At 66.6% G+C, this 105,087-nt stretch carries 82 protein-coding genes and 17 pseudogenes; 29 read left to right on the top strand and 70 right to left on the bottom strand.

Annotated elements, in window-relative coordinates:
• The 6 genes from G205_RS20565 to G205_RS04715 all read right to left on the bottom strand — a co-directional run.
• On the bottom strand, window positions 1-894 hold an 894-nt coding region (locus G205_RS20565), incomplete at its 3' end, for an amylo-alpha-1,6-glucosidase (protein ID WP_420874306.1).
• Window positions 785-1,975 (bottom strand): glycogen debranching N-terminal domain-containing protein, encoded by a 1,191-nt coding sequence (locus tag G205_RS20560; RefSeq protein ID WP_052014032.1) that lies wholly within the window; start codon window positions 1,973-1,975, stop codon window positions 785-787. The genes G205_RS20565 and G205_RS20560, both read right to left, overlap by 110 nt.
• Entirely contained in the window at window positions 1,972-2,253 is a 282-nt protein-coding gene (locus G205_RS22050; protein WP_200859133.1) for an MGH1-like glycoside hydrolase domain-containing protein, read from the bottom strand. The genes G205_RS20560 and G205_RS22050 overlap by 4 nt, the downstream gene beginning before the upstream one ends.
• Window positions 2,253-3,314 carry an MGH1-like glycoside hydrolase domain-containing protein gene (locus tag G205_RS04725; RefSeq protein ID WP_200859132.1) on the bottom strand — a complete coding sequence of 354 codons (1,062 nt, stop codon included), beginning with the start codon at window positions 3,312-3,314 and terminating at the stop codon, window positions 2,253-2,255. Before G205_RS04725 ends, G205_RS22050 begins: the two co-directional genes overlap by 1 nt.
• Complete coding sequence (locus tag G205_RS04720) at window positions 3,311-4,108, bottom strand: sugar phosphate isomerase/epimerase family protein (RefSeq protein ID WP_009356968.1); 798 nt, start codon at window positions 4,106-4,108, stop codon at window positions 3,311-3,313. The genes G205_RS04725 and G205_RS04720 overlap by 4 nt, the downstream gene beginning before the upstream one ends.
• The gene (locus G205_RS04715) at window positions 4,105-5,169 is read right to left on the bottom strand and encodes a zinc-dependent alcohol dehydrogenase (protein WP_009356967.1); all 1,065 of its coding nucleotides are present in this window, start codon (window positions 5,167-5,169) and stop codon (window positions 4,105-4,107) included. Before G205_RS04715 ends, G205_RS04720 begins: the two co-directional genes overlap by 4 nt.
• Window positions 5,170-5,492: 323 nt before the next feature.
• Between G205_RS04715 and G205_RS04710 the strand changes: the two genes are divergently transcribed.
• Window positions 5,493-6,359 carry an ROK family protein gene (locus tag G205_RS04710; RefSeq protein ID WP_009356966.1) on the top strand — a complete coding sequence of 289 codons (867 nt, stop codon included), beginning with the start codon at window positions 5,493-5,495 and terminating at the stop codon, window positions 6,357-6,359.
• 9 nt (window positions 6,360-6,368) lie between these two features.
• On the opposite strand, the gene G205_RS04705 is transcribed toward G205_RS04710, so the two are convergent.
• Window positions 6,369-8,153, bottom strand: a complete 1,785-nt coding sequence (locus G205_RS04705) for a class I mannose-6-phosphate isomerase (protein ID WP_052014030.1) — start codon at window positions 8,151-8,153, stop codon at window positions 6,369-6,371.
• Window positions 8,154-8,255: 102 nt separating this feature from the next.
• Here G205_RS04705 and G205_RS04700 point away from each other — a divergent pair, with 102 nt between their 5' ends.
• The gene (locus tag G205_RS04700) at window positions 8,256-8,819 is read left to right on the top strand and encodes an SGNH/GDSL hydrolase family protein (protein ID WP_160166596.1); all 564 of its coding nucleotides are present in this window, start codon (window positions 8,256-8,258) and stop codon (window positions 8,817-8,819) included.
• On the opposite strand, the gene G205_RS04695 is transcribed toward G205_RS04700, so the two are convergent.
• Genes G205_RS04695 through G205_RS22490 form a run of 5 tightly spaced genes read right to left on the bottom strand, consistent with a single transcriptional unit; the run spans window position 8,800 to window position 13,322 of the window.
• On the bottom strand, window positions 8,800-9,981 hold the full coding sequence (locus G205_RS04695; protein ID WP_009356963.1) for an MGH1-like glycoside hydrolase domain-containing protein: 1,182 nt from the start codon (window positions 9,979-9,981) through the stop codon (window positions 8,800-8,802). The two genes, G205_RS04700 and G205_RS04695, sit on opposite strands and share 20 nt — an antisense overlap.
• The gene (locus G205_RS04690) at window positions 9,981-10,910 is read right to left on the bottom strand and encodes a carbohydrate ABC transporter permease (protein WP_009356962.1); all 930 of its coding nucleotides are present in this window, start codon (window positions 10,908-10,910) and stop codon (window positions 9,981-9,983) included. Before G205_RS04690 ends, G205_RS04695 begins: the two co-directional genes overlap by 1 nt.
• Window positions 10,910-11,911: a carbohydrate ABC transporter permease gene (locus tag G205_RS04685; RefSeq protein WP_009356961.1), complete on the bottom strand. Its 1,002-nt coding sequence runs from the start codon at window positions 11,909-11,911 to the stop codon at window positions 10,910-10,912. Before G205_RS04685 ends, G205_RS04690 begins: the two co-directional genes overlap by 1 nt.
• Window positions 11,908-12,474, bottom strand: coding sequence for a hypothetical protein (locus G205_RS22495; RefSeq protein WP_235046786.1), 567 nt, complete (start codon window positions 12,472-12,474; stop codon window positions 11,908-11,910). Before G205_RS22495 ends, G205_RS04685 begins: the two co-directional genes overlap by 4 nt.
• Entirely contained in the window at window positions 12,387-13,322 is a 936-nt protein-coding gene (locus tag G205_RS22490) for an ABC transporter substrate-binding protein (RefSeq protein WP_235046788.1), read from the bottom strand. The genes G205_RS22495 and G205_RS22490 overlap by 88 nt, the downstream gene beginning before the upstream one ends.
• A 296-nt stretch (window positions 13,323-13,618) precedes the next feature.
• Between G205_RS22490 and G205_RS04675 the strand changes: the two genes are divergently transcribed.
• Window positions 13,619-14,767: an ROK family protein gene (locus G205_RS04675; protein WP_009356960.1), complete on the top strand. Its 1,149-nt coding sequence runs from the start codon at window positions 13,619-13,621 to the stop codon at window positions 14,765-14,767.
• 86 nt (window positions 14,768-14,853) lie between these two features.
• Window positions 14,854-15,183, top strand: coding sequence for a DUF6457 domain-containing protein (locus tag G205_RS04670; RefSeq protein ID WP_009356959.1), 330 nt, complete (start codon window positions 14,854-14,856; stop codon window positions 15,181-15,183).
• A gap of 74 nt (window positions 15,184-15,257) precedes the next feature.
• On the opposite strand, the pseudogene G205_RS04665 reads toward G205_RS04670, so the two are convergent.
• Window positions 15,258-17,584: pseudogene (locus tag G205_RS04665) on the bottom strand (FdhF/YdeP family oxidoreductase).
• Between the two features lie 190 nt (window positions 17,585-17,774).
• Between G205_RS04665 and G205_RS04660 the strand changes: the two are divergent.
• Both G205_RS04660 and G205_RS04655 read left to right on the top strand, forming a co-directional pair.
• On the top strand, window positions 17,775-19,538 hold the full coding sequence (locus G205_RS04660) for a RecQ family ATP-dependent DNA helicase (protein ID WP_009356958.1): 1,764 nt from the start codon (window positions 17,775-17,777) through the stop codon (window positions 19,536-19,538).
• Between the two features lie 34 nt (window positions 19,539-19,572).
• A pseudogene (locus G205_RS04655) lies at window positions 19,573-20,774 on the top strand (TerC family protein).
• 72 nt (window positions 20,775-20,846) lie between these two features.
• Here G205_RS04655 and G205_RS04650 read toward each other — a convergent pair.
• The 7 genes from G205_RS04650 to G205_RS04625 form a co-directional block, all read right to left on the bottom strand.
• Window positions 20,847-21,110: a hypothetical protein gene (locus G205_RS04650; protein ID WP_009356957.1), complete on the bottom strand. Its 264-nt coding sequence runs from the start codon at window positions 21,108-21,110 to the stop codon at window positions 20,847-20,849.
• Between the two features lie 272 nt (window positions 21,111-21,382).
• Complete coding sequence (eda, locus tag G205_RS04645) at window positions 21,383-22,009, bottom strand: bifunctional 4-hydroxy-2-oxoglutarate aldolase/2-dehydro-3-deoxy-phosphogluconate aldolase (RefSeq protein ID WP_009356956.1); 627 nt, start codon at window positions 22,007-22,009, stop codon at window positions 21,383-21,385.
• On the bottom strand, window positions 22,002-23,387 hold the full coding sequence (locus tag G205_RS04640) for a mannitol dehydrogenase family protein (protein WP_009356955.1): 1,386 nt from the start codon (window positions 23,385-23,387) through the stop codon (window positions 22,002-22,004). The genes eda and G205_RS04640 overlap by 8 nt, the downstream gene beginning before the upstream one ends.
• A gap of 68 nt (window positions 23,388-23,455) precedes the next feature.
• A complete protein-coding gene (locus G205_RS04635; protein ID WP_052014040.1) occupies window positions 23,456-24,406 on the bottom strand; it encodes a sugar kinase in 951 nt (316 codons plus the stop codon).
• Window positions 24,407-24,444: 38 nt separating this feature from the next.
• Window positions 24,445-25,656: a D-mannonate dehydratase ManD gene (manD, locus tag G205_RS04630; RefSeq protein ID WP_009356953.1), complete on the bottom strand. Its 1,212-nt coding sequence runs from the start codon at window positions 25,654-25,656 to the stop codon at window positions 24,445-24,447.
• 95 nt (window positions 25,657-25,751) lie between these two features.
• Window positions 25,752-26,174, bottom strand: a complete 423-nt coding sequence (locus G205_RS22485) for an MFS transporter (protein WP_235046787.1) — start codon at window positions 26,172-26,174, stop codon at window positions 25,752-25,754.
• Window positions 26,168-27,142: an MFS transporter gene (locus G205_RS04625; protein ID WP_235046785.1), complete on the bottom strand. Its 975-nt coding sequence runs from the start codon at window positions 27,140-27,142 to the stop codon at window positions 26,168-26,170. The genes G205_RS22485 and G205_RS04625 overlap by 7 nt, the downstream gene beginning before the upstream one ends.
• 173 nt (window positions 27,143-27,315) lie before the next feature.
• Here G205_RS04625 and G205_RS04620 point away from each other — a divergent pair, with 173 nt between their 5' ends.
• A complete protein-coding gene (locus G205_RS04620; protein ID WP_009356952.1) occupies window positions 27,316-28,047 on the top strand; it encodes a GntR family transcriptional regulator in 732 nt (243 codons plus the stop codon).
• Window positions 28,048-28,142: 95 nt separating this feature from the next.
• A complete protein-coding gene (locus G205_RS04615) occupies window positions 28,143-31,784 on the top strand; it encodes a TM0106 family RecB-like putative nuclease (RefSeq protein ID WP_009356951.1) in 3,642 nt (1,213 codons plus the stop codon).
• Between the two features lie 63 nt (window positions 31,785-31,847).
• Here the strand turns inward: G205_RS04615 and G205_RS04610 are convergent, their stop codons facing one another.
• From G205_RS04610 to G205_RS04600, 3 genes are all read right to left on the bottom strand, one after another.
• A complete protein-coding gene (locus G205_RS04610) occupies window positions 31,848-32,174 on the bottom strand; it encodes an acylphosphatase (RefSeq protein WP_009356950.1) in 327 nt (108 codons plus the stop codon).
• A gap of 108 nt (window positions 32,175-32,282) precedes the next feature.
• Window positions 32,283-33,203 carry a pullulanase X25 domain-containing protein gene (locus tag G205_RS04605; RefSeq protein WP_009356949.1) on the bottom strand — a complete coding sequence of 307 codons (921 nt, stop codon included), beginning with the start codon at window positions 33,201-33,203 and terminating at the stop codon, window positions 32,283-32,285.
• A gap of 261 nt (window positions 33,204-33,464) precedes the next feature.
• Entirely contained in the window at window positions 33,465-34,526 is a 1,062-nt protein-coding gene (locus G205_RS04600; protein ID WP_035752064.1) for an adenosine deaminase, read from the bottom strand.
• 274 nt (window positions 34,527-34,800) lie between these two features.
• Between G205_RS04600 and G205_RS04595 the strand changes: the two genes are divergently transcribed.
• Entirely contained in the window at window positions 34,801-35,445 is a 645-nt protein-coding gene (locus G205_RS04595; RefSeq protein ID WP_009356947.1) for a transglycosylase family protein, read from the top strand.
• A gap of 148 nt (window positions 35,446-35,593) precedes the next feature.
• Here G205_RS04595 and G205_RS04590 read toward each other — a convergent pair whose 3' ends face one another.
• On the bottom strand, window positions 35,594-36,181 hold the full coding sequence (locus tag G205_RS04590; RefSeq protein ID WP_035752044.1) for a hypothetical protein: 588 nt from the start codon (window positions 36,179-36,181) through the stop codon (window positions 35,594-35,596).
• Window positions 36,182-36,338: 157 nt separating this feature from the next.
• Between G205_RS04590 and G205_RS04585 the strand changes: the two genes are divergently transcribed.
• Together G205_RS04585 and G205_RS04580 are read left to right on the top strand one after the other, a co-directional pair.
• Window positions 36,339-37,247, top strand: a complete 909-nt coding sequence (locus tag G205_RS04585) for an MSMEG_6728 family protein (protein WP_009356945.1) — start codon at window positions 36,339-36,341, stop codon at window positions 37,245-37,247.
• Window positions 37,248-37,249: 2 nt separating this feature from the next.
• Complete coding sequence (locus G205_RS04580) at window positions 37,250-38,110, top strand: NAD-dependent epimerase/dehydratase family protein (RefSeq protein ID WP_009356944.1); 861 nt, start codon at window positions 37,250-37,252, stop codon at window positions 38,108-38,110.
• A gap of 42 nt (window positions 38,111-38,152) precedes the next feature.
• Here G205_RS04580 and G205_RS04575 read toward each other — a convergent pair whose 3' ends face one another.
• The 9 genes from G205_RS04575 to G205_RS04535 all read right to left on the bottom strand — a co-directional run bounded on the left by G205_RS04575 (window position 38,153) and on the right by G205_RS04535 (window position 46,648).
• On the bottom strand, window positions 38,153-39,208 hold the full coding sequence (locus G205_RS04575) for a metallophosphoesterase family protein (RefSeq protein WP_009356943.1): 1,056 nt from the start codon (window positions 39,206-39,208) through the stop codon (window positions 38,153-38,155).
• A complete protein-coding gene (locus G205_RS04570) occupies window positions 39,205-39,408 on the bottom strand; it encodes a hypothetical protein (protein ID WP_009356942.1) in 204 nt (67 codons plus the stop codon). Before G205_RS04570 ends, G205_RS04575 begins: the two co-directional genes overlap by 4 nt.
• Entirely contained in the window at window positions 39,405-39,743 is a 339-nt protein-coding gene (locus G205_RS04565; RefSeq protein ID WP_009356941.1) for a hypothetical protein, read from the bottom strand. The genes G205_RS04570 and G205_RS04565 overlap by 4 nt, the downstream gene beginning before the upstream one ends.
• The gene (locus tag G205_RS04560; protein WP_009356940.1) at window positions 39,740-41,362 is read right to left on the bottom strand and encodes a hypothetical protein; all 1,623 of its coding nucleotides are present in this window, start codon (window positions 41,360-41,362) and stop codon (window positions 39,740-39,742) included. The genes G205_RS04565 and G205_RS04560 overlap by 4 nt, the downstream gene beginning before the upstream one ends.
• Window positions 41,363-41,515: 153 nt before the next feature.
• Window positions 41,516-42,802, bottom strand: a complete 1,287-nt coding sequence (locus G205_RS04555) for a lipopolysaccharide biosynthesis protein (protein WP_152419525.1) — start codon at window positions 42,800-42,802, stop codon at window positions 41,516-41,518.
• Window positions 42,799-43,611: a glycosyltransferase family 2 protein gene (locus tag G205_RS04550; RefSeq protein ID WP_009356938.1), complete on the bottom strand. Its 813-nt coding sequence runs from the start codon at window positions 43,609-43,611 to the stop codon at window positions 42,799-42,801. The genes G205_RS04555 and G205_RS04550 overlap by 4 nt, the downstream gene beginning before the upstream one ends.
• A 12-nt stretch (window positions 43,612-43,623) precedes the next feature.
• Window positions 43,624-44,715 (bottom strand): hypothetical protein, encoded by a 1,092-nt coding sequence (locus tag G205_RS04545; RefSeq protein ID WP_009356937.1) that lies wholly within the window; start codon window positions 44,713-44,715, stop codon window positions 43,624-43,626.
• Window positions 44,716-44,799: 84 nt separating this feature from the next.
• Window positions 44,800-45,795, bottom strand: a complete 996-nt coding sequence (locus tag G205_RS04540) for a glycosyltransferase family 2 protein (RefSeq protein WP_009356936.1) — start codon at window positions 45,793-45,795, stop codon at window positions 44,800-44,802.
• 1 nt (window position 45,796) lies between these two features.
• On the bottom strand, window positions 45,797-46,648 hold the full coding sequence (locus G205_RS04535; RefSeq protein WP_009356935.1) for a glycosyltransferase family 2 protein: 852 nt from the start codon (window positions 46,646-46,648) through the stop codon (window positions 45,797-45,799).
• A 321-nt stretch (window positions 46,649-46,969) separates the two neighbouring features.
• Between G205_RS04535 and G205_RS04530 the strand changes: the two genes are divergently transcribed.
• On the top strand, window positions 46,970-47,731 hold the full coding sequence (locus G205_RS04530) for a YqjF family protein (protein WP_009356934.1): 762 nt from the start codon (window positions 46,970-46,972) through the stop codon (window positions 47,729-47,731).
• On the opposite strand, the gene G205_RS04525 is transcribed toward G205_RS04530, so the two are convergent.
• The gene (locus G205_RS04525) at window positions 47,660-48,115 is read right to left on the bottom strand and encodes a hypothetical protein (RefSeq protein WP_009356933.1); all 456 of its coding nucleotides are present in this window, start codon (window positions 48,113-48,115) and stop codon (window positions 47,660-47,662) included. The two genes, G205_RS04530 and G205_RS04525, sit on opposite strands and share 72 nt — an antisense overlap.
• A gap of 100 nt (window positions 48,116-48,215) precedes the next feature.
• Between G205_RS04525 and G205_RS04520 the strand changes: the two genes are divergently transcribed.
• Window positions 48,216-49,013, top strand: a complete 798-nt coding sequence (locus tag G205_RS04520; protein ID WP_009356932.1) for a ZIP family metal transporter — start codon at window positions 48,216-48,218, stop codon at window positions 49,011-49,013.
• Window positions 49,014-49,024: 11 nt separating this feature from the next.
• Here the strand turns inward: G205_RS04520 and G205_RS04515 are convergent, their stop codons facing one another.
• Complete coding sequence (locus G205_RS04515; RefSeq protein ID WP_009356931.1) at window positions 49,025-51,481, bottom strand: Tex family protein; 2,457 nt, start codon at window positions 51,479-51,481, stop codon at window positions 49,025-49,027.
• A gap of 160 nt (window positions 51,482-51,641) precedes the next feature.
• Here G205_RS04515 and G205_RS22480 point away from each other — a divergent pair, with 160 nt between their 5' ends.
• Window positions 51,642-51,818, top strand: a complete 177-nt coding sequence (locus tag G205_RS22480; protein ID WP_235046783.1) for a hypothetical protein — start codon at window positions 51,642-51,644, stop codon at window positions 51,816-51,818.
• A complete protein-coding gene (locus G205_RS23385; RefSeq protein WP_268743658.1) occupies window positions 51,803-51,937 on the top strand; it encodes a hypothetical protein in 135 nt (44 codons plus the stop codon). The genes G205_RS22480 and G205_RS23385 overlap by 16 nt, the downstream gene beginning before the upstream one ends.
• A gap of 229 nt (window positions 51,938-52,166) precedes the next feature.
• Here the strand turns inward: G205_RS23385 and G205_RS04505 are convergent, their stop codons facing one another.
• The 4 genes and pseudogenes from G205_RS04505 to G205_RS04490 form a co-directional block, all read right to left on the bottom strand.
• Window positions 52,167-53,237 (bottom strand): alkene reductase, encoded by a 1,071-nt coding sequence (locus G205_RS04505; RefSeq protein ID WP_009356930.1) that lies wholly within the window; start codon window positions 53,235-53,237, stop codon window positions 52,167-52,169.
• Between the two features lie 110 nt (window positions 53,238-53,347).
• Window positions 53,348-54,088, bottom strand: coding sequence for a hypothetical protein (locus G205_RS22045; protein WP_235046782.1), 741 nt, complete (start codon window positions 54,086-54,088; stop codon window positions 53,348-53,350).
• Window positions 54,089-54,297: 209 nt separating this feature from the next.
• Complete coding sequence (locus G205_RS04495; RefSeq protein WP_035752042.1) at window positions 54,298-54,954, bottom strand: DUF6318 family protein; 657 nt, start codon at window positions 54,952-54,954, stop codon at window positions 54,298-54,300.
• 174 nt (window positions 54,955-55,128) lie between these two features.
• Window positions 55,129-56,854 (bottom strand): annotated as a pseudogene (locus G205_RS04490) (purine-cytosine permease family protein).
• 216 nt (window positions 56,855-57,070) lie between these two features.
• Here G205_RS04490 and bioB point away from each other — a divergent pair.
• The 4 genes from bioB to G205_RS04475 all read left to right on the top strand — a co-directional run bounded on the left by bioB (window position 57,071) and on the right by G205_RS04475 (window position 59,318).
• Window positions 57,071-58,090 (top strand): biotin synthase BioB, encoded by a 1,020-nt coding sequence (bioB, locus tag G205_RS04485; RefSeq protein WP_035752041.1) that lies wholly within the window; start codon window positions 57,071-57,073, stop codon window positions 58,088-58,090.
• The gene (gene bsaP, locus G205_RS24165) at window positions 58,087-58,356 is read left to right on the top strand and encodes a biotin synthase auxiliary protein BsaP (RefSeq protein WP_476855424.1); all 270 of its coding nucleotides are present in this window, start codon (window positions 58,087-58,089) and stop codon (window positions 58,354-58,356) included. The genes bioB and bsaP overlap by 4 nt, the downstream gene beginning before the upstream one ends.
• Window positions 58,357-58,420: 64 nt before the next feature.
• Window positions 58,421-58,855, top strand: coding sequence for a pyridoxamine 5'-phosphate oxidase family protein (locus tag G205_RS04480; protein WP_009356926.1), 435 nt, complete (start codon window positions 58,421-58,423; stop codon window positions 58,853-58,855).
• A gap of 19 nt (window positions 58,856-58,874) precedes the next feature.
• Window positions 58,875-59,318 carry a very short patch repair endonuclease gene (locus tag G205_RS04475; protein WP_009356925.1) on the top strand — a complete coding sequence of 148 codons (444 nt, stop codon included), beginning with the start codon at window positions 58,875-58,877 and terminating at the stop codon, window positions 59,316-59,318.
• A 6-nt stretch (window positions 59,319-59,324) separates the two neighbouring features.
• On the opposite strand, the gene G205_RS04470 is transcribed toward G205_RS04475, so the two are convergent.
• Window positions 59,325-60,548: a glycosyl hydrolase gene (locus tag G205_RS04470; protein ID WP_009356924.1), complete on the bottom strand. Its 1,224-nt coding sequence runs from the start codon at window positions 60,546-60,548 to the stop codon at window positions 59,325-59,327.
• Window positions 60,549-60,776: 228 nt separating this feature from the next.
• On the opposite strand from G205_RS04470, the gene G205_RS04465 reads away from it, so the two are divergent.
• Complete coding sequence (locus tag G205_RS04465; protein ID WP_009356923.1) at window positions 60,777-61,187, top strand: Hpt domain-containing protein; 411 nt, start codon at window positions 60,777-60,779, stop codon at window positions 61,185-61,187.
• Here G205_RS04465 and G205_RS04460 read toward each other — a convergent pair.
• Window positions 61,160-61,921, bottom strand: a complete 762-nt coding sequence (locus tag G205_RS04460) for a response regulator transcription factor (RefSeq protein ID WP_009356922.1) — start codon at window positions 61,919-61,921, stop codon at window positions 61,160-61,162. The two genes, G205_RS04465 and G205_RS04460, sit on opposite strands and share 28 nt — an antisense overlap.
• A gap of 189 nt (window positions 61,922-62,110) precedes the next feature.
• Here G205_RS04460 and G205_RS04455 point away from each other — a divergent pair, with 189 nt between their 5' ends.
• A complete protein-coding gene (locus G205_RS04455) occupies window positions 62,111-63,670 on the top strand; it encodes a sensor histidine kinase (RefSeq protein ID WP_009356921.1) in 1,560 nt (519 codons plus the stop codon).
• 16 nt (window positions 63,671-63,686) lie between these two features.
• On the opposite strand, the gene G205_RS04450 is transcribed toward G205_RS04455, so the two are convergent.
• From G205_RS04450 to G205_RS04400, 11 genes and pseudogenes are all read right to left on the bottom strand, one after another.
• The gene (locus G205_RS04450) at window positions 63,687-64,967 is read right to left on the bottom strand and encodes a 5-methylcytosine restriction system specificity protein McrC (protein WP_009356920.1); all 1,281 of its coding nucleotides are present in this window, start codon (window positions 64,965-64,967) and stop codon (window positions 63,687-63,689) included.
• Window positions 64,954-67,184: pseudogene (locus G205_RS04445) on the bottom strand (McrB family protein). Before G205_RS04445 ends, G205_RS04450 begins: the two are co-directional and overlap by 14 nt.
• 94 nt (window positions 67,185-67,278) lie before the next feature.
• Window positions 67,279-67,536, bottom strand: coding sequence for a PLDc N-terminal domain-containing protein (locus G205_RS04440; protein WP_009356919.1), 258 nt, complete (start codon window positions 67,534-67,536; stop codon window positions 67,279-67,281).
• A gap of 63 nt (window positions 67,537-67,599) precedes the next feature.
• Window positions 67,600-68,016 carry an acyl-CoA thioesterase gene (locus G205_RS04435; protein ID WP_035752058.1) on the bottom strand — a complete coding sequence of 139 codons (417 nt, stop codon included), beginning with the start codon at window positions 68,014-68,016 and terminating at the stop codon, window positions 67,600-67,602.
• Between the two features lie 71 nt (window positions 68,017-68,087).
• Window positions 68,088-70,151: pseudogene (locus G205_RS04430) on the bottom strand (ABC transporter ATP-binding protein).
• Window positions 70,148-71,880: pseudogene (locus G205_RS04425) on the bottom strand (ABC transporter ATP-binding protein). The pseudogenes G205_RS04430 and G205_RS04425 overlap by 4 nt, the downstream one beginning before the upstream one ends.
• A gap of 182 nt (window positions 71,881-72,062) precedes the next feature.
• Window positions 72,063-73,583: pseudogene (locus G205_RS04420) on the bottom strand (MFS transporter); the annotation flags it as partial.
• Between the two features lie 55 nt (window positions 73,584-73,638).
• A complete protein-coding gene (locus G205_RS04415; RefSeq protein WP_009356916.1) occupies window positions 73,639-74,127 on the bottom strand; it encodes a MarR family winged helix-turn-helix transcriptional regulator in 489 nt (162 codons plus the stop codon).
• A 137-nt stretch (window positions 74,128-74,264) separates the two neighbouring features.
• A complete protein-coding gene (locus G205_RS04410) occupies window positions 74,265-75,959 on the bottom strand; it encodes a thiamine pyrophosphate-binding protein (RefSeq protein WP_009356915.1) in 1,695 nt (564 codons plus the stop codon).
• Between the two features lie 4 nt (window positions 75,960-75,963).
• Window positions 75,964-77,028 carry an agmatinase gene (speB, locus tag G205_RS04405; RefSeq protein WP_009356914.1) on the bottom strand — a complete coding sequence of 355 codons (1,065 nt, stop codon included), beginning with the start codon at window positions 77,026-77,028 and terminating at the stop codon, window positions 75,964-75,966.
• Between the two features lie 283 nt (window positions 77,029-77,311).
• The gene (locus tag G205_RS04400) at window positions 77,312-77,932 is read right to left on the bottom strand and encodes a cupin domain-containing protein (RefSeq protein ID WP_052014036.1); all 621 of its coding nucleotides are present in this window, start codon (window positions 77,930-77,932) and stop codon (window positions 77,312-77,314) included.
• A gap of 219 nt (window positions 77,933-78,151) precedes the next feature.
• Here G205_RS04400 and G205_RS04395 point away from each other — a divergent pair.
• A pseudogene (locus G205_RS04395) lies at window positions 78,152-79,671 on the top strand (sodium:solute symporter family protein).
• Window positions 79,672-79,742: 71 nt separating this feature from the next.
• Here the strand turns inward: G205_RS04395 and G205_RS04390 are convergent.
• Window positions 79,743-79,970 carry a hypothetical protein gene (locus G205_RS04390; RefSeq protein WP_009356912.1) on the bottom strand — a complete coding sequence of 76 codons (228 nt, stop codon included), beginning with the start codon at window positions 79,968-79,970 and terminating at the stop codon, window positions 79,743-79,745.
• A gap of 254 nt (window positions 79,971-80,224) precedes the next feature.
• Between G205_RS04390 and G205_RS04385 the strand changes: the two genes are divergently transcribed.
• On the top strand, window positions 80,225-81,412 hold the full coding sequence (locus tag G205_RS04385) for a VIT1/CCC1 transporter family protein (RefSeq protein ID WP_009356911.1): 1,188 nt from the start codon (window positions 80,225-80,227) through the stop codon (window positions 81,410-81,412).
• Between the two features lie 31 nt (window positions 81,413-81,443).
• Window positions 81,444-82,358, top strand: a complete 915-nt coding sequence (locus G205_RS04380; protein ID WP_009356910.1) for a matrixin family metalloprotease — start codon at window positions 81,444-81,446, stop codon at window positions 82,356-82,358.
• Window positions 82,359-82,377: 19 nt separating this feature from the next.
• Here G205_RS04380 and G205_RS04375 read toward each other — a convergent pair whose 3' ends face one another.
• Window positions 82,378-83,511 carry an LOG family protein gene (locus G205_RS04375; RefSeq protein ID WP_009356909.1) on the bottom strand — a complete coding sequence of 378 codons (1,134 nt, stop codon included), beginning with the start codon at window positions 83,509-83,511 and terminating at the stop codon, window positions 82,378-82,380.
• Between the two features lie 217 nt (window positions 83,512-83,728).
• Here G205_RS04375 and G205_RS04370 point away from each other — a divergent pair.
• Both G205_RS04370 and iolB read left to right on the top strand, forming a co-directional pair.
• Window positions 83,729-84,468 (top strand): annotated as a pseudogene (locus tag G205_RS04370) (GntR family transcriptional regulator).
• Between the two features lie 19 nt (window positions 84,469-84,487).
• On the top strand, window positions 84,488-85,381 hold the full coding sequence (gene iolB / locus G205_RS04365; RefSeq protein WP_009356908.1) for a 5-deoxy-glucuronate isomerase: 894 nt from the start codon (window positions 84,488-84,490) through the stop codon (window positions 85,379-85,381).
• Between the two features lie 54 nt (window positions 85,382-85,435).
• On the opposite strand, the pseudogene G205_RS04360 reads toward iolB, so the two are convergent.
• Window positions 85,436-86,652 (bottom strand): annotated as a pseudogene (locus G205_RS04360) (MFS transporter).
• 157 nt (window positions 86,653-86,809) lie between these two features.
• Between G205_RS04360 and G205_RS04355 the strand changes: the two are divergent.
• Window positions 86,810-87,259 carry a MarR family winged helix-turn-helix transcriptional regulator gene (locus tag G205_RS04355; RefSeq protein ID WP_009356907.1) on the top strand — a complete coding sequence of 150 codons (450 nt, stop codon included), beginning with the start codon at window positions 86,810-86,812 and terminating at the stop codon, window positions 87,257-87,259.
• Here G205_RS04355 and G205_RS04350 read toward each other — a convergent pair.
• The 15 genes and pseudogenes from G205_RS04350 to G205_RS04280 form a co-directional block, all read right to left on the bottom strand.
• Window positions 87,186-88,313, bottom strand: coding sequence for a Gfo/Idh/MocA family oxidoreductase (locus G205_RS04350; protein ID WP_035752036.1), 1,128 nt, complete (start codon window positions 88,311-88,313; stop codon window positions 87,186-87,188). The genes G205_RS04355 and G205_RS04350 overlap by 74 nt on opposite strands.
• Window positions 88,310-89,094, bottom strand: a pseudogene (locus G205_RS04345) (TIM barrel protein). Before G205_RS04345 ends, G205_RS04350 begins: the two are co-directional and overlap by 4 nt.
• Window positions 89,094-90,181, bottom strand: a pseudogene (locus tag G205_RS04340) (Gfo/Idh/MocA family oxidoreductase). Before G205_RS04340 ends, G205_RS04345 begins: the two co-directional pseudogenes overlap by 1 nt.
• Before the next feature lie 133 nt (window positions 90,182-90,314).
• A complete protein-coding gene (locus G205_RS04335; protein ID WP_009356903.1) occupies window positions 90,315-91,241 on the bottom strand; it encodes an ATP-binding cassette domain-containing protein in 927 nt (308 codons plus the stop codon).
• 5 nt (window positions 91,242-91,246) lie between these two features.
• Window positions 91,247-92,305 carry an ABC transporter permease gene (locus G205_RS04330; RefSeq protein ID WP_009356902.1) on the bottom strand — a complete coding sequence of 353 codons (1,059 nt, stop codon included), beginning with the start codon at window positions 92,303-92,305 and terminating at the stop codon, window positions 91,247-91,249.
• A gap of 64 nt (window positions 92,306-92,369) precedes the next feature.
• A pseudogene (locus G205_RS04325) lies at window positions 92,370-93,361 on the bottom strand (substrate-binding domain-containing protein).
• Between the two features lie 219 nt (window positions 93,362-93,580).
• On the bottom strand, window positions 93,581-95,029 hold the full coding sequence (locus tag G205_RS04320; RefSeq protein ID WP_009356901.1) for a sugar porter family MFS transporter: 1,449 nt from the start codon (window positions 95,027-95,029) through the stop codon (window positions 93,581-93,583).
• Window positions 95,026-95,899 (bottom strand): annotated as a pseudogene (locus G205_RS04315) (sugar phosphate isomerase/epimerase family protein). Before G205_RS04315 ends, G205_RS04320 begins: the two are co-directional and overlap by 4 nt.
• 106 nt (window positions 95,900-96,005) lie before the next feature.
• Window positions 96,006-97,019, bottom strand: coding sequence for a Gfo/Idh/MocA family protein (locus G205_RS04310; protein ID WP_009356900.1), 1,014 nt, complete (start codon window positions 97,017-97,019; stop codon window positions 96,006-96,008).
• A 33-nt stretch (window positions 97,020-97,052) separates the two neighbouring features.
• Window positions 97,053-97,963: pseudogene (locus G205_RS04305) on the bottom strand (sugar phosphate isomerase/epimerase family protein).
• A gap of 47 nt (window positions 97,964-98,010) precedes the next feature.
• Window positions 98,011-99,524 (bottom strand): annotated as a pseudogene (locus G205_RS04300) (CoA-acylating methylmalonate-semialdehyde dehydrogenase).
• A 30-nt stretch (window positions 99,525-99,554) separates the two neighbouring features.
• Entirely contained in the window at window positions 99,555-101,510 is a 1,956-nt protein-coding gene (iolD, locus tag G205_RS04295; protein WP_200859130.1) for a 3D-(3,5/4)-trihydroxycyclohexane-1,2-dione acylhydrolase (decyclizing), read from the bottom strand.
• A gap of 2 nt (window positions 101,511-101,512) precedes the next feature.
• Window positions 101,513-102,449 (bottom strand): annotated as a pseudogene (locus tag G205_RS04290) (Cgl0159 family (beta/alpha)8-fold protein).
• Window positions 102,446-103,462: a 5-dehydro-2-deoxygluconokinase gene (gene iolC, locus G205_RS04285; protein ID WP_009356898.1), complete on the bottom strand. Its 1,017-nt coding sequence runs from the start codon at window positions 103,460-103,462 to the stop codon at window positions 102,446-102,448. Before iolC ends, G205_RS04290 begins: the two are co-directional and overlap by 4 nt.
• A gap of 151 nt (window positions 103,463-103,613) precedes the next feature.
• On the bottom strand, window positions 103,614-104,042 hold the full coding sequence (locus G205_RS04280) for a tautomerase family protein (RefSeq protein WP_035752050.1): 429 nt from the start codon (window positions 104,040-104,042) through the stop codon (window positions 103,614-103,616).
• A gap of 165 nt (window positions 104,043-104,207) precedes the next feature.
• On the opposite strand from G205_RS04280, the gene G205_RS04275 reads away from it, so the two are divergent.
• Window positions 104,208-104,567, top strand: coding sequence for an ArsR/SmtB family transcription factor (locus G205_RS04275; RefSeq protein WP_009356896.1), 360 nt, complete (start codon window positions 104,208-104,210; stop codon window positions 104,565-104,567).
• Window positions 104,564-105,046: an SRPBCC family protein gene (locus G205_RS04270; protein ID WP_009356895.1), complete on the top strand. Its 483-nt coding sequence runs from the start codon at window positions 104,564-104,566 to the stop codon at window positions 105,044-105,046. The genes G205_RS04275 and G205_RS04270 overlap by 4 nt, the downstream gene beginning before the upstream one ends.
• The last annotated feature ends 41 nt before the right edge of the window (window positions 105,047-105,087 follow it).

Here is a 105,087-nt window from a genome sequence, read left to right as displayed (position 1 = left end):
GCGCTTCTCCCCGGCCTGCTGGCCCGTCCGCGGAGTCCCCTCCCCCGCCAGCCGGCACGCGGACAGGCCCGCGGCGGCGGCCCACGCCTGCGGGGACCCGGCGTGGTGGTACTGCACCGGAACCGGAAAGTCCTGCCTGGAGAAGCCGCCAAACAGCTCCGGCAGTGTGTTGCCGAAGTAGGCTGCGGCGTCGCGGAGGCCGCGCGCCACGGTGGCGGCCTGGTCGCGCAGGCCGTAGGACGCCATGCCCTCGGCGGCCAGCATGGTGTCATGCGGCCAGACGGAGCCGTTGTGGTAGGACAGCGGGTGGTAATTGTGCTGCCCTTCGGCAAGGGTCCGGATGCCCCAGCCGGTAAAGAAGTCGGGCCGCAGGAGCCGAAGCGCCACTGCGCGGGCGTCCTCCGGATACAGGATCCCGGCCCACAGCAGGTGCCCGGCGTTGGACGCCAGCGCATCCACCTGCCGGCCTTCGCCGTCCACCGCCAGTGCCGGGAAGTCATGCTCCGGCATCCAGAAGTCCACCCGGAAACGGACCTTTAGCTTGTCCGCGAGGCTCCGGAGCTGCCCTGCCCAGGCGGGGTCGCCCCAGACCTCGGCCGCGAGGCGGGAGCATTCCCGCAGGCCGCGCCAGGCGTACCCCTGCACCTCGGCCAGGGCGATTGCACCCACAGGTTCGCGGCCGTCCGCCCCGGCCACGGCGTCGTGCGAGTCCTTCCAGCCCTGGTGCAGGAGCCCGCCGGGATCGGGGGTGTAGCGGAGGAACCCGGTGTCCCGCAGGCCGCCGTCACCCAGCATCCACTCCACCGCCGCGCGCGCCGGCTGTTCCATGTCCCGGAGAAGCTGCGGATCGTCCACCCGGCCCAGCGCCATCAGGAACAGCGGGGTGGAATCCACCGTCCCGTAGTAGCGGCCATACGGTACGGCGCCCAGCTGCGCCAGCTCGCTGACCCGCAGCTCGTGCACCATTTTGCCGGGCTGCTCCACTGGCGGGGTCATGGACGGTCCCCTGCGTGGCGGCCAGGGCGCGGAGGACGTCCGGAAGCAGGTCAGGGCGGTCCTGCCGCGCCAGCAGCGAGGCCAGGACCGAGTCCCGGCCAAAGAACGTGAGGAACCAGGGCAGGCCGGCGGCCGGGATGGTCAGGTCCGGCCGCAGCGGGCAGGGCATCAGCAGCGAATCCAGGTCCCGGAGGCTTTGGCGCCTGAGCGCGCTGTCCTCCTTGGGCTGCGCGGACTTCCCCTGCGGGACGTGCTTTCCGGACGAACCGGGGCGTGGCACGCGGGGCTCCGGCGCTGCCGGCTTCGGCCGCAGCGGCGCGGTGGCGAGGGCGGTGATGGTCAGCGCCTGTTCCCCGCCGGCTTCCAGGGGAAGGTCCCAGGTCAAGGTTGCAGCCACGAAACGCCCGGCCACCGGCTCACGGCGGACCGACGGTGCAATGCTGGCCGTGACCCTGACCCCTGCCTCAAAGGTGCGGCCCGCGAGGGTGTGCGTGTAGTCGAAAGTCAGGGAACCGTCGTCGATCACGGTGAGGCTGCTGGCAGCCGCGGAAAGGTCGAAGGTCCTGCCGTCCGTGCGGACCGTGAACTGGTCCGCGAAGTCGGTGCCGGCGCCCAGGACCAGGTGTGCGGTGACGGGCTCCCGGCCGAGGTTCCGGATGGCCAGGGTCTCGGTGAGGCCGCCCGCGTCCAGCTCCTGGGTCCGGACGACGAAGAGGTCATGCGTCTGGTTCCGCCGGCCCGCGGGGCTCATGGCGATGCGCCGACGGCCCGGTTCCGAGACGCTGCCGACCTCCCAGAAGGCAGACCGGTCGATCTCCAGGATCCAGCGTGAGAGCAGCCGGGTGTCCGCCACGTAGAGGCCCTCGGTGCCGAGGGCGGCGGCCTGCGCGCGCCCGATGCTGCCATCAGGGGCGCCGCGCATCATGGCGCCGTGCGCCACCAGGACGGAGACGGCGGACGGAGGTGCGGTGGCGGTCACAGGGCGCTCCTTTGATAGGTGGTTTCCAGTGCCAGCGCCGCGGTCCAGCTGAAGCTCCGGGTGCCGTGCGCCGCACCCGTCCAGGGGTCGACGTATTCGGGAAAGTCGTGCTCCGCCGCGAGCTTGCCGATGTTGCCGCGCAGGAAGTCCGCCTGGCCGGTCCGTCCCAGCCGGTCCAGGGCCTCGGCCACCAGCCAGGTCATGTTGAACCACGCCGGTCCGCGCCAGTACAGCGCCGGATTGTGGTCCTCCGCGGTGGCGTCGTAGCTGGGCACCATCAGGCGCCGCCGCCCAGGAAGCGCGGTCCGTTCAGGGTGGCAATTAGTTCGTCGGCATGGGCCTGGCCGGGAAGCAGCAGCGGCATCAGCCCGTTGACGGTGGCCTTCCGCACCACGGCTCCGGTGATGGCGTCCCGCGCGGAGTAGCAGCCGAGCTCCGGAACATACAGCTGCTCCAGCGCCTCCGCCGTCCGCTGCGCGCGCTCGCGGTGGACTCCTGCGGGCAGCCCCAGTTCCGCGGCAATATCCGCGAGCGCCAGCTCTGACACCGCCAGGAGGGTGTTGAAGAGCGGGTCCTCCATCAGGAAGGGGTAGTCCCGGTCCTCGTCGTCGCAGCTGTGGTCCCGGTAGCGTTCAGCCATCCAGAAGTATTTGCCGTACTCCTTCTGGCTGGGGCGCTCTCCGGCGTCGGCGTGCTGCAGGTCCGGCCGGTTCAGTGGTGTGCGGCAGTCATCGGGGATTCGTGCCATCACGTCGTCCCACAGTGGGGAGTTGTCCGTGCCCGACTCCCACGGGTGGACGATGCAGGCCAGCCCGGATCCGCGGCGGTCCCGGCGGCCGGTGAGGTAGCCGTGCCAGCGCACCAGCTTGGGGTAGCTCCGTTCGAGGAAGGACCGGCGGCGTGATTCGGCGGGGTCCGCCTGGTGGATCTTCCAGACCGCCCAGGCGTGGTTGGGCGGCTGGACCAGGCCCGCCGTCTCGGCGTGCCTGGGTGCGCCGGGGATGCTGGTGGACTGCCAGAAGGACGCGCCCGGCGCGTAATCCTGGTCCCGGTGCGGATCGAAGACGATCTGGGGCAGGCGGCCGTCGTCCCACTGCCCGGCAAACAACGCGTCCATTTCCTGCCCTGCGCGGCGGGGCGAGACGCGCCGCAGCCCTACCGCGATGAAGGAGGAGTCCCAGCTCCACTGGTGCGGATACAGTCCCGGCGCCGGAACCGTGTGGGTGGTGCGCCAGTTGGCTTCCAGGACGGCGGTGCCGAGGGCGGCAATCCGGCGGGGGTCCGCGCCGCGCCCGTCCGGGGCAGCCATCCGGGCATCCCGGGTGTGGCCGCCGCTCACAGGTACCGTCCCAGCAGCGAGGGAACGCGGGGAAGGACTTCGGCCGCGGGACCGGACAGCCTGGACTCCAGTGCCACCGTCCCCTGGTAGCCGATGGATTTCAGCGTGGCCCCGAACAGTGCCCAGTCGATGTGGCCCGCCCCGGGTTCCAGCCGGTTGGAGTCGCTGGCCTGGACATGGCCGATATAGTCCGCCGCTTCCTGCAGCGCCTCCGCCGGATCACTTTCCTCGATGTTCATGTGGTAGGTGTCCGGTGCCAGCTTCACCGCGTCCTGGCCGGCGAACTTCAGGAGCCGGACGCCGTCAGCGAGCCGGTTGACCATGTGGTCCTCGTAGCGGTTGAGGGGTTCCAGGTAGAGCTCCACGCCTTCCGACGCCGCGTGCCCGCCCAGGTGTGCCAGGGCCTCGACCAGCACGGCGGTGTCCTGCTCCTCGGTCCTGGGCGGCACGAACGGGGGCAGCCGCCTGGAGAACATGCCGTACGAGGCCGGGGTCATGACGCCGCGGCCGCCGATCTCGGCCATGACGCTGAGCTGGGATTTCAGCTGCACGACAGCGTCCTTCCGGAGTTCGTCGTCGAACGCGCCGATGAAGTGGGACATCTCCACGCAGGCCGTGGGCATCACGACACCCGCAGCCCGGGCGCGGCGCAGCTCCGGGAGCCTCGCCTCGAACTCGAGGTTGCCGGCTGAGCGGAGCTCGATTCCGCCGAAACCCCATTCCAGCGCGTGGTCGAACTTCTCCTCAAGGCTGGCGCCTGGAAGGTGTTGTTCCTGGACGGTGATGACGGTCATGAGAACTCCAATACAACCTGGAGCGCGGACTGGGGGTCCGTGTCCAGTAGTTCGTAGGCTTTGGCGGCGTCCGCCAGGGGAAAGGTATGGGTGACGAGGGAGGGTGCGTCCACCAGCCCCTTGGCCAGGTGGTCCACCACCGTCTGCTGCAGCCGCGGAACGGTCCAGCGGGAACGGAGCCGGTTGGGCACGGAACCGATCTGCGAGGCCAGCAGTTGGACACGGTTGTGGTGGAACTCCTCGCCGAAGCGGACGCCTGTGGCCTCGCCCTGGTAGAATCCGGCCGCGATGACGGTGCCGTCCGCGCCCACGGTGCGGGTTGCCTCGTGCAGCGCGCGGTAATTGCCGCTCAGCTCGATGGCCACGTCCACGCCGGCTCCGCTGGTGATCCGCCTGATGTCCCCGGCGAGCTCCGGTGACGGGCTGAGGGCATGGCCGGCACCCCACTGCAGCGCGTGCGCGCGCCGGTTCTCGATGCCGTCGACGGCGATCACGGCCGCCCCGTTCAGGACGGCAAAGCGGGTGGCCAGCAGCCCGATGACGCCCTGGCCGAAAATCGCCACCGTGGAACCCGGGCCAAGGTCCGCGGCGAGCACGGCGCTCAGGGCGATGGCACCCACGCGGACGAACGCGCCGGCCAGGGGGTCCATCCCATCCGGCAGGACGTGGCCGCGCAGGGTCTCCGCGGCGAGGATGCCCTCATCCCGGTGCCCCCAGATCCCCCAGACGATATCGCCCGGCTTCACGGGCGGGTCCGATTCGGCGGCATCCGACACCGGCGCTGCCGGTGGCGCAACTTCCACCACCTCGCCTACTTCGGAATACCCCCAGCCATCCAGCGGATAGTTCAGCGCTTCCCGGCCCGGCTGGAAGAGGCGCGACGCCGGATCCCACACGGAGGTGAGGTACGGATTGGTGCCGCGGTAGGCAGTGAGCTCGGTCCCGGCCGAGATGCCGGAGTAGATGGTGCTTACCCTCGCCTGGCCGGGTTCGAGGGGGATGGACGGCTGGTCAACAACAGCCACGCTGCGGGGCGCGGCGATGCGGAGAAAGCGGGACACTTTCAGTTTTGTCCTTCGGTTCGTGGAGGCTGTCATCCTGTGACCTATCTGACATTAGCATAAGCACTAGCCACTTGTGCCTAGTTGTTATACAAAAACTGCAGTATGTTTATCCCGTGCTTTCGGTCCCGCAGCACAGCCGGCCGTGCACCTGGCGGCCGAGGTTGCGGCGGACCGTCAGCTGTTACCAAACGCCGGACAGCAGGGTTTGGAGGGAGACAGGTGGACAACGGCGGCAAGCCAACGCCGGTACTGGAGATCGGCGGCACGCATGTAACGGCGGCCCTGGTGAGCAGCCTGGCAATAGGGAACAGCAGTGGGCCGTGGTCCCGGACAGCGTGGTGCGGCGCGGCCTTGACGCGAACGCTTCCGCGGACACCCTCCTGGATGGCCTGGCGGCCGCGGCACGGGACATCGGCGCTCGCCATGACGGCTGCTGGGGTGTCGCGCTGCCCGGCCCCTTCGACTATGCGAACGGGGTGGCCCTGTATGAGCATGTGGGCAAGTTCGACCAACTCCGCGGCGTGGATATCAGGGCCGGGCTGCGGTCACGGCTGCAGGACGCGATGAGGAGCGCCTGGTTCCTTAACGACGCCGACGCGTTCGGCATCGGCGAGGTGGCCCTGGGTGCTGCCGGGGACAGCCGCCGGGCCGTGTGCCTCACGCTGGGAACAGGTGTGGGTTCGGCGTTCCTTGCCGACGGTGTTCCGGTGAAGGCCGGGCCGGACGTGCCGCCGGACGGCAGCTGTTACCTGCTGCAGTACCGGGGCCGCCCGCTTGAGGAGACCGTCTCCCGCCGGGCGATCCGCCGCGCCTACGCTGCGGAGATGCCCGACGCCGGCGCCCCGGACGTGCGAGCCATAGCGGAGGCGTGCCGGGCCGGCGACGCCGTGGCCGTGGCAGTCCTTGGGCGCGCCTTTGCTGCCCTTGGCGAGGCCGTGGGCCCGTTTCTGTTGCGGTTCGGTGCGGAGGTCCTCATCGTAGGAGGCTCCATGGCCGGCTCCTGGGACATCGTGGAACCGGCGGTCCGTCAGGGGCTGGTGGCGGTACATCCGCAACTGGCTGCGCTGCCGCTCCGGAAGGCTGCGCGGTCCGAGGAAGCCGGGCTGGTGGGGGCCGCCTGGTGGGCGTGGACCCGGGAGTTCGGCCGGAGGCAGGCAGCTCGGAGGGAAGTCCGGGCCGAACCTTAGGCACAGCCCTCAGGCGGGCCGGCCGACAACCCTGGCGGGCAGGTCCGTTTCGGTGCCGCGGACGTAGGCCTTCACCGTGGCCAGCTTCTGGCCTGTCCCGGCACCGTGGGGGCGGATGGTGTAGGCACCCACGGCGGCGGGAATGATGAAGGTTTCGGCGTAGTTCACCACGAACGGCTCGAAGCGGCCATCCGGGCTCTCCACCACGGCTTCGGGGCCTTCCACCAGGTTGAGGACATTGACGGTGCCGCGGGTGTGGTGTTCCACGGTGCCGGTGAACCAGTGCCGCCGCACCTCGATGAACTCGAGTTCGTGCAGGCCTGTCCGCTCCTCGGTCCAGCCCGGGCCCGAGCCCAGCTCCTCCACCTGGTCCAGCAGTTGCTCCTTCACCCATACCGTGTCGCGGTCCCACTGGATATTCCGGCTGGCGTGGTCCACGTGGATGGGCCGGGGCCTGCCGTCCAGTCCCACCCGGTCCCAGTCCCACATTTTGAAGGTAAAGATGTAGGGCGTCGCCGAGATCTCCAGCACCATCGAGTTGGCGCCGGACGCATGCACCGTGCCGGCCGGGATGGAGAAGTGGTCGTGCTTGCGCGCCGGAAAGGCGTTGACGTAATCCTCCGCCGGGAAGTGCGTGCCGCCGTCGGACGCTTCCTTCAGCGCCCTGACCATGGCCGCCGGGTCCGTCCCGGATTTGAGCCCCAGGTACACCACCGCGTCAGGGCCGGCGTCCAGGAGGTAGTAGCTCTCGTCCTGCGTGTAATGCATGCCGAACCGGTCCTGGATGTAGTCCGTGAGCGGATGGACCTGCAGCGAGAGGTTGCCGCCGCCCATGGTGTCCAGGAAGTCGAAGCGGATGGGGAATTCAGCGCCGAACCGGGCGAAGGTCTGCGGTCCCAGCAGCGCAGCGGGCTGGGTGAACACCACGTTCAGGGATGGCAGTTCCACCACCTGTCCGCCCACGTCCAGCAGGATGCTGTTCTCCTCCGGAACGCAGTCGAAGCACCAGGCGTAGTTGTCCGCCTCCGCGTCCAGTCCGATGACCTTCTTCATCCACTGCCCGCCCCACACGCCGGGATCGAAGAACGGCACCACGCGGAACGGTGCCGCGGCGGCCGCGGCCATCCCGCGGTGGAACGTCTCCCCCGTGATCAGCGTGGCCCCGGCGATGCTGCGGTTGGTGTCCAGGACGTAGTCGACGGCGGGGAACATCTGCCGCTTGTGCCGGTCCGCCACCCGCCATTCCACGAAAAAGCTGCGCTTGTACTTGCGCAGGTTGTCCTCGTTGGTGTTGTGGCAGCGCCAGTTCGGGGCCCCGGCTCGCTGGCGCTGCTGAAGTTCCCAGCGCGCCATGTCCGCGAGGACCAGCGTGCGCTCGGGCAGCGGCACCAGGGCGGCTCCCCAGCCCACCAGGACCACGGGAACGTCCGACGCCGACACCCGGGTTGCCAGGCCGGCAAGCCTTCCGGCGTCGTAGAAGTCGGCAAGGGTGTGATGGCTCAGGACGCCAAAGACGCGGTCGTCCGTGAGGAGGTTGGCGGCGATCAGGGCGTCGATGTCCGCGATGGGCAGGGCGGCAAGGTCCTCGACATCCAGGATCCGGTGGCCGGGCAGCGCTTCCGCAATAGAGGCTTTCAGTTCATCCAGCCGGACGCCCGGGTAGGTGTCCACCACCACCGGCTTATCCGCACGGGCCGCTTCCTGCCAGGCTGCGTGTCCGGTCCAGGCCTGATGGTGCCCTGGAACGGTGACGGTGGGAAATTTGTCGTAGCTGCTGGCGGGAAAGGGGCTCATGGACTTCCGATCGGGGAAAGCGGTCTTGATAACGTTGCCGGCACGTCGGCGGCCCACCCGGGGCTGCGTAGCTGGCGGAGGGCAGGAGCCGGGATGCGGCGGATGGTTTCGTACGGTCACTCGTGGATTGACGGGGATGGCGCGTCCGCGCCGTCGTTGCGCCTGGCCGCCCGGGCAGCAGCAGGGCTGGGACTGGAGCTGGACAACCGGGGCGTCGGCGGCAGCAGCAGCACCGGAACAGCCGCGCTGGTCCGGGACGCCGCTCCCCCGCCGGCCGCCCTCTACCTGCTCATGACGGGACTGAACGATCTTCGCCTGGGCGGCGAGTCGCCGTCGTCCCTTGAAAACTATGCCGGCGCGCTGCGGACCATCCTGGCCGCCTTCCGGCGGGCGGCCCCGGGGGCGCTGGTGGTTGCCGTGGCGCAGCCTCCGCTGCTGGACTTCAGCCTCCACGCTCCCCACAACCGGGGCTCGAACGGCCTGGTGAATGTGTACAACGACCAACTGCGGCGGGTGGCGGAAAGGTTCCCCGGCGTGGTGGTTGCGGAGGCCGACGGCTGGGACGCGGGCACCATGCTGGCGGAGGACACCGTGCACGCCAACGACGCGGGCCACGAATGCCTGGCCCGCGCCGTTGTGGCGGCCGCTACTGCTGCATGGCAATGACGAGGCCCGCCCACGTCTGGGGCACGGCACCCAGGCCGCGTCCGTTGTCCGGGTTCCAGTACTCGGCCCAGCCGCTGGCAACAGCGCCGGCTTCCGTAAGCTTCGCCAGCGACGCCGCTTCATCGTCCATGCCCTGGCGCCGGAAGGCCTGCTGGAACAGGTAGTTCAGCGGCGGCCACGCCGGGCCGCGCCAGTAGGTGTCCGGGTCGTACGCGGGGTGGGACCTGGCCACATTTGCGGGACCGTAGGGTGCCCCGAACCGGGCGGGGTCTGCCAGCTGCGCGAGGGCGGCCCTGGCTTTGGCACGGTCTGCGGTGACCAGGGCTCCCATCACGCCGTCGCTGATGGGGATGCTGACGGACGGGCCGCCGCCCACCACCGCAAGGTCTGACCAAAGCTGTTCGCTGTCATCCCACAGCTGTTCGTCCATGGCCTCCGCGAGCGCCGCCGCCCGTGCTTCGAGTTCCGGGTCGCCGGTGATGGCGGCGAGCTCGCGGAGGTTGAAGGCGGTGTAGGCGTTGAAGGCCGCCGGGCAGGCGACGAAGCTCGTGGACCAGCACGCGGCGCCGTCCGCCGAGAAGGACACCTCCGCCATGCGTTCCTTGTTCCAGGCTGTCCGTGCGGACCGGCTGTAGCCGTCACTGGTCCTGCCCGGGGCGCCCCAGTCATCCCAGCGCGGGGAATGGTCGTTTCCGGCTTCCCACGGATGGACAACATAGATGAGGCCCTCGGGTGTGCGCCGGTTCTCCCACAGCCAGTCCAGCCCCGCCCGCGCCCTGGCAAGGGTGGCGGCTGACAGCTGGATGCCGGCGTCGGACATCACCCTTGCGGCGTGCCCGAACATGGGCGGCTGGGTCAGCGAGGACGTCCCGGGAAGGGGACCCAGCCAGGTGTCCGGCCCCGCTCCGCCGTAGCGCATGTGCGGCACCATCCCGCCGGCAAGCTGGCCGGCAAGGACGGCGTCCAGTTCCTGGGCGGCCGCCCTGCCGTCACCCAGCTTCGCCCAGAGGACTGCATGGAAGCAGGAGTCCCACAGCCACAGGTGCGGATAGGTTCCGGGGTTGGGCACCGAGTAGCCGTGCTCCGCGCGCCAGTGCGCCGCCAGGAGACCACGGACGGTCTCCCGGAGGCCGCTGGTACCTGCCCCTGTTGCGGACGCCATCAGCCTTTCTCCGCGCCTGCGGTGAGGCCCTCGGTGAGGAGCCGCTCCGCGGCGAAGAAGATGATGATGATGGGCAGGGTCAGGATCACCGAGCCCGCCATCAGCACGGTGGTGGGCACCTCGATGCTTCCTGCCAGCTGGGACAGGCCCAGCGAGACCGTCCAGCTGGGCCGGGTGTTGACCAGGAACAGCAGCGCGAAGAGGAACTCGTTCCACGCGATCATGAACACGAACAGGCCGTTGGAGATGATGGCGGGCATGGCCAGCGGCAGGCTGATCCGGCGCAGGACGCCGAGCCTGCTGGCGCCGTCCAGGGCGGCGGCTTCCTCCAGGCTGGTGGGGATGGTGTCGAAGTAGTTCCGCAGCATGTAGATGGTCACCGGGATCACCTGCGCCACGTAGACAATCAGCAGCGCCACCAGCTGGCCGCGCAGGCCCAGGCGGGTGAAGAAGGTGAACAGGGGGATGGCCAGCAGGATGCTGGGGAACAGGTACACGGCCAGGAACAGGGCGCTGACCTGGCGGCGGCCGAAGAAGTTCAGCCGGCTGATGGCGTAGGAGCCCGGGATGGCCACCAGCAGCGAAATCAGCACCGTGCCCAGCGCCACCAGGGCACTGTTGCCCATGAACCTCAGGAAGCCCTGGCCGCCGTCCTCCTGCGGCGTCATGATGCTCACGTAGGAGCCCCAGTCCAGTTCGGCGAGCGGAATGACCAGTGAGCCCGGGTCCCGCAGGAGCGAGTCCAGGGGCCGGATGGACAGGATGAACATGTAGTAGAACGGGAAAAGCGTCACCAGCACCAGGCCGACGATCACCACCCAGCGCAGCACGCCGAAGATCCTGGTTTCGATCACGTCCCGCGTCCAGCGGGACCCTTCAGGGGGCCGGGGCGAAGAGGCCGGGCGCCGTGTTTCGACGGGAACCGCCATCAGGAGACCTCCTCTTTCTTCGCGAAGAACTTGATGTAGACGCCCACGAACAGGCCCAGGATGAGGGCCAGGACCAGTGCCTGGGCGGATGCCGCGCCAATGTCGCCGCGGGCGGTGAGGTAGTTGAACACGGTAACGGCCACCACTTCGGTGCCGCCGCCACCGCCGGTGAGCAGGTAGATGTCATCGAAGCTGTTGAACGTCCAGATGAAGCGCAGGACGGACAGCATGGCCATGGTGGGCAGCAGCTGCGGCAGGATGATGTGGAAGAACCGCTGGATGGGCGTGGCGCCGTCCACCCGGGCCGCCTCCTCCAGGCTGTCCGGCACTGCGTTGAGCCGGGCGGTGAGGAACAGGAAGGCGAACGGGAAGGACCGCCACCACTCGAACACGATGACCGTGATCAGGGCTGTGGGGATCTGGAACTCCAGGCCCAGGAGGGAGACGTCCCTGACCCGCTCGCTGAGGAACGGAATGGCTTCCTCCCAGCCGAACAGCCGCTTCCCCCAGTAGTTGACCAGCCCGAATTGGGGATCGAGCATGGTGGTCCAGGTGAAGGTGACGGCCACGATCGGGGCGACGTACGGGATGAGCATGGAGGCCCGGATCAGCGTCCTGCCCTTGAACGGCTTGCGCAGGGCGAGGGCGGCTATCAGGCCCAGGATGATGGCCCCGGCCGTGCCCAGGATGGAGTACGCCAGGGTGGTTGCCAGCGACTGGAAGAAGCTGCTGGAGAAGACGTTGTCGAAGTTGGCCACGGTGTACGGGCCGAAGATCCCTGCCGTGCGGATGTTGAGGATCCGCACGCGCTGGAACGCCAGCACCAGGGTCCAGAGGATGGGCAACACCACCATGACCAGGACCAGCACCAGCGTTGGGGACAGCAGGGTGAGGCCGGCGCGCTGCTCCTCGCGGGCCATCGGGGAAAGCTTGCGGCGCCCCCGCAGGCCGGCGGCTGATGCCGCCGGTCCTGCCGGAGCGTCCTTTTGGGTGGAACTCACTGCAGCGAATCCTTGATGGACTTGAGGGAATCGGCCGCCTGCTTGGCTGCGGTCTCGGGATCAACGCCGCCGGAGGTGACGTCGCTGACGGCCTTGGCGATGGGCAGCTCACCCAGGGCAGCGCCCACCAGGTCGCCCTGGCCCTGCGTGATGCCCCAGCGCTTCAGCTCATCGGGACCCTGCTCCAGCACGGAGAGGACGTCCTCGGAGTAGAAGTTGCCCAGCGGTTCCTTCTTGTCCACGCCGGCGGGCATCGTCTTCCACTTGTCCGCGTATTCGGTGGGGTTGTCGGCGGTGCCGGCACGGACCGGAAGGCGTCCTTCCGGAGCGATGGAGAGCCAGTCAACGTAGCCCTCGGTCATGAAGTACTCCACGAATTTCCGGGCGGAGTCGCTGGCCGAGTCCTTGGTGACCGTCCACGAGACCACTTCGCCGAACTGGGCGGGCTGGTCGCCGTCGGGGCCCTGGATGCCGGTCACGACGCCGGTGTTCTTGGCCAGGAAGGCGGGGTCCGCGGCGCATTCGGGGCAGGTGGGGGCGGCGTCGTTGCGGAGGCCGGCCATTTCATCCAGCAGGAAAGTGGACCAGATGGCCATCGCTGCCTGCCCGGCGAAGTAGGAGCTCGGACGGTGTCCACGTCCTGGGCGCCCGGCACCGAGTAGTCCTTCAGCATGTCGCGGTAGAAGGTGAGGGCTCCCACGCATTCGGGGCTGTCGAAGGTGATGTCGCCCTGGTCGTTGACCATTTCGCAGCCGTTGCCCTGCGCGATGTGCTCGAAGGTCTGCTGCGTGAAGGCCTCGCCCGGCTTGTTGGCCGCGGCGATGCCCGCCAGCTCAGGCGTATCCAGCTTTTGTGCTGCCGCCTTGATGTCGTCGTAGGTCTTGGGCGCCGTGAGGCCGGCCTTCTCGAACAGGTCCTTGCGGTAGTACAGGAGCTGCTGCCACGAGGAGTCCGGCACTGACAGCTGCTCGTCGCCGTCGCGCGTCAGCTCAAGGGCACGCTCGGAGAAGGTGCCTTCGCCGAGGCTCTCCACGATCGCCTTGTTCGTGTCGCTGTCCACCAGGTCATTGGCGGCAAGCGTGCGGACCTGCGCCAGCGAGATGGAGCCGATGACGTCGGGAAGGTCGCCTGCTGCTGCCGACGAGGTGAGGACCTGGTTGAACTGGTCCTCGGGGACGCCCACCAGGTCAACCTGCACGCCGGTGGCCGCGGTGAATTTCTCGATAATGGCCTCGGTCTTGGCCACGCGGTCGGGCAGGGTGTCGGCGGTCCAGACGGTGATGGGTTCCCCGCCGGTTCCCCCTGTGGGCCCGGTGTCCGAACCCTCGTCCTGCGTACAGCCCGCCAGCATTGCCACGGCCAGCGCTGCTGTGGCAACGGCGGCCACCGTGGATCTGCCTCTGGTTCTCATCACTTCGATGCTCCTGTCCTAGGCGGCGCTTTTGATGCCGCGTCCTCGCGCATTCGGCGCCTGTTCCTGCCGGGACCGCCGACTTTGGCTGTCCGGCACAGCGGGTGCTGCTTACCCGCCGCGGGCTGTGAGCACAGTCACAGGCACCGAACTTGTGCCTAAAGGCTATCCAGATGTTGTCTAGCTGTCTAGCATTAGCTGCAGACTCATTCGACATGTTGATGCACGAGTTGTGCCCTATTGGCTGCCCGGCCAATAGGATTGCGAAAGTGCCTTTTCGACCGTAGGAGCAGCAAATGTACGTGGGACCCGGGGATGTCCTTCACTTGGTCAGGTCCGGAAAAGCAGTCACCCGCGGCGACATCCAGGAAGAGACCGGCATGTCCCGGATGACGGTGGCACAGCGCGTAGACGCCCTCCTGAAGGCCGAGCTGATCCGCGAGGCCGGTGCTGCCAGGCCTTCCGGCGGACGGCGGCCCACCCACCTTGCCTTCAACCTGCAGCATTCCTTCACCATTTCGGCAACGGTGGAAACAACGTCCAGCCGGGTGGCACTGACGGACCTCGACGGCACCGTCATCGCCGACGAACACGTGGACACCGCCGTCGACGACGGGCCGGAAAAGGTCCTGCGCGCCATCATGGACGCGGCGCAGCGGCTGCTGAAACAGACCAGGACCCCCGTGTCCAAGGTTTCCGGCGTGGGCCTGTCCATTCCCGGTCCCGTGGATCCGCATACCCTGCGTCCCAGCCAGCCGCCCATTATGCCTGGCTGGGACGCCTACCCCGTCGTGGAACTCATCCAGGACACCTTCGACGTTCCGGTACTGGTGGAGAACGACGCCGACGCCATGGCCGTCGGCGAGTACACCGCCGGTTTCAAGGGCACGCCGTCGCTCTGCCTGGTGAAGGCGTCCACCGGCATCGGCACCGGGCTGGTGATCAACGGCGAGATCTACCAGGGCGTCGACGGCGGCGCGGGCGACATCGGGCATGTCCGCCACCCTGCATTCTCGGCATTGCAGTGCCAGTGCGGCTCCTTCGGCTGCCTGGCGGCCGGCGCCAGCGGCGGCGCGATTGCCCGGCAGCTCACGGAGCTGGGGATCCCGGCGTCGTCGGGCAAGGACGTGCGCCAGCAACTCCTCGCCGGAAACCTCGACACGATGCGGCTGACCCATGAGGCCGGCCAGCGGCTGGGCGAGGTGATGGCCACCGTGGTGTGCCTGCTCAACCCGGCCGTGCTGCTGATCGCCGGGGACCTTGCCTCGTCGTCGCTGATCGGCGGCATCCGCGAGACGCTGTACCCCATGTCCCTCCCCCGGGCCACCCGGCACCTGGACGTCCGGCTGGCGGCCCTGGGCGAGGATGCAGGCATCCGGGGCATGTCCTCGCTCCTGGTCAACCAGGTGTTTTCGCCTGCAGCGGTGAACGCCCGGCTCTCCTGACCATCGCTGGTGACTTCCGTCCGCAAGCCTTGTAGTGTCGGCAGCGGACGGCAAAACCCGGCGATTTCGATGGCAAGGAGCGGACCATGGCAGTCAACGACGACGAAGCACAGGTACTGGACCAGTGGAGCAACCGGCTGGCGCAGGCCCTGCAGATCCTGGACCTGAAAGTGGACCACGAGCTGCTCCTGGACCTGGCCCGCAAGTCCGCGGGCAACGTCATCCACGCGGCAGCGCCGGTCACCACGTTCCTGGTGGGCTACGCCGCCGGGCTGGACGCGGGGACGGGCAGCGCCGGAACGCGGGAGGCGTCGTCGGCTGCCGTGGAGAAGGCCGCCGGGGTCGCTTTCCAGCTGTGTGAGGACGGGCCCGACGGCGGTCCGGCCAGCCGGGGCTGGGCGGACACCGGGCAGTAACCAGCCGGTGGTTGAGCCTGTCGAAATCAGGGTTTCGACAGGCTCAACCACCGGATACGGGCTCAACCCACCGGTTAGCCCCAGGCGGTGGGCTCCTCCTCCAGCACGGGCACAGGTTCGAGCCGGACAATAACTGCCTTCGACGCCGGCGTCTGGCTTCCCTCCGCCACGCTTTCCAGCGGCACCAGCACGTTCGCCTCCGGGTAGTACGCCGCCGCGCAGCCGCGGGCCGAGGGATAGGACACCACGCGGTAGTTCCGCAGCACCCGGTCCACCCCGTCGGAGTACACGCCGTGGATGTCCACGTGCTGCCCGTCAGACAGCCCCAGTTCCGCCAGGTCTGCGGGGTTCACGAACACCACCTCGCGGCCTTTCTTGATTCCGCGGTACCGGTCGTTGTGGCCGTAGATGGTGGTATTGAACTGGTCGTGCGAGCGCATGGTCTGCAGGATCAGGGTCCCCGCAGGGCGTTCCACATGCTCCAGTTCATTGACCGTGAGGATTGCCTTGCCGGTGGGCGTGTTGAACGTCCTCGAGTCGCGGGGGCCGTTGGGCAGGATGAACCCGCCGTCCTGCCGGACCTTCCGGTTGTAGTCCTCGCAGCCGTTCACCACGTGGGAGATGTGGTCCCGGATCAGGTCATAGTTCTTTTCAAAGCCGGCCCAGTCCGCGGAGGTCCGCCCGCCCACGGTGGCGGCGGCGAGCCGGCAGACGATGGCCACCTCGGAGAGCAGGCCCGGGGCCACCGGCTCCACGGTTCCGTGCGAGGCGTGCACGGCGCAGACGGTGTCCTCCACGGAGACAAACTGCGGCCCGGACTCCTGCCGGTCGATCTCCGTCCGGCCCAGGGTGGGCAGGATGAGCGCCTCGGCGCCGGTGACCGCGTGCGAGTGGTTGAGCTTGGTGGAGATCTGGACGGACAGCTCCGTCTTCTCCATCGCCTCCTCCGCGGCGTGCGTGTCCGAGATGGCGCCCACGAAATTGCCGCCGAGCGCGATGAATACCTTGATGCCGCCGTCGCGCATGGCCCGCACGGTCTGGACGGCGTCCAGGCCGTGCTCGCGGGGCGGTTCAAAAGCGAACTCCTGCCCCAGGCGTCCAGGAAGGCGGGGGGCATCTGTTCCCAGATCCCCATGGTCCTGTCGCCCTGGACATTGCTGTGCCCGCGGATGGGTGAAGCGCCGGCGCCCGGCTTGCCCATGTTGCCGCGGAGCAGGAGCAGGTTGATCATCTCCTTGATGGTGGCCACGCCCTTTTTCTGCTGGGTGATGCCCATCGCCCAGGTGATGATCACCCGGTCCGCTGCGATGTAGCGGGCCGCCAGTTCCTCGATCTCCTCCAGGCGGAGCCCGGTGGCTTCCAGCACGGTGGCGTCGTCCAGCCGGGCAAGGTGGGCCCGCAGCTCCGCCAGCCCGTCGCAGTGCTCCTCGAGGAATTTGTGGTCCAGCACGGTCCCGGGATGGGCGTCTTCGGCTTCGAGGACGCGCTTGGAGATGGCCTGCAGCAGCGCCATGTCCCCACCGATCCGCACCTGCAGGAACTGGTCGGCCAGGTCCGTGCCGCGCCCGATGATGCCCTTCACCTTCTGCGGGTTCTTGTACCGCATCAGCCCGGCCTCCGGCAGCGGGTTGACGGCCACGATCCTGCAGCCGGCTTCTTTGGCTTCCTCCAGGGCGGTGAGCATCCGCGGATGGTTGGTGCCCGGGTTTTGTCCCATGACGATGATGAGGTCAGCTTTGGCGAAGTCGTCGTAGGACACCGTTGCCTTGCCCACGCCGATGGTCTGGCCCATGGCCCAGCCGGAGGACTCGTGGCACATGTTGGAGCAGTCCGGCAGGTTGTTGGTGCCGTAGGCGCGGATGAACAGCTGGTAGAGGAAGGCGGCCTCGTTGGAGGTCCGGCCGCTGGTGTAGAACGCGGCCTGGTTGGGGTCAGGGAGAGACGTCAGCTTGTTGGCGATGATGCCGAATGCCTGGTCCCAGCTGACCGGACGGTAGTGGTCCTCCCCCGCCGGTTTGTACACCGGTTCGGTGAGGCGGCCTTGCATGCCCAGCCAGTATTCCGAGCGGTCCCGCAGCTCGCTGACAGGGTGTTCGGCCCAGAACTCCGAGCCGATGACCACCGGCGTTGCCTCCCAGGTCACCGCCTTGGCCCCGTTTTCGCAGAACTCGAACGTCTTGCGGTGGCCAGGGTCCGGCCAGGCGCAGCTCATGCAGTCGAAGCCGTCCTTCTGGTTCAGCGCCAGCAGGGTCTTCCGCGACCGTTCCACCCCCATGTGCTCCAGCGCCGGCTTCATGGAGTAGTAGACGCCGGGCACCCCGGCAGCCCAGGTTTTAGGGTGGCCGGTCACTTCCAGTTCGGACTCGTCGGCTTCGTCGACCTTCGGGTTCTTGCGCGTCACGCTGCACACTCCTCGGCTGATTCCTGGTCCCCATTACCCACGGCATCCGCCGGCGGACCAGCTTCTTCCACAGTTGTTCAGCAGGTCATGGAAGTCAAGGGATGCACGACGGCGGCTCCCGGCTGGCGTAGGCTGGTTCCCGCGGCTGAAGCAAGCGGCTGCGGGACCCACTGCGCGGAGCTGCCTCTACATGTCCGACGATCTTGCCCTCGCCGCCCTGGCGTCGGCTTCCTTCTCCCTGCCCTCATTGCGGGACGGCCAGCTGGCCGGCATGAGCGCCCTCACTGCCGGCCGCGATGTCCTGGCCGTGATGCCCACCGGGTATGGCAAATCCGCCATCTACCAGGTGGCAGCCCAGCACCTGCACAATACAACGGGACGCCCCGCCGTCGTGGTGTCACCCCTCATCGCCCTGCAGGAGGACCAGCAGGATGCCCTGGCCGGGGACCTTGGCCCGGGGGCCGCCGTCGTCATTAATTCCTCGCACAGCGATTCCGAGGTGGCGGCCGCCTGGCAGGCCGTCGAGTCCGGGAAAGCCACCTTCGTGTTCCTGGCCCCCGAACAGCTGGCCAAGAAGGAGACGGTGGACCGTCTGGCCGCCCTGGACATCTCCCTGTTCGTGGTGGACGAGGCACACTGCGTTTCCTCCTGGGGCCACGACTTCCGCCCCGACTACCTTGGCCTGGGCAGCGTCCGGGAACGGCTGGGCAACCCGCCCGTGGCGGCGCTCACCGCCACCGCGGCACCGCCCGTGCGGGACGAGATCGTGGCCCGGCTGGACATGCGGAACCCGCTGGTGCTGGTGCACGGTTTTGACCGGCCCAACATTTCCCTGGATGTGGTCCGCCACCACGAGGACAAGGGCAAGCGCAAGGCTGTGCTTGAGCAGGTCGCGGAGTTCGCGCGGGACGGGCACGGGCTGCTCTATGCCGCCACCCGGAAGGACACGGAGAAGTACGCCGCCAAGCTTGCCGGGCTGGGGCTGCGCAGCGAGGCGTACCACGCGGGCAGGTCGGCCGCGGACCGGGAACGGATCCACGAGGAGTTCCTCCACGACAGGCTGGATGTGGTGGTGGCCACCACCGCCTTCGGGATGGGCATCGACAAACCCAACGTCCGCTTTGTGGTCCACGCGGACATTCCGGAGTCGCTGGATGCCTACTATCAGGAGATCGGCCGGGCAGGGCGGGACGGGAAGCCCGCCGCGGCGGTGCTGCACTACCGGTCCGAGGACCTTGGCCTGCGGAAGTTCTTCACCACCAGTTCCCCGGACCCGGAACGCCTCCTGGCGGTGCTGAAGGTCCTCAAGGCCGCGCACGCACCCACCCCCAAGTCCTCCCTGGCTGAATTGACAGGGTTCCCCGCCCGCCGGGTCACCGGGCTGCTCAACCAGCTTGAGGAGGCGGGCGCCGTCGCCATCGGCAGACGGGGCGTCCGGCTCGCCTCCAAGGCCAAGCTGCCCGCCCTGGTGGAGGACGCCGTCGAACTTGCCGAGGCCCGGCAGCGGGTGGAGCAGTCCCGCCTCACCATGATGCGGGCCTACGCGGAGACGGACGGCTGCCGGCGGCAGTTCCTGCTGGGCTACTTCGGTGAGGACCTGCCCGACCCGTGCGGCAACTGCGATGGCTGCGCCGCGGCGGCCGGCCGGCAGGAGGCAGCACAAGCGGCGCACGATGGCGGCGGACCGGACAGCGAGATGCCGTCGGACAAGAAAAACACGGCAAAGAAGAAGGGCCCGTCAGGGAAGAAGGAGCAGGCTGCCAAAAAGCAGGGGGCGAAGAAGCGAGCGGACGATCCGTTCCCGCTGCAGTCCACGGTGGTGCACAAGGAATGGGGTCCCGGCCTGGTCATGCGGCACGAGGATGACGTCATTACCGTCCTGTTCGAACAGGAGGGATACAAGACCTTGTCGCGTTCGGCCGTCGTGAAGCATGAACTGCTCAAGCCCGCGTAGGCTTGAAGCATACTGACGACGAAAGGCCTGCCGCGTGGAAGTACCCTCCATAGTCTGGATCTTGACCATCGCAGGAATCGTTGGCCTGCTGGCCTTCGACTTCTTCTTCCATGTCCGGAAGGCCCACACGCCGTCCCTTAAGGAAGCCGCCGTCTGGTCCGCCATCTATGTGGGCATCGCGGTGCTCTTCGGGCTGGGGGTGCTCATCCTGGGCGGCACCACCATGGGCGCGGAGTATTTCGCGGGGTACATCACGGAGAAGGCGCTGTCCGTGGACAACCTTTTCGTCTTCCTCATCATTATGGCCAGCTTCCGGGTGCCGCGCGCTGACCAGCAGAAGGTACTGCTGTTCGGCATCGTCTTCTCCCTGATCGCCCGCACGGGGTTCATCCTCCTGGGCGCCGCGCTGATCAACAGCTTCGCGTGGGTGTTCTACATCTTCGGCCTGATTTTGCTGATCACCGCCGGCAACCTGCTCAAGCCGGGCAGCCACGACGACGACGAGTCCGAAGGCCTGGTGGTCCGGCTCGCCAAGAAGTACCTCCCGGCGTCGGCCCACTACGACGGCGACAAGCTCTTCACCATGGAGAACGGCAAACGGTCCTCACCCCGATGCTGCTGGTGATGGTGGCGATCGGCGGCACGGACATCCTGTTCGCCCTGGATTCCATTCCGGCAATCTTCGGCCTGACCCAGAACGTGTTCATCGTGTTCACCGCCACGGCCTTCTCCCTGATGGGCCTGCGGCAGCTGTTCTTCCTGATCGACGGGCTGCTGGACCGGCTGATCTTCCTCTCCTACGGCCTTGCCGCCATCCTGGGCTTCATCGGCGTCAAGCTCATCCTGCACGCGCTCCACGAGAACACGCTGCCGTTTATCAACGACGGCGAGCATGTGAACGTCGTGGAGGTGAGCACCGGCGTTTCGCTGTCCGTCATCCTGGGGGTCCTGGTGGTCACGGTGGTGGCCTCCATCTTCAGCCCCAAGGGCAAGGCCAAGAACGCCGTGTCCGGAGCCAAGCGGCATGCCGTGGAGTATCTGGACCTCAACTACGAGACGGACATGGTGGAGCGGGACAAGATCTTCGCCCGGATGTGCCGCGAGGAGGACCAGATCCGCAAGCTTCCGGAGAAGTACAAGCGGCTGATCCGCAACGAGACCGAGTTCCTGGAACTGCTCCGGAGCGCCCACGACGAACACGACAAGGCCCAGGTCCGCGCGGACGCCAAGGGCTGACCCGCCCGGCACAGCAGGGGCAGCGGACGACGGCGGGAGGTCCCGCCGTCGTCCGCTGCCCTTTGAGCGGGTCTACTGCGGCTCGCATGCCTTCAGCGATCCGGCGTGCTGGCGGGCTCCGTCCGCGACGAAGTGCCCGAAGGTGTCATAGTCAAAGGCCTCGGCCACACCCTTGTAGTAGTTCACGTCCAGCGTGCCCGCCGTCGCCTCGGTGGAGACGATGATGCCTACGCAACTTGCGCGATTATTTGCTGCCTGGGCCGGGGCGGCCCCGGCGGTGAAAGCGAAGAGCCCTGCTGCGCAGAGCAGGGTGAAACGGCGGACGTGGGTGTTCATGGCTTGACCTCTTCACAACGATGGGGATCCCCATCAAAGGCTGGCATTGTCTGCGGCCGCCGCCGGCAGTCCGGCGGAACAACCAGACGGACCTTCGTTGCCCCCAGTGCGCGGACCAGACGCGGCGTCCCGTGACGGGAACGCCTTCGGCTACCACTGCGGGCGTGCTGACCAATGCGCGCCCGTGAGAAGAGTACTGCTGCTGCCGGCCGGCGTCCACGGGTTTTTGCCCGCCCCGGGGGCCGGGACGGGCGTATCCAGCTGCGGTTGAGCTACCGCCCGAGCCGGGCCGCCTCGCTGGCCAGTACCCTGATCCTGGCCCAGTCCTTGGCGGCGACGGCGGCTGCCGGAGTCAGCCAGCTGCCGCCCACGCAGGCAACATTCGGCAGCTTCAGGTAGTCAGGCGCGGTGGCCAGGCTGATGCCGCCCGTGGGGCAGAACCGGACGTGCGGGATGGGTGCCCCGATGGCTGACAGGTAGCCGGGGCCGCCGGCAGGACCGGCCGGGAAGAACTTCATGGTGTCCAGGCCCTGTTCCAGGACCGCCATCACTTCGCCCACCGTGGCCACGCCCGGCAGCACCGGGACGTCCAGGGCGAGCATCGAGCTGAGCAGGGCGGGGGTGACGCCGGGGCTGACCAGGAACCGGGCGCCCGCCGCCACGGCGGCATCGGCCTGCGCCGGCGTGAGGATGGTGCCGGCTCCCACCAGGATCTCCGGGACTTCAGTGGCGATGAGCTTCAGCGATGTCAGGGCTGATTCGGTCCGCAGCGTCAGCTCGATGATCTTCACGCCGCCGTCGGCCAGCGCCCGGGCCAGAGGGACGGCGTCCTGGGGTTCGTCGATGGTGACCACCGGAATCACCGGTGAGACGTTCAGGACGGCGGAGGCATCAGCCATGGTTGATCTCGTTTCCCAGGCCTTCCGGCCCGTTGTTTTCCAGAATGCGGTACCAGTGCAGCAGCAGTCCGGTGAAGCCCTCGTGCTGTGCCAGGTCCTGGTCGAAGGCGGGCCGGAAGCCCAGCAGTGCCGGCACCACGTCCTCCGGCATCCGGGTGGCTGGCAGGACGGCATGGAGTCCGGCGGCAAGCGGATCGTTGAGATCCGCCGCCGGGGTGATTGCCACATGCCGCATCCAGGCCGCAATGGCCAAGGCGGCCCAGCGAGGTTCCCGCCCGGCGTCGAAAGTTCCCCGGATGGTGGGGATCAGGCGCAGCCCGATTTTCTGCGACCCGTCGCTGCCCACTTTCGCTGTGGTGTGCCCGAGTGCGGGGTTGGCGAAGCGGCGGAGCACCTCGGCACAGTACTGCCCGCCGTCCAGCCCGGCAGGCAAGGCAATGGTGGGGAGCGCTTCCTCAAGCATCATCCGGCGGCACGCGGTGCGGAAGGCGGGGTCGGCCACGGCGTCGCTGATGGTTTCCTTCCCCGCTGCGAGGCCGAGGTAGGCCAGCATCGAGTGGCTGGCGTTGAGCAGCCGCAGCTTGGCAGCTTCCCAGGCCGGCACGTCGGCGCTGAAGAAGGCACCGGCGTCCTCCCAGCGCGGGCGGCCGGCGGCAAAGTTGTCCTCGATGACCCACTGTTTGAAGGGCTCGGCCACCACGGCCGCTTCATCCCGCAGTCCCAGTTCCTGTTCGACGGCGGCCAGATCGCCTTCCGTGCTGGCCGGCACCATCCGGTCGACCATGGTGCTGGGGAAGGTCACGTTGTCCTGGAGCCAGGCCAGCAGCGACCCGCTTTCCGACGTGGGAAGGGAAGCAGCGAAGCCGCGGACCAGTGTCCCCGTCAGTTCGCCGTTGCCCGGCAGGTTGTCGCAGGACAATACAGTGACCGGACCTGCCCCGTTCAGGGCGCGTTGCTGCAGTCCGCGGGTGATCTGGCCGATGGCGGTCCGTGGCGGTTGACCGGCAAGATCAGCCTGGATCTCGGGGTCGTCCAGGTCCAGGGTGTGGGTCCGGGGATCGAAGCGGTAGCCCTTTTCCGTGATGGTGAGCGTGACCACCTTGGTGGCTGCAGCGGCGATCCGTTCCACCACCAGTTCCGGGGTGTCCCGGCCGGAGATGGCTTCGACGATACTGGAAACGACGCGCGCCGGGGCTGCGCCGTCGCCGCGTTCGGCCACGGTGAAGAGCCCGTCCTGCGGGGCTAGCTGCCTGGCCACGGTGTCCGAGCGCTGGGTGACGCCGATGATGCCCCATTCGTAGTCGCCGGCAGCGAGCATGGCGTCTTCGGTGAACACCGCCGTATGGGCGCGGGCGAATGCGCCCAGGCCCAGGTGCACGATGCCCGGCTGCAGCTTTCCGCGTTCCAGTGCCGCCTGCCGGCCGTGTCCGGCCAGGGTTTCAAGGCTTAGGCGTGCGATGGCAGCTCTCCCTTCACGGAGTCATGGGCGGCCGCGGAGACCCCCGCGGCGGCATGCGCCCGCGTCTGGTCAAAGGAGGGGATGAATCCTGTTCCGCCCTTGCCGCCCACCACCAGTGACGATGCCGCGGCACCGTAGCGGGCCGCCGTCGGGAAACTGTCCCCCAGCACCAGCCGGGCGGTCAGCGTTCCCACGAACGAGTCCCCAGCGCCTGTTTGGTCCACCACGGCCGGGGCAGGGATCGCAGGGACCCACACGGAGCCGTCCGCGGACTCGAGCTGGACGCCCTCGGCCCCGCACGTGACGGCAACAAGATCCGTGCCCTGCGCCAGCAGCTTGCCGGCCGCTTCCCGGGGCGACGAAGCCCCCAAAAGGATGCTTGTTTCGCCGGGGAAGCTGGGCGTGACCAGGAAGGCCCGGGGCGCGAGTTCGGCGAGTACCGCCGTCGCCTCTTCCGCAGTGGTGAGGCGGGGACGGAAGTTGGGGTCGAAGACAAAACGCGTGGCCAGGCCCGCGGCCTTGACGACGGCGGCGCGTGACGTTGCCGAAACCGCGCAGGCGATGCCGCCCGCGACGACGGCCCCCGCCGACTCGAACACGCTGGGGTCGACGTCGTCCGGGCCCAGGGTGGAGCCGACGCTGCCGCTGCGGGCATAGGAGAACTCACGCTGGCCGTCGGGGTCGCAGTGCACCAGGTAGACGCCCTGCTGCCCGGACCGGAACTTCAGCAGATCCGTGGAGATGCCAAGTTCCGCGATCCTGGCGGCGATCGCCTTGCCCAGGTCGTCGTCGGTCAGGACCGCGAGAAGCCCCACCCGTGCGCCGGCGGCCGCTGCGGCCGCCGCCACGTTGAGGGCGTCGCCGGAGATACCCAGCTGCGCAGGAACCCCGTGGCCGAAGGCCTGGTCGGTGGCGACTTCCACGAGGATCTCCCCCATGGCCACCACATCAAAGTCATCCCGGGTTGCTGCTGCGTTCACCAGTCGTGCACCGATCCGTCGAGCCGGCGGTTGACCGGCAGGTATTTGGGGTCGAAGGGGAAGCGCGCGGCGGCTGCCTCGTCGAACTCTACGCCGATGCCGGGAGCATCACCCGGGTGCATGTAGCCGTCGTTGAAGGTGTAGGAGGTCTTGAAAACCTCGTTCGCCGGCTCCCGGTGGCCCATGTATTCCTGGATGCCGAAGTTGGGGATGCTCATGTCCACGTGCAGCGCCGCGGCGAACGACGCCGGTGAAAGGTCACCGGCTCCGTGCGAGCCGGAGCGCACGCCGTAGAGGTCCGCGAGCGAGAAGATCCGCCGCAGGTGGGTGATGCCGCCGGCGTGGGACACCGAGGTGCGGATGTAGTCGATCAGGCGTTCGGTGATGAGCTGCTGGCAGTCCCAGATCGAGTTGAACACCTCGCCCACCGCGATGGGAGTGGTGGTGTGCTGGCGGATCAGCCGGAACGCCGACTGGTCCTCCGCAGGGGTCGGGTCCTCGATCCAGAACGGGCGGTACTGCTCCAGGGAGGCGCCCAGCCGGCCGGCCTCGATGGGGGTGAGCCGGTGATGGACGTCGTGCAGGACGTGGATGCCGTAGCCGAACTGCTCCCGGACGTGCGCCATCATCTTCGGCGCGAAGTCAAGGTACGCGGTGGTTTCCCAGGTGTCTTCCTGCGGAACGTTGCTGCTGGCAGGCTCGTAGAGCTTTCCGTCCACCGGGGCGATGCCGTAGGTCTTGTCCAGGCCGGGAACGGCGGCCTGGGCACGGATGGCCTTGTAACCGAGGTCCAGATGGTGCTGGAAATCCTCGCTGAGGTCCTCCAGGGTGGTGCCGCTGGCGTGGCCGTAGACCATCACGCCTTCGCGGGCGGCGCCGCCGAGGAGTTCGTACACCGGCATGCCTGCGGCCTTGCCCTTGATATCCCACAGCGCGACGTCGATGGCCGCGATCGCGGTCATGGTCACCGGTCCGCGGCGCCAGTAGGCCCCCTTGTAGAAGTACTGCCAGGCGTCCTCGATGCGGCGTGCGTCGCGGCCGATCAGCAGCGGGCACAGGTGGTCGGCAAGGTAGGAGGCCACGGCCAGCTCCCGGCCGTTGAGGGTGGCGTCGCCGATGCCGGTAATGCCGTCCTCGGTCTCAATTACGAGCGTGACATAGTTCCGTCCGGGCGACGAAACCACTACCCGTGCGTCGGTGATCTTCACTGGTTGGTCCTTCAGGTTCGGTGGGGTATGCAATGCAGGTCGCAGTAAGTGTCGTTTTGAGGGCTCAAAACGACACTTACTGCTACTCAGTTGGGTTAGCGGTCGGACGTGACGCTCTGGCCCGCGTGTGCCTGTGGAAGCGCCCAGTCCGCGTATTCGCGACCGCCCAGTCGGCGGGGTGCGGTTTCCGGAAGCAAGCTGAGGCAGACCACGCTGACCAGGATGAGGGCCGAGACATAGATGGCCACGCCGCCAATTGCACCTCCGGAGGCTGCCAGCAGGGCAGTTGCCACCACGGTAAAGGGTCCGCTGGCGATCATGGCACCGAACTGCCACACCACGGAGACGCCGGTGTATCGGCCCTGGACCGGGAACAGCTCAGGGTAGTAGGAGGCCTGCGGGGCGTAGGTTCCGGCATGGCCAAGTGCCAGACCTGCGATCAGGATCGCCACGATGGGGAGTGCGTCGCCGCTGGCGATGGCGCTAAAGGCAGGCCAGATGAGGATGAGGTTCAGCAGTGCGGCTCCGAGGAAAATCTTTTTCCGGCCGAAACGGTCGGTGAGATGTCCCCAGATGGGATCATGATCAGTTCGGCCACGATAGCGATAATGATCGCCTGCAGGACGAAGGCAGAGTCATTGCCCAAGTGCTTGGAGTAGGCCACCAGGAACACGGTGTAGAAGGGGAACACTGCAGCCTCAACGAACTTCGACCCCATACCCAGGAGGACCTCACGGCGGCTGTTCTTGAAGACCACCTTCATGGGGGCTTGCTGGGCTGCGGCGTTCTCCTTTACGGCCTTGAAGGTTTCCGATTCATCCACCCGAAGCCGAATGTACAGGCCTACGGCTACCACCAGAATGCTCAGGAGGAACGGGATGCGCCATCCCCAGGCGAGGAACTGGTCCTCAGAGAGCTGGGTGGTCAGGAAAGCGAACAGTGCGGAAGGCACAAGGTACGCAGCAGGTGACCCCAACTGGACCAAACTGGCGTAAAAGCCCCTGCGGTTGGGCGGGGCCGCTTCGGCTGTGAGCAGGACAGCGCCGCCTTGTTCACCGCCGACGCCAAAGCCTTGGATCAGCCTGACGAAGACGAGGATGACAGCAGCCCAAAGGCCGATAGTTTCGTAGGTGGGAAGCAGCCCGATAGCGAAAGTGCCGAGGCCCGTGAGCAGGAGCGTATAAACAAGGGCCTTCTTGCGCCCGATCCGGTCCCCCACCATGCCCCAGACGATGCCACCCAGGGGCCGGGCAAAGAAGCCTACGGCGTAGGTGGAGAAGGCTGCGAGTGTTCCCAGCAGCGGATCGATCTCGGGGAAAAAGATCTTGTTGAACACCAGCGCGGAGGCTGTGCCATAGATGAAGAAGTCGTAGTACTCCGCCATTGTGCCTATGAAGGACGCAGCAGCGGTGCGCCGCACCTTCTTAATGTCGTGCTGCGCCGGCGCGCCGGCAACCGCACCGGTTCCTGGCTTTGAAACGTCCATTTTTTGCAGTCCTTCTTCCTTGGAGGCTGGGGATCCGGCAGGCCCGTCAATTCGGTCGCGCTGTCGGAGGAAAAGAGGTTTTGTTTACGATGCCCGACATCTCTGGGTGCCGTTTGCTGACTACCATACAAGCACTACCATTCTAGTTTGTCAACGGTGGCTAGACTGGTCCCATGGCTACCGGCAAGAGCGATAAGGGGCAGATTCCACGACTGTCCGTTCGCGACCAGACACTCGAGGCGCTGCGGCGCCGCATCATTTCCCTGGAGCTTCCTCCCGGTGAACCGCTGTCCGAAAATGAGCTGGCCCAGGAGATGGGCGTCAGCCGGACACCCGTCCGCGAAAGCCTGATCCTCCTGCGCGAGGAAGGCCTGGTGCAGGTTTTTCCGCAAATTGGTTCCTTTGTGTCCTTGGTGGACCTTTCCAGGGTTGCGGAGGCCCAGTTCGTCCGCGAAGCCATCGAATGTGCTTCCCTGCACGACTTTGCAGCCGACGCCGCGGGAATTTCCGGCCTCCGCGACATCCTGGCCAGCCAGCGCGGTGCCGAAGCCAAGGGGGACATCGAGGAGTTCTTCCGGCTGGACGAGGATTTCCACCGCGAACTGCTGCGCCTGGCCGGCCACGAATCGGCCTGGACGGCGGTCAACTCGGCAAAAGCGCACCTCGACAGGGCACGACGGCTCAGCCTGATCGACACGCGTCCGGTGTCCACCCTCATCGAGCAGCACACCGCCGTGGTGGATGCCCTGGAAGCCAGGAATGTTGCCGAGGCGGACAGCTCGCTGCGGCTGCACCTGCGCGGCGTGTTCGAGGACGTTAAACGGATCCAGGCGTCCTCCCCCGACCTCTTTTCCGACGGCACCGCCCGCCGCCCCGTCCGCAGGAACGTCGCCCGGCTCTCCTAGGGCTGTATTGTCGGCCCCTATTGCTACGTTTGGTGCAGGTGTAAACCAGGGCCCCAGGAACCGTCCTTCGGCCCGGCTGTCAATGGGGAGGCCCCATGTTTCTGCTCGAAGCTGCCAGCGCCGGCGCGGCGCCGGACCTGGTGTTTTCCGCCAGCGATCTGGTGGCCTCCAGCGAGTGTGAGTACCGTACGCTGCGCATCCTGGACGAAAAGCTGGGCCTCGCCCCGAAGGCGGAGTTCCCCGCGGATGAGATGCGCGTCCGGGCCGGCGAACTGGGCGACCGGCACGAGCAGGCGGTCCTGGCCAGCTTGATCCGGAAATACGGCGAGTGGGACGCCAGCCGAGGTGGCGGGGTCTACTCCCTGGACCGCGGGGAAACCCTGCGCGGCGAACTGCAGGCCAAGCACGCGGAGACCGAGCTGGCGCTCCGGTCCGGAGCCGACGTCGTTTTCCAGGCCACGTTCTTCGACGGCGAGTTCCTCGGCTACGCCGACTTCCTGGTGAACGAGGCCGCAGGAACCGGGAACCCCGGGCGCTACGAAGTCTGGGATACGAAGCTCGCCCGGCACGCCAAGGTGGGCGCCCTGCTGCAGCTCGCCGCCTACGGTGACCAGCTCATCGGCATGGGACTGAATCCCTCCCCCGTCGTCACGCTGGTGCTGGGAACCAGGGTAGGCGAGGACTGGCTTCGCAGCAGCCATTCCCTCCCGGACCTGCTTCCCGTTTTCCGCGAACGGCGCCGGCGCTTCCGCCAGCTGACGGCCGCCCACCGGGCTGCCGGGGTCCCCGTGGAGTGGCAGCAGCCCGGCGTTGTGCACTGCGGCCGGTGCGACTACTGCGCCGAGCAGGTGCAGGTTCACCGTGACCTGCTGATGGTTGCCGGGATGTCAGTGGTGCGGCGCCGGAAGCTGCACGCCGAAGGCATCACCACCATCGACCAGCTCGCTGCCGTGCCGCCCGAACAAGCCTCTGACTCCGTGGGAAGGCTGCGGCAACAGGCCCGCATGCAGCTGGGACTGGACCAGGCTGCCGGGTCACGGACCTTCACCAAAGACGGGCACCCGCACACCGTGTCCTACACGGTCCTGCCGGACCACACCATCACGTCGCTCCCCGCCCCCAGCCCTGGCGACATCTTCTTCGATTTTGAGGGTGACCCCCTCTGGCAGGACCCTGCCACCGGGGTGTGGGGCATCGAGTACCTCTTCGGCGTCATCGAGGCCCTCGAACCCGGTGCTGCCGGGGCCCCCGACTTCCGCCCGTTCTGGGCCCATTCCCGGTCCGGGGAGCGCCGTGCCTTCCTCGATTTCCTTGCCTACGTGGAGGAACGCCGGGCCCGCTACCCGGACATGCACGTCTACCACTACGCCCCCTACGAAAAGACGGCGCTGCGGAACCTCTCCCTGGCGCACCAGGCCGGCGAGGAGACGGTGGACGACTGGCTCCGGCACGGCCTCCTGGTGGACCTCTACGCCACGGTCCGGCATTCGCTGCGGATCTCCGAGGCGTCATACTCCATCAAGAAGCTCGAACCGCTGTACATGGGTGACAACCTGCGCTCCGGCGACGTCAAGGATGCCGGCGCCTCCGTCGTCGCCTACGCCGCCTACTGCGCGGCCCGGGACGCTGGCCACCAGGAGGAGGCGGACAGGATCCTTGCCTCCATTTCCGACTACAACCAGTACGACTGCCTGTCCACCCTCCGGCTCCGGGACTGGCTGCTGGAAATCGGGGCACGGGCGGGGGACGCGGCCGGGGAAACCGGGGCCCGGGCCACGGAAGACCGGCCGGGAACCGAACCCGAGCAGCCGCTGGCCGGGCGGGAACGCCACGACGCCGTGGACGAGGCACCCGAGGAGGCCGCGCTCCGCGAGTACCTGGCAGGCCTGCCGGACAACCGGCCCTGGACCGACGACGAGCGGGCCCTGGCCATGGTGGCAGCGGCCACCGGCTACCACCGCCGGGAGCGCAAACAGTTCTGGTGGCAACATTTCGACCGGGTGGAGGCGCCGCTCGAAAACTGGTCCGAGCAGCGGAACGTGTTCGTGGTGCAGTCCGCCGAGGTGGCATCAGACTGGGCCCTGGCCAAGCCCCGGGAGCGGATGCGCACCCGGGTTCTGCGGCTGCGCGGCACCATGACGGAAGGCTCGGATTTCCGTGCGGATTCCACCTGGTGCCGGCTCTACGATGCTCCACCGCCGGACGGCATGGCGGCGCCGGATGCCGCTCCCGGGGCCAGGGCCTACACGTTCGGCACCAGGATCAGTGAACTCTCCCCGGCGCCGGACAACCCGGAACATACCCTGATCACCATCGCGGAGCGGGAATCGAAGAAGGTGGCAGCCTACCCGCACCTCCCCGTTGCACTCACCGAGGACCAGCCCCTGGCCACTGCCAGCATCGAGGCAGCCATCGCCGACATCGCCCGGTCCGTGGGATCGTCCCTCCCGTCCCTGCCCGCCCAGCCGGGACTAGACATCCTGCGGAAGCAGCCGCCCCGGTTCCGCTCGCTGCCCGGCCCCGCCGAAGTCCGGCACGGCCCGGACGGTTCTGCCGATTACGCCGCCGCCATCACAGCATCGCTCCGGGACCTGGACCGGTCCTACCTTGCCGTCCAGGGACCTCCGGGTACGGGTAAGACCTTCGTCGGCGCCCACGTGATCGGCCGGCTGGTGGCCGAAGGCTGGAAGGTGGGCGTGGTGGCGCAATCCCACAACGTGGTGGAAAACCTGCTGTGCCGGGCCGTCGAGGTTGGCGGCGTTGACCCGGCGGTGGTCGGCAAGAAGCTGGCTGCACCGCATGACGTTCCGTGGACATTAACGTCCGACGGCGACGTATCACGCCTGCTGTCAGCGTCCGGCGGGTGCCTGGTGGGCGGGACAGCGTGGACCATGACCGGAAAGGAAGTTCCCGCCGGCTCCCTGGATCTGCTGGTGATTGACGAAGCGGGACAGTTCTCGCTGGCCAACACCCTTGCGGTGTCCCGTGCCGCCCGCCGGTTGCTCCTGCTCGGCGACCCCCAGCAGTTACCGCAGGTGACCCAGGGCGCACATCCGGAGCCTGTGGACGAGTCCGCTTTGGGCTGGCTCGCCGCCGGCCACGCAACCCTGCCCGGATGGTTGGGCTACTTCCTGGCGGACAGCTGGCGGATGCACCCCGAACTGTGCCGGGCGGTGTCGCAGCTCAGCTACGAGGGGAAACTGCAGTCGGCCCCTGCGGCGTCGCTGCGTGAACTCGAAGGGCTTCCGCCCGGCGTCGAAACTGTGTTCGTGGACCACACAGGCAACACCACCAGCTCCAGGGAGGAGGCAGCCGAACTGGTCCGGCAGGCACAGCGCCACCTGGGCCTGAAATGGACGGCGGGCCCGGAGAGTGAAGCGCGGCCGCTGGACCAGCAGGACCTCCTGGTGGTTGCTGCCTACAACGCACAGGTCCACCTGATCCGGAAATATCTGGAAGAGGCCGGCCTGCCCGAGGTCCGTGTCGGAACGGTGGACAAATTCCAGGGCCAGGAGGCGCCGGTGGTCCTTGTTTCGATGGCGTGCAGTGCCGTGGCGGAGGCTCCCCGCGGGGCAGAGTTCCTGCTGAACCGGAACCGGATCAACGTAGCCGTATCCCGCGGCCAGTGGCGGGCGGTCGTCATCCGCTCCCCCGAGCTCACCAGCTACATGCCGCACCGGCCCGCTGCACTGGAGGAACTTGGCGCCTTCATTGGGCTCAGCCCGCGCGCGGAGTAGCGGCGGGAGCGCTTGGAGGCAGGCGGCACGTGGAGGTAGACGGCAAGTGGAGGCAGCCGCCGGTCAGCGTGCCCGGAAGTTGTTGAAGCCTCCCTCGGCCGCGGTGAGGGATTCCTCCACGCGTTCCACCCTGCCCGGGGTCCGGTCTGATTTCAGCCAGTCGAGGAGCGCAGCGACCTGCGGCTCAGGCCCCTCCGCAACCACGGCAACCGAGCCGTCGCTGACGTTTCGCACCTCGCCGGTCAGGCCCAGTTCCTCGGCCTTGCCCATCGTCCAGAAACGAAAGCCAACCCCCTGCACCACGCCGAACACGCGTGCGCTGAGCCGGACCGTTCCCATCGGGGAACCACCCGGTGCTGAACCCGCCGGTGAACCGTCGTGGCCGGCCATGGAGAGCCTCCTCAGGATCGTCGCCCCACCTCAACTGGGTAGCAGTAGGTGTCGTTATGGGCGGCCAAAACGACAGCTACTGCGACCCAGTTGGGCGGAGCGGACCGCTTAGTTGATGGTGATGTCGCGGGTGGCGTGGTTGTAGCGGATGGTGACCGTGCCACCGGGGTGGTGCAGTTCGTGGTTGGGACCATCGAACGTGCCAAATGCGCCGTAGTTCTCGTCCCACGAACGGTTCAGGGCGATCTTGAAGGTGTAGAAGCCGGCCGGCAGCTCGGCACTCTTCTTCCAGAGCTGGTCCAGGAAATCGAACTCCATCTGTGCTTCGTCGTACTGGGGAGCCCAGTTCTCCGGTGCGCCCAGGATGGTGTTGAAGTCACCGGCAACGGCCACGGCTTCGGGCTGCGGGTGGGTCTCAACGTCCGGTCCCTCGAACCCCTCGGACGCAACGGAACCGGCGGCAACAGGCTGCTTGGCCGCCGTCTTGCCCTTGACTGCCTTCACTACCGGCTCAACGGCTTCTTCAAGTGCCTTCGCCGCCTTGCCCACGGCAGCGGCGGCCTTCTTGGCCGGGGTCTTCCTGGCGGTGGTCTTCTTGGCCGGCGCTTCCTTGGCCACGGGCTCAACGGGAGCCGCGGTCACCTTCCGGACGAATCCTTCGGGAGCGGTGGGAACCGGGGTGTCGGCAGGAACCGGCGTGCCGGCGTCGAGCGCGGTGGCGAATGAAACCGCATCGGGGTACGCCACGGTGGCACGCATGCCGTCCTCGGTGATGGTCCAGCCGGAGCGGCCCTTCACCAGCCAGCCGGCCTTGACCAGTTTGGCCGTGGCGGTGGTGAGCGTCTTGTGGCCGCGGGGAATTCCGCCGCTGAGCAGTTCGGCTTCGTGCTCGTTGAACGGCACGCGCGCGGTCGCCTCGGCGAGGACCTGGCCCGCGTTCAGTGCATCGCCTGACCACACGCCTTCGGTCAGGACATCCAGGACGGTCTTGAGACGAAGGTAAGTGTTTTCTGCGGTGGACTTGGCCATGATTCCCCTTTTATGAAAGCGATCGGTCATAGGCATCTTGCCAACTGCCCGTAAAATCGCGCGACTTTAATTGGTTAACTCTGCGTGTCGTGACCGACTATGAAGCGGATCCCGCATCAAAGTGAGGCGAAGGTCTCGGGTAAGGGCTGTTGCATAACCCTCATAGCGCCGGCATGGGTGCCGCCCTGCAATCCCCGGACACGCCTGCGGCACCCAGTTTAGCGGCACCGCCCTGCAGTTGTTGCCTGGGACACAGCAGCGTCAGGGCGCAACTTCCCCGCTGTTCAGTTCCTCCAGCAGTTCGGCCTTGCGCTCCTCGGAGGCAAAGGACGAGTGGATGGAGTTCGCGGCCAGGCGGGCCTTGTCAAAATCGGACAGATCGAAGACCGCCTTGAGCTGGGCAAAGTTGTCGTCCACGTAGCCGCCGAAGTACGCCGGGTCATCCGAATTGACCGAGACATTCAGCCCCGCGGCGAGCATCGCCGGAAGCGGGTGGTCGGCGAGCGTGTCCACGGCACGGAGCCGCACGTTGGACAGCGGGCAGACCGTGAGCGGGGTCCGCGCGGCAACGAGCCGTTCCACCAGGTCCGGATCGTCCATGCAGCGGATGCCGTGGTCGATGCGCTCCACACCCAGGACATCAAGGGCTTCGATGATGTACGACGCCGGCCCCTCCTCCCCTGCGTGCGCGGTCAGCCGCAGGCCTGCTTCGCGGGCCTTGGCGTAGAGCCGTTCGAATTTGGCGGGAGGGTTGCCTACCTCGGCGGAGTCCAGGCCGATCGCCCCGATGGGCGCCTCCATGGCGAGCAGTCCGTCCAGGACCTCCAGCGCCGAGTCCTCGGGGAGGTCGCGCAGGAAGGCTGCGATCAGCATGGTGGAGATGCCGAAGTCCTCCTGGGAAGTGGCCAGCACCGATGCCACGCCGTTGACGCAGGTTTCCAGGGAAATGCCGCGCGAGAGGTGCGCCTGCGGATCCATCATGATCTCGGCGTGGCGGACGCCGGCGGCTGCTGCGCGCTCAAGGTAGGCGTGGGTCATCGCCGCAAAGTCCTCTTCGGTCTGCAGTACGGCCATGTTGGCGTAGTACAGGTCCAGGAAGGACTGCAGGTCCGTGAATTCGTACTTTTCCCGCAGCTCTTCCAGCCCGGAGTACGGCAGCGTGATGCCGTTGCGTTCGGCCAGGGCGAAGATCAGCTCCGGCTGCAGGGTTCCCTCGATGTGCAGGTGCAGTTCGGCTACCGGGAGGACCCGGGCCGGGGCGCCGCCTTCTGATTCGTCGGCTTCAGTTCCGGGCGCGGCGGTGCCGCCGGCAATGTTTTCCATCCGGTCAGGATAGTGCCCGGGCAGGTTTCCCGCCCACCGGCGGAACACCGGAGCTTTCGACACTCCCGGCAAGATCTCGATTTGATAACCCCACGGCCATGTCCTAGCGTGAAATGCATACCCGTCCAGCGGGTGCATGAATGCCCGGTGCTGCCTCCACCAGAACTGCCCAGCGGCAGCCACCGAAGTTGACCTCTATTCGTCAGGGGCGGGCAGTGGCGCGACGATCTCCGGGGACGGAACCAGCGCCGGTGGCCTTCAGGAGCATCACCACATGAAAAACACCACTTTCCGTACTGTCGCGCGCCGTGGAGCCACCGTGGCGGCCATTTCCGCTGCCGGCCTGGCACTTTCGGCCTCGGCAGCCAATGCGACCACCAGCACCTCCACCTGGGATGCTCTGGCGCAGTGTGAAAGCGGCGGCAACTGGGCCACCGACACCGGGAACGGCTACTCGGGCGGCCTGCAATTCAGCGCCAGCACCTGGTCAGCGTACGGCGGCACGGGCTCGCCGGCGGACGCCAGCCGCGAGCAGCAGATCGCCGTGGCGGAGCAGGTCCAGGCCTCGCAGGGCTGGGGCGCATGGCCGTCCTGTTCAGCGCAGCTCGGCCTGAGCGGCGGCGCCACTGGCACCGCACCTGTCCAGCAGGCACCAATCCAGCAGGCACCGGTGCAGCAGGTGCCGGTCCAGGCCACCCCCGTCCAGGCGGCGGCAACACAGGTTCCCGCCGCCAAGCACGCCACCCCAGTGGCCCTCAGCGGAGAGACCTACACGCTGGAAGCCGGGGACACTCTGAGCATCGTGGCGGACAAGCTGGGCATCCAGGGCGGCTGGCAGCAGCTCGCGGACGCCAACCTGGACACCATCTCGGACCCGAACCTCGTCTTTGAAGGCCAGGTCCTCCAGCTTCCCGCATAGAAGCTGCCCGGCAGCCCATGGCAGCCCAGCCCTCCGGGGCTCCCCAAGCAGGTCGGCGATAGACAAATTCCGTTGACCAAAAAGACGACGCCGGCACGCCCCCACGAGGGGAGTGCCGGCGTCGTTCCTTTAATCCGGTAAGCGGGGCTTAGCTGGCGGGCAGCTCGCGGACGATCCGGACCTTCCAGGCGGAGTCATCGCTCGTGTCCAGCAGGGCAACGGTGCCGTGGGCCAGGTTCAGCGCCACCCGCTTGACGGCGAGCAGCTCCAGGTACAGGTGCTCGTTCATGCGGCTGGGGGTATCGATCATGTACTTCACGGCGTCCCGGACCTTGCGGTAGTTGGCGCTGCGTTCCCGGTGCATGTGCAGTTCCAGGGCAGACTTCTGCTTGATGCGGGGTTCGTGCCGGTTGAGCAGGGTGACCGCGGTGTGGACCCCCACCACCAGGGCAAGTGAAACCACGTAGATCCACCAGCCGCTGGAGAGCAGGAACAGCGGCAGGTTGCCGATGGCCACGATGGCTATCACCACGCGGAGCGCCGCGATGCGGCGCATCGTCTTGGCGACGGCGGCGATGCCGTCGCGGAAGCGGTGCTGCTCCTTGCGGGCGGCGTGGGGATCGATGGTGAACTCATCGAGCACAAGGATGCCCTTTGCTTCCGGAGCCAGCATCTGCCCGAAACGGGGCATGCTGGGGTGGGCGTGTCCGGTGGTCTTTTCAGGTGTTAGTGTCATGAGGGAGCTTCCAAAACGCGGGGGTGGTTGCGGAGATCTTAGTGGTTTTAACCTCCCCACGTATGCATCAGTCCACTATTTGGACACCCGGAAGGCTTCCCCTGTGGCCGGCGGCACTGCAATTGGAACATCTGCCGGGTGCCGTCAGACTGAATGAATGCAAACCTTCCTCCCGTACCCTGACTTCCGGCAGAGCGCCGCAGCACTGGACACCGCCCGGCTGGGCAAACAACGGGTTGAGGCGCTCCAGACGCTCCGCGCCCTGGTCATTCCCGGATACGGCTGGCAGACCCACCCTGCCATCCGCATGTGGATGGGCTACGTGCCGGCGCTGACCATGTACGGGCTGGCAATGGTGGATGAATGGACCCGGCGCGGGCACCCGGACAACACCCGCGCGAACATCACCGAGTTCGCACCGCAGGCTGCACATCCGGACTACGCCGGCAAGATTCCGATGCCCCCGTGGCTGGGCGATCCTGACGTCCACCTCAGCCACCGCTCCAAGCTGGTCCACAAGGAACCCAAGTTCTACGGCCCGGTCTTCGCCGACGCGGTGCCGGACATGGATTACGTGTGGCCGGAACCCCGGCATGAGTTCCTGCCCAGGGAACCCGAGGGCGAGATTCTGTGGATCCTCCGCGATCCCCACGACGACGTCGATCCCCAGTCGCTGGACACGGTGGCGCTTCCGCCCGTGAGCGGCAGCATCGCCGCGGCAGCCGGCGCGGACGACTACTCCCCCGTCTACCTTGAGGAGTCTTCGCGCCGCCCGTCCAGGCAGCCGCGGAAGGCCCCGGCCAAGCCGCAGGCGAAGAAGCCCACCCGCAAACGGCTGGCGCAGGAGGAGGCTTTCTCCACCCTTCCGGGCAAGACGCCGGTGGCCGTCCCGTTCGAACACGGACAGAAGTTTGCGGTGGGCCAGGTGGTGGGGCGGCCCATCACGCTCGAGGACGGCCGGTTCGGCCGGCACTTCGAGGTCACGGAGATTATTGACCGCTCCGCGTTCGCGTACCCGGCCCTCCTCCAGGATCCGCGTGTTTTCTTCGCCGTGGAGGCTCCCTAGCCATGACCATCCTGCTGGCCGGCTGCGGCGACCTTGGTACGGAAGCGGGCCTTCGGTTCGCAGCGCTGGGGCACCGGGTGGTGGGCTGGCGCCGCTCCCCCGGGAAACTGCCTGCCGCCATCGAAGGCGTTGCGGCTGACCTGGGCGCTCCGGACCTTCCCGCCGTCCCCAAGGACACCACCGCCGTCGTGATTGCCGTTGCCGCCGATGCTCCCACGGAGGACGCCTACCGCGCAGCCTACCTGGGTGGCGTCACGCACGTGCTGGACGCCCTGGAGCGCGACGGCGTGCGGCCGGCGCGGGTGCTTTTTGTCTCGTCCACGGCGGTCTACGGCGATGCCGGCGGGGGCTGGGTGGATGAGGACACGGTCCCGGCCCCCGGTGGGTTCTCCGGGCGTGTGCTGGTTGAAGCCGAAGATGCGCTGCGGGCGCGGCTGGCGGGAACCGGAACTGCGGCTGTGTCCCTTCGGCTCGGCGGCATCTACGGCCCGGGCAGGACGCGGCTGATCGACCAGGTGCGCAGCGGTTCAGCCGTAGTCCCGGAAGATGTCCGCTACACCAACCGGATCCACCGCGACGACGCTGCCGCAGCCATTGTCCACCTGGTGTCCATGCCGGCCGACCCTGCGCCGGTCTACATCGGCGTGGACGACGATCCCGCCGACCTGGGCAGTGTGCTGCGGTTCCTGGCTGCCGCCATGGACCTGCCGCAGCCGCCCGTGGGTGATGCCGGACCGGCGCGTGGCGGCAACAAGCGCTGCAGCAACGGCCTGCTGCGGGGCACCGGCTTCACGTACGCGTTCCCGTCCTTCCGCGAGGGCTACCGGGACATCCTGGCCGGCAACGGGGTCCGTCATCCGTAAGTGACGGCGGCTCCCCCGCCCCGGGGTTAGCCGGCTGCCGCGCTAGGATCCCGCGGTCGGGTGCCAGTACCGCAGGCCGCCGCTGGTTTCTCCGGCAGGCGTGACGTCAACCATGGCATACGGGAACGCTTGGCGGTCCGACTGGTCAGGGCCGCGGCCGCGGACGTCAGAACACCACGTACCGGTGTTGATGTACCGGGTGGAGCAGTCCTCCAGCGGGGATTCCAGCGCCCTGTGGGTGTGGGCTGAAATGTACCAGGCGACCCCGGAGCGCGAAGCCTCGAGGGTACGGGCGAACCGGCCGGCAGCGGCAGGGGCTTGCTCGCTGGCGATGCTGCGTCCGGCGGCCGCAAGGACGATGCGGGTGGCGGTGTGCGGGACAGCCGACACCGTCCGGAACCTGGACAGGCGCGCCAGTTCCCGAACGACGTCCTCGTCGAGGGCAAGGCGCCGGGACTCAGACTGCAGCAGTACGTCGTAGGCGTCCGACCGGACGCGCCGTTCTGCCCGCTCGGACGCCAGGCAGGCACGGGCAACGGCGCCGGCACGGCTCAGGCGTGACCCCGATGGTTGGGCGTGCCAGGCCGCAAGCGGAGGCAAATCCAGCCCGTCGGTGCCGTTGACCGCCGTGCGGAGCAATTCCGGGATGCGGTGCAGGGCGTGGTGCTGGTGTCCGTGCTCGGCGACGAGCACGCCAGGAACATGCAGGAACCACGGGTGGACACGGACCCGCCCGGGCTCCACGGGTGACAGCAGTTCCGCCAGGCTGGCCGACACGGAGGGCCGGGCCAGCTCCACGTCATGGTTGCCGCAGACGAAATGCAGCTGCACGCCGAGGGCCGCGCACTCCTGCAGCGTCCGGAACGTGTCCACGTGCTGGTCCAGGATGGACTTGAGCCGGGCCAGGCTCTCGTCCTCGCTGAACCCGGTCAGTTCGAACGTGTCACCGACGAAGACCACGTGCCGCTCCGGCCCCCGGGCCGCCAGCACCTCACGCCGGAGGAAACCGGGCAGCTCCCTGCCAGGACGGCGGGGATCGTCGTCGGAGGCATCCAGGTGAAGGTCGCTGAGGAGCCACCACCGCGCCGCGCGGCTCACGTGATCAGCTCCCATACGCGTGGAACGAAAAGGAGCAGGAAGACCGTCCAGACGGCGGCGATCACGGTGCGGCTGACGGTCCGGTTCGCGTGCCGCGGGCCTGCGGATTGCCCCGGGTCCTGTCCGGTATGGCGCACCTCGAGCGTTATCAGGGTGGTGAGCAGGGCGGCCGCAGCAAGCACTCCGGGGAAATCGATCATGCTGGGGCCTCCTTGCGTTCCCGGGCCAAGCAGGCGAGGACAGTGATGGCGCCCATCGCGACCACGCACCCCTGCCACGACCACACGGTGAGGTAGAACATCGCCGTGGAGACGGCTGTGAGCGTGGCGATGCCAAGCGCCACGACCAGCAGCGCTGCAAGCGCGGCGTCGGTCACCGGCGTAAGCCGAACCAGTGCCTGCCCCGGGAGCAGGACGAGGACGGTAAGAGCCACCAGCGCCTGGAGCGGTCCGGGCAGCCCCACGAGGGTCACCACTGACAGTGCGACGGCAGCGAGGCCAAGCGCCAGGGTGGGCCGGCTGATTCCGCCGTTCATGGTGTCATCCGGTAGACGCGTGCCTCCGCATTGCTGAATGCGAGCCTCACGCCGTTCTGGGCATCCAGCCACTCCTCCAGCTCGGCGAAGCCCTCCGTGGTGCTCTCGCCCTGGAGCACGATACTGGCCTCCGACGAGCGCAGGAACATCAGGAAGCCGCCTTGGGCATTATGCCGCACAAAGTTGTAGACGATCGGCCCGCACGTCGCCGCCGACAAGTCGGGAGAGCACAGGTCGTCGATGGTCCGGTACTGGTGCTCCAGATATGTCTGGTCCCGCCAAGGTGTTGGGTGCGCAGCCGAAATGATCACCGAGCCTGGCGGGGCCAGGCTCTGCACGGCGGTGACGGCCGCCATTTCACTGTCACTGAAGAGGTCATACTCTGCATTGCCGAACCGGCCCGTCACATTGAGCACGGCCAGGACCACGAAGGTGAGCACCAAGGCCGCCGCCCTGCGGATGGAGAGGCGAAGGCTGCCGTCGGGCGGCAGCAGGGCTGAGCAGGCCAGCAGGGCAATGAAGGGCAAGGCGAACAACGAGACGCGGATCAGCATTTCCCCGCCATAGGACTGCACGGGAAAGAGCATCAACGGCGCAGCCGCGAGGATGGCCACCCGGATGTCCAGCCGCCTTCTGCGCCATTCGCGCACCGCCCCGGCCGCAGCAAGCAGCCACAACACGACCGTGAGACCCACCCGGAGCTGCACCACCAGCAGGTGTCCGGGGGTACCGCCCACACGTTCGACGACGTTCGTCGCCACCGCGCCCTGGAAGCCTGCGTCCTCTATCGGAGGGTGGCCAGCGAGGTAGGCACTCGCGGGATAGACGAACCACAGCACCAGCACCACCGCGGTGATCAGGGGCAACTGGCTGGGCCAGACACGGCCGCTCAGGGTGAGGGTGGTGATGGCGAACAGCACCATGAACGGAGTCAACTGGTGGCTCGCGAAGATCACGACAACGAGCAAGAGGACCATCGCGAGGGCAGCCACCCGGTGTCCCGGCCGGGAATCAGCGGGCCGCCGCTCCTGCCACCAGGCCGCCAGGTCGGCGCGCCTGAAACCGCGGAACCTGGGCGGCAGCGCGGCCAACGGGCCGACGAGCAGCGCGACGATCACAAGGTACAGGAAAACACCGAAGGCCTGCGGAGACAGGTAGTCCTGGTCCTGCCAGTTGCCGAGGCAAAAGATCCAGAGCACCAGCCAGCGACGCCTCGGGTCATTCGTGAGGTAGCGCATGACTACGCCGACGGCGGCAAGCCACAGAAAGACGTTGAGCACCGGCGCCCACAGGGCAACGCTTACCGGATCAAGGCCGGTCGCCGCCAGCAGTGTGGCCAGAAGCGCGAAGAAGCCCGGCCAGTTGAAGTACGCGTCGATGCCCGGATCAACCCGCTGCATATCGGACAGCGCGTCGGCGATGCCAAGGTGGCGGAATGCCACCTCTCCCCGCGGTACGTCGGTCACGAACAGGGCCGTCCCGAAGAGGACGAGGACGAGCACCACCACCAGCCAGAGCATGACCACGCGGTGCGCCGGACCCACGGCGTCCCCCCGAAGCGCCGCGGCGAAGGCAACGTTCAGCAGCACGACACCCACCCAGAACGGCCAGGGCAGCATCGCCACGAGCCCCCAAGTCGCTGGTGACGGGCAAGGTCACCGCTGAGGCGGCCCCCACGGCGAGGGCCAGCGACACGAGGCCTGCCAGTGCGCACCAGATGTCTCGCGGCTTCCAGCGTTGCTTGGTCTCTTCGGGCAGCTCGAGCGTGCTGATCATCGCACCTCTCTCGTCACGCCCCGCAGGATCGCGAGGAGCCGAAGGCCCACGGCTGCGGCCCCAACGGTCAGTACCACGAGCCAGGCGAGGGCCATGGCGGTCGAGCCTTTTTCAGCGGCCCAGAGCGCGGCGGTGCAGAGCGCGACAGCCAGCGTCACCCCCACCGCTATTCCCTCCATGTACCGGCCACGTGCCCGGCAGACAGCGTTGTAGGCCTGCAGCACTGCATACGCGACCACGCCGGCCGCCAAGAGCCGGAGGGCGTCGGCTGATGCGTCCGCGTATTGCTCCCCCAGCAGGTGGAGCAGCGGGCGTGCGAAGAGGACAAGGACGACGGCGGCCAGTCCGCCCACGGCGAGCGACCACCGCAGAGTGGCCCAGGTGGTCGCCACCAGGCGGTCAGGTTCCCGCACGCCCTCCGAAAACTGGACGATGCCCATCAGCATCGGAGCGGTGTAGGCGGCCCACGCCATCATCCATGCGGGATACCAGTAAGCGGCGGCCTCCGGTGCCACCATATGGGCGAGCAGGAGCGGCAGCAGCAGTCCGGGCGCGCGCTCGCTCAGGGTCAGGAGCTGGTTCGGAATACCCAGCATCAGCACCGAACGGCCGTGTGCCGGACGCAGTGTCGGCCGGGGCCGGTAGCCGATAAGCCTTCTCAGCTGCACCGCACCAATGACAGCTGTCACGGCGGTCCCGAGGGTCCAGCAGGCCATCAGCAGGTCCACCGGAGCGGGATGCGCCTGCCAGGCCACCACGGCTATGGCCGCGAGCGAAACCACCCCGCCCACGGTGTACCGCAACGTTGCGCTGGCACCCCGACCCAATGCCACGAGGGCCTGGTCCATGACCGTGCCCATCGTCCCCGTGATGGCGGCCAGGAGGAACATCAGCCAGAAGAGAGCAGATACCGAGGCCGTTTCCGGTGCGACAGTCAACTCCAGCACGAGGTAGCCGAGGGCCAGCACCGTACTGGCCAGCGCCACGATGCCGAACGCCGCGTCCAGTACCCGGGCCGGCGGCTCCCCCCGGCCCACAGAGACGATCACGGCCGAACCGGCGCCCAGTATCGCCAACTGGGCGCAGATCAGCACCGCCGACACTGCTGCCGTGGTGAGCCCGACATCACGCGCTGCTGCCGCGTGTGCGGCCACGATCCAGAACGCGAAACCCGAGCCGGTCTGGGCGCCCTTGGCCAGGATAAGGCCGAGCGAGCTGCGCAGCGCGGAGTGCCGGACCACGGTCGAGATGTCCGTTGTAGCAGCCCCCCGCTCGCCCCTCACGATGCGAAACCCTTTACCAATCCCGCGTAGTTGTACCAGCAGAAGGCGGCGTAGTACCGCAGCCACCGGGGCTGGCCGGAGGCGAGGCTCAGGGCGCTGCCGCGGACCGCGGCGGCGGCGGGCAGCAGGGCCAGCCTTGCCCCGCGCCAGCCATGCTTGCGGATCATCTTTCCCAGCCCCGTTCCGTCCATGAGGAACTGGTCCAGCGCGAAGTCAAAGTCGTCGGCGGCAAAGCGGTGCTCAACGAAGACTTTGCGTGACACACCCGTCCGCAGTCCCGACTGCCGCATCCGCCAGCGCAGTTCGATGTCCTCGCCGGACTTGAACGAGTCGTCGAAGCCCACGCCCATCATCAATTCCCGGTCGACGATCGTCGCCACGAGGCCGAACCAGTTGCGGCTGCGGCCGGTGCGGTGGTGGTGGGCCAGGGCCTGCCCCCAATAGCCTGGTCCGGCGACGCTTTCCAGTCCTGCCTGGAGGGCGTCGTACCCGTCCTCCACCAGTTCATCGAGCAGGTCGGCCACGCCTTCCGGTCCAAAGACGACGTCGGCGTCGACAAGCAGGACCCAGGGCGTGTTGCTGCTCCGGACACCAAGCGTGCGGGCCCAGGGCAGGCCCCGCCCCTCGTCGCTCACCACCCGGGCTCCTGCCGCCCGGGCGATCTCGACGGTGCGGTCGGTGGAGAGTCCGTCCACCACGATGATTTCGGCGACCCCTGACTGGCGCAGGGCCTCCAGGCAGCGCGGGAGCAGGTGTTCTGCGTTGCGCGCCGGAACAACAGCGGTGACGTCGGCAGTGCTGTGACCCACGGCCCCCACCCCTTATGCCTGCTCGTCGAGGACCGCCGGCAGCAGCTCCTCAAGATGGCGGACAATGTCATCGGATGCCTGGTCGGCCGACCACGCGGCAGGCACCTGCAGCAGGTGGCAGGGACGTCCGTCGAGCGCCTTGCTCAGCACGAGCCCCTTGGCCGCGAAGTGCTCGCGCCAGGGAACGACGGACGTGGCGGCCAGGCCGGTCACCACCCGCTGCGAGAAGCTTGCCATTTCGATGTGGAAGTTGCCCATCATCCGGTCAACCATCCAGTCGGTGCTCTTCTCCAGAATCTGTGTATGGCTGCCTTCGTACCGCTCGATGTAGATGGAAGCCGCGAGTGGAGCCGAGGTGGTCACTTCCCGTCCGGGAAATGCCGCTCCGGCGTCAACCATCCGGTGCTCGGGCGACCATTTGCGGGAGAAGTCCGCGAGGCGCGGATAGCGGATGACGTAGGGGTGCACCAACGTGGTGAGGCGGCCGACGCTCTGCGAGAGCGACGACGGGACAAGGGGTTTCCGGACACCTTCAAACAGGTGCGGGTAGATATTCCGGTGGTGTGGCTTGATGAACATCGGCTTCGCGTAGCCGAGCAGGGTGGCGTCCTCGGCGAGGAAGGCCCAGTCATCGCCCATGAACGACCATCCTTCGCGCCGCATCAGCTTCGCGGCGGTGCTCGTCTTGCCGGTGCCGCCGGCGGCAGGAAGAGCGATCGCGTGGCCCCGGAAGGCCATCGTTGCCGCATGGATCATCGCGGCTCCGCGCTCCACCATGGCGGCATCGAGGACGGGCACTACGGACGTGAGCAGTTCGCCTGCACCGTGGATGCGCCACTGCTCCGCGTCCCGGACCACCTGGACCCGGTCGGCATTGAAGCGCACGGCGTTCTCGGTGTATGCGAGCTCGTGCTCAAGGTGGCCCGCATCCGGCATCGGCTCCGGCCGGTCATCCACCACGATGTGGGCTGGCCGTTCGGAGTCGGTGGCGAAGCACGCCAACATGGTCTTGAGCTGGTGGGCTGCCGGTGCCTGGGCATCGACGCTGATGTTGATGCGGCCGTGGATGTCAAAGTTGAGTGCTTTGGTCTGTCTAGTGCGCATGTTCGTCCCCTGTCTGGATGGTGTGTCGGTCGGATGCAGTTGCTGGACTGGACGGTGTCGGCCCCCGGGCCTTGCCGACGCCGTTCATTGCACGTCCCGCCATGGACTCACTCCGGCCAGGACCGGCTGGTTCAGCGGGCGACCAGGCACGTGGGCAAGCTGGCGTCCGCGGAGGTAGCCTGCCGAGGTATAGGCCACCACCGCAACGAAGGCAGCCGCACGGCCCAGTCCGGATCGATCTCCGCGGGCCCAGTCATAGATCCCGGAAAAGAACGCCCGGGGCAGGACGCTGCGGACGTACCTGCGTTCCGGGCCAAGAGCCCGCTTGTGCCCCACGACGTGGCTGACCTGGGCCTTCGAGATCCCCTCTGACCAGGACCGGGAAAGCATGTAGCGGACGGTCCCCCGGCTCGCCGGCACATGGTGGCGAACCAGTGCCGCGGGCTCGTAGACGATCCGGCCCCCAGGGGAGCCCATGGTCGACCGGATACAGATCTCGGTTTCTTCACACCCCAACGGAGTGGAGCCGCGTCGGCCCAGGGAGTGGTTGAAGCCGCCCACCGTCCTGATGACATCAAGCCGGAAGGACATGTTGGCACCGATGACGTTTCGAACCTCGGATGCCACCCGTGGCAGGCCCCGGTGGCTGCACCCGACAATCCAGTCGAGCTCTTCCCCAAAGAAACCGGGCCGGCCCACTTCCCAGAGAGGTTCCACCCGGCCGCCCACGCCCAGCACCTCGGGATCGTCGTACAGCGCCATCAGTCGTTCAAGCCAGTCCGGTGCCGCCACGGCATCATCGTCTAGAAAGGCAACGACGTCCGAGTCCGCCAGGCCCACGCCGGTGTTGCGGGCCCCGGAAAGTCCACGTGGTCCGGTGTTCTTCACGACTGTGACATCGTCGAGAGTTTTGGCCAGCCGCTCGTAGAGTTCCTCGTTGTGGTCAATGACCACCAGGACTTCCTTGGGGGCTAAGGTCTGCGTTCTAAGGGACTCGATGACGTCCAGCAGCCAGCCCCAACGCTCAGCTGTGTAGGCGCAGATGATCACGGAGACCGTGGGGGTAAGCGTGTGTTCCATGTCAGGCCACGCTTGCAACAGGCAGAACGCTCTGCGGATCGGTGGGGGTCCGCGGGAAGCTCACGCTGGCGTAGGCGTACTTCACGCGGCGCAGGGCCTCGGGCCGTGCGCCGGCGGTGGGTGAATCCCACAGGAGGCACTCATGCGCCATCGTCCCCAGGACACGCCAGCCGTCCCGGAAAGTCTGGAGGTTGGACACTCCGGAGATGCGGTCCAGTTCGAAGCTGGGGACCTCGGCAATCCGGAGGCCGGCTTTCGCAGCCCGAACGATCAGCTCCGTCTCGATTTCAAACCCGTCGGATTCCAGCTGCAGGACATCCAGGCACTCCCGGCGGAAGGCGATGTAGCCGTAGCAAAGGTCGGAGTAGTTGCTGTGCAGAACCGCGTTGGCCAGCCCGGTGAGCGCCCGGTTTCCGGTGCGCCGCAGCCATGTCAGGTCCTCCGACCCGCCGCCGGTGACATAGCGGGAACCCTTGACGAAGTCATAGTCATGCTGCAGCGGAGAAACGAACCAGCCGATTTCCTGCGGATCCATGCTTCCGTCGGCGTCCAGCATGACGATGATGTCACCGGTCGCGGCAGCGAATCCGGACCTGAGCGCCACGCCTTTGCCCTTGCGCTTCTCATCCACCACCTTGATGTCCTGGCGCACCGCCCGCGCCACTCCGACGGTGTTGTCAGTGGACCGGCCGTCAACGATTACCACCTCATCGACATACAGAGGCATACGCCGAAGGACCCAGGGAATGTTCTGGGCCTCGTTCAAGGTCGGGATGACCACGCTGATCGATGCCCGCACCGGCGCTGCGGTGACCTTGGAGAGCGAAATGGGCGGCTGGGTGGAGATAGACATATGCCTCACCTCTTCATGGCGTGTGGAGAACTTTGGCCAATGGGGAAGCGCTGCTGAGTCAGTGCTTATTGGGCCTTGGTCGGTTCCTTGGCCCGGGGTAGGTTGAGCATATGGTTGCCCCCGCGGCTAATCACCAGTAATGAGTACTCACCTTTTTAGTCGCGTCCTACTGGAGGGAAATGCCAGTTCCGGAAGCTAGGAGGGCGGGGGCAAGGCCGTTTGACCCGTGCGGTACATTGGGGGACTCGTCCCATGCGCACGTTAGGTAGGGTGGGTACCCCGCCTCTGCCATGAAGATGGGCCAGGTGAAGGGATCTTGCTATGGATCAGGACGTTGATGCCGGGCCGCTTTGGCCCAATCCGCCTGAACTGCCACTGCCCACCATTATGGACCAGCGCTGGAGTAACGCAATCTTTCTCCACTGGCGTATCCCGGAAGCAGAGGCTGCCCTCTTCATGCCGGCGGGAGTCCGGCCGGACGTGTTCGACGGATCGTCATGGGTGGGGCTCATCGGATTCCGCATGAGGAAAGCGGGCATCGGACGAGGGCCGGCGATTCCATACCTGGGCACCTTCAACGAGGTCAATGTCCGCCTCTACTCCCGGGAAGCGGACGGCACGCGTGGCGTGGTGTTCTTAAGCCTGGACGCAGACCGGCTACCGGTGGTCCTCGCGGCGCGGGCGGCGGAAATCCCCTACGTCTGGTCGCGGATACACCACCACTGGAGTGCGCCAGGGACCACGGGCAACGGCGCCCACGGCTACACCGTCCGCCGCTTCAGGCAGGGCGGGCGCAGCAGGTTCAGTGTGGCTCCGCACTTCAATGTGCCGGTGGACGATCCCTTATCGGTCCATCTCACGGCGCGTTTCGGCATGCACGGCTCTTTCAGGGGCCGGACCATCTACATCCCCAACTCGCACGAACCGTGGCCGCTGTACGCGGCGGAACTACATGATCTGGACGACGGCCTCGTGGAAGCTGCCGGGATCAGAGTGAGCGGCCCGCCGGAGTCAGTCCTCTATTCTTCGGGGGTGCGCAGCCGGTTCGGGCGGCCGCGAGTCGTTACGGGGAAGCGGCAGTAACGGCATGCGTACCCTGGGCCGGCGGTAACCTCGGGCCCGAGGCAATTTTCGGGCCCTTGGCAGGTCAGGCATCGCGCCAGCCTGCCCCTCACTGAAGGTCGCCACCAGCGTGCCAACGCCCGGCTGCAGTGAGTTGGAGGGATCGAAGTACAAGGATGCCTCGGCGGCCCGGCTGTGCGAGATCAGCTGTTCCGCTTCCAGCTTGGCCTCCGGCACAGTGGCACCGATGATGCCGGTGCGGGCGGGGAGCTCGGTGGTGTGTACCACCTCGGCACCGGTCTGGGTCAGCGGAACGGTGGTACCCGAGTTGATCTCATCATGGGGAAACTCAAACTCGGCATCATCGGACGCGGCGGGGATGGTGTACTCCAGGAAATAGGTCATGATCCACCATTGCAGAAAAGCCTGCGCTGCCGAAAGTCCGCCGCGCGCGCCCCAAGCACAACGTATTCCCACGTCAACAAGGCCCTCCTATACTTGCCGCATGTTGATGTCGCTGTGGTTCGGCGTCATAGCATCCAGTGCACTGGTTCTGGGTGCCTTTATCGGTGTCCGGTTTGAGCTGCCCAAGCGGCTCCTGGCTATGCTGCTCGCGTTCGCCGCCGGGGCGCTGATCACTGCACTGGCCTTCGAACTGTTCGAAGATGCCTATGAACATGGCGGGATCATCCGCGCGGCCATCGGTCTTATAGGTGGCGCGGTGGTGTTCACGGTCCTCAGCGCACTTCTGGACCGCTGGGCGCAGCCCGGAAAGCCGGAGCAGGCGACACCTGCGGACGAGTTCCAAGGCAGCGCCAAGCTCGATACGGATGCTGCCGCGTCCGATAAACGTGCCACTTCTGCCTCAACACGAGGAGCGGCAGGGCTGGCATTGCTGGCCGCGGTCACCCTGGATGGGGTGCCGGAGAACGTCGCCCTGGGGATCGCGCTTGGTGAAGGCACCGGCGGGCTGGCCCTGCTCGCCGCTATCTTTGTCTCCAACTTCCCCGAAGCCCTGGTTGGTTCAGCCTCCATGCGGAGCCAAGGACGCTCAACGGGCAGCATCCTGGCTCTCTGGTTGGGGTGCGCGGCCCTGCTGGTCATCGCCGTTGTTGTCGGCGCAGGGCCGCTGTCCGGGACGGATCCTCAGGCCATCTCGATACCGCTGGCGTTCGCCGCCGGCGCCGTCATCGCATCCCTGGCAGATACCCTCATGCCGGAGGCCTACGAACACGGCGGCCCGGCGGTGGCCCTCAGCACGGCAGCCGGGTTCGTCCTGGCCTTCACCCTGTCCTTGGCCTAGGCCCTACCGGACTATTTCCCCAGTCCCGCCCTGCGGAGCGCTTCTGCCATGGCCGTGTTCGCCGGTTCCGGCTTGGGCGACGATCCACGGCCGCCGCCGGAGGTGTTCCGGCCACCGGTCTTTTGGTGGTCCTGCCGCCTGCGCCCGGCGTCCTGCCGCGCCCCGCGCTCGGCAGGCTGCGGCCGTCCGCCTGACCTCTCCGCAGCGGGCGTTCCCGCACCGGCACCCCGGGTGCCCTTCCCGCCTGCGGCGGGTTCGTCGTCGAGCCTCAACGTCAGGGAGATCCGCTTCCGCTCCGGATCCGCCTCCAGAACCTTCACCCGGACCACCTGGCCGGACTTCACTACCTCGCGGGGATCAGACACGAACCGGTTGGCAAGGGCGGACACGTGGACCAGGCCGTCCTGGTGGACGCCAATATCCACGAAGGCCCCGAACGCCGCCACGTTGGTCACGGTGCCCTCCAGCACCATCCCCGGCTTCAGGTCGGAAATTTTCTCGATGCCCTCGGAGAAGGTGGCGGCCGCAAAGGCAGGGCGCGGGTCCCGGCCGGGCTTGTCCAGTTCGGCCAGGATGTCCGTGACGGTGGGCAGGCCGAAAGTGTCATCCACAAAGTCCCTGGCATCCAGCGAGGAAGCGGACGCAGATCCGGCGGCCACCAGAATCTTCCGCGCCACCGCGTAGGACTCCGGGTGGACGCTGGACGCGTCCAGCGGCTCCGCTCCCCCGGTGATCCGCAGGAAGCCCGCGCACTGCTCAAAGGCCTTGGCGCCCAGCCGGGGGACCTTCTTCAGGTCGGTGCGCCGGGCGAACGGGCCATGCTCGTTCCGGTACGCCACGATGTTTTCGCTCAGCAGGGGCCCGACGCCGGCCACCCGGCTGAGGAGTGCGGGCGAAGCGGTGTTGACGTCCACCCCCACGGCGTTCACGCAGTCCTCCACCACGGCGTCCAGGCTGCGGTCCAACTTCGACGCCGTCACGTCATGCTGGTACTGCCCCACACCGATGGATTTGGGGTCGATCTTCACCAGTTCCGCGAGCGGATCCTGGAGCCGGCGCGCGATGGACACCGCGCCGCGCAGCGAAACGTCCATGCCCGGCAGCTCGGCGGCTGCGAGCGCGGATGCCGAGTACACGGATGCGCCGGCTTCGGACACCACCAGCTTCTGCGGCTTCCGGTCCACGTCCGGCAGGAGCTTGATCAGCTCGGCGGCGAGCTTGTCCGTTTCCCGGGATGCGGTGCCGTTGCCGATGGCCACGAGTTCGACGGCGTGCTGGCGCGCCAGCTTCACCAGGGTGGCCAGGGCTTCGTCCCACTTTTTCGCGGGGGCATGCGGGTACACGGTGTCGGTGGCCACCACTTTGCCGGTGCCATCCACCACTGCCACTTTCACGCCTGTGCGCAGGCCCGGGTCCAGGCCGAGCGTGGCACGGTTGCCGGCGGGGGCTGCCAGGAGCACGTCGCGCAGGTTGGCGGCGAAAACGCGGACAGCTTCGTCCTCCGCTTCGGCGAACATCCTGCCGCGGAGGTCCGCTGTGAGACGGGCCAGCACCCGGGACCGCCACGCCACCTGGGCGGTCTGCATCAGCCACGCGTCGGCGGGCCGGCCGCGGTCGGCGACCCCGAGGCACCTGGCCACCGCAGACTCGTACCGGGAACGGGCGGCGGCGAGGGCGTCGTCGTCCGCGGGATCCGCCTCGGCGAGGTCGAGCTCGAGGATGCCGTCCTTCTCGCCGCGCAGCAGCGCAAGGACTCGGTGCGACGGCATCCCGGCGGGGGCCTGCGCGAAGTCGAAATAGTCCGCGAACTTCTGGCCCTCCGCTTCCTTGCCCTTCTTCACGCGGGACACCATGCGGCCCTGCGTCCAGAGCCGCTCGCGCAGGGTTGCGGCCAGGTCGGGATCCTGCGCCGCGCGCTCCACCAGGATGGCGCGGGCACCCGCGAGCGCGGCGGTGGCGTCGCCGATCGCGTGCTCGGTGTTGAGGTATTTCGCCGCCTCCTGCTCGGGCTGGAGGTCGGGCCGCCTGACGAGGGCCTCGGCCAGCGGTTCCAGGCCTGCTTCCCGGGCGATCTGTGCCTTGGTGCGCCGCTTGGACTTGAACGGCAGGTAGATGTCCTCCAGCCGGGACTTGGTGTCCGCGGCGAGGATCGCTGTCTTCAGTTCCGGGGTCAGCTGGCCCTGCGCCTCCACTGCTTCCAGGACGGCGCGACGGCGGTCGGCGAGCTCGCGGAGGTAGCGCAGGCGCTCCTCAAGGTCGCGGAGCTGGGTGTCGTCCAGGGTGCCGGTGGCCTCCTTGCGGTACCGGGCGATGAACGGGACGGTGGATCCGCCGTCGAGCAGTTCCACCGCGGCCTTGACCTGCCATGCCTTGACGCCCAGCTCGGTGGCGATTTGGGCGTAAATGGCATCGTCGCCCGTGGGCGTTGCAGAGGGAACGGAAGAGGGTGCTTGCGGCAGTTGAGTCACCAGAACATCTTGCCTTACCCGCCTGCGCACCTCCACTGCTCGACGGCGCAGCGCCCCGGAGCTGGGGTGGTTCGGGCCCGGCGCGGGTATTCCGATCAGGCCCGCAAAGTGCTGTAGTGGAGGTGCCGTCACTGGGACAAAGCTCGAGGAAGAGGCCGCCATGCGGGAACTGCTGATTGTGTTTCAGGAGGGGTTCGAGGAAGCCAATATCACCGTGACGGTGAACGGCAAACAGGCGCGGCGTGACCTTGGCGTGTCCACCAATCCGATCCTTGGCATAGCGTCCGAGGTCTCCGTGGAGCTGCCGGCGAAGGCGCCCAGGTGGGCGTGGAGGTGACCAACCGCGGGCTCAAGGCGATCACGAAGGTGACCGGCAAGCCGAAAAGCGTGCTCGTATCGATCGAGGACGGCAAGCTGGTGATGAAGGAAGGAACCGGCCGGGAAGCCGTTTTGTAGGCCTGTTCAGCCGGTGCGGCAACTGCCGGTGGTAGGGGTCTGGTAAAAGTAAATTCGATGGAGTAGCATCTGATCACCGCCGGCTTCCAGAGGGGTCCGGCGGGCCACATCAAAAACCTCAGTCGGAAGTCGTCGGATGGCTTCCGGCTCCGCTGCCGGGACAGCACACCGCGCAGCAACGACGGCGGCACCCATTTCAGGTGCCGCCGTCGCCATGTGTCCGGGCTGACTAGCCCTGGTAGGCGGGGTAGTCGATGTACCCCTCTGCGCCCTCTGCATAGAACGTGGACGGATCCGGCTCGTTGAGGGGAAGTGCTTCCTTCCAGCGCCGGGCCAGGTCAGGGTTGGCAATGGCCGGCCGGCCCACTACTACAGCGTCCGCGTGGCCGTCGGCAACGAGGTTCACTGCCTCTTCCCGGGTGGTGACCACGCCGAAGCCCGTGTTGACCAGGAAGGTGCCGCCGAAGCGGGCGCGGAGGTCCTGCACGAGTTCACCCGTGGGTTCGTGGTGCAGGATGCTCAGGTAGGCGAGGTTGAGCGGGGCGATGCTGTCCACCAGGACTTCGTAGGTGGCGCGCACATCGGCCGGGTCGGTCTCGGCGATGCCCTGCACGTTATGCTCCGGGGAAATCCGGATGCCCACGCGGTTGGCGCCCAGCGCTGCCACCACGGCGTTGACCGTCTCGATGACGAAGCGGGCCCGGTTTTCCGGCGAGCCGCCGTAGCTGTCATTGCGGACGTTCGAGTTGGGGGCCAGGAATTCATGGAGTAGGTAGCCGTTGGCAGAGTGCAGCTCCACGCCGTCGAAACCGGCCTCGATGGCGTTCACCGAGGCGTCGACGATCTCCTGGATCAGCAGGGGCAGTTCGTCGGTGGTGAGGGCGTGCGGGACGGGGTACGGCTGCTTTCCGGAAGGTGTCCGGACTTCACCCTCGATGGCGACGGCGCTCGGCGCGACCAGGGGGACGCCCCCGGTGATGTCCGGGTGCGAAACCCGCCCGCCGTGCATGATCTGCGCGAACATCCGGCCGCCCTCGGCGTGCACGGCGTCGGTGACCTTCTTCCAGCCGGCGATCTGTTCCTGGGTGTAGATACCCGGCTGGCCCGGGTAGGAGCGGCCCGCGGGGCTGGGGTAGGTGCCTTCGCTGACGATGAGGCCCAGGGAGGCGCGCTGGCGGTAGTGTTCGGCGACGAGCGGACCGGGGACGCCTTCCTCACCGGAGCGGAGCCGGGTCAGGGGCGCCATGACCAGGCGGTTGGGGAGTTCAAGCTCGCCGAGGGTGAGAGGGGAAAACAGCATGCGCAGTTCCTTTCGAAGGCTAAAGACGTACTGCCCATGCCAACTGGGGCGCGCGTGCAACTATTCCTGATGCGACCGGAATCACAACCTGTTGGATGCTGCGGAACGGGCTAACGGGATGCAGCCGCGCCGGGACAGCCCTGGCCCTGCGGGTTGGCGTTGCAGTCGTCGGCGTAGTTGCGCGTCAGCGAACGCCAGACGCTGACGGTCTGGGGCGGTGCACTGAACTGGCCCTGGCCGGGGATGGGCAGCGGCGGGCCGGCGTTGACGGAGTAGGTGCCCTGGAAGGAAGTGGTCAGGACAACCTGGAAGTCGCCGGTCTGTCCATAAGCATGGCTGGTTCGGGTCTTTTCACCCCAGCGGTCCTGCGGCAGCGGGCCTCCCATGGAGGGCTGGGGACCGAACACCGTGCCGTCGCCGTAGTTCCAGGTGTACTGGACCGGGGTGGCGACCACATGGACGGCCTGGCCGAACATGGTGATGTCGAACTGCTGCTCAACTGCCTCGGCGTAGAAGTTGGTCTCAGCACCGCGGAGCGTGTGCGGGCTTGGCTGCGCTGTTACGGTTCCCGCGTTGATGGGCAGGTTCTGGAATTCCCGCTGGATGTCAGCGGCTATGCGCGGCAGCAGGTCCTCCGGCGCCGCGTCGTAGAGGCAGGTGGGTCCGGAGTGGTGCGCCCAGACGCCACCCGGTACTCCCCTGGGCCGGGACAACCACATGACCGGGATCCCGTCTTCACCGTCGGGGCCGTCCTTGCACTCCAACTGCCGGCCCAGGCAGGGGGTATCGAAGTCTCCCCCGCCAAGATGGCACTGAAGTTCGTATTTGTACTCGTTGGGATCGGTGTTCACGGCGCCGGGTTCAGCGCGAACAAATTCACCGGCACCGGGGCCGGGCACCCACGTGTCAGCTCCCAATTGAATCCCGGAATCGACAAATCCCCCACCAATGTGTGGCTTCGGTTTAGCCCCTTCTTCCGCAAAGGCAGCCAAGGAAGATGTCGTCAAGACCAGCAGACAGCAGGCGAGGATTGCGAGGACCTTGCCTATGTAACTCATGACTAGCGGATCAACCCTAGGTCGTTGACTACCCATTCTGCATCGACGAATTTGACCATTGCGACGCTTCCCGCGTTCGTTGCCGGCGTCTTTTCTTGGTAAGGGCTTCCGTCCTGGTTATGAATGACCAATTCTTTCTGCAGCACTTGGATTACTACTTGTGTAGCGCTCTCAGTGGAAGGGTTTGCGGTCGCAGCCGGAATTTCTATCTGACCTCCAGAAATCCACTTGCCTTCAGCCCATGCAGCTTCAATATCGTTGACGAGGCCCTGACAAAATACACATTCAGCTTTGGAAAGGTTCGATAGTTCAGCAGTGTCACCCGTCTCGTACGCGTAGCTCAGGATCGCAAACCAGTACTTTGTGAAGGCCTCGGCCCCCTCCTTCGTCTCAGTCTTAGCCACCTCGGGCATGACGGGAACCGGGACGTTCTGGGCTGGGCCGGAGGCGTCGGCGGGCTTGTAAACGGCGGTGGGTGACGGGGTAGGCGTTGGCGAAGCGCTGGTGGTGGCCAGGCTGGTCGACGCAGGAGTGGTGGTCCCGCCCTGTCCGGGCGACTCCCCGGAATTGCATCCGGCGAGTCCAAGGGAAAGAGCAACTGCCAGGCCGAGGGCTCCAGCCCGGAAACCACGTGACGTAGCAACGTTGTGTAAAGCCATGGGCCGCTATTCCCCCAGTAGTTATAAGACGGCGTGCTCCGGACAGTGCCTTAAGGGTAGCCCACGTCACAATTGGGCGACCAAACTTATCCACAGGCAAAGCCAATAAAGAAAGCCGGTGCAGCCAGGCACCGGCTTTCCTTATTGGCGAACGGCCGTCAGCGCATTAGACCCTCACCGCTGCGCAGGCAGGACCAGCTTCCCGGTCTTGTCCGTGGACAGGGCGAGCGACGAGACGTACTGCGGGCCGCCGTCGGGCGCGTCCTGGGCGGACCGGACCATGTCCGGACGCTCGAACTCGATCCCCGTCACGTGGCAAAGGAGCTTGGCGTCACTGGGGTTCCCGTCGGCGTCGAACATGGGCAGGTCGATGCCGTCGTCCGTGCGCCGCAGGTAGTAGCGGCCGCGGGTCAGCACGGCCAGCAGCGGCGGAAGAACCAGCGCCAGGCCCACCGCGAAGATGGGCGAGTACGGCTGGATGGCTGCCCCGAACGCGCCAAAGAACACAGCGATGGAAATCCCGGCGGACAGGAGCATGGACACGAAGCCCACCGGGTTCACGGCGTAGAGCATCCCCCGGCGGAACTCGGGCACCTTCGGGGAGATTTTCAGAAGGTACTTGTTGATGGCGATATCGGACGCCACCGTCACAACCCAGGCCATGGCGCAGTTGGCGTAGAAGCGAGGATGGTGTTGAGGAAGTCGAACATGTTGGCTTCCATCAGGACCAGCGCGATGGCCAGGTTCACCAGCACGAACACCATCCTTCCGGGGTACGTCTTGGTGATGCGGGTGAAGCTGTTGGTCCAGGCCAGCGAACCGGAGTAGGCGTTGGTCACGTTGATCTTGATCTGCGAAATGACCACCAGCACCACCGCGAGGGCCATGGCCAGCCAGGCCGGCATCATCTCCCGGTAGACGCCCAGGAACTGGTGGACAGGTTCGTTGGCCGTCGCGGAGGCGGCAGGATCGAGGGTGGCGATCAGGTAGATCGCAATGAACAGGCCAACGATCTGCTTGATGGCACCGAAGATCACCCAGCCGGGCCCGGCCAGGATCACCGCCCGCCACCACGCGCCACGGTTGGCGTCGGTCCGCGGCGGCATGAAGCGGAGGTAGTCGATCTGCTCGGCGATCTGCGCCATGAGGGACAGGCAGACGCCGGCAGCCAGCATCACCGAGGCAAGGTTGGGCCCGCCGTCGCCCGATTCACCCGTGTAGGCGAAGAAGGTGTCGATGCTCTCCGGGTGGGACACCAGGAGATACCCCACGGGCACCACCATCAGGAGCAGCCACAGCGGAGTGGTCCACACCTGCAGCTTGGCCAGCGTGTTCATCCCGTAGATCACCAGCGGAATGATGATCACCGTGGACGCGAAATATCCCAGCACTGCGGGATCCCCAGGCCAACCTCGAGTCCCTGCGCCATGATGGAGCCTTCAAGCGCGAAGAAGATGAAGGTGAACGTGGCAAAAATAACGTTGGTGACCACGGAGCCGTAGTAGCCGAAGCCGGAGCCGCGCGTGATCAGGTCGAGGTCGATGTTGTAGCGCGACGCGTAGTACGCCAGCGGGAATCCGGTGGCAAAGACGATCACCGCGGCCACCAGGATGCCAAGGATCGCGTTGACAGTGCCGTAGGCGATTCCGATGTTCGCCCCGATCGAGAAGTCGGCGAGGTAGGCGATCCCGCCCAGGGCGCTGGTGGCCACCACGCCCCCGCTCCACTTCCGGTAGGACCGCGGAGCAAACCTCAGCGTGTAGTCCTCCAGGCTTTCCTTCGTGGCGTTGAGTGCCGCGGCGTTGCCACCCGCGGTGTTTGGCGGGGCGCTTCCGACGACGGCGGCGCCAGGCGGTGCCGGCGCCTCCAGAAGCTGCGGTGTCCGTTGGTCGTTGCTCATCTGTCAGGGTCGCTTTCGTCCGGGGAGGGGGTCCGGTGCGACGCTATCCAGCCGGAAAGACAGTCCAGTCACGGACCTGTTTCCGCTGTGTTAAGTCTTGACCAAAGCTGTCAACAAAACCGGCGGCCAGCCGTTGTGGCCATCCCACAAAAACACGCGGGCAGTGCAGAACTAGCGTCGGCAGGGAAGCTATCCAAGCCAGCCGGAGGACCACCTATGACGATTCAACCGCAACTCCTCAAGCATCCAATTCTTGTGACCGCCCGCGAGCAGGTCCTGGAACAGGGCCGCGGCCTGTCCGAAGCCCAGCTGGTGGAAGTCCTGCGCCTGCCGGACGAGGCCCTTCCCGCTGCCCTTGACCTCGCCCACCAGGTGCGCCTGAAGCACTGCGGCGAGGACGTGGAAGTGGAGGGCATCATCTCCATCAAGACCGGCGGTTGCCCCGAGGACTGCCACTTCTGCAGCCAGTCAGGCCTCTTCGATTCCCCCGTCCGCGGCGTCTGGCTGGACATCCCGGAACTGGTCAAGGCCGCCAAGGAGACGGCCGCCACCGGCGCCACCGAATTCTGCATCGTCGCCGCCGTCCGCGGGCCGGACATCAAACTCATGAACCAGATCAAGTTCGCCATCGACCGGATCAACGAGGAAGTGGAGATCAACATCGCCTGTTCCCTGGGCATGCTGACCCGCCGACAGGTGGACCAACTGGCCAGCTGGGGCGTCCACCGCTACAACCACAACCTCGAAACGGCGCGCAGCTACTTTCCCCAGGTGGTCACCACCCACACCTATGAGGAGCGGCTGGAAACCTGCGCCATGGTCAAGGACGCCGGCATGGAACTGTGCTGCGGGGCCCTCATCGGCATGGGCGAAACACTCGAGCAGCGTGCTGAACTCGCGGCGCAGCTGGCCGCCCTGGACCCGCACGAGGTCCCGCTGAACTTCCTCAACCCCCGGCCGGGCACCCCGCTGGAGAACCAGCAGGTCATGGACGGCAAGGACGCCCTCCGCGCCATCGCCGCCTTCCGCCTCGCCATGCCCCGCACCGTCCTGCGCTACGCCGGCGGCCGGGAGCTCACCCTCGGCGACCTCGGCACCCGCGACGGGCTGCTGGGCGGAGTCAACGCCGTCATCGTCGGCAACTACCTCACCACCCTCGGCCGGCCCGCCAACGCCGACCTCAACCTCCTGGTGGACCTCAATATGCCCATCAAGGAACTCCAGAAGACACTATGAACCGGGCTTCGACGGGCTCAACCACCGGCGCTACACCGGGCCCAGCCTTCCGCACCTTCTGCGGGCACTGCGGCCTCCCCGCCGAGAAGGAAGCGTACGACGGCGGCAGCACACCGCCGTCGTACCCTCACCCGGCGTGCGCGGTGAGGCTGGAGCTGGAGCCCCCGCGCTTTTGCGTCCGGTGCGGGCGGCGGCTCAAGGTACAGGTTTCCCCTTTGCTGGTGGGCCCACTGCTCGCGCCACGGCCAAACGTCCGCTCCCGCTGAAAGCGGCTGAAGCAAAACCGGCAACCCTCTGGCGCGTTTCTACAATGAGTAGAAGAATGGCTTCATGATGTTTGAACACGCAGACGGCCAACCCGTACTCGAACTCACCGACGAGCAGTCATGGCACCTTCTGGAGAACACCAAGCACGGCAGGCTGGTGGTCTCGGTTGCGGGCGAACCGGATATCTTCCCGGTCAACTACGTCACGGCGGAGCGGAAGATCTACCTCCGGACGGCGCCGGGCAACAAACTGGCACAGCTGACCATCAATTCCACGGTGCTCTTCGAGGCGGACGGCATCGTCTCGGACGAGGCCTGGTCAGTGGTGCTGCGCGGAACCGCGCGCGTGCTGAACAAATCGGCAGAGCTGGAGGCCGTGGAGGCGCTGGGCCTGAAGACCTGGGTGCCCACGCTCAAGGACTTCTACGTGGAGATCGAGCCAAAGTCGGTCAGCGGCCGGCACTTCGTGTTCGGCGAACAGCCCGAGCGGGAGATCTGAGCACTCCTAGACTTGGAGTATGGCGGACAAGCTGACTCCGGAGCGGCGCAGCTGGAACATGTCCCGGATCCGAGGCAAGAACACCAAGCCCGAATTGCTAGTGCGCAGGCTGCTCCATGCCAAGGGCTACCGCTACCGCCTGCACGGCAGGTCCGGTACGTCGCGGCTGCCCGGCAACCCGGACCTGGTGTTCGCAGGCCGCCGCAAAGTCATCTTCGTGAACGGCTGTTTCTGGCATTTCCACGATTGCCGGGTTGGGCAGCACGCCCCAAAGGCCAACGCGGAATTCTGGGCGGCGAAGCGCTCCAGGACGAGGGAGCGCGACGCCGGCCAGCGCCGCCAGCTTGAGGACGCCGGGTGGGAGGTCCTCACCGTCTGGGAGTGCGAGCTCAAGGACGGTTCAGCGCTGGAGGACCATCTGGTGCGCTTCCTGGAAAGCGGCACTGATCGGCCGGCTTCTTGACGGTATTCAGCTGCGCCGCGCCAGCAAGGCGTTTCGAAGTGCGGACGCGGATGAGTCACTGCTGTTGATGCGCCAGTCGGCCTCCTTCTGCAGGTGGAACCAGACGAAGCCCACCACGTCAGGCTGGGCTGCCAGGTAGGACACGAGTTCGGTGTTCCAGGCGGCCTTGGAACCGCCCAGCTCGGTGGAAGCCGTCTCCGCGATGAGGATGGGCTTGCCCGGAGACAGCGTCCGGAGCTGGGCGATGCCGGGGCCGAACAGGTCCTGCGGCATGATCCAGCTGCTCCACGTCTGGGACGTGCCCCAGTTGTAGCCGTCCAGGGCAACCACGTCCACATAGGCAGCGCCCGGGTAAAGGCCGGCAAGGTCTGTGGATCCCCAGTAGGGAACGTTCGGCGACCACACCCATTGCACGTTGCCTGCTCCGGCAGCCGCCACAAGATCGTGCACGTGCTGCCAGGCCGGAATGTAGTCGCCGGTCTGGTTTCCGTTGACCCCTTGGGACCAGGGGTACCAATTGCCGTTCATCTCGTGGGCGAAGCGCAGCATCACGGGCTTGCCCCAGGCAGCGAGGGCCTGGCCCCACTCGGTGATCCGGGCATCGAAATCCCCTGCCGCAATCCGGTCCAGCGAGTATGCCGGCTGGTTGACGCCGCCGCCCCAGGCCCACGGCTCCCAGGTCACAAGCGGCAGGGCTCCCCGTGCGTGAACCGCGTCCAGCTCTGCCAGGGGCGGGGCCTGCCGGAAGTCCTTGTAGATCAGGACCAGCGAGGGACTCTCCCCGGCGAGATTGGCCACCTCATCCAACTCCGCCGCTGCCATGGCTCCCCCGGCAGTGCCAACGCCGAAACGCAGCGGGTCAGTGCTGACGGCGGGTGGCTGGGGCGCGGGTACAGGCGCTGCCTGCACGACGAAAACGGTGGAGGCCTTGATGGAAGAGGTCTTGGCCGTGATGGTGGTGCTCCCGGCGGCGCCAGCGGGAATGGTGATGCCGGCGCTGAAGGCACCGGTCGCCGTGGTGCGGAACTGGAACGTGGCAGAACCGACGATCACCGTTCCCGTGGTGGAGGCCTTGAACCCCGTACCGGAAACCGTGACGGCGGATCCCGCCGGACCGGTCCCCGGGTTGACTGCCACCTGTGCGGCAGGAGCGCCGGCTGCGGCCGGCTGCACGCCGGACAGAGCGAGCCCGGTCCCAAGGAAGACAGCGACAACTAACGTCCTGAGCATTCGAAACAAGGCACCCATCCCCAGCTGACGGGCGGCCGGAGCCGCGATGTTTTCGTGCAGGAAGCACTGGCTCAAGTATTGGGCGCAGGTCCCGCCCTCCCATCAAGAAACCCACAATTCTCCCCGGAAAGCCCGCCGCAAAATGGCCGCAGACCTAACCTGAAAGGGCACAGCACCACCAACCCGCGACGTTTCCGTCAATGGTTCTTCCCAGCTGAAAGGAGCGTCGTGAGCGCCTCAGATGATGCCCCCCGGCCGTTGGTGGACCAGTCCGTACTCGACCGGCTCCTGGAGGAACTGGAGGAGGACGAGGGGTACTGCAGGGTCTTCGTGGACAACTTCATCGAGTGCCTGCCGGAGCGCATCGACCGCCTTCGGCTGGCCCTGACCACCGGGGACCTGGACGGCTCGGTGGATGCAGTCCTCAGCCTGAAGACGTCAAGCCAAATGGTGGGAGCCGAGCGGCTCGCCGGCCTTGCCTTGGACCTCGAGGGCGCAATCCGCACCGACGCACGCACGTCCGATGCCGCCGTCGTCCTTCCCCGGCTGGCCGCCACGTTCCTCCGCCCCATCAACCTGTGCAGCGAACTGACGACGCACCGGCTGCAGGCTCAGTGCTCGCTTGGAGCCAGCCGGTAGCCCACGCCGCGGACGGTTTGCAGCCAGCGCGGCTGCTGGGGGGAATCGCCAAGCTTCTTGCGGAGGTTGCCCATGTGGACTTCCACTGAGCGTTCGTCGGCCTCGCTGATGTAGCTGCCGACGTCGTAATCCTCGTCCCGCAGCCTGCGCACCAGGTCCGCCTTGGTGCGGACCGTCCGGCCGGCCTCGAGCAGGGCATGGAGCAGTTCGAACTCGGTGCGGGTGAGGTTCATTTCCTTGCCGTCCACCACGACGGTGCGGGAAGCGTAGCTGAGTTCCAGGCCGTTGTGGCTGTAGTTCCCGCGTTCGGAGTGCCCGTTGCCCTCCGCAGCCTCCACCGTGGACGCCTCGGTATCCGCACCTGACCGGGGCCGGCGCATCATGGCGGCGATACGGGCACGCAGCTCGCGCGGACGGAACGGCTTGGTGAGGTAGTCGTCCGCGCCGGACTCCAGCCCGATCAGGGTGTCCAGTTCTTCGGTGCGGGCCGTGAGCATCACGATATAGGCGTCGGAAAACTCGCGGATCTGCCGCGATACCTCAAAGCCGTCGATGTCCGGCAGGCCGAGGTCCAGGGTGATGACGTCCGGGTTCAGGGTCTTCGCGATGAGGACGCCCTCCGCGCCGCTGCTTGCCACTGTCACTTCGAAACCGGCCTGGGTCAGGACCGTGCGGACCAGTTCCCGGATATCATGGTCATCCTCGATGACCAGCCCAACGCGTGCATCACTCATAGTGCCCCCTCAGCAGCCAACGTCAGAAGTATAGCTGCCTGCGGATATCCTGCTGCTATGGCCCTTTACACCCTCGCGCGAAAGTCGCCACGCAATGACTGATCCGTCGCCTGGTCCTCGGGACGGCTGCGATTCTTCCGGCGTCCCTTCCACGAGTACCGGCTGCGGGACCGCGTAGCACTGAGCCAGATGCCGCTCTTCGTGACAACGTGCCTGACGGCTTTCCTGGTGTGGGTGTTCTTTCCCCAGGGCATGGGCAACCCCTTTTTCGTCGCGTTCCTGGTCTCCCAGCTCGTGCTGATGGCTTCCTGCTACCTCGTTCCGTGGGAGCGGCTGCCGTACACGAGTTTCCTGGCCATTCCCGTGCTTGATTTCGTCTCCATCGGTCTGGGGCGGGAAGGCGGCCTGGAGAGCCTGACCAGCATCGGCCTGCTCGCAGTGCTCCCGGTGATCTGGCTGTGCGCCTCCGGCTACTACCCCAGGCTGGCCCTGTGGCTGGCGTTCCTCGCCCCGCTGGCCATCCTGTGGGCGCCCCTGCTCATCAAGGGGACCTTCACCGCGCAGGACTTTGCGCGGACCCTGCTCCTTCCCGTCATCACGCTCGGAATCGGTGTGTCCGTGAGCGTGCTGACGCTGAGCATGATGCGGCAGCAGCGTGAGCTGGAGGAAAAAGACGCCCAGCTCCAGGCCAACCTCCGCACCAGCCAGCGGCAGGAATCGCTCCTCAATACAGTCCTGGACACCGTGCATCTGGGCGTCCTCGCCGTGGATGCCGACGGCCATGACGTCCTCATGAACCGGAAACAGCGTGCCAACCACGTCCTGGCCAGTCCCAAGGACAACCCGGACCCGAACGAATCCCAGCTCCTGGTGTTCGGACCAGACCGCAAAACCCTGGTTCCCGTGGAAGACCGCCCGGTCCGCCGCGCCGTGCTGGGCGAAACCTTCACGGACTACCTCGTGTGGCTGGGTGACGGCAAGGAGCAGCGCGCCTTCGTAACGACGGCGCGTGCCATGAAGGATCCGGACGGCAAGTTTGCCGGCTCGGTGATCGCCTTCAGCGACGTGACGGACCTGGTGAACGCCCTGTCCGCGAAAGACGACTTTGTCTCCAGCGTCTCCCATGAGTTCCGCACCCCGCTGACCTCCATCCTGGGCTACGTGGAGATCCTGCTGGCCGACGACCAGGCGGAGTCAGACCGGGAGATGCTGGAGATCATCCGGCGGAACTCCGAGCGTCTCCTGACCCTGGTGTCCGACCTGCTGGCGAGCCGCAACGGCCAGCTGATTGTCACTCCGCACACAGTGGATGTTGCCGAGCTGGTCCGTGCCAGCGTGTCCTCCGCGCTGCCCAAGGCCGCAGTGGCCGGAGTGGTCCTGGCGGCCGAGACGCCGGACAAGCTGGAAGCCCATGTGGACGGCGCCCGCATCTCCCAGGTCCTGGACAACCTGGTGTCCAACGCCATCAAGTACTCCCCCGACGGCGGGAACGTCCTGGTCAGCCTGGCACAGGAGGACGGCCACCTGGCCTGCAGCGTCTCGGACACCGGCATGGGGATGACCGCGGAGGACACGTCCGAAGTGTTCGCCAAGTTCTTCCGCACCAGCAACGTGCGCCGCACCGCCATTCCCGGCGTCGGCCTGGGCCTGCCCATCAGCAAGGCAATCGTCGAAGCGCACGGCGGGACGATCGAGGTGGACAGCCAGCTGGGCAAGGGCACCACCTTCACGTTCCGGGTCCCGGTCTAGATTTCGACAGGCTCAATCACCGTTGGTTGAGCTTGTCGAAACCCGTGGTGGTTTCGACAGGCTCAACCGCCGAATGCTGCCGGACCACTTCTCCCCAGGACTGCCGGGCCAGCTCCCGGACGGAGGCCAGGATGTCCGACGGTGGCAGGGAAAGGTCCAGCGGAAACTCCACGATGTCGATGTCCGTGTTGAGGATCCGGCGGAGCTTCATCTCCCCCGCACCCGCGTAGACCAGCCAGGCGGTGGGCACGGCCAGGGCGGTGCAGTGTGCAAGCATCTGGTAGTGGTCGGCCGTCAGCGAGGCGCCGGCATCCGAAGCCGCCTTGTACTTGGCGTTGTAGACCACCACCGGCCGTCCGCCCAGCAGGTGCACGGCGTCCGGACGGACCTGCAGCCTGTCCGTGTCCCGCACGGCCTCGCTCAGCAGCGCGTTGTACCGCAGCCGCAGCTCCCCCGGGTATTCCGCCATGGCCGCCCGCAGGGCTGCGCCGACGAAGTCCTCGAACACCCGGGCCATGTCCACCACGAACGAGGCCGTCTGCTGCCCGCCCTCGCCCGCTTCTGCCGATGCGTTGCGCAGGATCACTTCGGCGAGCCGGAGCACCGCGTGGTAGCGCAGGTTCATCCGGGTGGGTTTCCACGGCGGCAGCGGGGCGCCGGCGGCAAGCCGTGTGACGTCGTCGAGCTTTCCCTTCAGCTGGCGGAGCCGGCTCAGCACCTCCGGGCGGACCCCCGGAACCTGCCCCATCCGCTCAAGTGCGGCGCGCAGGATCCGGTTCTCGGCGATGTCCTCGGTGAACTCGTCATAGGAAACTTCAAGGGGCACCAGCATGCCCGGCCGCCGCGAGATCTGGTCCGAAATCCGGATCCGGCCCTTGACGGTCCGCAGCGACTCGTCCACTGTCAGGTAGCCCTGCAGCACGCCGCGGCCCAGGGCTCGCTCCGCCAGCTGTGCGAGCGACTCGGCCAACGCGCTCCACAGCCCGCCCTCCTCGGCGGCGGCAACGGTGTCAGGCCGGAAACCCTGGTCAGCCGCGTAGCTGAGCAGGAACAGGAGCCGGCTGAGCCCCAGCCGGTCCTTGGGCCGCACATCCAGCTGGACCGTGGGCGTGCGGACCGAGCCCACCTTGCCCACCGGTTCGATCCGGTACAGGCCCATGCCCATGGGAGAGGCCTTCGCCAGGCCGCTCGAATTCACGAACGAGGCGCTGGCAGGGTCCAGACGTTCCACGATGCCCCGGGACAGTTCGTCCAGGACCAGATGCCGCCGTGATGCTGCGCGGCTACCCTGCTGCAAGGCGTCCCAGCAGCTGGTCCAGCCCGAAGCGCTCTTCCAGCTGCGCCCGGGTGAGCTGGCCGTGGTAGTGCTCCTCCAGCAGCGGCATCAGCTCGTACTTCCAGATCCGGCGCAGCCCGGCGGGAGTCTGGGCCGCCGGCTTCATGAAGTAGGACGGGCCGATCATCAGGTCACGGTCCCACTCGTCGATGGCACTGTTCAGGGCATCCAGCAGCAGCGCCGGGGTGGTATCCAGCTGCCGGGCCTGCAGGAACCGGAGCAGCGAGCCCTTGACCGGTTCGGTCTGCGGGTGCAGTTCGATGAAGGAGAACCGACGGCGGATGGCTGCGTCCATCATCGCGATGGAACGGTCCGCGGTGTTCATGGTGCCGATGATGTAGAGGTTGTCCGGCAGCGTGAACGGCTCGTTGGGGCTGTACTGCAGGTAGATGCGGTCGTCCCGGTACTCCAGCAGGAAGTACAGCTCGCCGAACACCTTGGCCAGGTTGGCCCGGTTCATCTCATCGATGATCAGGAAGTAGGGCTTCTTTTCGTTGCCGGGCTTGGCGGCCTCCTCCGCGAGGCGCCGCAGCGGTCCGGCCACCAGCTTGAAGGACACCTGGCCGTCGTCTGTCTTGTCCGGCCGGTAGCCCTCGAAGAAGTCCTCGTAGGCGTAGGACGGGTGGAACTGCACCAGTTTGACCCGTTCGTCGGTGGTGTCGTCGGCCAGCTCCGCGGCGAGGTGCTTGGCCAGGTACGTTTTTCCGGTGCCGGGCGGGCCGTAGAGGACCAGCTGCCGGTTCTCCTCCAGCAGGTCCGCGATCTCCTGCAGGGGTTCCAGCCCCATGTGCAGCGAGTCGGCGAATTCGGGGGTCAGCCGGCGGAAGCTTCCTGGACCGGAGGTACGACGGCGGCGCCTTCCGTGTCGCTGTCCGGTTCCGTTTCGGCTTCCGGCGGCAGGAGGGCCTGCAGGGCCGGCATCACGCGGGTCACGTCGACCACGATGCCCGCGGTGGCCAGCTGGCGCTGGACGTGGCGGGGCAGGCTCGCCGTAGCGTGCCCCTCGTCAAACCAGCGGACCTTGCGGCGCAGCCGCCGGTTGTCGTCGTTGTAGTCGGGTTCGCCCAGCACGCCGCCCAGCCGCACGGCGCCGGCGTGCTGGTACAGGACCAGGTCGCCCGGTTTCATGACGGTCAGGAAGGCGAAGACGGCCGTCTTGGTGTCCTCGCGTTCCACATAGCCAAGGTGTTTGTAATCCTCGTCCACCGCGTGCTGCACCACTCCGGCGGTGACGCCGGGGTCCAGCAGCCGGAGGTGTTCGACGTCGAGCGTCACCTTCTCCTCGCCCTGCCAGGCGGTGAGCAGTTCGGTGTTGTCGCCGTGGGTCCGCAGCAGCCAGGCCCGGTGCCCGGGGTCGCCCACCTTGCGCCATTGGCTGACCAGCTGCCGGGCGTACCAGTCGATGCGCTGTCCTGCCTGCTCGTCGAGGTGCAGGCGGATGCGGTGGATATCGGCGGTGATGTCCTCTTCGCTGTCGCCCTTTGCCCCGCCCACCAGCGAAGCGAAAGCATCCCGGATTTCCTGCCGCTCGACGTCGGCCACCACGGGCTCGAAGTAGCTGGGCCAGGCCAGGAATTCGATGCTGCGGCGGATGGCGGGCTGGTCGTCCGGGGTGCCGGCCGCCAGGGCATGGAACTTCAGCGGGTCCAGCAGCGCCGCGGTGATGCTGGTGGGCGGCTGCTGGTCCACGTGCTGCACGAAACGGCACAGCCATTTCAGGTGGTCCCAGATGGTCCAGTTGAACTCCGCTGTCCGGTCCCTGATGACGCCGTGGTCCGTCATGCCCTGGTAGAGCTCTTCGGGCAGCTCAAGGGGAGGCTCCAGCCATGACGCAGCCTCTGCCACGCGGGCGCGCTTGACCTTCAGCGACTTCACCTCGTGGGCCAGCGGCAGGGACTGCAGGAAGAGCAGTTCGACTGCCAGCTGCTTGGCTTCCCGGGACGCGCCGTCGAGGTTTTGCCGGAGGTTGGTCATCATGGGCGCCTTGGGGTCCGGCGCGCCGCGCTCCAGCCTCTCCGCCAGCTCCGCCGCCGCCTCCGAGGTCCAGGTCAGGGTCCGCCCGTCCAGCGCCGACGGCTTGCCCTGCAGCCCGGGGCCGAGGACGAACCAGGCCGCGTCCTCGATTTCCCGGGAGATGCCGGGGGCGCGGGTCATGGCAGCAGTGGAGGCGGGGGTCATGGATCCAAATTTACAGGGTGAAGCTGGACGGCCGCTCCACGCCTACGCAATACTGCTGGCCGGAACCACCGGCACCCCGCCTCCTGCCGCTTGGCTACTTGGCCCCGGGCAGCCGCTTGCGGCCAAAGATGAAGTAGCCCATGGGCCCGATGAAATTGATGAAGGACGCGGCCCGCCATGCGGCTTTCGGTCCGTTGATCTGGGCGGCGGGCCGCCGAGAGATGTCCCGCTGCGCTGCCACCAGCAGCGACATCTGGGCGATGCCCACAATGATGGTGCCCGCCTTTGCCGACGGGGACATCTCCTTCCAGGTCTTCTTCTTCCTGGCGGGGCTGGTCTTGTTCTTGGCCATCTGGGTTTCCTTTCGCTCGGGTGGTTCCAGTCCAGTCTGCCCGCTGGAGTGTTGTCCAGAGGCTTAGTGCCTGTAGGGGGCCATTCTGTCCTTTTGCTCGGGCGTCAGCCGCTGCACCCTGCCGGTGGCCTCATCCACAAACGCCAGGTGGCTGCTGGCCTTCACGCAGTCCTCCCCCGTGACGGGGTCCTGGATGAGGTAGTGGATGTCGAAGCTGGCACCCTTGACGGAGCCGATCCACACCTGCACCACTGCGGGGACGTTCCGGTACTCGAGGGTCCGCACGTAGCGGATCTTGTGGTCCACCACCAGGGCCATGGTGCCGTCCGGGACGGCGTTGAACAGCGAAACCTTGGGCTCGATGCCCGGCAGCCCCGCACCCTTCGGCGGGCCGAAGGCACCGATCCTGGCTTCCTCCAGCATCCGGACGATCTGCACGTTGTTGATGTGCCCGTAGGCATCCATGTCGCCCCAGCGCATCGGTACCAGGACCTCGATCCGCTCATTACCGTTCCTGCTGTTGTCCTGCCCCACGTGGCCTTCCTGCGCGCTCAGCTGTGTACCGCCGTCGAATCGTCTTCCGGCACCTCGCCGGCGTCCGCCCCAGCGAACTGGGACATGTACAGCCGGTGGTAGGCGCCTTCGGCGGCAAGGAGCACCTTGTGGTTCCCCTGCTCCACGATCTTGCCGTCTTCCATCACCAGGATGGTATCGGCATCCCGGATGGTGGAAAGCCGGTGCGCGATGACGAAGCTGGTCCGGTCCGAACGGAGGGCCGCCATGGCCTTCTGCACCAGGAGCTCGGTACGGGTGTCCACGGAGCTCGTGGCTTCATCGAGGATGAGCAGGGAGGGGTTGGCCACGAACGCCCTGGCAATGGTGATCAGCTGCTTCTCGCCGGCGCTGACGTTGTTGCCTTCCTCGTCGATGACGGTGTTGTAGCCCTCGGGCAGGGCACGCACAAAGCGGTCCACGAACGTGGCCCTGGCAGCGGCCATGATCTCTTCCTCCGTGGCGTCCAGGTTGCCGTAGCGGATGTTGTCGTAGATGGACCCGCCGAACAGCCACGCGTCCTGCAGCACCATGCCCACCTTGGAGCGCAGCTCGGAACGGCTGAGGTGGGTGATGTCCACTCCGTCCAGGGTGATGGAGCCGGAGTTCAGCTCATAGAACCGCATCACCAGGTTGACCAGGGTGGTCTTTCCGGCACCGGTTGGCCCCACGATGGCCACCGTGTTTCCGGGCTCCGCGGTGAAGGACAGGTTCTCGATGAGCTTCCGGTCCTCGGTGTAGCTGAACGTGACGTTCCGGAATTCCACGTGCCGTCGGTCTTGGCGGGCAGGTGTTCGGTGGGGGTCTCCGGGTCCTGCTCGTCCGCGTCCAGGAATTCGAATGCTCGTTCCGCGGAGGCCACGCCGGACTGGAGCATGTTGGCCATCCCGGCCATCTGGCCCAGCGGCTGGGTGAACTCTCGGGAGTACTGGATGAACGCGGTGGCGTCGCCCAGCGACATCGACCCGGAGGCAACCCGCAGGCCACCCACCACCGCGATGCCACGTAGCTGAGGTAGGAAACGAACTGCATCACCGGAAGATGATGCCGGACACGAACTGGGCGCCGAAGCTGGCCTTGTACAGGGCCTCGTTGCGTTCCTCGAACCGCTCCAGCATGTCCGCGTCCCGGCCGAAGACCCGCACCAGGTCGTGCCCGGAGAACGACTCCTCGATCTGGCCGTTGAGCGTGCCGGTGTTCTTCCACTGCGCAGCGAACAGCTTCTGGCTGCGCACCCCGATCATGCCGGCGGCAACGCCGGAGAGGGGCAGTGCGATGAGCGCGATCAGGGCCAGCTGCCAGGACACGATGAACATCATGATCACGATGCCCAGCACGGTGAGGACGGAATTGATCAGCTGGGCGAAGGCCTGCTGGAGCGCCTGCTGGATGTTGTCGATGTCGTTGGTTACCCGGGACAGGACGTCGCCGCGCTGGCGGGTGTCGAAATAGTTCAGCGGCAGGCGGTTGAGCTTCTTTTCGGTGTCGTCGCGAAGCCGGCGGATCACCTTCATGACGATGCGGTTCAGCACGTAGCCCTGCAGCCAAAGGAAGATGTTCGCCACGAAGTACATCAGCAGGACGACGGCGATGAGCATGGTCAGCTTGTCGAAGTCGATGCCGGCACCGGGCACCAGTTCCATCCGGGCGACCATGTCCGCGAAATTGTCCTGGCCCTGCTGGCGCAGCCCGTCCACGAACTGTTCCTTGCTGACGCCGGCGGGAAGCTGCTTGCCCACCACGCCGGCGAAGATGACGTCCATCGCCTGGCCCAGGATCTTGGGGGCGATGACGTTGAGCACGACGGCGACGATCACCATGCCCACCACCACGTAGATGCCCAGCGCCTCGGGTTTCAGCAACCCCATCAGCCGCTTTGCTGACGGCCAGAAGTGCTCTGCCTTCTTGGCGGGCATCCCGCCGAACATGTCGCCGTCGGCCTCGGAGGGCTTGTACTCCTCCTCCACGAAGTCGTCGTCCTGCAGCACCCCCGCACCGGGGGCGGATGCAGCCGGTCCTGGCGTTTCTTTGATGGACGTGGAGTCCTTCTTGCGGGGGCTCATGCCATTTCCTCCACGCTCAGCTGCGATTCAACAATTTCCTGGTAGGTGGGTGATGTTTCCAGCAGTTCCTCATGGGTTCCACGGTCCACGATCCGGCCATTGTCCAGCACCAGGATCTGGTCTGCCTCGGTGATGGTGGACACCCGCTGGGCCACGATGATGACCGTGGCGTCCGCGGTGGTCTGCTTCAAGGCGGCGCGCAGGCGGCGTCGGTGGCGACGTCGAGGGCGGAGAACGAGTCGTCAAACAGGTATACCCGCGGCTTGGTGACCAGTGCCCGGGCGATGCAGAGCCGCTGCCGCTGGCCGCCGGAAACGTTGGTTCCGCCCTGGGCGATCCTGGCGTCCAGGCCGTTCTTCTTGTCCCGGACGAACGATTCGCCCTGGGCTACCCGCAGCGCGTCCCAGAGTTCCCGGTCCGTGGCCTCTGACTTCCCGAACCGCAGGTTGTGCTCGATGGTGCCGGAGAAGAGGTAGGGCCGCTGCGGCACCAGGGCCACCCGCTTGGTGATTTCCGCCCGGTCCAGCCTGCTGACCGGGACACCGTCCAGGAGCACCTCGCCCTCGACGGGGTCGTAGAGGCGGGGCAGGAGCGAGAGCAGAGAGGTTTTGCCCGCACCCGTGGATCCGATGATGGCCACGGTCTGGCCGGGCCTCGCGGTGAAGCTGATGTTGCTCAGGACCGGCGACTCGGCGCCCGGGTAGGCGAAAGTGACGTTGCGGTATTCCACCACCCCGGCCAGCGCGGCCGGAGCCTTTGGCTGTTCGGGATCATGGATGGAAGGTTCGACGGCGAGGACCTCGCCGATGCGGTCGGCGCAGACCGAGGCGCGCGGGATCATCATGGCCATGAAGGTGCCCATCATGACGGCTACCAGGATCTGCAGCAGGTACTGCAGGAAGGCAGTCAGCGCACCCACCTGCATGTCGCCGGAGTCCACCCGCTGGCCCCCGAACCACAGCACCGCGGCGGTGGACAGGTGCAGGATCATGCTGATGGCAGGAAACATCAGCACGAACAGGGCGCCGATCTTCAGCGACACATCGGTGAGCTCCCGGTTGGCCTCGCCGAACCTCTCCGTCTCGTACGGTTCCCGGACAAAGGCCCGCACCACCCGGATGCCGATGATCTGCTCGCGGAGGACCGCGTTGATGCGGTCGATTTTCTTCTGCATCGAACGGAACAGCGGCATCAGCCGGACCACCAGGTACCCCACCACCACAGTGAGGAGCGGCACCGAAACCCACACCAGCCAGGACAGGTTGAGGTCCTCGCGCAGGGCCATGATGATGCCGCCAATGCACATGATGGGCGTGGCCACCATGAAGTTCAGGGCCATCAGCATCAGCATCTGCACCTGCTGGACGTCATTGGTGCCGCGGGTGATCAGCGTGGGTGCGCCGAAGGCGTTAACGTCCTTGGCCGAGAAGCTGGTGACCTTTCGGAACACGGCGCGGCGCAGGTCCCGGCCCAGGGCCATGGCTGTCTTGGAGCCGAAGTACACGCCGGCGATGGCGGTCCCCACCTGGACGAACGCCACCAGCAGCATCACCATGCCGGTGCGCCAGATGAAGTCCGTGTCCCCGCGGGACACCCCTTCGTCAATGATCTGCGCGTTGAGGCTGGGAAGATAGAGCGCGGCAATGGTGGAGGCAAGCTGGAAGGCGATGACCGCCACCAGGTAGGGCGTGTACGGCCTGGAAAACCTCCGTATGAGGGTGAGGAGCATGCCCGCGGATCCTTAGGGATAAAGTTCGGTAAGAAGAGGGGTTAAGTAGTAGCAGCCGGGGCTGACATCCTTAGCCTTCTCACTCTACGAAACTCCTCCCCGGCGGGGAACAAACCGTACAGAAGATCATCCGCGGGGAGTACCGCGGCAGGTTACCTGGCCGCTGGGGCAAGTTCCGGCGTCGTACTTTCCGCCTCCACTGCAGGCTGGATGTCCACGGTGCGGCGCAGCGGCTTTTCCTTGATGAAGAGGACTGCTACCAGTGCCACCGCGGCAACCGCGGCGGAAATCAGGAACACCTCTGCCGTGGCATCACCGTACGCGGCACGCATGATCTCGCGGACCGGTTCGGGCATGTGTGCCAGGTCCAGGCTGCTGCCGGCGCTGCCGCCCTGGACGGGGATTCCGGCGGCGGCCATTCCCCGGGTGGCCAGTTCGCTGACCCTGTTGGCGAGGACGGCACCCAGGACCGAGACGCCGATGGCGCCGCCCACCGAGCGGAAGAAGGCCACCGAGGCGCTGGCGCTTCCGATGTCGGAGGCTCGGACGGTGTTCTGCACAGCCAGGACGAGGTTCTGCATCAGCATCCCCAGGCCGAGGCCCAGGACTGCGGTGAAGACGCCTGCGTGCCACAGTTCGGTGGTGTGGTCCATGGTGCCGGACAGCCCCAGCCCGCCGATCAGCAGGACGGAACCGGCAATCAGGTAGCCCTTCCACTTTCCCGTCCGGGTGATCAGGAGCCCCGAGGCCACGGAGCCGGCAAGGTTGCCGGCAATCATGGGCAGGGTGAGCAGGCCTGCCTCGGTGGGCGTGGCGCCGCGGGCCACCTGGAAGTACTGGCCCAGGAAGGTGGAGGATCCGAACATGGCCACGCCCACTGCCACGGAGGCCAGGATGGCCAGCGCCGTTGTGCGTTCGGAGATGATCTTCAGCGGAATGATGGGCTGTTCCACCTTGGACTCCACCAGCACCAGCAGCGCCAGGAGGAGGACGCCGCCTCCCACCATCAGGGCGGACTGCCAGGAGATCCAGTCGTAGTAGTCGGGGTTGCCCGCGAAGGACACCCAGATCAGGAGCAGGCTCACGCCCGTGGTCAGCAGGATCGATCCCAGCCAGTCGATCTTCGCCGGGCGCCGGACGTGCTGGATCTTGAGGGTGACCTGCAGCAGGATGAGGGCGACGACGGCGAGCGGCACGCACACGAAGAATGTCCAGCGCCAGCCCAGCGGGCTGTCCACGATGAAGCCGCCCAGGAGAGGACCGCCCGCGGTTCCCACGGCCATGACGGCTCCCATGTAGCCGGAGTACTTGCCCCTGTTCCGGGGCGGAATCATGGTGCCGATAATGGCCTGGGCCAGGGCCGTGAGGCCGCCCATGGCAATACCCTGGATCACCCGGGCACCCAGCAGCAGCGGGATGGTTTCGGAGAGTCCGGCCATGACCGACCCTGCGACGAAGATGACGATGCTGAGCTGGACCAGGACCTTCTTGTTGAACAGGTCGGCGAGCTTGCCCCAGATGGGTGTGGTGGCGGCGTTGGCCAGCAGGGCGGCGGTGATCACCCAGGCGAAGTCGGTCTGGGTGCCGTGCAGGTCGGACATGATGGTGGGCAGCGCGTTGGCCACGATGGTGCTGCTGAGGATGGCGGTGAAGAAGGCTGCCAGGAGCCCGGTGAGGGCCTCCATGATCTGGCGGTGTGACATCTCCGGCGCTGCCACAGGTGGCGTGGCGGCGGTGTGGGCGGGGGCTGCGGCTTGGCTAACCATGTTTCTGCTCCTCTGGAGTTGATGGGATGCCGGCCGCCGTTGCCCGGGCTGATTTCTTGAGTGATTCGGTGAGCTTGTGCAGGGTTTTCGCCGTGTTGCCGGCGTCCGCCTCGCTCCAGTCACGCAGGTAGTCCTGCAGGATTGCGGTCCGCTGCTCCTCGATCTGCCGCAGCTTGTCCTTTCCGGCCGGTGTGAGGGCCACCAGCTGGGCGCGGCCGTCCTCCGGATCCTGCCGCCGGACCACCAGGCCCTGCTCCTCGAGGTCGGCGATGTGGCGGCTGAGCACGGGGGCACTGACGCCCAGCCGTTCCGCGAGCTTCGTGGCCCGGGACTCCCCCTCCCCCACGAAGCGCAGGACGCCCTGGAGGGCCACTCCCGTGTCCTGGCCGCGGACACCGGCCGCGGCGATGCAGCGGACGGCGCGTTGCAGGTCGAAGATCTGGTAGACGAGGTCTGCTGCCGTGTCCGGTGCTACTGCCATGACCCAGGCACTCCTTACTTGTTTGCCTGAAGCAACTATATACGAAATTGATTGCTTTAGGAAACTATCTGCTTCTGAGACAAGAAAAACCCCGGCTCCGTGATGGAGCCGGGGTCTGGTGCCGGTTCTGTTTCTGGTCAGCCGTCCAGGTGGGTGGGCGCGAACATCTTGAGGAGGGTTTCAACCACGACGACGTTCGGCCCGTCGGCGGCAAAGCCCGCCCTGAGCGCGTCCCCCACATCCTCGGGGGCCACCCTGATTGCTGGTACGCCGAAGGCTTCGGCGAGCTTGACGAAGTCGGGGCGGGCCAGCTCAGTGGCGGTGGCCTTGCCAAAGGCGCCCACCATGTATTCGCGCAGGATGCCGTAGCCGCCGTCGTCCACTATCAGCCAGGTGACCGGCACGTTGTGCTGCCGGGCCGTGGCGAGCTCGGAGATGGAGTACATCGAGGACCCGTCGCCGGACACGGCCAGGACCCGCCCCGGCTTGCCGAGCGTTTCCAGTCCCACCGCCGCGCCGATTGCCGCGGGAAAACCGTAGCCCAGGCCGCCGGCACCCTGCGCGGAATGGAACTGCCCTTCCCGCGCATCCCAGCAGGACCAGGCCCAGTACGCCGCGATGGTCATGTCCCAGAACGTCTGCATGTCCGCCGGCACCGCCTCGCGGATATCGGCCATGAATTTCAGCTCTTTGCCCAGGTCCTGCGACTCCAGCCGGGCTTTGACCTTAGCCAGTGATTCCTTGACCAGCTCCTCAGGCGGCACCCCGTGCCAGCCCGGTTCCACTGCCCTCTCCGGACTCAGCGCTTCGTCCAGGGCGGCGAGCGCCTGGCCGGCGTCGGCACGGATGCCCAGGCCGGGGCGGTTGGACTCCAGCACGCGGGGTTCGGCGTCGATCTGGATGATCCTGCCGCGCGGTTCGAAGGTGAAGTAGTTGGACGTGACCTCGCCCAGCGACGAGCCGATGACCACCAGCACGTCCGCATCCTCAAGCAGGTCCGTCATGTGGCGGTCCTCGATCCAGGACTGCAGGGACAGCTCGTGGTTCCACGGGAATGCGCCGTTCCCGCCGGGGGTGCAGATCACCGGCGCGCGCAGTTTCTCCGCGATGGACAGCAGCGATTTTTCGGCACGTCCACGGCGGGTTCCGCCGCCTGCGATGATCGCCGGACGTTCGGCCGCTTCCAGCCACTTCACCGCCTCGCGGACCAGCTCCACCCGGGGAGGGTTGTCCGCGGCTTCAGCCAGGGCGTCTTCCACCGGCGGGACCATGATCGGGTCCAGCAGCACGTTCTGCGGGATCTCGATCCAGACCGGCCCCTGCGGCGAGGAGATCGCCTCGGTCCAGGCGTCCTGGATGGCGGACGGGATGCCGGAAGCATGCTGGATCAGCCGCTGGCTCTTGGTGACGTTCGCCGCCGAGGCCTTCTGGTCATCGAGCTGGTGCAGCATGCCCTTGCGGCGGGCACCCAGCCCTTCGAGCGGGATCTGGCTCGCCACCACCACCATCGGGACGCCCGTTGCATAGGCCTCCTGCAGGCCGGCCAGCGAGGTCAGCGCACCGGGCCCGGTGGAGAGGAACAGGACCCCCACCTCACCGGTCGCACGGGAATACCCGTCCGCCGCGAAGGCGCTGTTGTTCTCCACCCGGGAGGAGACGAACTGCAGGTTGCCCCGGCCCATGGCGTCGAAGAGGCCAAGCGCATGCTGGCCGGGAATGCCGAAGACGGTCTTCGCGCCCAGCGCCTCCAGCGTCTCGACGACGAGGTCCCCTCCGTTGCGGGCACCGGTTCCCTTGGTGGGGGCTGTTGTTCCCGGGTCGAAATCGATCATGGCCCTACTCCTTGCCGGCGGCCGCGAAGCCCGCCGGCCGGCGGATGTCCTGTCCCAGCGCCTGGGCAGCATAGCCGGTGGCCGCGCCGAACCGGTCGCCGGGCACCGCCTTGTCTGCCATCAGGGTCACCAGTTCGTAGGCGACGTGGCTGGCGGCGACGCCGGTGATCTCCGCGTGGTCGTAGGCGGGGGCCACCTCCACAACATCGGCGCCCACCAGGTTCATGCCGCGGAAGCCGCGGATGATCTCCAGCAGTTCCCGGCTGGTGATGCCGCCGGCCTCGGGGGTGCCCGTGCCCGGCGCGTGCGCGGGATCAAGGACGTCAATGTCCACTGAGATGTACAGGGGGCGGCTGCCGATCCTGTCCCGCACCTTGGCCACGGTCTCCAGGACACCCTGGTAGTAGACGTCCGCGGAGGTGACGATGCCGAAACCGAAGCGGTGGTCGTCGTCGAGGTCCTTCTTGCCGTAAAGCGGGCCGCGGGTGCCGATGTGGCTGATGGCCTCGGTGTCCAGGATGCCCTCCTCGACGGCGCGGCGGAACGGCGTGCCGTGGGTGTACTCGGCGCCGAAGTAGGTGTCCCAGGTGTCCAGGTGGGCGTCGAAGTGCAGCATGGCAATGGGTTCGCCGGCCCGCTCAGCCGCGGCGCGGAGCAGGGGCAGCGCGATGGTGTGGTCACCGCCGAGGGTTACCAGCTTGCTGCCGGTCGCCGTGAGGTCCAGCGCATTCTGCTGGACGGTCTCGATGGCCTCGTTGATGTTGAAGGGGTTGACCGCCATGTCGCCGGCGTCTGCCACCTGGACATTTTCGAAGGGGCTGACGTCCCAGGCCGGGTTGTACGGACGGAGCAGGCGGCTTGCCTCGCGGATATGGTTGGCGCCGAAGCGCGCGCCCGGCCGGTAGGAGACGCCGGAGTCGAAGGGGACGCCCACCACCGTCACGTCGGCTTTGGCTACCTGGTCCAGCCGGGGAAGGCGTGCATAGGTGGCGGCGCCGGCGTAACGGGGAATGCGGGATGAGTCGATGGGTCCAAGGTTGCCGTTGGCTTCGATGCGCAGCTCTTCCATGGGAGGCCTCTCCTTCAAGGAGTCGTGTAACTGATGTGACTGCCATCATACACCTCGGTTTTCCTATGCGCATCAAGTGTTTACCGAAGCGGCCTTTGACGCGACGCACTCCAGGACGGCACGCGCAACAAAGGGGGGCAACGTCACGCGCGGCATGCTTTTGGTAGCCACAGACAGGCCGAAGCGCGTGATTTCAGGAATCCGCAGGGAGGCTTGCGGCAAAAGGCTGCCTCACGTGACGCGGCGGGCCCGCGTGGCTACGGGAAGGAACGCGCGGAAGGGGCTAGCGGCTCGCCGCCGGAACCAGCACCCAGAGCACCTCAACCGGCTTGTCGGTGGGGTTGATCCAGGTGTGCGGTTCACGGCCCGGGAAAGTCACCGTATCTCCGGCCTCAAGGTCATACTGTTCGTTCGTGAGGATCAGCCGGATGCTGCCTTTGATCACGTGAAGCACATCCACGTCGCAGTCCACGGCGTAAAGCTCCGACTCGCCGCGGCCGTGCGGCTCAATGCAGGCCTGGATGATCTGCAGGCGCCGTTCCGAGCGGGCGGTCAGCAGGCGCTCCACGATGCCCTGGCCGCCCAAGGAAATCCGCGGGCCGTCATTGCGCTTGGTCAAATGGGTTTCCGGTGCGGCGAAAAGGTCCCCGATGGAGATGGACAGCACCTGGCACAGGGTGACCAGGGAGGCAACGGACGGGGACGTAAGGTCACGCTCAACGCGGCTGAGGAACCCCTTGGTCAGCCCCGTCGCGTCGGCAACCTGCTCGATGGTTAGCCGCTGGGACTGCCGGGCGGCCCGGATCCTGGACCCGATGGCAACGGGAACGTTGCTCGGCTCAACTGGCAGTGCTTCATGTACGAACCTTTCATTGCCGGCAGCCCCGGCCCACTCTGGAGCAATACTAATGGCCGGTCTCCACTGTGACGCCTCCAAGGCGCGCCAGCCGTCGGCCCAAGGCTCCGCCCTTGACTGTTACTGCCGTCACAGCCTAACCTTTGGAAAACATTCGTTGCCTCTCAGGCAATTACGGGAACCCCCTCCCGCCAATTTTCAGCAGCGGCTCCGGCCGTCCCCTTCCGGATACAGCCACGGCTGCCGAACAGCTCCAAGGAACCCAACATGGACGTAAGTGTCATCAACATCGCCATCGTGGTGGTGTACCTGCTCGCAATGCTGGCCTTCGGCTGGTGGGGCAAGTCCCGCACCAAGAACAACAGCGACTTCCTGGTGGCAGGCCGCCGCCTCGGACCGTTCCTCTACACAGGCACCATGGCCGCCGTCGTCCTGGGCGGAGCCTCAACGGTGGGCGGTGTGGGGCTGGGCTACAAGTTCGGCATCTCCGGCATGTGGCTGGTGGTCGCCATCGGCGCGGGCGTTCTGCTCCTGAGCCTCCTGTTCGCCGGAACCATCCAGAAGCTGAAGATCTACACGGTCTCCCAGATGCTCACGCTGCGGTACGGCAGCCGGGCGACGGAAGCTCCGGCATCGTCATGCTCGCCTACACGCTGATGCTGTGCGCCACCTCCACCGGTGCCTACGCCACCATTTTCGTGGTGCTGTTCGGCCTGGACCGGGCACTCGCCATTGCCATCGGCGGCGCCATCGTCCTGGTCTACTCCACGGTGGGCGGCATGTGGTCCATCACGCTGGCTGACCAGGTGCAGTTCGTCATCAAGACCGTGGGCATCTTCTTCCTGATGCTGCCCTTCACGATGAATGCCGCCGGAGGCCTTGACGGGATCCGCAGCCGCGTGGACGAGAGCTTCTTCCAGATCGACGGCATCGGCCTGCAGACGATCATCACCTACTTCGTGGTCTACACCCTGGGCCTGCTCATCGGCCAGGACATCTGGCAGCGCGTCTTCACCGCCAAGACCCCCGGCGTGGCGCGCTGGGGCGGAGCAACCGCCGGCATCTACTGCATCCTCTATGGCGTTGCCGGCGCCCTCATCGGCATGGCCGCCAGCGTTGCCCTGTCCAACATCGAGATCGCTGCCAAGGACGACGTCTACGCGGAAGTGGCCCAGAACCTGCTGCCCGTCGGCATCGGCGGCCTGGTCCTGGCCGCCGCGGTTGCCGCCATGATGTCCACCGCCTCCGGTGCACTGATCGCCGCCGCCACCGTGGCCCGGGCCGACGTCCTGCCGTTCGTGGCCAGCTGGTTCGGCAAGGACATCAACACCGAGGACACGGACAACCCGGAACACGACGTCAAGGCCAACCGCATCTGGGTCCTTACGCTGGGCATCATCGCGATTGTCATTGCCATCATCACCAAGGACGTTGTGGCAGCCCTGACCATCGCCTACGACATCCTGGTGGGCGGCCTTCTCGTGGCGATCCTCGGCGGCCTGGTCTGGAAGCGCGGCACCGGCATCGCCGCAGCCGCCTCCATGGCAGCCGGCTCTGTGGTGACGCTGGGCACCATGATCATCCTGGAAATCAATGCCAAGGCACCGCTGGACGGCATCTACGCCAACGAGCCCATCTACTACGGCCTGATCGCCTCCGCCGTTGTCTACATCGCTGTCTCGCTCGCCACCCCGCCCACCGACCCGCAGGTGATGCGCAACTGGCAGCGCCGGGTCTCCGGGCAGGAGTCGGAGGAAGCCCCGGCCGAGGCTGTCACCGCCCCCTGACCCATTAGCCACGCACGACGCGGCGCCTCCTTTCGCAATCCAGCGAAGGGAGGCGCCGCCGTCGTCAGTCGTTATTCGGTTTCGCGGACCTCGTCAGGGTCGTCCAACGGAACGGGCCGATCCTCGGCGTCGATGATGACCGGAGGCGCCTGGACCACCGGCTCCTCCTCGTCCAGGAATTCGTCCTCTGCATCCCAGTCGTCCTCATCTACCGGTGCATCCTCGGCGTAGTCGTAGGCGGGGTCCGCTTCGACGGCGTCCAGGTGCGGCATGTCCGGGTGCTGTCCGGTGGTGCTCATAATCCAACCTCCGTTTGTTCGCCTGACGTGCTCTTTTCGTGAGGGCGCTGGCTGCGCCACACCTTCATCACAACACCGCGCGGCAGGCGGGTCAATAGTCCTGCGGAGCCCTTCGCGGGCCTGCGGAACCGGTTCGGATTGAGGCGGACCGAAACCTTCCAGCGAGGTTTACCGGCCAAAAAACCCCGGATATTCGCAGTAAGCTGGGCTCTGCAATGGGGCCGCACCATGCCCTGTCCAGCCCAGGAGTTTCCGTGTCACAGCACGCCCAGCCGAACCCACCCCGCCCCTCCCCCGTACCCTCCGCTGCCGCCATGCCGGCCTCCGGGTCGGGCCCGGCACGGCAGCAGGGTGCCCAGAGGGAACCCTCGGCTGCGGACATCAAACGGTGGCGCCAGTACCTTGCTGACGAACGCGCCGAAGCGGCCGTCTACCGCGACCTGGCGCAGAACCGGGAGGGCGAGGAACGCGAGATCCTCCTGGCACTGGCCGAGGCCGAGGGCCGGCATGAGGCCCACTGGCTGGCACTGCTGGGCGACCAGGCGGGCAAGGCCACGCAGGCCTCGTTCCGCAGCCGGTTCGTCGGCTTCCTGGCCCGGCATTTCGGCTCGGTGTTCGTGCTGGCACTTGCCCAGCGGGCCGAGGGCCGATCCCCGTACGCAAAGGATCCCAACGCCACCGATGCCATGGCCGCCGACGAGCAGATCCACGAGGAAGTGGTCCGCGGCCTGGCGACGCGCGGGCGCAACCGCCTCGCCGGAAGTTTCCGCGCCGCCGTTTTCGGCGCCAATGACGGACTGGTCAGCAACCTCTCCCTGGTGATGGGTATGGCCGCCTCCGGGGTTGCCAGCAGCGTGGTGCTGCTCAGCGGCATCGCAGGCCTGCTCGCGGGAGCCATGTCCATGGGCGCCGGGGAATTCATCTCGGTCCGTTCCCAGCGCGAGCTGCTGGCTGCCACCCGGCCCACCCAGGTCACCCTGGCCGCCGCCCCCAAACTGGATATCGAGCACAACGAACTCCTCCTGGTCTACCTGGCCCGGGGTATGTCCCATGAAGCGGCCGAGCACCGCGTCCAGGAACGCATGGGGCTGTTGTCCTGCGACTGCGATCCGAGCCTGTCGCTGCAGCCGGAACTGCCCGAGGACGAGGACCAGCACGAGGCCGTCGGCACCGCGTGGGGCGCCGCGCTGTCCAGCTTCTGCTTCTTCGCCTCCGGCGCGATCGTCCCCATCCTGCCGTTCATCTTCGGCCTGACCGGGGTGGCGGCCCTGGTGGTGGCCGGCGTCCTGGTGGGCCTCGCCCTGCTGGGCACCGGCGGCATCGTGGGCCTGCTCTCCGGCACGTCCCCCCTGACCCGGGGACTGCGCCAGCTCGGCATCGGGCTGGGAGCAGCCGCCATCACCTACCTGCTGGGGCTTGTCTTCGGCACCGTGGTGGGTTGATGGCAGGCATCGCGGCCTGGGCGCGGACCCTATGACAGAGTCCCGTCCGCCGCGCCACGCCGGCGACGCACCCCGCACGGGGCTGGGATACCGGTCCGTGCTGGCCGGGGCACTCCTGCTGGCGGCAGTGTTCGGCGGCGCGCTGGCGCTGGACGATCCCCGGGTCAAGCATCTCCTGGACGTCCGGATCGGCCCCGGCAATCAGCAAGCCAAGCCGAGGGAAGGCGGCAACCCGTCCGGCGACGCCGGTGCGCCACAACCTGCCGAAGCCCGCGTTGGCACTCCTCCCCCGGGCCATGAGGAAGCAGATTCCCCGCTGGGTACCCCCGTCCCGCCCGCCGTCGGCAGCGACTCCTACCGTTTCCTGGCCGTCAACGGAGACGGCAGCCCCGTGGGGTATTCACCCTGCCGTCCGCTCCACTACGTGGTCAATGCGGATCTTGCCCCGGCCGGCTCGGAGCAGCTTGTCCCTGACGCCATCGCCACCATCTCGGCAGCAACCGGGATTTCATTCATCTATGACGGCACCACGGGAGAGCAGCCCTCGCCGCAGCGGCCGCCCTACCAGCCTGACGCCTACGGCGAGCGCTGGGCGCCGCTGCTCATCGCCTGGACCACGCCCGAGGTGGCCCCGCAGCTCGCGGGAAAGGTGATCGGCACCGGCGGCAGCACCCATTTCAGCTACGACGGCGGACCCAAGACGTTCGTCACCGGCGGGCTGGACCTGGATGCGCCGCAGATGGCCAACGAACTGCTGAATCCGGACGGCCACCTCTACGCAACCGCCGTGATCCTGCACGAGCTGAGCCATGTCATGGGCCTTGACCATGTGGAGGATCCCCGGCAGCTGATGTACCCGGAAATCGGCACACCGGAGGGGCTGTCCGCCGGTGACCTCAACGGCCTTTACGAGTTAGGCAAGGCGCAGTGCCGGAAGGACCTCTGAGCAGCGGGACTTGGCGCGGCTAGCCCCGCAGGAGCGCCACGGCGTCGTCCACCGTGTCCACCAGGAATATCCGCTCCTCCATCGCCCGGCCTGCCGCCATGGTCCGCAACAGGGGCCACGCCGGATACTCGTGTTCCCAATGGCGCCTGCCCACCAGGACCATCGGCGTGACCTTTTCCCTGGCCCCGTAGTAGTTCTCGCATGCGTCCTGGAAAATCTCCTGGATGGTGCCTGCCGCTCCGGGCAGGAAGACGATGCCGCCCTGGCACAGTTCCAGCAGGATTGCTTCGCGGATGGCGTTGGCAAAGTACTTGGCAATGGCGGTGGCGAAATAGTTGGGCGGCTCATGGCCGTAGAACCAGGTGGGGATTCCCAGTGACGGCGTTCCGCCCGGATAGCGTTCGACGACGGCCGCCGCCGCGCGTGCCCACGCCGAGACCGAGGGACGGAAACCGGGAACGGCGGCGAGCATGTCCAGCGCAGCCGGGAGCGCGCCGTCGTCCGCCTGGCTGAGGTAGGCGCCAAGGTTGGCCGCCTCCATGGCGCCCGGTCCCCCGCCGGTGGCAACGGAGAATCCGTTCTGTGCCAACAGCCTGCCGAGCCTTGCCGCCGCCGCGTAGTCCTCGCTGCCACGCTGTGCCGCGTGCCCGCCCATGACGCCCACCATGCGGCGCCCTGACCAGGGAGGGGATGCTGCCAGTTCTTCCAGCGCGTCGCCAATGGCATGGTCGTGCAAGGCAGAGGCAAGCGTCGCGTCCACCCGGTGCCGCAGCCCGGGCTGGATGCTCCACTGGTAGATCCGGGCATCGGGCAGGTCCTCGTAGCGCGCTTCCGCGAGGCCCGCATAGAGCTCCCCGGGCGTGTACAGCGTGGAACGGTACGGATTGAAAGGCACCCCCGCAAGACGGGGAAAGATCAGCGCCCCGCGCCGCCGCAGGCCGTCCTCCACGCCGTCGTCAAATGTGCAGCCCATAAACAGGGCGCCCGCCACATCCAGCCCGTCCAGGACAGCGGACCTGCCCCGCAGGTCCAGGGACTGCGCATGCCAGCCCTGCAGGTGCACCGCGCCGGCGGACACCAGCCGGTCAAAGCTTTCGAGGTCCTCCACCTCCAGGCTGTGGGGATTGGGTCCAAGGTTCCCGGACAGATTCATGCGCACCGCCACCTTCCACTGCTTATCCCCACAGCGTAGGCCACCCACAAAGCAGCGCCCGAGACCGCTGCCCCGGCCGCTGCCACCCTTGACCCTGCTATCGCGCCTGCTACGATCAGGGAAGAAAGTATGTCCTATCAAGAGAACATATGGCGGCAAAGCGGCCGAAACACCTTACGGGGCAGGCTGGAACCGCACTGTAGAACAGGAACGAAACGTGGCGAACAAGCTGGGTCTCAATATCGACCGATCCTCCCCCGTACCCCTCTACCACCAGGTGGTGCAGGGCATCGAGGCCGCGATCTACAGCGGTGTCCTTGAGCCGGGAAGCCGGCTGGACAATGAGATCGACCTCGCGGCCCAGCTGAACCTGTCCCGCCCCACCATGCGCAAAGCCATGGATGAGCTTGTCCGCTCCGGCCTGCTGGTCCGCAAGCGCGGAGTGGGAACCCAGGTGGTATCCAGCCAGGTGCGCCGTCCACTGGAGCTGTCCAGCCTGTATGACGACCTCACCAACAACGGCAAGAAACCCACCACAGACGTCCTGAGTTTTTCCCACATCGAGGCGGACGACGCCATCCTCGCAACACTCCAGCTTCCGGAAGGATCGAAGGTCTACCACTTCACCCGGCTGCGGAAGGTTGGCGGCAAACCCCTGGCCCTGATGGAGAACTGGGTCCGTGATGACATCGCGGAGATGGACCAGGCCATGCTCTCCTCCGAGGCCTTTACTCCATCCTCCGCCGCGGCGGCGTCAACTTCCGGCTAGCCACGCAGCGGATCGGGGCCATGACCGCCAACGAATACCAGGCCTCCATGCTCGAAACCGTGGAAGGATCGGCCCTCGTGACCATGGAGCGCACAGCGGTTGACGACACCGGACGCCGGGTGGAAACGGGCCAGCACGTGTACCGCGCCGATTCCTACAGCTTTGAAATGACACTCGTACAGCGCTAACCCGCAAGGAGCACACTCCATGACCAACTGGGTCTACCCCCTTGGCACCGCCGCCGACGGCAAGTGGGACGTCTCGATCGGCACCTCCGATTCCTCCCTCACCGTGGACGGCTGGGCACACACGGGACTGAAGGTCGCCACCCTCGCCGCAGGGTCCGACGTCGTCCTTCCCGCCGCGGATGAGGAACGCATCGTAGTGCCGCTTCAGGGATCCTTCACCGTAACGGTCGACGGAACCGGCTATGAACTTGGCGGCCGCGCCTCCGTCTTTTCCGGCCCCAGCGACGTCCTGTACTCGGGAACCGGCAGGGCAGTGTCCATCAGTTCCGCCGCCGGCGGGCGTGTGGCCGTTGCCACCGCGCCCGCCAGGAACTCCTACCCCACCCGCCTGGTGACGGCCGCCGAGACTCCCGTAGAGCTGCGCGGTGCAGGAAATTGCTCCCGCCAGGTCCACAACTTCGGCACGCCCGCCGCGCTGGAGGCGGACCGTTTCATCGTGTGCGAGGTCCTCACCCCTGCCGGCAACTGGTCCTCCTACCCGCCGCACAAGCATGACGAGGAGAAAGAGGGCGAGACGCGCCTCGAGGAGATCTACTACTTCGAGACCCAGGTGGCTGCCGGAGCTGCAGCACCGGAGGACGCCGATGCCATCGGCTACCAGCGCGTCTACGCCTCGGATGAACGGCCCATCGACGTTTCGGCAGAAGTCCGCACCGGCGACGTGGTCCTGGTCCCCTACGGCTGGCACGGCCCCGCGATGGCTGCACCCGGCTACGACCTGTACTACCTCAACGTCATGGCGGGGCCTGGCCCGGTGCGCGAGTGGCTGATCAGCGACGACCCGCACCACGGCTGGGTCCGCCAAAGCTGGGACAACCAGGACATCGACCCGCGCCTGCCGTTCGGCGGCTGACACACCTGCCGCCGCCGGGATAGGCCGGGCGCTGACATCCCTCTGGCCAAAAACTCAGACCGGGGAGGGCTCCGCTTCCTTCACGGGTACGGGTGCGGGGACCTCGGCACGAGCCTGGGTCTGCTTCGCGGCTGCCGCCGCGCAGGCCATGACTGCCAGGCCCAGGCCCAGTAGGGTGATGCCGGCACCCGCCCAGATCGGTGACGTGTAGCCCAGTCCTGCCGTGATGGTGACGCCGCCGAGCCATGCGCCCAGGGCGTTGCCCACGTTGAAGGCACCGATGTTGGCGCCGGAGGCCAGGGTGGGAGCGTTGCTGGCGTACTTCATCACGCGCATCTGCAGGCCGGGCACCGTGGCGAATCCGAAGCCGCCCATCAGCAGCAGTGAGGCGATGGTCAGCGCCTGGCTGCCCGCCGTCAGCGCGAAGACCACCAGGACCACGAAGAGGGCTGCGAGCACCACCAGCAGGGTGCGGTCCACATTACGGTCTGCAGCTTTGCCGCCAAGGGTGTTGCCGGCGAACAGCCCGACGCCGAAGAGGATCAGAAGCCAGGGAACGGCAGTGGCGGCGAAGCCGGATACTTCCGTGAGCGTATAGGCGATGTAGGTGAAGGCACCGAACATGCCGCCGAAGCCGAGGATGGTCACGATGATGGAGAGCCAGACCTGGCGGGAGCGGAAAGCCGCCAGCTCGCGGCGCAGCCCGCCCGCCTCGGCCTCGGCTCCGGCAGCCTTCGGCACCAGGAACAGGATTCCGGCCAGTGCCGCCAGTCCTATGACGGCGATGGCCCAGAACGTGGCGCGCCACCCAGCAGCCTGTCCCAGCAGGGTTCCGAAGGGCACACCCAGGACATTGGCGGCGTCAGGCCGGTGAACATGAGGGCGATGGCGCCTGCCTTCTTGCTGGGAACCACCATATCGGCCGCCACCACGGCTCCGATGCCGAAGAAGGCTCCGTGCGCGAGTGCCGCGATGACCCGGCCAAGCATCATGGGCCAGTAGTCGGCGGCAGTGGCGGACAGCAGGTTGCCGGCAATGAACAGGACCAGCAGGGCGGCGAGCACGGGCTTGCGGTCGAGGCGCGTCACAGCGGCGGTCAGCCCGAGGGCTCCCACAACCACAGCCAGCGCATAGCCGGAAATAAACCAGCCGGCGGAAGCTTCGCTGACGCCGAAATCTGCTGCCACCTCGGGCAGCAGGCCCATGATGACGAATTCGGTGAGACCGATCCCAAAGCCGCCGAGGGCTAGGGCTAGAAGGCCGAGAGGCATGCGGACGCTCCTTTGAGCTGTACGTGTCGGGGGAACGCGCCTAGAATAGTTGCAGGCGCGGGATTTATTGTTGCACATGCAAATATCCCGCGCAAGCAACTATTTCCGTATCCGCTGGCGGCCGCCTCCCGGCTCCCAGCCAAAAGGAGTAAACACCATGGGCATCAAGGACGACGCCGTCGAGGTCCGCGCGCAAGGATGGCGGACCCTGGCGGCACTTCACGGCCTGATTGAAGGCGAACTTGAGCGTGCCCTCCAGGCCGGATCGAAGCTCTCAGTCGTGGAGTACACGGTCCTGGACGCACTGAGCCGCCAGGACGGCTGGCACATGCGGATGCAGCAGTTGGCCCGCGCCACAGCCCTGAGCCCCAGTGCCACCACCCGCCTGGTCAACCGGCTCGAGGACCGGGGGCTCCTCACCCGGATCCTGTGCGACGATGACCGGCGTGGCATATACACCGAGCTGACGGCAAACGGCAGCAGCCTCCTGGCGGAGGCCCGTCCCGTGCATGACGCAACGCTGGAACAGGCACTTAACGAAGCGCAGGACATCCCCGAACTGGCACCCCTCGTGGACGCCCTCCCCAAACTGCACGCAGTGAGCTGACCGGCTTTCCCTGCGTATCAGGCATCCGGCTCGGCACCGCGCTTGCCACCCTTACCGGCAAGCCGCTCGCCAGCGACTCCTGGGCGGCGTCGGCAACCCGCGATGCTGCCACGGCGTCCTCGGGGGTGCAGGGGTTTTTCCTGCGCCCCAAAATCAGCTCCACGAATGCCTGCATTTCCGATCTGTACGCCTGGTCGAAGCGCTCCGCGAACGTTCTGTGTGGCTTCCCCGCCGGAAAGGCGACACCGGGTTCGGCGGAAACCATCGCCGACCTGTCGTCCAGCCCCACCACCAGCGATGCGGCCGAGCCCTGGATCTCCAGCCGGACATCGTGGCCCGCCCCGTTGTAGCGGCTGGCGGAGACGGTCCCTACCGTGCCGTCGTCGAACGTCACCAAAGCCAGCGCGGTGTCCACATCTCCCACGGACCCGATGGCCGCGTCACCGTTGTTCGAACCCTTGGCGTACACCTCCACGATCTCGCGGCCGGTCAGCCAGCGGAGGATATCGAAGTCGTGGACCGAACAGTCACGGAACAAACCCCCGGACGTGGCCAGGAACTCGACAGGCGGCGGCGCCACGTCGCAGGTGACGGCCCGGAGCGAATGGATCCAGCCCAGCTCCCCGGCCCGGAAGGCGCGCCTGGCCTCAAGATAGCCGGCATCAAAGCGCCGCTGGTGGCCGACCTGGACCACTCCGTTGTTGCTGCGGATGTAGTCCAGCACGGGCAGGGCGTCCTCCACGTTCATGGCGACCGGCTTCTCGCAAAAGACGGGAATCCCCGCATCCACCCCGGCGCGGATCAGCTCGGGGTGGGTCCCGGTCCCGGTCGCGATCACGAGCCCCTGGACCCCCGAGGCGAGCAGCGCCTCCACGGACGGCAGGAACTCGGCATCAAGTTCGGCCGCCACGTTGCGCGCGTGCTCCTCCGCGACGTCCGTCAGCCGGAGCCGGACGTCGATTCCGTGGAGGAGTCCATTGAGCGCTGCGATGTTGTTGGTATGCATCACCCCGATCCGGCCCACACCGACCAGGCCAAGCACTACGCTTCTCATGGCTTTTCCTCTGCGTAGACGCTGAAGGCGGCCCGGAAGGCGTCAAGGGCCGCGGTGCTGTCATCCTTCGCCCAGGCTTCCATGCCAACGGTTCCCTCATAGCCGGCGTCTGCGAGCGCCCGGGCCACTGCCCCGTAATTGATCTCCCCGGTGCCGGGTTCACAGCGGCCGGGCACGTCCGCCACCTGGATCTCACCGATGTACGGCAGGGCGGACCGCACCAGTTCGATCAGGTTTCCCTCCCCCAACTGGGCGTGGTACAGGTCCAGCATCATCCTGCATGCGGATGGGCGGCCGCTTCCACCAGCGCCAGCGTGTCCTTGGCCCGCGCCAGGGGGATCCCGGGGTGGTCCAGGATCGTATTGAGGTTTTCCAGGCAAAAGGTTACGCCGTGCCTTTCGCCCAACCTCCCGAGCCGTTCCAGGGTCCGCGCACCCGTGGCCCACATGCGGCCGGTGGAACGGTACACGGGGCGGGCGGCCCGGCCGTCCACCAGTTCGCCGGGGTGCACCACCATGCGGCTGACCCCGAGTTCCAGGGCAGTGGGAATCAACGCTTCGGCGGTGCGGACCACGTCGTCGGCAGTGTCCGGGTCCACCAGGCTGCCGGCCGAGTAGCCCGTCATGGAGGAAAAGACGGCACCGGTGGCCTTCAGTGCCTGGAGGTCCTTGCCACGCGAATCCCAGATCTCGACGTCGAATCCGGCCTCGTGGATCCTCTTGACCCGCTCAACAAACGGAAGGTCGGTGAAGACCATTTCCGCGCAGACCGCGAGGCGCATCAGACGGCTGCCTTCTCAGCGACGGGAACCGGGGCACCGCTCTTGACGGACTCGATGCAGGCGAGCGCCATGGCCAGCGCCCGGCGGGCGTCGGCAGCCCCCGGGGTGAGGGTGACACCCGACGACGGTACGGGCCCGCCGTCGCGCTTTGCCCGCACTGCCGCGGCGAAATCGGCGAGTTCGTCCGTGTATGCCTGGCGGAAGAGCTCGATGTTGAGCCGCGGGGTATCTGCGGAAAGCCCGTCCGCGGTGTAGCGGCGTGCTGCTGTTTCCGTGGAACGTCCGGCCTGCACCATGCCTTTCGAGCCGAAGACCTCGCCGCGGATGTCATACCCGTAAAGTGCGCTGAAGTTGGCCTCGGCCACTGCGATGGCGCCGTTGCTGTACCGGATGGTCACCACGGCGGTGTCCAGGAAACCTTGGTCACGCAGGGACGGCTCCACGAGCGCATCGGCCACAGCGTAGACTTCCACGGGCTCGGCACCCTCATTGAGCCAGTTGAGGGTGTCAAAGTCGTGGATGAGGGTCTCCAGGAAGATGGTCCAGGCGGGCACCCTTGCTGCATTGGGGATGCTTCCGTTGCCGGGATCCCGTGTCAGCGAGCGCAGGAGCTGCGGTGTCCCGGCAACACCGTCCGCCAGGTCTTTCTTGGCGGCCCGGAAATCGTCCGCGTACCGGCGGTTGAAACCGATCTGGAAGTGCACGCCCGCTTCCTCTACCGCGGTGAGTGCGGCGTCGAGCTCCTCCAGTCCCTGCCCGCCCGGCTTTTCGCAGAAGACGTGTTTCCCCGCAGCAGCTGCCTGCGCAATCAACGGGGCATGGAAGCGTGCAGGCTGGCAATGACGACGGCGTCGATGTCCGGGTCGGCCAGGAGGTCGTCTGCGCTGGCCGTGACCTTTGAGGTGCCAAGTTCCCCGGCCAGTGCACGGGCGGATTCGACGTTGGGGTCTGCGATGGCGGCCAGAATGGTGCCCGGGACACGGCGGGCGATGCTTTCCGCATGGAAGGCGCCCATCCAGCCGGAGCCGATGAGCCCGATCCGGACCGGGGCCGCGCCTTGTGGTGGATCCTGGATGATGTAAGCCATTGGCTCGTCCTTTCAAGTAGTCAGAACAGGTGGAAGTTCAGTCGGGTGAGCGTCCCGGGAATCCAGAACGGAGGACACCCGCAGGCGGCCGGGCCCGTCCGGATTCTCCGGCGGGCCCGGCGCAGGTGTCCTGCTACACGTGCCGCGGGCTGTCTTCCTTCAGCGACTCGGAGGTGTGGGCAACCTCGGCCTGGACCTCCTTGACCACGTCGCCGTGTCCGCCCAGCTGTTCAAGCTCGTGGGCGAGTTCGGCGAGTTCGGCGCCACCGGCCATCTGGGCGGTGAGCTCGTCCAGGGTGATGTCCTTCTTGTCGTAGTAGCCGATCGACTTTCCGCGCTTGAGCAGCAGGAAGCGGTCCCCGACAGGGAAGGCATGGTGGGGGTTGTGGGTAATGAAGATGACTCCAAGGCCGCGGTCCCGCGCCTGGAGGATGTAGCGCAGGACCACGCCTGACTGCTTCACGCCGAGGGCCGCCGTCGGCTCGTCCAGGATCAGGACCTTGGCGCCGAAGTACACCGCCCGGGCAATGGCGACGCACTGCCGCTCACCGCCGGAGAGCTGGCCAATGGGCTGCTCGACGTCGCGCAGGTCGATGCCCATGTCGGCGAGTTCCTTCTTGGTGACGTCCTTCATCGTCTGGACGTCCAGCTTCTTGAAGGGCCCGAAGCCGGTGGTCAGCTCCGAGCCCAGGAAGAAGTTGCGCCAGATGGGCATCAGGGGAACCACGGCTAGGTCCTGGTAGACGGTTGCGATGCCGACATCCAGGGCGTCCCGCGGCGAACTGAACTTGCGCTCCTCCCCCATGACCTTCAGGACGCCTTCGTCGTGCTGGTGCAGCCCGGCGATGATCTTGATCAGGGTGGATTTGCCGGCACCGTTGTCGCCAAGGACGCAGGTGACCCGGCCGTTGTCCACGGCCATCGTGACGTCGGTGAGGGCGACGATGCTGCCGTAGTGCTTGCCCACGCTCTCCAGGGAAAGCAGGTGGACGGGGGTGTGGGTCAGCGGGTCCTTCTCATCCTTGAGGAGCTGCTGCTGGTCGATTTGATTGGCACTCATGGTTATCAGCCCTTACTTGCGTCTGCGCGCCGCTTGACGATCAGGTTCACGATGGTGGCCAGGAGCAGCATCAGGCCCAGGAAGAACTTGAACCAGTCGGGGTTCCACTGGGCGTAGACGATACCTTTGTTGGCCATGCCGAAGATGAAGGCGCCGATCGCGCCACCCACTGCCGAGCCGTAGCCGCCCGTGAGGAGGCAGCCGCCGATGACTGCGGCGATGATGTAAAGGAACTCGTTGCCCACGCCTTCTCCGGACTGCACGGCGTCGAAGGCGAACAGGTTGTGCATGCCAAGGACCCAGCCGCAGAAACCGACGGCCATGAAGAGGCCGATCTTGGTTGCCTTGACCGGCACGCCCACGGCACGTGCGGCGTTCGCGTCGCCGCCTACGGCGAATATCCAGTTGCCCACCTTGGTCCGCAGCAGCACCCAGGATGCCACGGCGACAAGCGCGATCCAGATGAAGACAGTGTTGTTGACGTCCACGCCGCCGATTTTGACCGAGGAGGCGAAGACCGCCCGGGCTGCCTGGTAGCCGTCCATGTCGGAAATCGACGGGGAGGACACGCCCCCGCCGATCATGCGGGTCAGTCCGAGGTTGAGGCCCGTCAGCATCAGGAATGTGGCGAGGGTGACGATAAAGCTCGGCAATTTGGTCTTCATCAGGATCCAGCCGTTGATGAAGCCGATGCCCAGGGACACGACGAGCGCCAGGACCACGCCCACCCACACGTTCATGCTGAAGTACCAGCTGAACATGGAGGCGGTGAGGGCGGAGCTGATGACGGCGACGCCGGTGGAGAGATCGAACTCCCCGCCGATCATCAGCAGTGACACCCCAACTGCCATGATGCCGATGGTGGAGCTGCCGTACAGGACGGTGGCAAAGGCGTTCGGCTGGATGAACGTCTGTGAGACGGAGGCGAAAAAGACGAAGAGGACGATGGCGCCGACGAGGGCGCCCACTTCGGGACGTGCCAGGAGCTTCTGGAAAGGGTTGCGCTTGATGAGTCGCTCGTCGCGCAGCGCCGGGGGCTTTGTCACGCTCTGGGTGATGGTCATGATGGTTCTCCTACCTAGGGCCGGGTCCGTGGCCCGGGGCCGCGGACCGGCGGGAGGGGTGTCCCTAGCGGACACCCTCCTTGGCGAATTCGAGGACGGCGGGAGCGGTTTCCTGATCAACGATCGAGGGACCGGTCAACACAGGCTGGCCGCCGCCGACCTGGAAGCCGCCGCGCTTGGCCTGCCAGAGCGCATCAATGGCGCCGTAGCCCTGCAGCCACGGCTGCTGGTCCACCGTGAAAGCGATCTCGCCGTCAACAATTTTTTGGGCGAGTTCGGCATTCATGTCGAAGGAGGCGACTTTTGCTTTGCTCCCGGCGCTGGTCACGGCTTTCAGGATGGTGAGTGTGTAGGGTGCGCCGAGACCGATAATGGCGTCAGCGTCGGCGGTTGCCTGGAGTTTGGCGGTGACCGTTGAGGAAACCTGGGCCATGTCGGTGCCGGGCACGTAGAGGATTTCTGTTCCGGCCACTTTTTCCTTGACACCGGCGCATCGGGCTTCGAGGCCCACATGCCCCTGTTCCTGGATGACGCAGATGGGGTGGTCGAGCCCCAGTTCGCTGAGCTTGGATCCGACGGCGGCACCGGCGAGTTTCTCGTTGGAGCCGAAGTGGGTGAAGGCGCCAAGCTGGGCGGAGACAGATTCGCCGGCATTCAGGCTGACAACCGGGATGCCAGCGTCGGTCGCCTTTTGCAGGGCGTCCTTGAGGCGTCCGGCTTTGCCAGTGTTACTGCGATGCCGTCGACCTTCTGGTCGATTGCCTGCTGGATCAGCTGTGCCTGGCGTCCGCCTTCAGGGTCCGAGGTGTACAGCAACTCCACATTGTCCTTCGCGGAGGCTTCCTCCGCGCCCTTCCGGACGATGTCCCAGAAGGTGTCCCCCGGAGCGGCGTGGGTGATCAGGGCGATCTTCATGCGTTCAGTGGTGGCAACCTGGCCGCCGCCCGTGGTGCCGGCTTGCTCAGTCCTGCCGCCGGTGCTGGAGCAGGCGCTCAAAGCCATCATGGGTGCAACCGCTGCCACCAGGGCCGCTTTCCGCCAGGAAAACTTCTTCACGATAAATCTCCTTTGATTCAGGCCCTCACGCACGCTTCCTTACGTGCATTCTTTTGCCTTCCCCTCGATCATGGTGACCCGGTTCACAAAAGTCAAGACTTTGTCCTGTCATTAGCATGTTCTTACGTAGGAAAAGCCTTGTGTCTTAAACACGCAATGCCCCGCTGAGAGAGTTCTCAACGGGGCATTGCGGGGCGTGGTGGGACAGGAGTCTGTCCGCTACACGCGTCCACCTGCGGGGACTTCCGCTGGGGCACCTGCCAGGTTCTTGAAGTAGTGTTCCAGGTCCTCAAGGCTCTTGTCCTTGGTCTCCGGAACGTACTTCGCCGCAAAGGCAATGGCCCCCACGCCCAGGACTGCGAACACGAAGAAGGTGTTGGACAGCCCTATCGCGGCGAGGAGCTGGGGGAAACCGAAGCCCACCAGGAAGTTCACGATCCACAGGACAAAGGCGGACGCTCCCATGCCCAATCCGCGGATCTTTAGCGGGAAGATCTCAGACAACATAAGCCAGGTCACCGGAGAGATGGCGCCCTGCTGGAAGGCAAGGAACGTCACTGTCAGCGACAGGATGACGAAGCCGCGGGCAGCGCCCTCTGGCAGGATCAGTGAGAAAAGGCCAATCAACAGCAGGGCCGACGTCGTTCCCACCTGCCCGGTGATGAGCATCCGCCTGCGCCCCACCCTGCCCAGCAGCCAGATGCCCACGAAGGTGGCGAGGACAGAGATCACGCCGTTGGCGATGTTGGCCGTCAGCGCCGCCTCCCGGCCGAACCCGGACTCGGCCAGGATCTGGGTGCCGTAGTACATGATGGAGTTCACGCCGGTGATTTGCTGGATGACCGCCAGGCCCAGGCCCACGAAGAAAATCCTGCGAAGCCACGGGATGCCCAGGTCCTTCCACGTGCCCATCTTGGACTTGTAGTCCTCCACGGCCATCGCCTTGACCTCTTCGAACTCCGCGCGCGCGTCCTCCTGCGAGCGGATGCGCTGCAGCACGCTGAGGGTCTCGCCGAAGCTGCCCATCGAGGCCAGCCACCGCGGGCTCTCCGGCATGAAGTTCATGCCGATCCACAAGGCAATGGCCGGCAGGGTGGCGATGACGAGCATCCAGCGCCAGATGCCGCCGGACTCTCCGAAGGTGTTGCCCAGGTAGGCGTTGAAGATGAAGGCGAGCAGCTGGCCGGTGACGATCATCAGCTCGTTCTGGGTGACGATCCGTCCGCGGCGTGCGCTGGGGGAAACCTCCGCGAGGTACACGGGGACGGTCACCGAGGCACCGCCGACGGCGAGGCCCAGCACGAACCGGGCGGCGATCATCACCTCGGTGCTGGGTGAGAACGTGCAGGCAAGGGTGCCCACCAGGAAGATGATGGCCAGGACCATGATCATCTTGCGCCGGCCATTCCGGTCAGCGAGACGGCCGCCGAACAATGCGCCGAAGGCTGCACCGAACAGCAGCGACGACGTCACCAGGCCCTCGGTCAGCGGCGTCAGGCCCAGGTCCTCCTGCATATACGGCAGGGCTCCGTTGATGACGCCGGTGTCATAGCCGAACAGCAGGCCGCCGAACGTGGAAATGATGGTGACGGTCCGGAGCGCCTTTTTGTGGTTGCCGGGCTGCTTCCCTGCTTTTGGCGCCGCGGATAAGGGGTGCGCCTCACTCATGCAGTGACCTTCTGGACGTACTGCTTCATGGTCTCCAGCTGGTAGCGGGACACCTCTTCGGCGTTCTCGTCCTCGGCGAAAACGCTGGAGACCATAACGGTGTCGTCCCGGTCCAGGAAACCGATCTCGTTCAAACCGCCGAAGAACTCATCCCAGTTGACGTCGCCGTCGCCGATCTTCAGGTGCTGGTGTACCCGGACCGGGTTGCCCGGCGGGTTGGTGATGTAGCGAAGGCCGTGGGAGGCATGGTGGTCCATGGTGTCCGCCACGTGGACCAGGCGCAGTTTGTCCCCTGCGGCGCGCATGATATCCAGCGGCGAGTTCCGCATATGGAAGCTGTGCGAGGCGACGTACACCATGCCCACGTTCTTGGAGTTCACACCACGGATCACGCGGATGGCGGCCAGGCCTTCCTCCACGAAGTCGTCAGGGTGCGGGTCGATGAGCAGGTCGATGCCTTCCCGCTCGATGATGGGCAGCAGTTCCTCCATGGAGCGGTAGAAGGCGCGTTCTGATTCCTCGGCCTTTTCCGGGCGGCCGCTGAACTCGGTGTTCATGGTGCTGACGCCAAGGTCAACCGTGATCTGGATGGCGCGCTTCCAGTAACGGACCGCCGCCTCGCGGGCGCCTCGTCCGGGCCGGACCAGCGGAGCACCGGGAGTACGGAAGCGATTTCAATCCCCGCGTTCCTGCAGGCCTTGTTCAACTGGCCCACCAGTTCATCGTCCGCTTTGGGGTGGTTGTAGAAGGGGATGAAGTCCGCATGCGGCGTCATCTGCATGTATTTGTAGCCGAGATCCGCTACCACCTTGGGAAACTCGAGCAGGCTGTGCGAGTGTGGAAGGGTGTGGGGTCAAGGGCTATTTTCACGTAAAACACTCCATCGTGGAACAGTAAGACTGAAGGAGTTTTGTCCGGATACGGCGGGCTGCAACGCCCTGAAGTCGCTTTATCTGGACAAAACTCCCAGCGGCGGCTACTTGTACAGGTCCGGCTTGGCAGCCAGCTTCACGGCCACCTTTTCGCCGTTCTTCTGCGCTTCAACGCCGGCTTCGCAGCAGGCGGCGGTGGCGTAGCCATCCCAGGCCGAGGGTCCGCCGATTTCACCGTTCAGTGCCGCGTCCACCCAGGACTGGATTTCGACGTCGTATGCGGCACCGAAGCGTTCTTCGAAGCCGGGGGTGACGTTGCCGCCCCAGTGGCCGGCGCTGCGCGTGTAAGGACCCTGGTCCCCGCCGATGCTGACAATGCCGTCCTCGAAGGACGCCTGGGTGGCCACCTCGTAGCCGAACTTGGCGTTGACGAAGATTTCGACGTCGGCCAGGACACCTGATTCGGTTTCAAGCAGGACGTGCTGGGGATCGTGCTGGCCGGAGGGGGCGTTCCTGCTGGCCTTGCCAAGGCGGACCTGGACGCTGGTGATTTCCTCGCCGGTGAAGAAGCGGATGGCGTCGAACTCGTGCACCACGGAGTCGTTGATCAGCATTTCGTTGGTGAAGCCCTCTGGCGTGGAGGGGTTGCGGTGCTGGTGGTGCAGCATGAGCAGCTCACCGAGTTCGTGGTCACGGATGATCTTGCCCAGCGAGGCGTATTCGGCGTCGAAGCGGCGCATAAAGCCGACCTGGATGCGCTTGCGGCCGAGCTCAACCTCGGCCTGGACAATCTTCCAGGCCGATTCGGCGTCCGGGGTCAGGGGCTTTTCGCAAAGGATGGGGATGTCCTTGGCGATGGCCTTGAGCAGGATGTCCTCGTGCAGGAATCCGGGGGTTGCGATCAGGACGGCGTTGACGTCGCCGTTGTTGAGCGCTTCCTCGGCGTCGGCCAGGGCGACGGCGCCCGGGATGCCTTCGACGGCGGCCTGCGCACGCGCCAGGTCGACGTCGACGACGGCGGCAACTTCGGCGCCGTGGATGCGCTTGTTGAGGCGCTGGATGTGGTCGGCGCCCATGCGTCCGGCACCGATGACGGCTACGCGGAGGGTTTCAGTCATTGTTCTGTCCTTCGATGTCTGTGGTGGGTGAGGTCAGTTGACCGCAGTACGGGATCCGCAGGAGAGCAGGTAGTTCCGGGTCCGCTTGGCGATGGGCATGGGCACATCGAACGCGACGGGGTACATGTCCTGCTCCACGATGCCGAAGATGGGCCGGTTCAGCGCCTCCACCGCTTCAATGACGGCGCGCAGGTCCGGCAGCCCGTTCGGGGGTTCGGTCATGACGCCGGCCAGGTTCGCTGCCGCCCAGGTCATGTTCTCCTCGTTGACCTTCTTGAGGATCTCCGGGTTGATCTGCTTCAGGTGCAGGTAGCCGATCCGGTCCGGGTAGTTCTTTATCAGGTCCAGGCTGGACGCTCCGCAGTATTCGGCGTGTCCGGTGTCGAGGCAGAGGTTCAGGTACTGCGGATCGGTGGCGCCCAGCAGCGTCTCGATGTCGGCCTGGGCGCGACGTGGGAGTCGGCGTGGGAGTGGAACTGCTGATTCAGGCCGAAGTCTTCCAGCAGGGTCTTGCCAAGGCGGTTGTGGCCTGCGAACAGGTCGCTCCAGGCCTTGTCGCTCAGTGTGCCGCTTTCCACTGCTTCGCCGGTGACGTCGTCCCGCCACATCGCCGGAATGACCACCATATGTTCACCGCCCATGGCCGCGGTGAGTTCGGCGACCTTGCGGGCTGGTTCCCAGGCGGTTTCCCACTGGTCCAGGCCGCGGTGGAAGGCGGTGAAGACTGTACCTGCCGTGACCTTGAGGTCGCGCTGCTTCAGCTCTTCGGCCAGGCGGGTGGGGTCTGTCGGGAGGTAGCCGTAGGGGCCGAGCTCGATCCACTTGTAGCCGGATTCGGCCACCTCGTCGAGGAACCGCTCCCACGGCGTCTGCTTGGGATCGTCCGGGAACCAGACACCCCAGGAGTCCGGAGCGGTACCGATTATCAGCTTGTTCTCAGTCATTGTCAGTTCCTTAGGAGGGTTTCGACAGGCTCAACCACCGGAAGCCGTTAGTTGGAGGGGAAGTTGTAGGAGGCGCCGGAGGCGTGGTGGGTTTCGGGCCAGCGGGAGGTGATGACCTTGCCGCGGGTGTAGAAGGAGACGCCTTCGGGGCCGTAGATGTGCTTGTCGCCGAAGAGGGAGGCTTTCCAGCCGCCGAAGGAGTGGTAGGCCACCGGGACGGGCAGGGGCACATTGATGCCGATCATTCCCACGGTCACGGAGCGCTGGAATTTCCGGGCTGCGGCGCCGGAGGAGGTGAAGATGGCGGTGCCGTTGCCGTAGGGGTTGGCGTTGATCAGTGCGATGCCGTCCTCGAGGGTGTCGACGCGGACGACGACCAGGACGGGGCCGAAGATTTCCTCGGTGTATGCGGTCATTTCGGTTTTGACGTGGTCGAGGACGGTGGGGCCCACCCAGAAGCCATCTTCGTGGCCGGGGACCACGAGGTCGCGGCCGTCCACGACCATGGCCGCGCCGGCGGCTTCGGCTTCGGTGACGATCCGGACGATGCGCTCCTTGGAGCGGGGGTGATGACCGGGCCCATTTCGGCGTCGGGGGCGGTGCCGTTGTTGACCTTCACGGCCAGGGCGCGTTCTTCGACCTTCTTGACGATCAGGTCCGCTGCGTCCCCGACGGCGACGGCGACGGAGATGGCCATGCAGCGTTCGCCGGCGGAGCCGAAGGCGGCGGCGGCGAGGTGGTCGGCGGCGTTGTCCAGGTCGGCGTCGGGCAGGACGATGGCGTGGTTCTTCGCCCCGCCCAGGGCCTGGACGCGCTTGCCGTGCTTGGTGGCGGTCTCGTGGACGTACTGGGCGATGGGGGTGGAGCCGACGAAGGAGATGCCGTCCACGTCCGGGTGGGTCAGGAGCCCGTCGACGGTTTCCTTGTCGCCGTGCAGGACCTGGAACACGCCGTCGGGCAGGCCGGCTTCCTTCCAGAGCCTGGCGAGCAGCAGCGACGGGGAGGGGTCGCGTTCGGAGGGTTTGAGGATGAAGGCGTTGCCGGTGGCGATGGCCATCGGGGCCATCCACAAGGGCACCATGACGGGGAAGTTGAACGGCGTGATGCCCGCGACGACGCCGAGCGGCTCGCGGAAGTTGAAGACGTCGATGCCGGTGGAGACCTGGTCCGAGTAGTCGCCCTTGAGCAGGGTGGGGATGCCGCAGGCGTACTCGATGACTTCCAGGCCACGGCCGATCTCGCCCTTGGCGTCGGAGAGGACCTTGCCGTGCTCTGCGGTGATCAGCGCGGCGAGGTCGTCGACGTGGGCGGCGACGAGTTCGCGGAACTTGAACAGCACGGCGGTGCGCTTGGCCAGGGAGATATCACCCCAGATGTCGGCGGCCTTGCGGGCAGCAGCGACCGTAGTTTCGAGGTCGGCACGGTTGGCCAGCCGCAGCTCTGCGCTGACCTGGCCGGTGGCCGGGTTGTACACGTTCGTAGTGCGGTCGCCCTCGCCGGCGGTTTCGGCGCCGTTGATGAAGTGGTTGATGACAGTGGTTTCGGTGGTGGTGGCAGTCATGGGGCTCTTCCTTGAGTGATGGAAAGGAGGTCAGCCGAGCAGTTTGCGCTGGCGGGCTTTGTGGTCGGTGTAGGTCTGGAAGGCCTGTTTCGTGGAGTCCAGTTCGGAGACCTGGGAGACGGGAACATCCCACCAGGACTCGGAGGACGGGGCGTCCAGCAGCGGGTCGGATTCGACGTGGATCAGGATGGGCCCGGTGCCCTCGGGTGCGGCCTTGGCATCGCGGATCGCCTGTTCGAGTTCGGCGATGACCTTCTCCCCCGGCTCCACGCGGATGACCTTCACACCCAGGGACTCGGCGTTCAGGGCCAGGTCCACCGGCAGGGTGTCGCCTTCGTCGAAGCTGTGCTGTTCCTGGTTCAGCGCGCGGTACTGGGTGCCGAACCGCTGCGATCCCAGGGATTCGGAGAGGGATCCGATGGAGGCGTAGCCGTGGTTCTGGATCAGGACCACGATCAGCTTGATCCGTTCGGCGACGGCGGTGACCAGTTCGGTGTGCATCATCAGATAGGAGCCGTCCCCCACCATAACGACGACGTCGCGCTGGGTTCCGCCGTTGGCGGCTTCAGCCAGCGCCGCGCGCTTGACGCCCAGGCCGCCGGGGATTTCGTAGCCCATGCAGGAGTATGCGTATTCCACGTGGTAGCCGAACGGGTCACGGACCCGCCACATCTTGTGCAGGTCGCCAGGCAGTGACCCCGCTGCACAGATCACCACATCCTTCGCGTCCATGGCGCGGGAAGTGGCGCCGATGATCTCGTTCTGCGCCGGCAGCGGGGTGTGGCGGGTGTCGAACACCTCGTCCACGGTGGTGTTCCACCGCTGCTTCTCCGCCGCGACCTTCTGCTCCAGGTCGGCGCCGACCCGGTAGCCGCCCAGGGCTGCGTTGAGCTTGGCCAGGGCCTTGCGGGCGTCGGCGACGATCGGCAGCGTGGTGCCGTGCTTGTACGCGTCGATCGCGGCGACGTTGATGTTGATGAACTTCACGTCCGGGTTCTGGAACGCGGTCCGGGACGCGGTGGTGAAGTCCTCGTAGCGGGTGCCGATGCCGATGACCAGGTCCGCTTCGGCGGCGATGGCGTTCGCCGCCGTCGTGCCGGTGGAGCCGATCGCGCCGAGGGACTGGGCGTGGTCCCAGGGCAGGACGCCGACGCCTGCCTGGGTGTTGCCTACCGGGATCCCGGTCAGCTCCACGAACCTGGCAAGCTCATCCGCGGCGTAGGCGTACAGGACGCCGCCGCCCGCGATGACCAGGGGCCGCTTCGCAGCCCTGATGGCTGCTGCGGCGCGGGCAATATCCTGATCGTCGGCGTCGGGCCGGCGGATCCGCCATTCCCGCTCGGCCAGGAACTCATCGGGCACATCGAACGCCTCGGCCTGGACGTCCTGCGGCAGCGAGATGGTCACGGCGCCGGTTTCGGCCGGGTCGGTCAGGACGCGCAGGCCGTGGTGGAACGCGGAAAACAGCTGCTCCGGCCGGTTGACCCGGTCGAAGAACTTCGACAGCGGACGGAACGCGTCGTTGACGGTGATGTCGTACGCGTAGGGCTGCTCCAGTTGCTGCAGCACAGGGTCAGCGGCGCGGGTGGCGAACGTGTCGGAGGGCAGCAGCAGCACCGGCAGCCGGTTGGTGGTGGCCAGCGCAGCACCGGTCAGCAGGTTGGACGAACCCGGGCCGATCGAGGTGCTGATCGCGAAGGTCTGCCGGCGGCGCGTGTGCCGGGCGTACCCGACGGCCTGGTGGACCTGGGCTTGTTCGTTCCGGCCCTGGTAGTACGGCATGATCGTCGGGTCAAGCTGCTGGTACTGCTTCAGCGCCTGGCCCACACCGGCCACGTTGCCGTGCCCGAAGATGCCGAACGTTCCCGGGATCAGCCGCTCCCGGTAGTCAACGCCGTTGACCGTGTCCACGGTGTACTGCTTGGAGAGGTATTCGACGACGGCCTGGGCCACCGTTATTCTGCGGGTTCCTGTTTTTGTTCCCATGGCTAGTTCTCCGGGATTTCTGTGGTGTGGTGCAGCAACGAGGCAGCCGTGGCGACGGCGCCGGCGACGTCCCCGTCCTGGGGGTAAAGCAGGGTGCGTCCGACGGTCAGGCCCTGGACACCCGGCAGCGCCAGGGCAGCCTGCCAGCTGGAGAAGACCTCGTCCTGGGTTCCTTCCGGGTCGCCGCCCAGCAGCACGGTGGGCATGGTGGTGGCGGCCATGACGCGTTCCATGTCAGCGACCACCGGCAGCTTCATCCACGTGTAGGCGCTGGTGGAACCGAGGCCTTCGGCGATGGCGATCGACTTGATGACCGCGTTGGTGGACAGGTCATTGCGGACGCGGCCGTTTTCCCGGACCGACAGGAAGGGTTCCACCATGCGATCAGCTTACGCTCGGCCAAGGAGTCGATGGCCTTGGCGGTAGCTCCAGCGTCACCACGGTGTCCGGATCTCCCAGGCAGATACGGGTCAGCATCTTTCCGCCGTCAGCACCAAGCGCTTCCAGGGCGGCCGCTGTGTGGCCGGTGAAGCGGTCATCGAACTCGTTGACCAGGCCGGCGAGGCCACCCCGGTTCATCGAGCCGAACACCAGTTTTCCGTCCAGGGCGCCCAGCAGGAGCAGGTCGTCCATGATGTCCGGGGACGCCAGGACACCGTTCACGGCGGGGTTGGCCAGCGCAATCTGCAGGCGGTCCAGCAACTGGCGGCGGTCCGCCATCGCTACCGGATCATTTCCTACCGCGAGGGCACCGCGGGCCGGATGGTCAGCGGCGACGATGAAGTTCTGCCGGCCGGACTTCAGCCCGGGGTGGCGGCGGCGGGACGTGGCAGCCCGGGCGATGGCTTCCGGATCCTCAAGGCGGATGGTGCTCAGGTGCTCATAACGGCGCGGGTCATCATCCACGGCATTGTTCGAGGCGATCGGGGTGAGGGTCACAGGGAAGCTCCTTCAGGAATGGCAACACCGGGAACCGTGCCCGGGACAGCGCGGCCGCGTTCGGCCAGCAGCGAGGTGACCTCGTCCGGCGTCGGCATGGCATCAGCGCAGGACAGCCGGGATGCGACGATGGCACCCGAGGCGTTGGCGTAGTCCAGGACCTGGGCCAGCGGCCAGCCGGACAGGAGACCGTGGCAGAACGCGCCGCCGAAGGAGTCACCGGCGCCCAGCCCGTTGACGGTTTCTACCGGAACCGGGGCGGACACCACCCGTTCGCTGCGTGTCTTTGCCATCACGCCCTCGGCTCCGAGTTTGACGACAGCGATCTCGACGCCGGCGGCCAACAAGCGGTCCGCCTGCTCGTCCGGAGTGCCCTCACCAACGGCAACCGCGCATTCCTTATCGTTGCCGATGGCCACCGTGACGTGCGGCAGGACGTTGGCGACCTCGGCGCGGGCCTCTTCCTCTGACGCCCAGAACATCGGCCGGTAGTCCAGGTCCAGGACGGTGAACTGGCCTTCAGCCAGGCCGGTCCGCGGGCGCGCCTCGTGCGCGGCAATATGCGCGCTGCGGCTGGGTTCCTGGCAGAGGCCCGTCACTGTGGACCAGAAAATTCCGGCTTCGCGGATGGCGTCCAGGTCCAACTCCTCGGCCTTGATCTGCAGGTCCGGAGCTGTTGGGAAACGGCCATAAAAGTACAGCGGGAACTCGTCCGTAGCGGGTTTGATTGCGCAGAACGTGACCGCCGTCTGGAGTGCCTGCACCGGGGAGACAAACGAATCGTCCACGCCGAACTTTGCAAGTTCACGGTGCAGGTACGTGCCGAAGGGATCATCACCCGTGCGGGTGATGACTCCGGTGCGGCGGCCGTGCCGGGCAGCGGCGACAGCCACGTTCGCCGGTGAACCGCCAAGGTATTTCCCGAAGGACGTGACGTCCTCCAGGTCCACCCCGATATCGTTCGGGTAGATATCAACGCTGATGCGCCCGATCGTGAGAAGCTCGTGGGTCACGGTAATCGCGGACCTTTCTGGTGTGGAACTCTTGTCCTCGACAGGACACGAACTCCGGGGCTGGGATGCCGTGGTGGAGACCACATGGCAATACTTTGCCCCAAAACCAATGTCCTGTCAAAAGTTTGTACTGACATACTTACAACAAGCGTTATTTGGTTCTTCCGGCGGGGCCGCATTTCTTCGGAACCGCCAGCTCGCCCGTGACGTATTGCGCCCGCCCGAAGCCGAACGACCAGTCGCCGGCAGTATTTTCGACATACCCGATAAAGACGTCCTCGCCGGAAACGCCCACGCCGGCCAGCTTTTCTGCCACCGCCGCGAAGAGCCGCTGCTTGGCCTCCTGGGAGCGGCCGCCTTGGGTGAAGATCTGGATCATGACCACTCCCCTGGTGCGCTCGAACCCGAGGCCGGCATCCTGGGCGAAGATCTGCCCCTGCGGATGCTCGGTCAGGATGTGAAAGTAGTCCCGCTCCGGAATTCCATACTCTGCCAGGATGGCGTCGTGGATTCCGCGACTGAGCGTCTGCAGTTCCGCGGCGGTGCGCCCTTCATTGACGTCAATGCGGACAAGAGGCACGTTGATCTCCTTCATTTATTTGTCCTGACATACTAACAAAGCTGTGGAAGATGGAACAAGGATCCCCCAGAAATCGACGGGTTGGGTATTGAATCCACGAACCGCCAGGCGTAGTCTTAAACAACCAATAGGTTGATAAAGCAGTTAGTTGATTAGAAAGCCGCTATGGACTCCGACAACATGGCATTGGACTCGGCCTTTATGGCCCTGGCCGATCCTGTCCGGCGGAGCATCATTGCCCGGCTCAGCCGGGGCCCGGCCACCGTGAATGAACTGGCGGAACCATTCGAAATTTCCAAACAGGCAGTTTCGAAGCACATCCAGGTCCTCGAGCAGGCGCAGCTTGTCACCCGCACCAGGGACGCCCAGCGCAGGCCCGTCCACCTGAATCCCGCACGGCTGGAGGCGCTCACCGCCTGGATCGACCAGTACAGGCTGGTCCGCGAGGGGCAGTTCCGCAGCCTGGATGCCGTGCTTCAATCCAGCGCCGGGCATGACGGCGCCAAGGCAAAGGACAAGAAATGACCAACGCACTGAAGCTCTCCGTCCCCGAAGGCGTCCCCTTCATCGACTACGAGCGCGAGTTCGATTTCCCCGTCGCGGACGTGTTCCGGGCCCACAAGGAGCCGGACCTGATTGTGCAGTGGCTCGGCCCGCGGGGCTACAAGATGGACATCGACCACTACGACTTCCGGACCGGAGGCAGCTACAGCTACCTGCACACGGGACCGGAAGGTGTCCCCTACGAGTTCAAGGGCATCTTCCATACGGTGCGCGAGAACGAATTCGCCATCCAGACCTTCGAGTTCGGCGGCTACCCAGACGTCGTGAGCCTGGAATTCATGACGTTCGAGGACCTGGGCAACGGCCGGACGCGGCTGCGCGGACACTCGGTCTACCCCAGCCAGGAAGCCCGGGACGGGATGGCCCAGTCCGGCATGGAGGGCGGCCTGAGCGAGGGCTACGAGCGGCTCGACGAACTGCTGAGCAGCGCCAAGGTTTAGCAAGCAGAAGTACGACGACGTCCGGCGCCTTCCGTGGAGAA

The sequence above is a fragment of the Arthrobacter nitrophenolicus genome (genome assembly GCF_000332815.1).
In the GTDB taxonomy this organism is placed as follows: domain Bacteria; phylum Actinomycetota; class Actinomycetes; order Actinomycetales; family Micrococcaceae; genus Arthrobacter; species Arthrobacter nitrophenolicus.
This window is presented reverse-complemented; position numbering and strand designations above follow the sequence as displayed.

Bases quoted from the DNA above. Each gene is read 5' to 3' on its own strand.
- G205_RS22050 (WP_200859133.1), bottom strand. From the start codon at position 2,253: ATGGTGCCCAGCTACGACGCCACCGCGGAGGACCACAATCCGGCGCTG.
- G205_RS04720 (WP_009356968.1), bottom strand. From the start codon at position 4,108: ATGACCGTCATCACCGTCCAGGAACAACACCTTCCAGGCGCCAGCCTT.
- G205_RS04705 (WP_052014030.1), bottom strand. From the start codon at position 8,153: ATGAGCCCCTTTCCCGCCAGCAGCTACGACAAATTTCCCACCGTCACC.
- G205_RS04700 (WP_160166596.1), top strand. From the start codon at position 8,256: ATGGTTTCGTACGGTCACTCGTGGATTGACGGGGATGGCGCGTCCGCG.
- G205_RS04695 (WP_009356963.1), bottom strand. From the start codon at position 9,981: ATGGCGTCCGCAACAGGGGCAGGTACCAGCGGCCTCCGGGAGACCGTC.
- G205_RS04690 (WP_009356962.1), bottom strand. From the start codon at position 10,910: ATGGCGGTTCCCGTCGAAACACGGCGCCCGGCCTCTTCGCCCCGGCCC.
- G205_RS22495 (WP_235046786.1), bottom strand. From the start codon at position 12,474: ATGGCCGGCCTCCGCAACGACGCCGCCCCCACCTGCCCCGAATGCGCC.
- G205_RS22490 (WP_235046788.1), bottom strand. From the start codon at position 13,322: ATGAGAACCAGAGGCAGATCCACGGTGGCCGCCGTTGCCACAGCAGCG.
- G205_RS04675 (WP_009356960.1), top strand. From the start codon at position 13,619: ATGTACGTGGGACCCGGGGATGTCCTTCACTTGGTCAGGTCCGGAAAA.
- G205_RS04670 (WP_009356959.1), top strand. From the start codon at position 14,854: ATGGCAGTCAACGACGACGAAGCACAGGTACTGGACCAGTGGAGCAAC.
- G205_RS04660 (WP_009356958.1), top strand. From the start codon at position 17,775: ATGTCCGACGATCTTGCCCTCGCCGCCCTGGCGTCGGCTTCCTTCTCC.
- G205_RS04650 (WP_009356957.1), bottom strand. From the start codon at position 21,110: ATGAACACCCACGTCCGCCGTTTCACCCTGCTCTGCGCAGCAGGGCTC.
- eda (WP_009356956.1), bottom strand. From the start codon at position 22,009: ATGGCTGATGCCTCCGCCGTCCTGAACGTCTCACCGGTGATTCCGGTG.
- G205_RS04635 (WP_052014040.1), bottom strand. From the start codon at position 24,406: ATGGGGGAGATCCTCGTGGAAGTCGCCACCGACCAGGCCTTCGGCCAC.
- G205_RS04625 (WP_235046785.1), bottom strand. From the start codon at position 27,142: ATGGACGTTTCAAAGCCAGGAACCGGTGCGGTTGCCGGCGCGCCGGCG.
- G205_RS04620 (WP_009356952.1), top strand. From the start codon at position 27,316: ATGGCTACCGGCAAGAGCGATAAGGGGCAGATTCCACGACTGTCCGTT.
- G205_RS04615 (WP_009356951.1), top strand. From the start codon at position 28,143: ATGTTTCTGCTCGAAGCTGCCAGCGCCGGCGCGGCGCCGGACCTGGTG.
- G205_RS04610 (WP_009356950.1), bottom strand. From the start codon at position 32,174: ATGGCCGGCCACGACGGTTCACCGGCGGGTTCAGCACCGGGTGGTTCC.
- G205_RS04605 (WP_009356949.1), bottom strand. From the start codon at position 33,203: ATGGCCAAGTCCACCGCAGAAAACACTTACCTTCGTCTCAAGACCGTC.
- G205_RS04600 (WP_035752064.1), bottom strand. From the start codon at position 34,526: ATGGAAAACATTGCCGGCGGCACCGCCGCGCCCGGAACTGAAGCCGAC.
- G205_RS04595 (WP_009356947.1), top strand. From the start codon at position 34,801: ATGAAAAACACCACTTTCCGTACTGTCGCGCGCCGTGGAGCCACCGTG.
- G205_RS04590 (WP_035752044.1), bottom strand. From the start codon at position 36,181: ATGACACTAACACCTGAAAAGACCACCGGACACGCCCACCCCAGCATG.
- G205_RS04585 (WP_009356945.1), top strand. From the start codon at position 36,339: ATGCAAACCTTCCTCCCGTACCCTGACTTCCGGCAGAGCGCCGCAGCA.
- G205_RS04580 (WP_009356944.1), top strand. From the start codon at position 37,250: ATGACCATCCTGCTGGCCGGCTGCGGCGACCTTGGTACGGAAGCGGGC.
- G205_RS04570 (WP_009356942.1), bottom strand. From the start codon at position 39,408: ATGATCGATTTCCCCGGAGTGCTTGCTGCGGCCGCCCTGCTCACCACC.
- G205_RS04565 (WP_009356941.1), bottom strand. From the start codon at position 39,743: ATGAACGGCGGAATCAGCCGGCCCACCCTGGCGCTTGGCCTCGCTGCC.
- G205_RS04560 (WP_009356940.1), bottom strand. From the start codon at position 41,362: ATGCTGCCCTGGCCGTTCTGGGTGGGTGTCGTGCTGCTGAACGTTGCC.
- G205_RS04545 (WP_009356937.1), bottom strand. From the start codon at position 44,715: ATGCGCACTAGACAGACCAAAGCACTCAACTTTGACATCCACGGCCGC.
- G205_RS04540 (WP_009356936.1), bottom strand. From the start codon at position 45,795: ATGGAACACACGCTTACCCCCACGGTCTCCGTGATCATCTGCGCCTAC.
- G205_RS04535 (WP_009356935.1), bottom strand. From the start codon at position 46,648: ATGTCTATCTCCACCCAGCCGCCCATTTCGCTCTCCAAGGTCACCGCA.
- G205_RS04530 (WP_009356934.1), top strand. From the start codon at position 46,970: ATGGATCAGGACGTTGATGCCGGGCCGCTTTGGCCCAATCCGCCTGAA.
- G205_RS04525 (WP_009356933.1), bottom strand. From the start codon at position 48,115: ATGACCTATTTCCTGGAGTACACCATCCCCGCCGCGTCCGATGATGCC.
- G205_RS04520 (WP_009356932.1), top strand. From the start codon at position 48,216: ATGTTGATGTCGCTGTGGTTCGGCGTCATAGCATCCAGTGCACTGGTT.
- G205_RS22480 (WP_235046783.1), top strand. From the start codon at position 51,642: ATGCGGGAACTGCTGATTGTGTTTCAGGAGGGGTTCGAGGAAGCCAAT.
- G205_RS04505 (WP_009356930.1), bottom strand. From the start codon at position 53,237: ATGCTGTTTTCCCCTCTCACCCTCGGCGAGCTTGAACTCCCCAACCGC.
- G205_RS04495 (WP_035752042.1), bottom strand. From the start codon at position 54,954: ATGGCTTTACACAACGTTGCTACGTCACGTGGTTTCCGGGCTGGAGCC.
- bioB (WP_035752041.1), top strand. From the start codon at position 57,071: ATGACGATTCAACCGCAACTCCTCAAGCATCCAATTCTTGTGACCGCC.
- bsaP (WP_476855424.1), top strand. From the start codon at position 58,087: ATGAACCGGGCTTCGACGGGCTCAACCACCGGCGCTACACCGGGCCCA.
- G205_RS04480 (WP_009356926.1), top strand. From the start codon at position 58,421: ATGATGTTTGAACACGCAGACGGCCAACCCGTACTCGAACTCACCGAC.
- G205_RS04475 (WP_009356925.1), top strand. From the start codon at position 58,875: ATGGCGGACAAGCTGACTCCGGAGCGGCGCAGCTGGAACATGTCCCGG.
- G205_RS04470 (WP_009356924.1), bottom strand. From the start codon at position 60,548: ATGCTCAGGACGTTAGTTGTCGCTGTCTTCCTTGGGACCGGGCTCGCT.
- G205_RS04460 (WP_009356922.1), bottom strand. From the start codon at position 61,921: ATGAGTGATGCACGCGTTGGGCTGGTCATCGAGGATGACCATGATATC.
- G205_RS04455 (WP_009356921.1), top strand. From the start codon at position 62,111: ATGCCGCTCTTCGTGACAACGTGCCTGACGGCTTTCCTGGTGTGGGTG.
- G205_RS04440 (WP_009356919.1), bottom strand. From the start codon at position 67,536: ATGGCCAAGAACAAGACCAGCCCCGCCAGGAAGAAGAAGACCTGGAAG.
- G205_RS04435 (WP_035752058.1), bottom strand. From the start codon at position 68,016: ATGCGCTGGGGCGACATGGATGCCTACGGGCACATCAACAACGTGCAG.
- G205_RS04415 (WP_009356916.1), bottom strand. From the start codon at position 74,127: ATGGCAGTAGCACCGGACACGGCAGCAGACCTCGTCTACCAGATCTTC.
- G205_RS04410 (WP_009356915.1), bottom strand. From the start codon at position 75,959: ATGATCGATTTCGACCCGGGAACAACAGCCCCCACCAAGGGAACCGGT.
- speB (WP_009356914.1), bottom strand. From the start codon at position 77,028: ATGGAAGAGCTGCGCATCGAAGCCAACGGCAACCTTGGACCCATCGAC.
- G205_RS04390 (WP_009356912.1), bottom strand. From the start codon at position 79,970: ATGAGCACCACCGGACAGCACCCGGACATGCCGCACCTGGACGCCGTC.
- G205_RS04380 (WP_009356910.1), top strand. From the start codon at position 81,444: ATGACAGAGTCCCGTCCGCCGCGCCACGCCGGCGACGCACCCCGCACG.
- G205_RS04375 (WP_009356909.1), bottom strand. From the start codon at position 83,511: ATGAATCTGTCCGGGAACCTTGGACCCAATCCCCACAGCCTGGAGGTG.
- iolB (WP_009356908.1), top strand. From the start codon at position 84,488: ATGACCAACTGGGTCTACCCCCTTGGCACCGCCGCCGACGGCAAGTGG.
- G205_RS04355 (WP_009356907.1), top strand. From the start codon at position 86,810: ATGGGCATCAAGGACGACGCCGTCGAGGTCCGCGCGCAAGGATGGCGG.
- G205_RS04350 (WP_035752036.1), bottom strand. From the start codon at position 88,313: ATGAGAAGCGTAGTGCTTGGCCTGGTCGGTGTGGGCCGGATCGGGGTG.
- G205_RS04335 (WP_009356903.1), bottom strand. From the start codon at position 91,241: ATGAGTGCCAATCAAATCGACCAGCAGCAGCTCCTCAAGGATGAGAAG.
- G205_RS04330 (WP_009356902.1), bottom strand. From the start codon at position 92,305: ATGACCATCACCCAGAGCGTGACAAAGCCCCCGGCGCTGCGCGACGAG.
- G205_RS04320 (WP_009356901.1), bottom strand. From the start codon at position 95,029: ATGAGTGAGGCGCACCCCTTATCCGCGGCGCCAAAAGCAGGGAAGCAG.
- G205_RS04310 (WP_009356900.1), bottom strand. From the start codon at position 97,019: ATGACTGAAACCCTCCGCGTAGCCGTCATCGGTGCCGGACGCATGGGC.
- iolD (WP_200859130.1), bottom strand. From the start codon at position 101,510: ATGGGAACAAAAACAGGAACCCGCAGAATAACGGTGGCCCAGGCCGTC.
- G205_RS04275 (WP_009356896.1), top strand. From the start codon at position 104,208: ATGGACTCCGACAACATGGCATTGGACTCGGCCTTTATGGCCCTGGCC.
- G205_RS04270 (WP_009356895.1), top strand. From the start codon at position 104,564: ATGACCAACGCACTGAAGCTCTCCGTCCCCGAAGGCGTCCCCTTCATC.